The 112,365-nt window shown below is 67.8% G+C and carries 108 protein-coding genes and 1 other RNA gene (2 of these 109 running past the window's edge); 63 read left to right on the top strand and 46 right to left on the bottom strand.

The genetic code is table 11. The annotated features are described in order from the left end of the window. A protein-coding gene (locus tag ACAG25_RS14515) for an LLM class flavin-dependent oxidoreductase (protein WP_370489162.1) crosses the window boundary here: on the top strand, window positions 1–156 show its end. It extends 999 nt beyond the left edge of the window; only the last 156 of its 1,155 coding nucleotides appear in the window; its start codon lies off the left edge, out of view; it ends in the stop codon at window positions 154–156. On the opposite strand, the gene treS is transcribed toward ACAG25_RS14515, so the two are convergent. Further along, window positions 157–2,385 (bottom strand): maltose alpha-D-glucosyltransferase, encoded by a 2,229-nt coding sequence (gene treS, locus ACAG25_RS14510; RefSeq protein WP_370489161.1) that lies wholly within the window; start codon window positions 2,383–2,385, stop codon window positions 157–159. Window positions 2,386–2,485: 100 nt separating this feature from the next. Then, window positions 2,486–3,181: a proteasome protein gene (locus ACAG25_RS14505; RefSeq protein WP_370489160.1), complete on the bottom strand. Its 696-nt coding sequence runs from the start codon at window positions 3,179–3,181 to the stop codon at window positions 2,486–2,488. Window positions 3,182–3,342: 161 nt separating this feature from the next. Between ACAG25_RS14505 and ACAG25_RS14500 the strand changes: the two genes are divergently transcribed. Together ACAG25_RS14500 and ACAG25_RS14495 are read left to right on the top strand one after the other, a co-directional pair. Further along, complete coding sequence (locus tag ACAG25_RS14500) at window positions 3,343–3,705, top strand: hypothetical protein (protein ID WP_370489159.1); 363 nt, start codon at window positions 3,343–3,345, stop codon at window positions 3,703–3,705. 43 nt (window positions 3,706–3,748) lie between these two features. Further along, window positions 3,749–4,225, top strand: coding sequence for an acyl-CoA thioesterase (locus ACAG25_RS14495; protein ID WP_370489158.1), 477 nt, complete (start codon window positions 3,749–3,751; stop codon window positions 4,223–4,225). 7 nt (window positions 4,226–4,232) lie between these two features. On the opposite strand, the gene ACAG25_RS14490 is transcribed toward ACAG25_RS14495, so the two are convergent. Continuing rightward, window positions 4,233–5,648: a DUF2252 domain-containing protein gene (locus ACAG25_RS14490; protein ID WP_370489240.1), complete on the bottom strand. Its 1,416-nt coding sequence runs from the start codon at window positions 5,646–5,648 to the stop codon at window positions 4,233–4,235. A 110-nt stretch (window positions 5,649–5,758) separates the two neighbouring features. Here ACAG25_RS14490 and ACAG25_RS14485 point away from each other — a divergent pair, with 110 nt between their 5' ends. Then, a complete protein-coding gene (locus ACAG25_RS14485) occupies window positions 5,759–6,631 on the top strand; it encodes an NYN domain-containing protein (RefSeq protein WP_370489157.1) in 873 nt (290 codons plus the stop codon). 57 nt (window positions 6,632–6,688) lie between these two features. Here the strand turns inward: ACAG25_RS14485 and ACAG25_RS14480 are convergent, their stop codons facing one another. From ACAG25_RS14480 to prfB, 10 genes are all read right to left on the bottom strand, one after another. After that, window positions 6,689–6,943, bottom strand: coding sequence for a hypothetical protein (locus ACAG25_RS14480; protein WP_370489156.1), 255 nt, complete (start codon window positions 6,941–6,943; stop codon window positions 6,689–6,691). Between the two features lie 296 nt (window positions 6,944–7,239). Next, window positions 7,240–8,481 carry an MFS transporter gene (locus tag ACAG25_RS14475; RefSeq protein ID WP_370489155.1) on the bottom strand — a complete coding sequence of 414 codons (1,242 nt, stop codon included), beginning with the start codon at window positions 8,479–8,481 and terminating at the stop codon, window positions 7,240–7,242. A gap of 156 nt (window positions 8,482–8,637) precedes the next feature. Then, window positions 8,638–9,006, bottom strand: a transfer-messenger RNA (tmRNA) gene (gene ssrA, locus ACAG25_RS14470). Window positions 9,007–9,099: 93 nt separating this feature from the next. Further along, the gene (locus tag ACAG25_RS14465) at window positions 9,100–11,382 is read right to left on the bottom strand and encodes a putative bifunctional diguanylate cyclase/phosphodiesterase (RefSeq protein WP_370489154.1); all 2,283 of its coding nucleotides are present in this window, start codon (window positions 11,380–11,382) and stop codon (window positions 9,100–9,102) included. Window positions 11,383–11,583: 201 nt separating this feature from the next. Then, entirely contained in the window at window positions 11,584–12,081 is a 498-nt protein-coding gene (gene smpB, locus ACAG25_RS14460; protein ID WP_370489153.1) for an SsrA-binding protein SmpB, read from the bottom strand. Window positions 12,082–12,084: 3 nt separating this feature from the next. After that, window positions 12,085–12,981: a permease-like cell division protein FtsX gene (gene ftsX, locus ACAG25_RS14455; RefSeq protein ID WP_370489152.1), complete on the bottom strand. Its 897-nt coding sequence runs from the start codon at window positions 12,979–12,981 to the stop codon at window positions 12,085–12,087. Beyond that, window positions 12,982–13,671 carry a cell division ATP-binding protein FtsE gene (ftsE, locus tag ACAG25_RS14450; protein WP_370489239.1) on the bottom strand — a complete coding sequence of 230 codons (690 nt, stop codon included), beginning with the start codon at window positions 13,669–13,671 and terminating at the stop codon, window positions 12,982–12,984. It abuts the gene before it with no gap. Window positions 13,672–13,718: 47 nt separating this feature from the next. Continuing rightward, window positions 13,719–14,198: a hypothetical protein gene (locus ACAG25_RS14445; protein WP_370489151.1), complete on the bottom strand. Its 480-nt coding sequence runs from the start codon at window positions 14,196–14,198 to the stop codon at window positions 13,719–13,721. 3 nt (window positions 14,199–14,201) lie between these two features. Beyond that, window positions 14,202–15,170: a mechanosensitive ion channel family protein gene (locus ACAG25_RS14440; protein WP_370489150.1), complete on the bottom strand. Its 969-nt coding sequence runs from the start codon at window positions 15,168–15,170 to the stop codon at window positions 14,202–14,204. Continuing rightward, window positions 15,160–16,275: a peptide chain release factor 2 gene (gene prfB / locus ACAG25_RS14435; protein ID WP_370489149.1), complete on the bottom strand. Its 1,116-nt coding sequence runs from the start codon at window positions 16,273–16,275 to the stop codon at window positions 15,160–15,162. The genes ACAG25_RS14440 and prfB overlap by 11 nt, the downstream gene beginning before the upstream one ends. 204 nt (window positions 16,276–16,479) lie before the next feature. On the opposite strand from prfB, the gene ACAG25_RS14430 reads away from it, so the two are divergent. Next, a complete protein-coding gene (locus tag ACAG25_RS14430) occupies window positions 16,480–17,859 on the top strand; it encodes an FAD-dependent oxidoreductase (protein ID WP_370489148.1) in 1,380 nt (459 codons plus the stop codon). Between the two features lie 8 nt (window positions 17,860–17,867). Here ACAG25_RS14430 and ACAG25_RS14425 read toward each other — a convergent pair whose 3' ends face one another. After that, the gene (locus ACAG25_RS14425; protein ID WP_370489147.1) at window positions 17,868–18,224 is read right to left on the bottom strand and encodes a hypothetical protein; all 357 of its coding nucleotides are present in this window, start codon (window positions 18,222–18,224) and stop codon (window positions 17,868–17,870) included. A gap of 23 nt (window positions 18,225–18,247) precedes the next feature. Here ACAG25_RS14425 and hisN point away from each other — a divergent pair, with 23 nt between their 5' ends. The 4 genes from hisN to ACAG25_RS14405 all read left to right on the top strand — a co-directional run bounded on the left by hisN (window position 18,248) and on the right by ACAG25_RS14405 (window position 24,109). Beyond that, complete coding sequence (gene hisN, locus ACAG25_RS14420) at window positions 18,248–19,039, top strand: histidinol-phosphatase (protein WP_370489146.1); 792 nt, start codon at window positions 18,248–18,250, stop codon at window positions 19,037–19,039. 119 nt (window positions 19,040–19,158) lie between these two features. Beyond that, on the top strand, window positions 19,159–20,532 hold the full coding sequence (locus ACAG25_RS14415; protein ID WP_370489145.1) for an acyl-CoA dehydrogenase family protein: 1,374 nt from the start codon (window positions 19,159–19,161) through the stop codon (window positions 20,530–20,532). 79 nt (window positions 20,533–20,611) lie between these two features. Further along, window positions 20,612–21,829 carry an acyl-CoA dehydrogenase family protein gene (locus tag ACAG25_RS14410; protein WP_370489144.1) on the top strand — a complete coding sequence of 406 codons (1,218 nt, stop codon included), beginning with the start codon at window positions 20,612–20,614 and terminating at the stop codon, window positions 21,827–21,829. Between the two features lie 30 nt (window positions 21,830–21,859). Then, complete coding sequence (locus ACAG25_RS14405) at window positions 21,860–24,109, top strand: molybdopterin-dependent oxidoreductase (RefSeq protein WP_370489143.1); 2,250 nt, start codon at window positions 21,860–21,862, stop codon at window positions 24,107–24,109. On the opposite strand, the gene ACAG25_RS14400 is transcribed toward ACAG25_RS14405, so the two are convergent. Continuing rightward, window positions 24,110–25,105, bottom strand: coding sequence for an MDR family oxidoreductase (locus ACAG25_RS14400; RefSeq protein ID WP_370489142.1), 996 nt, complete (start codon window positions 25,103–25,105; stop codon window positions 24,110–24,112). A gap of 113 nt (window positions 25,106–25,218) precedes the next feature. Further along, window positions 25,219–26,196, bottom strand: coding sequence for an esterase family protein (locus tag ACAG25_RS14395; protein ID WP_370489141.1), 978 nt, complete (start codon window positions 26,194–26,196; stop codon window positions 25,219–25,221). A gap of 346 nt (window positions 26,197–26,542) precedes the next feature. Here ACAG25_RS14395 and ACAG25_RS14390 point away from each other — a divergent pair, with 346 nt between their 5' ends. From ACAG25_RS14390 to ACAG25_RS14340, 11 genes are all read left to right on the top strand, one after another. After that, a complete protein-coding gene (locus ACAG25_RS14390; RefSeq protein WP_370489140.1) occupies window positions 26,543–27,109 on the top strand; it encodes a TetR/AcrR family transcriptional regulator in 567 nt (188 codons plus the stop codon). A 39-nt stretch (window positions 27,110–27,148) separates the two neighbouring features. Beyond that, entirely contained in the window at window positions 27,149–28,315 is a 1,167-nt protein-coding gene (locus ACAG25_RS14385) for an acyl-CoA dehydrogenase family protein (protein ID WP_370489139.1), read from the top strand. A 17-nt stretch (window positions 28,316–28,332) separates the two neighbouring features. Further along, window positions 28,333–28,722: a nitroreductase/quinone reductase family protein gene (locus ACAG25_RS14380; RefSeq protein ID WP_370489138.1), complete on the top strand. Its 390-nt coding sequence runs from the start codon at window positions 28,333–28,335 to the stop codon at window positions 28,720–28,722. Between the two features lie 255 nt (window positions 28,723–28,977). Next, the gene (locus ACAG25_RS14375; RefSeq protein ID WP_370489137.1) at window positions 28,978–30,096 is read left to right on the top strand and encodes a homogentisate 1,2-dioxygenase; all 1,119 of its coding nucleotides are present in this window, start codon (window positions 28,978–28,980) and stop codon (window positions 30,094–30,096) included. After that, a complete protein-coding gene (locus ACAG25_RS14370) occupies window positions 30,093–31,286 on the top strand; it encodes an alpha/beta hydrolase family protein (protein ID WP_370489136.1) in 1,194 nt (397 codons plus the stop codon). Before ACAG25_RS14375 ends, ACAG25_RS14370 begins: the two co-directional genes overlap by 4 nt. Beyond that, the gene (locus ACAG25_RS14365) at window positions 31,283–32,491 is read left to right on the top strand and encodes a CaiB/BaiF CoA transferase family protein (protein WP_370489135.1); all 1,209 of its coding nucleotides are present in this window, start codon (window positions 31,283–31,285) and stop codon (window positions 32,489–32,491) included. Before ACAG25_RS14370 ends, ACAG25_RS14365 begins: the two co-directional genes overlap by 4 nt. Next, the gene (locus ACAG25_RS14360; RefSeq protein ID WP_370489134.1) at window positions 32,488–33,393 is read left to right on the top strand and encodes a hydroxymethylglutaryl-CoA lyase; all 906 of its coding nucleotides are present in this window, start codon (window positions 32,488–32,490) and stop codon (window positions 33,391–33,393) included. Before ACAG25_RS14365 ends, ACAG25_RS14360 begins: the two co-directional genes overlap by 4 nt. A 7-nt stretch (window positions 33,394–33,400) precedes the next feature. After that, window positions 33,401–34,021 (top strand): TetR/AcrR family transcriptional regulator, encoded by a 621-nt coding sequence (locus ACAG25_RS14355; RefSeq protein ID WP_370489133.1) that lies wholly within the window; start codon window positions 33,401–33,403, stop codon window positions 34,019–34,021. Between the two features lie 47 nt (window positions 34,022–34,068). Continuing rightward, window positions 34,069–35,313 carry an acyl-CoA dehydrogenase family protein gene (locus tag ACAG25_RS14350; RefSeq protein WP_370489132.1) on the top strand — a complete coding sequence of 415 codons (1,245 nt, stop codon included), beginning with the start codon at window positions 34,069–34,071 and terminating at the stop codon, window positions 35,311–35,313. Further along, entirely contained in the window at window positions 35,310–36,269 is a 960-nt protein-coding gene (locus ACAG25_RS14345) for a phosphotransferase family protein (RefSeq protein ID WP_370489131.1), read from the top strand. Before ACAG25_RS14350 ends, ACAG25_RS14345 begins: the two co-directional genes overlap by 4 nt. Continuing rightward, on the top strand, window positions 36,266–36,601 hold the full coding sequence (locus tag ACAG25_RS14340) for a DUF6285 domain-containing protein (RefSeq protein ID WP_370489130.1): 336 nt from the start codon (window positions 36,266–36,268) through the stop codon (window positions 36,599–36,601). Before ACAG25_RS14345 ends, ACAG25_RS14340 begins: the two co-directional genes overlap by 4 nt. 11 nt (window positions 36,602–36,612) lie before the next feature. On the opposite strand, the gene ACAG25_RS14335 is transcribed toward ACAG25_RS14340, so the two are convergent. Beyond that, complete coding sequence (locus tag ACAG25_RS14335) at window positions 36,613–37,242, bottom strand: class I SAM-dependent methyltransferase (protein ID WP_370489129.1); 630 nt, start codon at window positions 37,240–37,242, stop codon at window positions 36,613–36,615. A gap of 42 nt (window positions 37,243–37,284) precedes the next feature. On the opposite strand from ACAG25_RS14335, the gene ACAG25_RS14330 reads away from it, so the two are divergent. The 17 genes from ACAG25_RS14330 (at window position 37,285) to ACAG25_RS14250 (ending at window position 54,393) form a co-directional block, all read left to right on the top strand. Continuing rightward, window positions 37,285–37,683, top strand: a complete 399-nt coding sequence (locus tag ACAG25_RS14330; RefSeq protein WP_370489128.1) for a nuclear transport factor 2 family protein — start codon at window positions 37,285–37,287, stop codon at window positions 37,681–37,683. Window positions 37,684–37,733: 50 nt separating this feature from the next. Further along, on the top strand, window positions 37,734–38,144 hold the full coding sequence (locus tag ACAG25_RS14325; RefSeq protein ID WP_370489127.1) for a hypothetical protein: 411 nt from the start codon (window positions 37,734–37,736) through the stop codon (window positions 38,142–38,144). A gap of 165 nt (window positions 38,145–38,309) precedes the next feature. Further along, on the top strand, window positions 38,310–38,678 hold the full coding sequence (locus ACAG25_RS14320) for an NADH-quinone oxidoreductase subunit A (protein ID WP_370489126.1): 369 nt from the start codon (window positions 38,310–38,312) through the stop codon (window positions 38,676–38,678). After that, window positions 38,669–39,226: an NADH-quinone oxidoreductase subunit B family protein gene (locus ACAG25_RS14315; protein WP_370489125.1), complete on the top strand. Its 558-nt coding sequence runs from the start codon at window positions 38,669–38,671 to the stop codon at window positions 39,224–39,226. Before ACAG25_RS14320 ends, ACAG25_RS14315 begins: the two co-directional genes overlap by 10 nt. Continuing rightward, complete coding sequence (locus tag ACAG25_RS14310) at window positions 39,223–39,903, top strand: NADH-quinone oxidoreductase subunit C (RefSeq protein ID WP_370489124.1); 681 nt, start codon at window positions 39,223–39,225, stop codon at window positions 39,901–39,903. The genes ACAG25_RS14315 and ACAG25_RS14310 overlap by 4 nt, the downstream gene beginning before the upstream one ends. Beyond that, window positions 39,903–41,231 (top strand): NADH dehydrogenase (quinone) subunit D, encoded by a 1,329-nt coding sequence (nuoD, locus tag ACAG25_RS14305; RefSeq protein ID WP_370489123.1) that lies wholly within the window; start codon window positions 39,903–39,905, stop codon window positions 41,229–41,231. Before ACAG25_RS14310 ends, nuoD begins: the two co-directional genes overlap by 1 nt. Before the next feature lie 31 nt (window positions 41,232–41,262). Then, a complete protein-coding gene (gene nuoE, locus ACAG25_RS14300; RefSeq protein WP_370489122.1) occupies window positions 41,263–42,126 on the top strand; it encodes an NADH-quinone oxidoreductase subunit NuoE in 864 nt (287 codons plus the stop codon). Then, window positions 42,123–43,451 carry an NADH-quinone oxidoreductase subunit NuoF gene (gene nuoF, locus ACAG25_RS14295; RefSeq protein ID WP_370489121.1) on the top strand — a complete coding sequence of 443 codons (1,329 nt, stop codon included), beginning with the start codon at window positions 42,123–42,125 and terminating at the stop codon, window positions 43,449–43,451. Before nuoE ends, nuoF begins: the two co-directional genes overlap by 4 nt. Beyond that, the gene (locus ACAG25_RS14290) at window positions 43,448–45,817 is read left to right on the top strand and encodes an NADH-quinone oxidoreductase subunit G (protein WP_370489120.1); all 2,370 of its coding nucleotides are present in this window, start codon (window positions 43,448–43,450) and stop codon (window positions 45,815–45,817) included. Before nuoF ends, ACAG25_RS14290 begins: the two co-directional genes overlap by 4 nt. Window positions 45,818–45,861: 44 nt before the next feature. Next, entirely contained in the window at window positions 45,862–47,031 is a 1,170-nt protein-coding gene (gene nuoH, locus ACAG25_RS14285; protein WP_370489238.1) for an NADH-quinone oxidoreductase subunit NuoH, read from the top strand. Further along, window positions 47,024–47,548: an NADH-quinone oxidoreductase subunit NuoI gene (gene nuoI / locus ACAG25_RS14280; protein WP_370489119.1), complete on the top strand. Its 525-nt coding sequence runs from the start codon at window positions 47,024–47,026 to the stop codon at window positions 47,546–47,548. The genes nuoH and nuoI overlap by 8 nt, the downstream gene beginning before the upstream one ends. Window positions 47,549–47,569: 21 nt before the next feature. After that, window positions 47,570–48,289, top strand: coding sequence for an NADH-quinone oxidoreductase subunit J (locus tag ACAG25_RS14275; protein WP_370489118.1), 720 nt, complete (start codon window positions 47,570–47,572; stop codon window positions 48,287–48,289). Next, window positions 48,276–48,575, top strand: a complete 300-nt coding sequence (gene nuoK / locus ACAG25_RS14270; protein WP_370489117.1) for an NADH-quinone oxidoreductase subunit NuoK — start codon at window positions 48,276–48,278, stop codon at window positions 48,573–48,575. The genes ACAG25_RS14275 and nuoK overlap by 14 nt, the downstream gene beginning before the upstream one ends. Window positions 48,576–48,581: 6 nt before the next feature. Further along, the gene (gene nuoL, locus ACAG25_RS14265) at window positions 48,582–50,462 is read left to right on the top strand and encodes an NADH-quinone oxidoreductase subunit L (RefSeq protein WP_370489116.1); all 1,881 of its coding nucleotides are present in this window, start codon (window positions 48,582–48,584) and stop codon (window positions 50,460–50,462) included. Further along, window positions 50,456–52,021, top strand: a complete 1,566-nt coding sequence (locus ACAG25_RS14260; RefSeq protein ID WP_370489115.1) for an NADH-quinone oxidoreductase subunit M — start codon at window positions 50,456–50,458, stop codon at window positions 52,019–52,021. Before nuoL ends, ACAG25_RS14260 begins: the two co-directional genes overlap by 7 nt. Then, window positions 52,018–53,592, top strand: coding sequence for an NADH-quinone oxidoreductase subunit NuoN (gene nuoN, locus ACAG25_RS14255; protein WP_370489114.1), 1,575 nt, complete (start codon window positions 52,018–52,020; stop codon window positions 53,590–53,592). The genes ACAG25_RS14260 and nuoN overlap by 4 nt, the downstream gene beginning before the upstream one ends. Window positions 53,593–53,613: 21 nt before the next feature. Then, window positions 53,614–54,393 carry an enoyl-CoA hydratase gene (locus ACAG25_RS14250; protein WP_370489113.1) on the top strand — a complete coding sequence of 260 codons (780 nt, stop codon included), beginning with the start codon at window positions 53,614–53,616 and terminating at the stop codon, window positions 54,391–54,393. Window positions 54,394–54,396: 3 nt separating this feature from the next. Here the strand turns inward: ACAG25_RS14250 and ACAG25_RS14245 are convergent, their stop codons facing one another. Continuing rightward, window positions 54,397–55,002, bottom strand: a complete 606-nt coding sequence (locus ACAG25_RS14245) for a TetR family transcriptional regulator (protein ID WP_370489112.1) — start codon at window positions 55,000–55,002, stop codon at window positions 54,397–54,399. Window positions 55,003–55,046: 44 nt separating this feature from the next. Between ACAG25_RS14245 and ACAG25_RS14240 the strand changes: the two genes are divergently transcribed. Together ACAG25_RS14240 and ACAG25_RS14235 are read left to right on the top strand one after the other, a co-directional pair. Further along, the gene (locus ACAG25_RS14240) at window positions 55,047–56,183 is read left to right on the top strand and encodes a phosphotransferase family protein (protein WP_370489111.1); all 1,137 of its coding nucleotides are present in this window, start codon (window positions 55,047–55,049) and stop codon (window positions 56,181–56,183) included. Next, window positions 56,183–57,322: a hypothetical protein gene (locus ACAG25_RS14235; protein ID WP_370489110.1), complete on the top strand. Its 1,140-nt coding sequence runs from the start codon at window positions 56,183–56,185 to the stop codon at window positions 57,320–57,322. Before ACAG25_RS14240 ends, ACAG25_RS14235 begins: the two co-directional genes overlap by 1 nt. Window positions 57,323–57,401: 79 nt before the next feature. Here ACAG25_RS14235 and ACAG25_RS14230 read toward each other — a convergent pair whose 3' ends face one another. Then, entirely contained in the window at window positions 57,402–58,898 is a 1,497-nt protein-coding gene (locus tag ACAG25_RS14230; protein ID WP_370489109.1) for a flavin-containing monooxygenase, read from the bottom strand. Window positions 58,899–58,938: 40 nt separating this feature from the next. Then, window positions 58,939–59,916 (bottom strand): TIGR03617 family F420-dependent LLM class oxidoreductase, encoded by a 978-nt coding sequence (locus ACAG25_RS14225; protein WP_370489237.1) that lies wholly within the window; start codon window positions 59,914–59,916, stop codon window positions 58,939–58,941. Window positions 59,917–60,008: 92 nt separating this feature from the next. Between ACAG25_RS14225 and ACAG25_RS14220 the strand changes: the two genes are divergently transcribed. Then, complete coding sequence (locus ACAG25_RS14220) at window positions 60,009–61,352, top strand: flavin monoamine oxidase family protein (RefSeq protein ID WP_370489108.1); 1,344 nt, start codon at window positions 60,009–60,011, stop codon at window positions 61,350–61,352. Here ACAG25_RS14220 and ACAG25_RS14215 read toward each other — a convergent pair. Beyond that, window positions 61,328–62,296, bottom strand: a complete 969-nt coding sequence (locus ACAG25_RS14215) for an alpha/beta fold hydrolase (protein ID WP_370489107.1) — start codon at window positions 62,294–62,296, stop codon at window positions 61,328–61,330. The two genes, ACAG25_RS14220 and ACAG25_RS14215, sit on opposite strands and share 25 nt — an antisense overlap. A gap of 114 nt (window positions 62,297–62,410) precedes the next feature. On the opposite strand from ACAG25_RS14215, the gene ACAG25_RS14210 reads away from it, so the two are divergent. Both ACAG25_RS14210 and ACAG25_RS14205 read left to right on the top strand, forming a co-directional pair. Beyond that, window positions 62,411–63,388, top strand: coding sequence for an NADPH:quinone oxidoreductase family protein (locus tag ACAG25_RS14210; protein WP_370489106.1), 978 nt, complete (start codon window positions 62,411–62,413; stop codon window positions 63,386–63,388). A gap of 66 nt (window positions 63,389–63,454) precedes the next feature. Further along, window positions 63,455–66,220, top strand: coding sequence for an AAA family ATPase (locus ACAG25_RS14205; RefSeq protein WP_370489105.1), 2,766 nt, complete (start codon window positions 63,455–63,457; stop codon window positions 66,218–66,220). Here the strand turns inward: ACAG25_RS14205 and ACAG25_RS14200 are convergent. The 3 genes from ACAG25_RS14200 to ACAG25_RS14190 are packed head-to-tail and all read right to left on the bottom strand — an operon-like array spanning window position 66,213 to window position 69,890. After that, window positions 66,213–66,995, bottom strand: coding sequence for a glucose 1-dehydrogenase (locus ACAG25_RS14200; protein WP_370489104.1), 783 nt, complete (start codon window positions 66,993–66,995; stop codon window positions 66,213–66,215). The genes ACAG25_RS14205 and ACAG25_RS14200 overlap by 8 nt on opposite strands. Beyond that, window positions 66,992–68,977 carry a flavin-containing monooxygenase gene (locus ACAG25_RS14195; RefSeq protein ID WP_370489103.1) on the bottom strand — a complete coding sequence of 662 codons (1,986 nt, stop codon included), beginning with the start codon at window positions 68,975–68,977 and terminating at the stop codon, window positions 66,992–66,994. Before ACAG25_RS14195 ends, ACAG25_RS14200 begins: the two co-directional genes overlap by 4 nt. A gap of 34 nt (window positions 68,978–69,011) precedes the next feature. Next, window positions 69,012–69,890, bottom strand: a complete 879-nt coding sequence (locus ACAG25_RS14190; RefSeq protein WP_370489102.1) for an alpha/beta fold hydrolase — start codon at window positions 69,888–69,890, stop codon at window positions 69,012–69,014. A gap of 48 nt (window positions 69,891–69,938) precedes the next feature. On the opposite strand from ACAG25_RS14190, the gene ACAG25_RS14185 reads away from it, so the two are divergent. Then, window positions 69,939–70,724, top strand: coding sequence for an SDR family NAD(P)-dependent oxidoreductase (locus ACAG25_RS14185; protein ID WP_370489101.1), 786 nt, complete (start codon window positions 69,939–69,941; stop codon window positions 70,722–70,724). 7 nt (window positions 70,725–70,731) lie between these two features. Here the strand turns inward: ACAG25_RS14185 and ACAG25_RS14180 are convergent, their stop codons facing one another. The 3 genes from ACAG25_RS14180 to ACAG25_RS14170 form a co-directional block, all read right to left on the bottom strand. Next, the gene (locus ACAG25_RS14180; protein ID WP_370489100.1) at window positions 70,732–71,085 is read right to left on the bottom strand and encodes a Fe-S protein; all 354 of its coding nucleotides are present in this window, start codon (window positions 71,083–71,085) and stop codon (window positions 70,732–70,734) included. Window positions 71,086–71,124: 39 nt separating this feature from the next. After that, complete coding sequence (locus ACAG25_RS14175) at window positions 71,125–71,364, bottom strand: hypothetical protein (protein ID WP_370489099.1); 240 nt, start codon at window positions 71,362–71,364, stop codon at window positions 71,125–71,127. Window positions 71,365–71,455: 91 nt separating this feature from the next. Continuing rightward, a complete protein-coding gene (locus ACAG25_RS14170) occupies window positions 71,456–72,742 on the bottom strand; it encodes an MFS transporter (protein WP_370489098.1) in 1,287 nt (428 codons plus the stop codon). A gap of 99 nt (window positions 72,743–72,841) precedes the next feature. Between ACAG25_RS14170 and ACAG25_RS14165 the strand changes: the two genes are divergently transcribed. Beyond that, the gene (locus ACAG25_RS14165; RefSeq protein WP_370489097.1) at window positions 72,842–73,696 is read left to right on the top strand and encodes an alpha/beta fold hydrolase; all 855 of its coding nucleotides are present in this window, start codon (window positions 72,842–72,844) and stop codon (window positions 73,694–73,696) included. Here the strand turns inward: ACAG25_RS14165 and ACAG25_RS14160 are convergent. Beyond that, a complete protein-coding gene (locus ACAG25_RS14160; RefSeq protein WP_370489236.1) occupies window positions 73,693–75,258 on the bottom strand; it encodes a flavin-containing monooxygenase in 1,566 nt (521 codons plus the stop codon). The genes ACAG25_RS14165 and ACAG25_RS14160 overlap by 4 nt on opposite strands. Window positions 75,259–75,418: 160 nt before the next feature. Between ACAG25_RS14160 and ACAG25_RS14155 the strand changes: the two genes are divergently transcribed. From ACAG25_RS14155 to ACAG25_RS14130, 6 genes are all read left to right on the top strand, one after another. Continuing rightward, window positions 75,419–76,462: a 2Fe-2S iron-sulfur cluster-binding protein gene (locus tag ACAG25_RS14155; RefSeq protein ID WP_370489235.1), complete on the top strand. Its 1,044-nt coding sequence runs from the start codon at window positions 75,419–75,421 to the stop codon at window positions 76,460–76,462. 70 nt (window positions 76,463–76,532) lie between these two features. Then, the gene (locus ACAG25_RS14150; protein WP_370489096.1) at window positions 76,533–77,714 is read left to right on the top strand and encodes an acyl-CoA dehydrogenase family protein; all 1,182 of its coding nucleotides are present in this window, start codon (window positions 76,533–76,535) and stop codon (window positions 77,712–77,714) included. Window positions 77,715–77,723: 9 nt separating this feature from the next. Then, window positions 77,724–78,632, top strand: a complete 909-nt coding sequence (gene bphC, locus ACAG25_RS14145) for a biphenyl-2,3-diol 1,2-dioxygenase (RefSeq protein WP_370489095.1) — start codon at window positions 77,724–77,726, stop codon at window positions 78,630–78,632. Next, window positions 78,629–80,089 carry an FAD-dependent oxidoreductase gene (locus ACAG25_RS14140; protein ID WP_370489094.1) on the top strand — a complete coding sequence of 487 codons (1,461 nt, stop codon included), beginning with the start codon at window positions 78,629–78,631 and terminating at the stop codon, window positions 80,087–80,089. Before bphC ends, ACAG25_RS14140 begins: the two co-directional genes overlap by 4 nt. A 229-nt stretch (window positions 80,090–80,318) precedes the next feature. Beyond that, complete coding sequence (locus ACAG25_RS14135) at window positions 80,319–81,188, top strand: IclR family transcriptional regulator (RefSeq protein WP_370489093.1); 870 nt, start codon at window positions 80,319–80,321, stop codon at window positions 81,186–81,188. Beyond that, window positions 81,185–82,129: an alpha/beta hydrolase gene (locus tag ACAG25_RS14130; RefSeq protein ID WP_370489092.1), complete on the top strand. Its 945-nt coding sequence runs from the start codon at window positions 81,185–81,187 to the stop codon at window positions 82,127–82,129. Before ACAG25_RS14135 ends, ACAG25_RS14130 begins: the two co-directional genes overlap by 4 nt. Here ACAG25_RS14130 and ACAG25_RS14125 read toward each other — a convergent pair. Next, window positions 82,081–83,301: an NADH:flavin oxidoreductase gene (locus ACAG25_RS14125; protein ID WP_370489091.1), complete on the bottom strand. Its 1,221-nt coding sequence runs from the start codon at window positions 83,299–83,301 to the stop codon at window positions 82,081–82,083. The genes ACAG25_RS14130 and ACAG25_RS14125 overlap by 49 nt on opposite strands. Before the next feature lie 99 nt (window positions 83,302–83,400). Here ACAG25_RS14125 and ACAG25_RS14120 point away from each other — a divergent pair, with 99 nt between their 5' ends. Continuing rightward, window positions 83,401–83,742 (top strand): hypothetical protein, encoded by a 342-nt coding sequence (locus tag ACAG25_RS14120; protein WP_370489090.1) that lies wholly within the window; start codon window positions 83,401–83,403, stop codon window positions 83,740–83,742. Next, entirely contained in the window at window positions 83,735–84,358 is a 624-nt protein-coding gene (locus ACAG25_RS14115; protein WP_370489089.1) for a Dabb family protein, read from the top strand. Before ACAG25_RS14120 ends, ACAG25_RS14115 begins: the two co-directional genes overlap by 8 nt. Window positions 84,359–84,361: 3 nt before the next feature. On the opposite strand, the gene ACAG25_RS14110 is transcribed toward ACAG25_RS14115, so the two are convergent. Continuing rightward, window positions 84,362–85,249: an SDR family NAD(P)-dependent oxidoreductase gene (locus tag ACAG25_RS14110; RefSeq protein ID WP_370489088.1), complete on the bottom strand. Its 888-nt coding sequence runs from the start codon at window positions 85,247–85,249 to the stop codon at window positions 84,362–84,364. Then, window positions 85,246–87,138 carry a flavin-containing monooxygenase gene (locus ACAG25_RS14105; protein WP_370489087.1) on the bottom strand — a complete coding sequence of 631 codons (1,893 nt, stop codon included), beginning with the start codon at window positions 87,136–87,138 and terminating at the stop codon, window positions 85,246–85,248. Before ACAG25_RS14105 ends, ACAG25_RS14110 begins: the two co-directional genes overlap by 4 nt. 118 nt (window positions 87,139–87,256) lie before the next feature. On the opposite strand from ACAG25_RS14105, the gene ACAG25_RS14100 reads away from it, so the two are divergent. From ACAG25_RS14100 to ACAG25_RS14080, 5 genes are all read left to right on the top strand, one after another. Beyond that, window positions 87,257–88,825, top strand: coding sequence for an acyl-CoA synthetase (locus ACAG25_RS14100; RefSeq protein ID WP_370489086.1), 1,569 nt, complete (start codon window positions 87,257–87,259; stop codon window positions 88,823–88,825). 48 nt (window positions 88,826–88,873) lie between these two features. Further along, window positions 88,874–89,353 carry a nuclear transport factor 2 family protein gene (locus ACAG25_RS14095; protein WP_370489085.1) on the top strand — a complete coding sequence of 160 codons (480 nt, stop codon included), beginning with the start codon at window positions 88,874–88,876 and terminating at the stop codon, window positions 89,351–89,353. After that, a complete protein-coding gene (locus ACAG25_RS14090) occupies window positions 89,350–90,216 on the top strand; it encodes an SDR family NAD(P)-dependent oxidoreductase (RefSeq protein WP_370489084.1) in 867 nt (288 codons plus the stop codon). Before ACAG25_RS14095 ends, ACAG25_RS14090 begins: the two co-directional genes overlap by 4 nt. Before the next feature lie 5 nt (window positions 90,217–90,221). Further along, a complete protein-coding gene (locus ACAG25_RS14085) occupies window positions 90,222–91,175 on the top strand; it encodes an alpha/beta hydrolase (RefSeq protein WP_370489083.1) in 954 nt (317 codons plus the stop codon). A 123-nt stretch (window positions 91,176–91,298) separates the two neighbouring features. Then, window positions 91,299–92,375, top strand: a complete 1,077-nt coding sequence (locus ACAG25_RS14080; RefSeq protein WP_370489082.1) for a hypothetical protein — start codon at window positions 91,299–91,301, stop codon at window positions 92,373–92,375. A 77-nt stretch (window positions 92,376–92,452) separates the two neighbouring features. Here ACAG25_RS14080 and ACAG25_RS14075 read toward each other — a convergent pair whose 3' ends face one another. Genes ACAG25_RS14075 through ACAG25_RS14060 form a run of 4 tightly spaced genes read right to left on the bottom strand, consistent with a single transcriptional unit; the run spans window position 92,453 to window position 97,089 of the window. After that, window positions 92,453–93,979, bottom strand: a complete 1,527-nt coding sequence (locus ACAG25_RS14075) for an HNH endonuclease signature motif containing protein (protein ID WP_370489081.1) — start codon at window positions 93,977–93,979, stop codon at window positions 92,453–92,455. Between the two features lie 52 nt (window positions 93,980–94,031). Continuing rightward, window positions 94,032–95,621 (bottom strand): FAD-binding protein, encoded by a 1,590-nt coding sequence (locus tag ACAG25_RS14070; protein ID WP_370489234.1) that lies wholly within the window; start codon window positions 95,619–95,621, stop codon window positions 94,032–94,034. Window positions 95,622–95,629: 8 nt separating this feature from the next. Then, the gene (locus tag ACAG25_RS14065; RefSeq protein ID WP_370489080.1) at window positions 95,630–95,935 is read right to left on the bottom strand and encodes a hypothetical protein; all 306 of its coding nucleotides are present in this window, start codon (window positions 95,933–95,935) and stop codon (window positions 95,630–95,632) included. Beyond that, a complete protein-coding gene (locus tag ACAG25_RS14060) occupies window positions 95,932–97,089 on the bottom strand; it encodes a Rieske 2Fe-2S domain-containing protein (RefSeq protein WP_370489078.1) in 1,158 nt (385 codons plus the stop codon). Before ACAG25_RS14060 ends, ACAG25_RS14065 begins: the two co-directional genes overlap by 4 nt. A gap of 137 nt (window positions 97,090–97,226) precedes the next feature. Here ACAG25_RS14060 and ACAG25_RS14055 point away from each other — a divergent pair, with 137 nt between their 5' ends. The 3 genes from ACAG25_RS14055 to ACAG25_RS14045 all read left to right on the top strand — a co-directional run bounded on the left by ACAG25_RS14055 (window position 97,227) and on the right by ACAG25_RS14045 (window position 99,855). Further along, entirely contained in the window at window positions 97,227–98,900 is a 1,674-nt protein-coding gene (locus tag ACAG25_RS14055; protein ID WP_370489077.1) for a 3-ketosteroid-delta-1-dehydrogenase, read from the top strand. Window positions 98,901–98,964: 64 nt separating this feature from the next. Further along, entirely contained in the window at window positions 98,965–99,663 is a 699-nt protein-coding gene (locus ACAG25_RS14050; RefSeq protein ID WP_370489076.1) for an LLM class flavin-dependent oxidoreductase, read from the top strand. 6 nt (window positions 99,664–99,669) lie between these two features. Further along, window positions 99,670–99,855, top strand: coding sequence for a hypothetical protein (locus ACAG25_RS14045; RefSeq protein ID WP_370489075.1), 186 nt, complete (start codon window positions 99,670–99,672; stop codon window positions 99,853–99,855). 9 nt (window positions 99,856–99,864) lie between these two features. Here ACAG25_RS14045 and ACAG25_RS14040 read toward each other — a convergent pair whose 3' ends face one another. After that, window positions 99,865–100,536, bottom strand: a complete 672-nt coding sequence (locus ACAG25_RS14040; protein WP_370489074.1) for a PadR family transcriptional regulator — start codon at window positions 100,534–100,536, stop codon at window positions 99,865–99,867. 125 nt (window positions 100,537–100,661) lie between these two features. On the opposite strand from ACAG25_RS14040, the gene ACAG25_RS14035 reads away from it, so the two are divergent. Together ACAG25_RS14035 and ACAG25_RS14030 are read left to right on the top strand one after the other, a co-directional pair. Then, entirely contained in the window at window positions 100,662–102,233 is a 1,572-nt protein-coding gene (locus tag ACAG25_RS14035) for an FAD-binding protein (RefSeq protein WP_370489073.1), read from the top strand. Beyond that, window positions 102,230–102,841, top strand: coding sequence for a PaaI family thioesterase (locus ACAG25_RS14030; RefSeq protein WP_370489072.1), 612 nt, complete (start codon window positions 102,230–102,232; stop codon window positions 102,839–102,841). The genes ACAG25_RS14035 and ACAG25_RS14030 overlap by 4 nt, the downstream gene beginning before the upstream one ends. Before the next feature lie 90 nt (window positions 102,842–102,931). On the opposite strand, the gene ACAG25_RS14025 is transcribed toward ACAG25_RS14030, so the two are convergent. From ACAG25_RS14025 to ACAG25_RS14010, 4 genes are read right to left on the bottom strand one after another with little or no spacing between them, the layout of a single operon-like run. Next, window positions 102,932–103,441, bottom strand: coding sequence for a hypothetical protein (locus ACAG25_RS14025; protein ID WP_370489071.1), 510 nt, complete (start codon window positions 103,439–103,441; stop codon window positions 102,932–102,934). Continuing rightward, window positions 103,438–103,926, bottom strand: a complete 489-nt coding sequence (locus ACAG25_RS14020; protein WP_370489070.1) for a hypothetical protein — start codon at window positions 103,924–103,926, stop codon at window positions 103,438–103,440. Before ACAG25_RS14020 ends, ACAG25_RS14025 begins: the two co-directional genes overlap by 4 nt. After that, window positions 103,923–104,324, bottom strand: a complete 402-nt coding sequence (locus tag ACAG25_RS14015; protein WP_370489069.1) for a hypothetical protein — start codon at window positions 104,322–104,324, stop codon at window positions 103,923–103,925. The genes ACAG25_RS14020 and ACAG25_RS14015 overlap by 4 nt, the downstream gene beginning before the upstream one ends. Next, window positions 104,314–104,643 (bottom strand): hypothetical protein, encoded by a 330-nt coding sequence (locus tag ACAG25_RS14010; protein ID WP_370489233.1) that lies wholly within the window; start codon window positions 104,641–104,643, stop codon window positions 104,314–104,316. The genes ACAG25_RS14015 and ACAG25_RS14010 overlap by 11 nt, the downstream gene beginning before the upstream one ends. 176 nt (window positions 104,644–104,819) lie before the next feature. Between ACAG25_RS14010 and ACAG25_RS14005 the strand changes: the two genes are divergently transcribed. Beyond that, the gene (locus ACAG25_RS14005; RefSeq protein WP_370489068.1) at window positions 104,820–105,323 is read left to right on the top strand and encodes a hypothetical protein; all 504 of its coding nucleotides are present in this window, start codon (window positions 104,820–104,822) and stop codon (window positions 105,321–105,323) included. 8 nt (window positions 105,324–105,331) lie between these two features. Here the strand turns inward: ACAG25_RS14005 and ACAG25_RS14000 are convergent, their stop codons facing one another. The 6 genes in view from ACAG25_RS14000 to ACAG25_RS13975 are tightly spaced (each overlapping or abutting the next) and all read right to left on the bottom strand, a layout consistent with a single transcriptional unit that may run on beyond the window. Next, window positions 105,332–106,843 (bottom strand): MCE family protein, encoded by a 1,512-nt coding sequence (locus tag ACAG25_RS14000; RefSeq protein WP_370489067.1) that lies wholly within the window; start codon window positions 106,841–106,843, stop codon window positions 105,332–105,334. Further along, window positions 106,843–108,021, bottom strand: coding sequence for an MCE family protein (locus tag ACAG25_RS13995; RefSeq protein WP_370489066.1), 1,179 nt, complete (start codon window positions 108,019–108,021; stop codon window positions 106,843–106,845). Before ACAG25_RS13995 ends, ACAG25_RS14000 begins: the two co-directional genes overlap by 1 nt. Beyond that, window positions 108,021–109,463 (bottom strand): MCE family protein, encoded by a 1,443-nt coding sequence (locus ACAG25_RS13990; RefSeq protein WP_370489065.1) that lies wholly within the window; start codon window positions 109,461–109,463, stop codon window positions 108,021–108,023. Before ACAG25_RS13990 ends, ACAG25_RS13995 begins: the two co-directional genes overlap by 1 nt. Then, a complete protein-coding gene (locus ACAG25_RS13985; protein ID WP_370489064.1) occupies window positions 109,460–110,542 on the bottom strand; it encodes an MCE family protein in 1,083 nt (360 codons plus the stop codon). Before ACAG25_RS13985 ends, ACAG25_RS13990 begins: the two co-directional genes overlap by 4 nt. Then, window positions 110,542–111,573 (bottom strand): MCE family protein, encoded by a 1,032-nt coding sequence (locus tag ACAG25_RS13980; RefSeq protein ID WP_370489063.1) that lies wholly within the window; start codon window positions 111,571–111,573, stop codon window positions 110,542–110,544. Before ACAG25_RS13980 ends, ACAG25_RS13985 begins: the two co-directional genes overlap by 1 nt. Further along, window positions 111,570–112,365: the 3' portion of an MCE family protein gene (locus ACAG25_RS13975; protein WP_370489062.1), read on the bottom strand. It continues 395 nt past the right edge of the window; 796 of the gene's 1,191 nt are visible here — the last part of the coding sequence; the start codon falls outside the window, past its right edge — the gene reads right to left on this strand; it ends in the stop codon at window positions 111,570–111,572. The genes ACAG25_RS13980 and ACAG25_RS13975 overlap by 4 nt, the downstream gene beginning before the upstream one ends.

The raw sequence follows: 112,365 nt of genomic DNA, 5'->3' as shown, positions 1-112,365 counted from the left end.
TACGTCATCCCGCACTTCACCGGGCAACTGGCCGCTCCGGTGGCGTCGCGGGACTGGGTCACCGGCAGCGGCCGCTCGTTCGTCGATCAGGCTGCCCACGCGATCGGCAAGGCCATCGAGGACCACGCGGCCGAGCGGGCGGCGCAGCAGGGCTGATCACTGCTGGTCGTCCGCCTCCTCCGGCGCCTGGACCAGCAGCGCCAACCCGTGCAGCGGTGCGATCTCCACGGCGAAGCTGTGCAGGTCGTCGACGGTGGTGAGGTCGTGGCCGCTGAACATGTCCGACACCTGCGACCCCGGTGGCAGGAACTCCGAGCGCACGGTGCCCGCGATGGGTTCCTTCGCGAAGTTCAGCACCGTCAGCGCCATCCGCCCTTCGTCGGCGAGCTGGTGGACCATCACCAGCATTCCGCGGTGGGACACCTCGGGGATGTCGACCTGGGTGCTGGTCGCGATCCCGTAGTGCGAGCGCACTTTCAGGATCGCCTGCAGCTGCCGTACGAAGCTGGTCTCGTCGTCGAGCTGCTCGGGCAGCGTGCCGTAGAGGCTGCGACCGGCGGGCATCCCGGCGGTCGACGCGGTGGCGCCCGGGTTGGCCCCCATCAGATCGTGTGCGGCACGGTTGATCCAGCGGGTGTCCCCGCCGGCGACCAGTTCGGCCACCTCCCCCAACGGCAGCGTCAGCATGCCGCAGAGGTCCCATCCCGACAGCGCGAAGACACCGGGCTGCAGCGCGTTGAACATCGCCAGCAGCAGATGCGCCCGGCGGATGTCGTCGATGTCGGTGATGTCGTCGAGGTCCCTGATACCGAGGGCGGCGCACACCACTGTGGCTGTCGTGCAAGCGATTCCGTTGGTGGTGAACACCTGGTTGTACGGCGCGTCGGGTCCGGTGAGGTGCTCGATCAGGTCCGCGCGCACGGCGGCGGCGATCTGCTCGCCGGTCATCTCGCCGCCCTTGTAGGCGTAGACGTCCTCGCGGTGACCGTTCTCCCAGTGCAGCAGCTCATAGGTCAGTTCGTCGTGATTCTGCAGAGCATGCACCAACGAGGCCGGATCCACGCCGAGTTCGAGGGTGGTGCGCAGCGTCAGCCGCAGGAACTCGGTGTCGCCGGTGGCCAGCGCGTGGTGGTAGGCGGGCCGGTTGACGAAGTCGTAGGACAGGTCGGCGCCGGCCTCCCCGATCTGGCGGATGTCGTCGATGGTCAGGTTGAGCTCCTGGAATGTGAAGCCACCGACCTTGCGCACCATGCTGGCGATCAGGTGGTTGGCCGCCTCCGACAGCGGATGCCCCTCCGACCATGCTGAATTGCCTTCGCTGGCCGCCTTTTCCACACCCAGGAAGCCGTTGGCGTCCAACCGCAGCGCACCGGTGCCGAGGTCGGTCAGCGAATGCAGCGCATCGCCGATGACCAGTCGCATGCCCGCGAACGACGGGTCGAGCCAGTTGATCGACGGCTGCCCGTCCTTGAAGTAGTGCAGGTACACCCATCGGCGTTCCACGCCGTCGACACCGGTGACCGGGCGGGTGGCGCTCCAGTTGGTCTCCTTGACGCCTTCGGCGTAGAAGATGACGCGTTGCAGACGGCCGATGATGTAACCGGCCTTGTCGAGCCACTGTTCGGTCTCGGCGTCGATGTTGACCGAATCCGCGCCCGGGGGGACCTCGGGAAGCTCGTGCCAGTCCCGCGGATCGATCTCCACCATGTGGTAGATGCCGGGGTAGTCGGCGTACTTCATCTCGGCGAGCCGGAAGTCAGCGCCCTTGCCGGTGTGGCCGGGAACGATGTCGTCGATGATGGTGCCGCCGTACCACGCTGCGGTGGCGCACATCTCGCGGAACTCATCCTCGGTGCCGAACGCGGGGTCGATCTGGGTGCCGATGCGGTCGAAGTGCCCGTCGACGCTCGGCGTGTACTGCCATTCCGAGATGCCGCCGGCGCGCTTCACCGGGCCGGTGTGGACGGCCTCGATCCCGATCTCGGCGAACGCCTGCCACATCTGTTCGCTGGCCATCGCCTTGAGAAACGACTCGTCGGACCGGGTGATCAACGACAACGGATACGCGGTGAACCACACCGACGCGGCCTCCACCGCCGCCCGGGGGTTCGGCGTGGCGAACGGGTTCTGCCACATCGAACCCTGCCCGGAGAACTGCTGGCTGATCTCGTTGGCGTCGGCGAGCATCGACTGCGCGCGCAACCATTCCACGTAGGCGGGGTTGCTGCCGTTGGCCGGGCCGTCCTGGGCCGGTGACCGGCGGGCGAACGGAGTCTTGACGCGTGGGCGGAACCGCAGCGTGCGGGGACGGGCCGGGTGCAGGTGCTCTTCGTAGGTCGGCTCGACCGGCTCGGGCACGTCGTCAGTGTCGGCCAACTCCGACATAAGTCCTCCTCACATCCCGCGCCAAGTCTGCCCTCGGAGCCGCCGCACCGCGATGTGGGGCGTATTGCCACCGTGCCGCGCAGCCTAAACCGATGCCTGTTCAGTCGAAGAGGTGGTCGAGCGCGTCCTGTTCGAGGGCGATCCAGCGCTCGACCTGCCGTCGCACCTTCTCGACCTCGTCGGGATCGAGGTGATGGGCACCGTCGGGAGTGATCCGGCAGAGGTCCATCGGACCGCCGACGCTCGGTGACGACGCGTCGAGCGCATCGAGGACGCGCAGCGCCGCGACCACCCCGTAGTCGACGTCGCGCTCGTTCATCCGGAAATGGGTGAGCAGCGCATGGGCCTGCTGGGCCAGCGGTGCACCACTGCCGACCGACTGGAAACCGGTCTCCTCGTGATGGCCGATCAGCCCGTTCGGGTCGATGTCGATGATGAACGGTGTATCCCCGGAGTAGCCCGCCGCCAGGATGTAACTGGCCGGGGTGCCGGCGGCCTCCTCGCCAGGAACCTTCGGGATGAAGGTGTCGTAGTGGTGTTTGAGCACCGGCAGCACCCGAGCCTGCAACGCATGCCCGATGTTCTTCGCCTCGATGATCGCGTCAGCTTCGTCGTGGAATATCTGCTCGATGTCGTAGAGCACCGCGCGCGACCCGCTGCCGCCCCAGGCAGCGTTCGCGCCCAGCGGGTGCAGCTTCTGCGCCGGGTAGGTCAACCCCCGTCCCGGGTCCGTGATCTGCGAATCCGAGCCCAGCACAATGCCGTTCGCGCACCGGATGGCAAGGACCACCGTCATCTGGAGAACTCCCGCCGTGTCGCCGTCACCTCGATGCACCCCACGGTAGCGGTCGGCGCAACCCGGCGGGTCCGCCCGGCTTGCTTACGTTGACAATGACCGCCGAACGGATCGTGGGATTCGGTCCCGGCCGCATGGTCCGCACCGATAGGTTCGCGTCTATGTCCGGCCACGTTGCGTACTCGCACCTGACGGTGACGGGCGTGGTGTCCGGCATCGCGGCTCTTGTGATCTTCTCCCCGCCGGCCACCGCCCAGAACCCACCACCGTGCGCGCCGGGTGACCAGCAATGCCTCGAGCAACAACAGCGGGAGCAGGGCGCGGCAATCGCCAGAGACGTCGTCGACAACGTGCAGGACGGGCTGCAACGGGCGACCGACGCGCTCGTCCCGGAACGCAACAACGGTCCGGGCATCATGGTCCTCAAAGACGGTGTGCCGTGGTGCATGCCGCTGGGGCAGCCCATTCCCCCCGGCGCGGTCATCACCAGTCCGACCGGCAACGGGGTCACCACGTACTGCTGAGACCCGGCACCGGGCGGCTGCGGCGACGAGCTAGGTTGACCGGATGCAGCCCGGGTCGAATCCGTACATCAGCACCGTCGCGCGCCCGCATCCGGCACGTCTGGACGCCACCGCGTACCCGGTCCGCGATTCCATCCAGGCGCGCTTCGGCGACATGGACGCCAACAATCACCTCAACAACGTCGCCCTGGAGTCGTTGCACGAGAACACCCGCGCCAGTCTGAACCGTCAGACCTTCCCGGAGATCTACAACCGAGCGGCGCGCACCATACGGATCGTGACCTCGACGATCGTCGTGCACTATCTGCGGGAGGCGCCGTGGCCTTCGGTGATCGGCACCGGGATCGGCGTCGGGCACATCGGGCGTACCTCTTTCGTGGCCTCGACCGGTTTGTTCCTCGGCGACGACTGCATCAGTCTGTGCGACACGGTGTTGGTGCTGCTCGGCGACGATGGCCCGACACCCATCCCCGACGACGCACGCGCCCGCCTGACCGACCTGCAATTACAGATCCACTGACCCACTCCTACGAGGCGCGCTCCACCGGCAGCCTGCCGCGCTCGACCGCGGCGACCAGCGCGGCGTGGTCGGCCTCGGTCTGATCGGCGTAGCGGCGAGCGAACACCGTCATCGCATCGTCCACCCGCTCCGAGCGGCCCAGGTAGCCGGCGATCATCGACGCCCCGCTGGTCCGGGCGTGTCCTTTGGCCAGCAACTGGCCGACCACCCCGCTGTAGTCGATGAGTGCCGCGGCATGCATCACGTCCAGCGGGATGGTGCCCTTCATGTTGCGGAACTGGCGCACGTAGTACTGCAGACCGTCCACGGTGGTCCAGCCCAGCAGCGGGTCGCTGACCGTCTGCAACGCCTGCTGGTATTCCACGACCCGCTGCCCCTGATGGGCGTGCCACGCGGACTCGCCGTGGACGTAGCGCGCCAGCACCGACCGGCGGGCCTGCTTGAGTTGCAGGAACACCACGTCCTCCGGGGACGAACCCTCCAGCAGCGCCACGTAGGCGCGCAGACCGACACTGCCCACGCCGACCACCTTGTGGGCGACGTCGAGCAGGGTGTAGCCGCCCAGGACGCGCCGCCAGTGCGTGGACAACGTCGGCAGGTAGTCGTCGAGTGCCGCGGCCAGCGCCTCGGCTTCACGCTCGGGCAACCGGGTGATCAGCGGCGGCTCCTCCACGATCCTGCGGACACCGTCGACCTCCCGGGTGAACCGCGGCAGCGCGCGGTCACTGGTGCGGTTGCGGGCGCGCCGCGCCGAGCGCTGGACCTCGTCGGCGAGGGGCCCCGTGGTCTGCCCGGCCAACCGGTCGACGTCGAGCCGGGTGAACGACCGGTAGAACAGCGGTTGGTCGGCCAGACGCCGCAGTTCGTTGCGGTAGGCCGAGACGCAGGAGCGCACCGCGGCGCCGCAGTCGTCCTCGGCGGCGCCGTTGTGGCGTCCCGCGACCCAGATGCTGGCCACCAGCCGCCGCAGATCCCACTCCCAGCCGCCCGGGTGCGCCTCGTCGAAATCGTTGAGGTCGATCACCAGATCGCGTTCGGGCGAGGCGTAGAAGCCGAAGTTGCCCAGATGCGCGTCTCCACACACCACCGGGGTGATCCCCGTGGCCGGCAGATGGGCCACGTCATCGGCCATGACCACGGCGGTCCCCCGCAGAAATCCGTAGGGCGACGCGATCATCCGTCCCACCCGCACCGGGATCAGACGCTCGAGTCGACCGCGGTGGTTCAACTCGATGAGCCGCACCGGATCCGGACGCCCGGCGCGCGGCTCCCAGTCGGCCAGGGACCGCCGGGGCACCTTCTTGCGCAGACTCTTACCGAGCGCATACCGCTCCGCACGCGTTGCCGGACGCTGCCGCAGAGAGTGGTAGGCACTGCTGTCGGTTTCGGCCAGCACGGTATGTCTGGCCGGCTCGGGAGGCATGCCGACTCGGGTCACGCCCCCATGGTGCGCGATGGTCGGCTCCACGGCGAACGTCTCCCCCGATTCGGGCATCGTGTCCGCTGAGCCGACGGGTCGGCCAGACTGTGGTCATGACCGAGATCGGCTCGACTCGCGTGGCGGTGTACCTAGACTTCGACAACATCGTCATCTCCCGGTACGACCAGGTGAACGGCCGCAACTCGTTTCAGAAGGACAAGGCCAAACCGCCGCCGGACGCGGCCGAACGACTGGCCCGCGCCACCGTGGATGTCGGCGCCGTCATCGACTTCGCGTCGTCCTTCGGCACTTTGGTGCTGACCCGCGCCTACGCCGACTGGTCTGCGGAGATCAACGCGGCCTACCGCGAACAGTTGGTGGGTCGCGCCGTCGACCTCGTCCAGTTGTTCCCGGCCGCGGCCTACGGGAAGAACGGCGCCGACATCCGGTTGGCCGTGGACGCGGTCGAGGACATGTTCCGCCTACCCGACCTGACCCATGTGGTCATCGTCGGCGGCGACTCCGACTACATCGCGCTGGCCCAGCGCTGCAAACGTCTGGGCCGCTACGTGGTCGGCATCGGGGTGGCCGGTTCGTCGAGCCGGATGCTGGCCGCGGCGTGCGACGAGTTCGTCACCTACGACGCGCTGCCCGGAGTACCCGTGTTCGAGCCCGAACCGGTGGCCGACGACAAGCCCGCGCGCAAACGCAGATCGTCGCGGGACAAAGCTGCCGAGGCTCCGGACCCGCAGGCCGCCGCCACGGGCCTGCTGACCCGGGCGCTGCGGATCGGCCTGGAGAAAGACGATGTCGACTGGCTGCACAACTCGGCAGTCAAGGCGCAGATGAAACGGATGGATCCGTCGTTCAGCGAGAAAGCACTGGGATACCGGTCGTTCAGCGAGTTCCTGCGCTCCCGTTCGGATCTCGTGGAACTCGACGAGAGTTCGACCACACGGATGGTGCGGCTGCGGGAGAGGGGGTGACGGTTTCTTCCTGTTACCCGGAGTCGCTCGCGCTTGAGTTGCCGCCAGGCGGACTACTCAGTCCCGTTGTGAGGTCACAGATTTCGGCCCTACCCTGCGCAGCAGCGCGGTGGCCGCCCACCTCGCAGCCGCACGGCGGCCGTGGCATACGGCCAGCCCCTTCTGCTCAAGGTACTGCAGGCCGTTCTGCACCTGCGACCGGCCCAACTTCACCACCTCGGACAGCTCGGCCACGGTCATGCCGCAACGACGCTGATAGAGCTGCTGGGCGATCATGTAGTGCTGCTGCGGCACCGGCACCTGGGGGATCATCGGCGGTTTCCACCGCGGCGGGCCAGGCCGTGGGGCTTGCGGTTTTTTGTCGCCCACGTACCGCCGGCAAGTCAGACAGACATCGTCCACACTCGTGGTGCGGTGGATACACTCGGCAAGCTCCAGTGGGGCGCCGCGCTTGCCCAGCAAGACGTGTTCGACCCTACGCGGGCGCCGGCGTCGCGCCCCTGCAGACGGAGTCGCCGTCATTGCTTCACATTAGCGAGCCCGCGCAACCCGGCACAGCGGAACGTCGGGCCCAAACCAGACCAACGCGGGTTGCCTGCAGCTGAGGGCTATCGCAAACCGCTCGCCTCCGCCCCTGCTGCGCCCCTGCGATCCCGAGCCGCGGCCCATGTGGCCAGCAGCGCGGCCAACGCCAGACCGGCGGCTGCCGACACGGTGACCGCCACCGCGCCGCCGCCGTCGTAGGCCCGCCCGCCGATGAGCGCACCGAAGGCGATGGCGATGTTGAATGCGCCGCTGTTCAGCGCCGTGGCCGGTTCGGACAGATCGCCTGCGGTATGCAGGATCCAGGCCTGGGTGACCACGCTGATGGCCCCGCCGAACAGCCCCCACAGCGCCATGGCCGCGGCGCCGTCGGCCACTCCGCCGGCGAGCAGTCCGACCACCAGCACACCGACCATCACACCGATGGGCAGTGCCACGTACGTGGCTCGGGTCGACCGCCGCAGTAGCGGGCCGGCGACGAAGTTGCCGATGAAGCCGGCGATGCCGAACACGAACAGCATCGGGCCGACACCGCCGGCGGTGATGTGGACGCGGTCCTGCAGCACCGGGCTCGCGTAGGTGTACGCCGTGAAGTGGAAGGTGACCAGCACCAAAGTCACCAGGACCCCGAGCCGCACCGTCGAGATGGACCACGCGGAGCCGAGCTGTCGCAGTGACGAGCGCTCCTGCACCGTGACCGGCGGCAGGAGCACGAACAGAGCGGCGGCGACCAGCAAGCCCAGCGCCCCGACGAGGACGAAGGCCCAGCGCCACCCCACCACCGCGCCGATCCAGGCCGCGAACGGCACCCCCATGACGATGGCCGCCGAGACCCCGCCGAACGCGACGGTCAACGCCTTGGCGAGGTCGGCGGAATGCGCCACGCGGGCGGTCACGACCGCCAGCAGCGCCCAGAAGATCCCGATGGAGATCCCGGCGAACAGCCGGGAGGCCAGCAACGTCACCAGATTCGGCGCGATGGCCGATGTGACGGCTGACAGGAACACCAGCAGCAGCGCGAGCACCAGGGCGAGTCTGCGGTCGAGGCGGCCGATGAGCGTCGGAGTGAACACAGCGACCGCGCCGGCCAGGATTCCGGGGATCGTGACGGTCAGTCCCGCCACCCCGCTGCTGATCCCCAGGTCGTCACTGATGAGGGTGAGCACACCGATGGGCAGCTCCTCGATGGTGATCATCACGAAGATGCCCAGGGCCAGCGCCCCGATGGCGACCCACGGGGTGCGCCGCTCGGCCGGAGTACCGGCCGCCGGGTCGATCGCGTCCTCCGATGCGCCGGACTCGCTCATTCGTGCACTCCCGTTTGGTTGTCAACGTTGCGGCCGCCAGTTGCGGCGGGATCGCGCAGCCGCCATCCTCCGGCCCTCGGAGCCTGGCATGCGGACTGGGGCGCCGGAGGCACCCAAAAGAGAAGGTCAGAGACTTTCGTCTCTGACCTTCGTCTCCGGTGGAGCTGCCGGGAATTGAACCCGGGTCCTACGGCATTCCCTCGAGGCTTCTCCGTGCGCAGTTCGCTATGTCTCTACTCGGATCTCCTGATCACGCGAACAAGTCAGGATGACGATCCCAGTCGCTGTTTGGTGTCCCGAGAGGCTCCGCGACCGAGCCACTCGGTTGATCCCTCTAGATGACGCCAGGGTCCGGGTCGAGGGCTTTCCCGGTCTGACGGATTAGCTTCGCTTAGGCAGCGAGAGCGTAATCGCGCTGATTGGAATCGGCGCTTAATTGGTTGCAACGACGCTTAACGGTGGTCTCTTGCCTGCACCGGCACGCTTCCCTTGATTCGATGCTCGAAGTCGAAACCGTTCAGCCCCCTGAGGTTTGTTCACCGTCCCCGACGGTTGTCGGGAGCCTCCGATGATACCGGTTGTCTCAACGGCACCCAACCGGATTTCATTCCCGTCGGATCACGATCCGTTGACGTAGGAGCCGGGGTCGAGTTGATGTTCACCCTGGTCATCGGTCACGACGTCGTGCCACTCGCGGCGGATGTCGGCGAGGGGGCTCGGCCGCCCGAACAGGTGGCCCTGGGCCAGGCGGCAGCCGGCCGCCAGGATGGTCCCGGCCTGCACGGTGGTCTCGATGCCTTCGGCGATGACCTCGAGATCCAGTGCCGTGCACAGTCCGATGACCGAGCGGTACAGCGTCAGGTCGCGCTCCGGCTCGGCTCCGACGGCCAGACTGCGGTCCAGCTTGACGATGTGCACCGGCAGCGCATGCAGGTAGGTCAGCGAGTTGTAGCCGGCCCCGAAGTCGTCGAGCGCGGCCTTGACCCCGACGGCCCGGAACCTCTCGATCTGGGCCGCGGCATGGGCGAGGTCGATGATGGGCAACGTTTCGGTGATCTCGAGCACCAAGCGTCGTGCGGGCAGCGCATGCCGTTCGCACGCGCGGCGCACCTGGTGCTCGAAACCCGGATTGCCCAGCCGGGCGGCCCCGACGTTGACGTGGACGTCGACCTCCAGCCCGCTGGACATCACCTCCCGACAGGCAAGGTCGAGCACGAGTTCGTCGAGCCGCGCGCCCAGTCCCGCGGACTCGGCCACCGAGACGAACGTCTCCGGCGGGATCTCCATGCCGTTGGGCGCGGTCCACCGCGCGAGCGCCTCCACCGCCACTATCGCCCCGGAGGTCAGGCTGACCACCGGCTGGTAGACCAGGCGGAATCCTTCCGGCGGCCCGCCTGCCGCCTCACGGAGAGCAGTCGGGAAGTCCGACTGGACCCGCGACGCAGGTTGGTAGACGACTGCGGAGTCCTTCCCGAGTCGCTTTCCGGCGTACATCGAGATGTCGGCCTGCCGCAGGAGGTCGTCGGAGGTCTGTGACGGTCCGCCGGTGGTGGAGTGGACCAGGCCCATGCTGGCCCTGACCCGCACCGAGGTGCCGTGCACGGCGAAGGGTTCCCGGAGCGCGACCCGCAACCGGTCGGCGACGACTTCCGGGTCCTCGGACTCTTCGCTGATCAGCATCGCGTACTCGTCACCCCCGATCCTGGCCAGCGTGTCCCGGTCGCCGACGTTCCGGCTGAGCCGCTCCCCCACCGCCCGCAGCAGGTCGTCACCGCCGGCGTGACCGAACCGGTCGTTGACCTCTTTGAAGTCGTCGAGGTCGATGAAGATCAGGACGAACGGACCGTCGCGCATGGCTTCTTCGAGCCGCTTGGCGAACAACAGTCGATTCGGCAGTCCGGTGAGCGCATCGTGATAGACCTGGTGGGTCAGCCTTCGCTGCGCGTCGTAGAGCCGTGCGGTGAGCTTGCGTTCGGCGTCGATGGCCACGATCTGCCGAACCACCACGAGCGTGATCATCACCATGGCGACCGTGACCGGTAGCAGGCCCAGCGGCCGACCGGACAGCACGTGGAACGCCAGCAGAGTCTGGGCCGCGAAATATCCGATGTAGGGCAACAGGACTCGCCTGGTGTGGGCCCCCGGGGATCGGTGTGCCTGCTCCCGCTCCTTCTGCGGATTCCCCAGCGAGATCGCGATCAGCAGTGGGCCCAGGACGAAGCCGATCTGACCCCACAACATGCCGGTCTCGGAGCCGACGGCGTCGAAGTAGCCCACGAGGCGGTCGGACGCCGTCGTCGTCACCAGACCGCCGGCCAGGAACATGAAGTTGAAGCGATGCGGCTTGTCGGCGCCGTACACCATCGCGAACACGGCGGCGTACACGACGGCGATGCAGACCACCATCGAGTACGCCCACTCGACGACCTCGTTCCCTGACCGGGGCAGCGTCGCGGTGGTCGCTCCCCAGTTGCCCAGGGCGACCACGACGCCGAACGCTGCGGTGGCGATGGCACCGTCGATGACGGAGGTGGCGACCAGATGCCGGCGGGACTCGCCCGGCGGGTGGGCGATGGGACCGGCGTCACGGACGATGACCATCAGGGCGACCAACGCGACGACGGTGGCAGCGAAATACGAGGTGGCCATCGCGGGCTGGGCAGAGTCCGGCCCGATCCACCACATGATCTCGCCGAAGAGGAACCCGGCCATCGCCACCACGATGATCAGCCGCCAGACGCGGCCGAGACCGCGGGCCCGCCGCGCGGTGATACAGCCGTACACCACCACCGCGGAGCAGACGACCGTCTCCAGGACGGCGAAGACCGTCCACGCCGTCGGCGCACCCCACCACGCGAACGCGTTCAGTACCGCCAACGCAGCGAAGGCGGTGAACAACACGACGCGCGTCCGGTAGCCCGTGATCAGCCCCCTTCTCCACCTGGACCGTACCGCCTGTCGGCGCTACGTCTGGGCGACATTGCTCAAGCGCCGTTGGCGAACATGGCCGCGGCCGTCAGCGCCGGCGCCATGCCGACGACCTGCCCGCCGCTTACCCCCTCGCGGAGGGCCACAATCGGCTTGGGCCCGGGGACAGTCCGATCAGGTCGTCCGGCCCTTGACCCGGCGGCCGAGTTCGCGGGTCACCTCACGCTGGGCGTCCCGACGGGCCAGATCCTGTCGTTTGTCGTGCGCCTGCTTGCCGCGGGCCAACGCCAACTCGACCTTCACTTTCCCACCGGTGAAATACAGCGACAGCGGCACCAGGGTCAGGTTCCCGTCGCGGATCTTGCCCACCAGCGTGTCGATCTGGCGACGGTGCAGCAACAGCTTGCGGTTGCGCCGCGGGGCATGGTTGGTCCAGCTGCCGTGGTGATACTCGGGGATGTGCAGGTTGCGCAGCCAGATCTCGCCGTCGTCGATCGTGGCGAAGGCGTCGGCCAGTGAGGCCTGCCCCTCACGCAGGCTCTTGACCTCGGTGCCCACCAGCGCGATCCCGGCCTCGTAGGTGTCGAGGATCGAATAGTTGTGGCGCGCCTTGCGGTTGGTCGCGACCACCTGGTTGTTGGTGTCCTTGGGCGCCTTCGGTTTCTTGGCCACGACCTACCGCCGGACGTAGAGGCGCAGCGTGACGTAGGCCGTCACCCCGGCCATCGCCAGGCCGAGGAACAACATCCACGGTGCGCAGTAGAACAGGATGTCGGCGTAGTCGACCTTGGCGATCAGGTTGGCTTGATAGAACTGGTCGAGCGCCTTGTCCAGGAACAGTGTGCGCACCGATATCAGGCCGGCAATCGCCAGCACCACCCCCACCAGTGCGGCCAGCATCGCCTCCAGCAGGAACGGCAGCTGCGTGTACCACCGGCTGGCACCGACGAGTCGCATGATGCCGATCTCGGTGCGCCGGGTGTAGGCAGCGACCTGGACCATGTTGGCGATCAGCAGCACCGCGCCGATGGCCTGCACCAGCGCAACAGCGAACGCGACGTTGCTGATGCCGTCGAGCACCGCGAACAACCGGTCGATCAGGTCCTTCTGGTTGAGGACGTTGAGGACCCCCGGTCGGCCGACCATCGCTTCGTCGAACTCCTGGTGCCGTTCGGGGTCTTCGAGTTTGACCACGAATGACGCCGGGAAGGCGTCGGGGCCCGCGACATCCTTGTACTGCGGGAACTTGCGGATCGCGTCGTCGTAGGCCTCGTCGCGATTGAGGAAGCGCACCGAGCGGACATCGTCGCGCTCCTCGATGGTCTGCCGCAGGGCCTTGCACGGGTCGAGGTCGCATGCAGGGTCGTTGGCCGAGACATCGTTGGTCAGGAAGACCTGACTCTCCACCCGGTCCAGGTAGATCGCCCGGGACTGGTCGGCCAACCGCAAGACCAGCAGGCCCCCGCCGAACAGGCCGATCGAGATCGCGGTGGTGAGGATCATCGCGACCGTCATGGTGACGTTGCGGCGAAGCCCGGTCAGGACCTCGTTGACGAGAAAACCGAAGCGCACTTAGCGATCCATTCCGTAGACGCCGCGCTGTTCGTCGCGAATCAGCCGGCCGAGTTCGAGTTCGACGACCCGCTGGCGCATGGAGTCGACGATGTGATGGTCGTGGGTGGCCATCAGCACCGTGGTTCCGGTGCGGTTGATCCGCTCGAGCAGATCCATGATGTCCTTGCTGGTTTCGGGGTCGAGGTTGCCGGTCGGCTCGTCGGCGAGCAGCACCAGCGGACGGTTGACGAATGCGCGCGCAATGGCCACGCGCTGCTGCTCGCCGCCGGACAGCTCGGCGGGCAGCCGTCCGGCCTTGCCGGACAGGCCGACCATCTCCAGCACGTCGGGCACGACGCGGTTGATGGTGTCGGCACGCTTGCCGATGACCTCCAGCGCGAACGCGACGTTCTCGAAGACCGTCTTCTGCTGCAGCAAGCGGAAGTCCTGGAACACACAACCCATCACCTGACGCAGCGCGGGGATGTGCCGACCCGACAGCTTGTTGACGTGGAACTTGGACACGCGGATGTCACCCGAGGAGGGGTGCTCCTCGGCGAGCAGCAGCCGCATGAATGTCGACTTACCCGACCCCGAGGGGCCGATCAGGAACACGAACTCACCCTTGTCGATCTTCAGCGAGATGTTGTCGAGCGCCGGACGTCCCGACGACTTGTACTGCTTGGAGACGTTCTCGAGGGTGATCATCACGGCACGCCAGTGTAGCGGGCGGAGCTGCGGTAACCCGGGAGCTACTACGGCGTCGCGGGCGGCGGCGGCACCACAGGCGGGATCGTCGGAGGCGCAGGAGCGTCGGGAGGCGGTGCGACGAATGTTTGCGGGCCCAGCGGACCGCGGCCGTCAGGGTCGATGACGGTGGTCGTCGCCTCCGGCGGGAACCCCGGCAGCAGCGGCGCCCCGGGGTCGGTAGAAGGCGGCGTCGTCGTCGGCGTAGGCGTCGGGGTGGTGGTTGTCGTCGTCGTGGTGGTGGTCGGGGCGGTGGTCGTGGTCTCGGGAGCCCGGGTCTGCACGTTGGTGCGCGGCACCCAGGTGTAGTCGGGATCCGGCACGAAGCCCGGGGGCACGACCTGCGCCGGGGGCGGCGGCTTCTCCGGCGGCTCGTAGTTCTGCTGGACGACGAACAGTCCGATGAAGACCGCGAGCAGAGCCAACGTCGAGGTCCGGACCCGACCCCGGAACAGGTAGGAGGGCACCCGCAGTCTCTGGTGGTCCATGGGTTATCGATCTCCCCCCGACGCGGGACGGGTTCCCTGGGCTGATTTCGCTCCGGCCGGCGGCAGCGTGTCGACCACCGGTGCCGCGCCGGTTGCGCTGACCACGCCCTCGCGGCCGAGTGCGCTGACCACCAGCGCCCGTAACCGTCGTCCCGCTTCGAACTGTTTGCCCGGCAAGGTGCGGGCCACCATCCGCAGGTTGACGTTGTCGAGGTTGATGCTCTCGACACCCATCAGCGACGGACGGTCGAGCAGGAGATCCTTGAGGTAGCGGTCGTCCATCGATGTGTCGCCCACCTGCTGCAACACTTCGTTGACCCGGTTGAGGTCGGCGGTGACGGGGACCGGGATGTCGACCACGGCGCGCGCCCAGTCCTTGGACATGTTCAGCGAGCGGACGATGTTGCCATTCGGGACGGTGTAGACCTCGCCGTCGGCGGTGCGCAGTTTGGTCACCCGCAGTGTGACCTCTTCGACGGTGCCTTCCGAGGCGTCCGGCGCACCGACCATGTTCAACTGCACGAGGTCACCGAAGCCGTACTGGCGTTCGGTGATGATGAAGAATCCGGCGAGCAGGTCCTGCACCAGCTTCTGGGCGCCGAAGCCGAGCGCGGCGCCCAGCACCGCCGCCGGCGCGACCAGCGAGCCGACGGGGACGTTCAGGACGTTGGTGATCTGGACGGCGACCACCACGAACAGCATGACGATCGCGACCCACTCGATCACCGACGCCACGGCCTGGCGGTGCTTGGACGCCTCGGATCGGACCAGTTTGTCGCCGGTCTGAAAACCCTCCTCCAGGCGGCGGGTGACCTTGCGCGACCCCCAACTGATGAAGCGCGCAGCCAGCAGAGCGCCGATGACCAGGAGCGCGATCTCCACGCCCTTGGTGAGGAGCCACTCACCGATCTCGCCGTGCCAGAAGTTGTGCCAGACGATCCCGGGAGACATCGCCAAGGCTTTACTCGTCATCGCGCCTGTTACGCCAGCGGATACCGGCCTCCAGGAATCCGTCGATGTCGCCGTCGAGCACCGCGGCGGGGTTGCCCACCTCGTATTCGGTGCGCAGGTCCTTCACCATCTGGTACGGGTGCAGCACGTAGGAGCGCATCTGGTTGCCCCAGGAGCTGCCGCCGTCACCTTTGAGCGCGTCCATCTCGGCACGCTCCTCCTGGCGTTTGCGTTCGAGCAGCTTGGCCTGCAATACGCGCATCGCCGACACCTTGTTCTGCAGCTGCGACTTCTCGTTCTGACAGGTGACGACGATGCCGGTCGGGATGTGGGTGAGCCGGACCGCGGAATCGGTGGTGTTGACCGACTGGCCGCCGGGACCGCTGGAGCGGTACACGTCGACTCGGACATCGTTTTCCGGGATCTCGATGTGGTCGGTGGTCTCGGTGACCGGCAGCACTTCGACCTCGGCGAACGACGTCTGCCGGCGCCCCTGGTTGTCGAACGGGCTGATCCGCACGAGACGGTGGGTGCCCTGTTCGACCGACAGCGTGCCGTAGGCGAACGGCGCCAGCACCGCGAACGTCGCGCTCTTGATGCCCGCCTCCTCCGCGTAGGAGGTGTCGTAGACCTCGACGGGATAGCCGTGCTGTTCGGCCCAGCGGATGTACATCCGCATCAGCATCTCCGCCCAGTCGGCGGCGTCCACGCCGCCGGCGCCGGAGCGGATGTTGACCAGCGCCTCACGCTCGTCGTACTCGCCGGACAGCAGGGTCCGCACTTCCATGGCCTCGATGTCGGCGCGCAACTGCTTGAGCTCGGTGTCGGCGTCTTCGAGGGCTTCCGCGCCGCTCGCACCTTCCTCTTCGGAGGCGAGTTCGTAGAGCACGGGAAGGTCGTCGAGGCGCCGGCGCAGGTCTTCGACGCGCCTCAGTTCGCCTTGCGCGTGGGACAGCTCGCTGGTCACCTTTTGCGCACGGCTCTGGTCGTCCCACAGGTTCGGATCGGAGGCGTCGAGCTCCAGTTGCCGGATGCGACCGCGCAGCGCGTCGATATCGAGCACACGCTCCACTGTGGTGAGCGTGGAATCGAGAGCGGCGATATCAGATTGACGGTCGGCATCCACGGAACATCAGGGTACCCACCGCCCCCGCCGGCTGACACGCAGCGTCCAGCGCCATCGACGTCCCGCAACAGGCATTTCCGGCACGACGTGTCGATTGCCACCGCCCGACCGCGGCGGCGATCTAGCATCGGGGTGCCATCCCCGCCCGGCCGCGACGCGACAGCCCCTTGCGCGCGCCCGGGCAGCGACAGAAGGTAGCGCCCAATGCCCCCTTTGCGCCCGTACCACGTGGCGATCGTCGGCTCAGGACCGTCCGGATACTTCGCCGCGGCCTCGTTGTTGAAGGCCGCGGACTCCGACCCGCAGCGCGACGTCCGTGTCGACATGATCGAGATGCTGCCCACCCCGTGGGGTCTGGTCCGGTCGGGTGTCGCGCCCGACCACCCGAAGATCAAGTCGATCAGCGACCAGTTCGAGAAGACCTCGGCCGACCCCCGATTCCGGTTTTTCGGCAACGTGGAGGTCGGGAACCACGTCCACTCGGCCGAGCTGGCCGAGCGCTACGACGCGGTGATCTATGCGATCGGCGCACAGTCGGACCGTCAGCTCGGCATTCCGGGCGAGGATCTGCCGGGCAGCGTCGCGGCCGTCGACTTCGTCGGCTGGTACAACGCGCACCCGTACTTCGAGGAGATGGCCCCCGACATCTCCGGCGGCCGGGCGGTGGTCATCGGCAACGGCAACGTCGCGATCGACGTGGCCCGCATCCTGGTCAGCGACCCCGACGTGCTGGCCGCCACCGACATCGCCGACCACGCGCTGGACTCCCTGCACGCGCGCGGCGTCGAGGAAGTCCTGATCATCGGTCGCCGTGGCCCGCTCCAGGCGCCGTTCACCACGCTGGAACTGCGCGAGCTCGGGGCGTTGGAAGGCCTCGGCGACGTCGACGTCATCGTCGACCCGGCCGATTTCGCCGACATCACCGACGAGGATCTTGAGGCGGCGGGCAAGACCGTGCGCAACAACATCAAGGTGTTGCGCGGCTACGCCGAGACCACCCCGGCCAATGCCAAGCGACGCATCGTGTTCCGCTTCTGCACCTCGCCGATCGAGATCCGCGGGGACAAGCGGGTCGAGTCGATCGTGTTGGGGCGCAACCGATTGGTCACCGGCGCCGACGGGCGGGTCGCCGCGGAGGACACCGGTGAACGCGAGGAAGTGCCCGCGCAGCTGGTGGTCCGGGCAGTCGGATACCGCGGGCTGCCCACGCCGGGTCTGCCGTTCGACGAGCGCTCCGGCACCATTCCGCACGTCGAGGGCAAGGTGGACGGGTCGCGCAACGAATACGTCGTCGGCTGGATCAAGCGCGGACCCACCGGCGTGATCGGCAGCAACAAGAAGGACTCGCAGGACACTGTCGACACGCTGCTGCATGACCTGCAGAGCGCGACGTTGTCCGACTTCCCCGCCGACCATGACGAGGCCCTGCACAGCTGGCTGGCGCAGCGCCAACCCAAGCTCGTCACCAACGACCAGTGGAAGCTGATCGACGACTACGAGCGCAACGCCGGGCAGGGTTCAGGCCGGCCGCGGGTCAAGCTGAGCCGGGTCGCCGACATGCTGCGCGTGGTCGGGCACGACTGACGTCCGGGTCAGGGCAGCGGCTCCTGCGGGGGCTGTGCCGGCGGCTCCTGCGGCGCGAACGCCCACTTCTCGGGGTTGCCCGGCGAGTACATCACCGGGAACAGCTGCCCCATGCTGGGCCAGGACGACACGTCGAGCGCCAGCCGCGCATACACGGTGTACTCGTTGACCGTCGGTCCGTTGATCACCCCGGTGATCGTGACGAACTGCTCGCCCTCGACGCCGTCGGGACGCGGGCTGACACCCGTGACCAGCAGTGTTCCCGGCACCCAGTCATTGCCCACGCCGCGCCGGCGCATGATCCACGGCGCGGCCAGCACGGCGATGGCGCCGATGATCAGCAGCATGATCGCGAGTTCCACCATTCGGTCATGGTAGGACGAGGGCTATGGGAACTCCTGCGCGCGCAGTCGAAGACGACCTCGAGCTGGCTCTGTCGTTGGCCGAGGAAGCCGACGCGCTGACCATGCAGCGCTTCGGTGCGCTCGATCTGCGCGTGGAGACCAAACCGGACATGTCACCGGCCACCGACGCCGACCTGGACACCGAGAAGCTGCTGCGCACCCGCCTGGGCGCCGAGCGCCCGGACGACTCGGTGTTCGGTGAGGAATTCGGCGGACGAACCGATCTGACGGGTCGCCAGTGGGTGATCGACCCCATCGACGGGACCAAGAACTTCGTGCGCGGGGTTCCAGTGTGGGCCACGCTGATCGCGCTGCTCGTCGACGGCACTCCCGTCGTCGGCGTGGTCAGCGCACCGGCGCTGGGACGACGGTGGTGGGCCGCAGACGGCCGCGGCGCGTTCACGTCGTTTGCCGGGCAGACGCGCAGGATCTCGGTGTCCGGTGTCGACGATCTCGACGCAGCCAGTCTGTCGTACTCGGATCTGACGACGGGGTGGGAGGACGGGCGGTCCCGGTTCGTCGGATTGACCGACGCGGTGTGGCGGGTGCGCGGCTACGGCGACTTCTGGTCCTACTGTCTGGTCGCCGAGGGTGCGGTGGACATCGCGGTGGAACCCGAGGTGAAGTTGTGGGACCTGGCGCCGTTGGACGTCCTGGTTCGGGAGGCGGGTGGACGGTTCACCGACCTCGCCGACGTGGCGGGCCCGCACGGGGGCAGCGCGGTGGCCACCAACGGGCGGCTGCACGCCCGGGTGCTGGCCGCTCTGGCACCCTGACCAGCCTGTGAGGTCGGTAACAAACAGCGCCAACTTACTCAGCAGTCAGTTTTCTTACCTTACTCTGGAGTCAGTTGCGTTTCCTCACGCTTCTCGACCCTCGACGAAGGCTGCTGACCATGACCAACACCTTGCCGTCCAAGCGAGCTGACCACGAGAGCGCCATCGGCCTGCAGAAGCACCGGCGCTCCGCCACCGACATCGGGTTGGCCCTGATCACCCCGCTGCTCGGGCAGGAGTTCCTCGACAAGTACAACCTGCGCGATCCGCTGAACCGGGGTCTGCGCTACGGCGTCAAGCAGGCGTTCTCCGCCGCCGGCGCCTCGACCCGCCAGTTCAAGAAGATCCAGGGCCTCGGCAAACCCGCCACCCGCCTCAAGCCCGGCGGCTCGGACCTGTTCGACCTGACCCCCGACGACGACCAGAAGATGATCGTCGCCACCGTCGAGGAGTTCGCCGAGGAGATCCTGCGGCCCGCCGCCGCCGACGCCGACGACGCCGCGGCCTACCCGCCGGACCTCATCACCAAGGCTGCGGAGCTGGGCATCACGGCCATCAACATCCCGGAGGATTTCGACGGGATCGCCGAACACCGCAGCACGGTCACCAACGCGCTGGTCGCCGAGGCGCTCGCCTACGGCGACATGGGGCTGGCGCTGCCGATCCTGGCACCGGGCGGCGTGGCCTCGGCGTTGACGCACTGGGGCAGCGCCGATCAGCAGGCCACCTACCTCAAGGAGTTCGCCGGCGAGAACGTGCCGCAGGCCTGCCTCGCGATCGCCGAGCCGCAGCCGCTGTTCGATCCCACGGCACTGAAGACCACCGCGGTCCGCACGCCGAGCGGTTACCGGCTCGACGGCGTGAAGTCGCTGGTGCCGGCGGCCGCCGACGCCGAGTTGTTCATCGTCGCCGCCCAACTCAACGGCAAGCCTTCCCTGTTCATCGTCGAGTCCTCGACCAAAGGTGTGACCGTCACCGCCGACCCGAGCATGGGGATCCGCGCCGCCGCGCTGGGCAAGGTGGAACTGAACGATGTCGTCGTCCCGGTCAGTGCGCGCCTCGGCGAGGAGGAAGCCTCCGACGCCGACTACTCCGAGGCGATCGCGCTGTCCCGGCTGGGCTGGGCCGCGCTGGCGGTCGGCACCTCGCACGCGGTGCTCGACTACGTCATCCCCTACGTCAAGGAACGGCACGCCTTCGGCGAGCCGATCGCCCACCGGCAGTCGGTGGCGTTCATGTGCGCCAACATCGCGATCGAACTCGACGGCCTGCGCCTGATCACCTGGCGCGGCGCGGCCCGCGCCGAACAGGGCCTACCGTTCGCGCGGGAAGCCGCGCTGGCCAAGAAGCTGGGCACCGACAAGGGCATGCAGATCGGGCTGGACGGTGTGCAGCTGCTCGGCGGCCACGGCTACACCAAGGAGCACCCGGTCGAACGCTGGTACCGCGACCTTCGGGCCATCGGCGTGGCCGAGGGCGTGGTCGTGCTCTGAGCTCGCACGACTCTTCCTCAACTGAATCCCCGACCCGAAACTCCCCCGACTTTCCCCGCACACGCGAAAAGAGACTGACATGGCGATCAACCTGGAGATGCCGAAGAAGCTGCAGGCGGTCATCGAGAAGGGCCACCAGGGCGCAGCCGAGATGATTCGGCCGATCTCCCGCAAGTACGACCTCAAAGAGCACGCCTACCCGGTGGAGCTCGACACCCTCGCCGACCTCTTCGAGGGCATCTCCGAGGCCAAGACCATCTCGTTCGCGGGCACCGACGCGTTCGTCGGTGCCACCGATGACGAGAAGAAGGCAAACGTCAACGGCGCCAACATGTCCGCACTGCTCAACGCGCTCGAGATCTCGTGGGGCGACATCGCGCTGCTGCTGTCGGTGCCGCGTCAGGGCCTGGGCAACGCCGCGATCTCCTCGGTGGCCACGCCCGAGCAACTCGAACGCCTCGGCAAGGGCGTGTGGGCCGCGATGGCCATCACCGAACCCGGTTTCGGATCCGACTCCGCGGCGGTGTCCACCACGGCGGTGCTCGACGGCGACGAATACGTCATCAACGGCGAGAAGATCTTCGTGACCGCCGGCTCCCGCGCCAGCCACATCGTGGTGTGGGCGACGCTGGACAAGTCCAAGGGTCGTGCGGCGATCAAGTCGTTCATCGTCCCGCGCGAGCACCCGGGCGTCATCGTCGAGCGTCTCGAGCACAAGTTGGGCATCAAGGCTTCCGACACCGCGGTGATCCGATTCGACAACGCGCGCATCCCGAAAGACAACCTGCTCGGCGACCCGGAGATCCACGTGGAGAAGGGCTTCGCCGGGGTCATGGAGACCTTCGACAACACGCGACCCATCGTGGCCGCGATGGCGGTGGGTGTCGCCCGCGCCGCGCTGGAAGAGGTGCGCAAGATCCTCATCGACGCCGGCATCGAGATCTCCTACGACAAGCCCGCCCACGCGCAGAGCGCCGCGGCCGCGGAGTTCCTGCGCATGGAGGCCGAGTGGGAATCCGGCTACCTGCTGACCGTCCGCTCGGCATGGCAGGCCGACAACCGCATCCCGAACTCCAAGGAAGCGTCGATGGGCAAGGCCAAGGCGGCCCGCGTGGCCAGTGACATCACGCTCAAGGCCGTCGAAATGGCCGGAACGACCGGCTATTCCGAAGAGACACTGCTGGAGAAGTGGGCGCGCGACTCGAAGATCACCGACATCTTCGAAGGTACCCAGCAGATCCAGCAGCTCGTGGTGGCGCGTCGTCTGCTCGGACTGAGCTCTGCCGAATTGAAGTGATCCGGGCGTACCGCTTGCTACGGTGCGGCGGTGGAGCATCGGATCACCTGTCCGCTGTGTGAGGCGATGTGCGGTCTGCGGGTCACCGTCGAGGACGGCACGGTCCGCGCCGTGCGAGCCAACCCCGACGACGTGTGGTCCCGCGGGCACCTGTGCCCGAAGGGTGCGTCCCTGCACCAGCTGCACGCAGACCCGGACCGACTCCGAAAGCCTCTGGTACGCAACCGCTCCGGCGGCCACGACGAGGTGTCCTGGGACGACGCCTTCGCCGAGACGGAACGGGTGCTGCGTCCGGTGCTGGACCGCCACGGCGCCGCCGCGGCCACCGTGTACATCGGCAACCCGGTGGCGCACAACCTCGCACTGGCGACATACGTCGGCGCGTTGGTCGGATTGGGCGGCGCGGCCGGTATGGGCGCCTACTACTCCCCCGGCACCGTCGACCAGTGGCCGCTCAATGTCGTCAGCACACTCCTGTTCGGCGGCATGTGGAACTCGCCGGTCCCCGATCTGGATCGCACCGACCATCTGCTGATCCTGGGCGCCAATCCGGCTGCGTCCCAAGGATCGATGCTGTCCGCGCCCGACATCATGGGAAAACTGGCGGCTATCCGACGTCGGGGCGGCACCGTCACGGTGGTCGACCCACGCCGCACCGAGACCGCACGACGAGCCTGCGAGTGGGTGCCCGTGCGACCGGGCACCGACGCGCTGTTGCTCTTCGCGCTGCTGCACGCATTGGCCGAGACCGACGCGATCCGCCGACCCCCACACCTTGCGGGCCTCGTCGACGGCCTCGATGACGTCGTGGCGTACTCGGCACAGTTCTCCCCGGAGCGGGTGGCACCGGCGACCGGCGTCCCGGCCGAGGTGATCCGCCGGTTGGCCGCCGGCCTCGCGGCCGCCGAACATCCGGTGCTGTACAGCCGGATCGGCGCGTGCACACAGGAATTCGGCACCCTTGCCACCTGGTTGGTGTTCGTCCTCAACGTCGCGCTGGGCGCCGTGGACCGCTTGGGTGGTGCGGTGTTCCCCAAACCGGTGATGTGGTCACCGATGTTCATGAAGCCCCCCGACCAGGACGCGCCGGGATGGCGGTTCGGCCGGTTCCGTAGCCGCGTGCGCGGCACACCCGAGGTGCTGGGCCAGTACCCCGTCAGCTGCCTGGCCGAGGAGATCACCACGCCCGGCGACGGGCAAATCCGGGCGTTGATCACCGTGGCGGGCAACCCAGCGGTGTCCGCGCCGGGAGCCCGGCGTCTGGAGTCGGCGCTCGCCGGGCTCGACGCGATGATCTCGGTCGACAACTGGCTCAACGAGACCACTCGGCACGCGCAGGTCATCTTGCCCGGGCTCTCACCGCTGGAGCGAGCGCACAGCGACGACCTATACTGGATGTATTCGCTTGCCTCGTGTGTGAAGTGGTCCGAGCCGGTGCTGGCACCCCAGCCTGACCGGCCCTCCGAGTGGGAGATCCTGCTACGTCTGGCCGGCGCGCTGGTGGGCACTCCCGTGCCCGACGTCGACGTGGCGGCAATCGACGATTTGTACACCCAGGGCATCGTCCACACCGCCTGCCAAGCCGCGGACACTCCCCTGTCCGGCCGGGACCCGGCCGAGGTGTTCGGGGCCCTGAAAGGCGTTGGGCCCGAACGCCTGGTCGATCTCGGCATCCGCGTCGGACCGTGGGGTGACGACCTGGGTCGCCGGCCTGACGGGTTGACCCTGGAGACGGTCCGCCGTCATCCCGACGGGCTGCGTCTCGGCGAGGTCGAAGGCGGCAGGCTGCGCGAGGTGGTGACCACACCGTCCGGCCGGATCGAGTTGGTCCACCCTTTGTTCACCGACGACATCCCTCGGCTGCTGGCCCGGATGGAGCGACCGGCCGAGCCGATGGTGCTCACCAGTCGACGCCATCTGCGCTCCAACAACTCCTGGATGCACAACGTGCCGGGCCTGATGCGTGGCCGGGATCGCTGCACGCTCCTGATCCACCCGGCCGACGCCGCCGACCACGGCATCACCGACGGTCAGAGGGTCGATGTGTCGACCGAGGAGGGGTCGGTGCGCGTGGTCGCCGAACTCACCGACGACATGTCGCCAGGTGTGCTGTCGTTGCCGCACGGCTGGGGCCACGGCGTTCGCGGCACCCGGCTCGCGGTGGCCAACACCCATCCCGGTGTCAACGTCAATGCGATCAATCCGGTTGGGCTCGTCGATGTCCCGAGCAACACCCAGGTGGTCAACGGCGTGCCGGTCCGGATCACGCCGGTGGCCTGATCAGAATCCGTCGCGCACCACGATGCGGGTCCGCCCGGTGACACCGCCACCGATGATCGTCTTGAGAACCTGGTCGACTTCACGCACGGGCACATCGCGGGTGATGCGCTCCAGATGACGAGGCCGCAGGTCGGATTCGATCTTCTGCCAGATCTCGCGGCGCCGCCCGTGCGGCAGCAACACCGAGTCGATGCCGACGAGGGTCACCCCACGCAGGATGAACGGCATTACCGTGGCGGGGAGATCCGGCGAACCGGCCAGCCCCGAGATCGCGGCCACACCACCGTATTTCATGGTGCTCAACGCATAGGCCAGGGTCTTGCCGCCGACGCAGTCCACCACGGCAGCCCAGTGCGCCTTGCCCAGTGGCCGCAGCTTGTCGTCGGGGCCGGGGATGCGGTCGATCACCTCGGTAGCGCCGAGTTCACGCAGCAGATCGTGTGCGTCGCGCTTGCCGGTGGATGCCACCACCTCGTAGCCGAGGCCGGCGAGCAGGTCCACGCTGATGCTGCCGACCCCGCCGGTGGCGCCGGTGACGAGGATGGGGCCGGCGTCCGGGCTGATCTGTGCGCGCACCGCCTCGACGCTCATCGCCGCGGTGAACCCGGCCGTGCCGATCGCGGCCGCATCCGCGGCGCTGGTCGAGGTGAGCTTGACCAGGTAGTCGGCCGGATAACGCGCGCTCTGCGCGTAGCCGCCGTGCCGTCCGGTGCCGATGTCCTGTCCGTGGGCGATGACGGTGTCACCGACCGCGAAGTCCGGTGCCGAGCTGGCCGTCACCGTGCCGACGACGTCGATCCCCGGCACCAGCGGGTACGCCGCGGCCACCCCGGCTTTCGGCGTGACCGCCAGGGCGTCCTTGTAGTTGACGCCGGAATATTCGACACCGATGGTCACGTCCCCGTCGGGAAGTTCCGACTCCTCGAGCATCTCGTGGCGCAGGACGATGTCCCCGTCCGCGTCCTGATGGGCCACCATCGCGTTGATCTGCGTCATAGCGCCACAGTAACCAGCACGGGATCAGACGCCCTCGGTCGCCGATCGAAGGCCGTGCCGAATGCAGAAACCCCCGGCCGCGCGCGACCGGGGGTTTCCGACAAGGACATGCCTCAGAGCAGGTGCGCCTGCAGGTCCGGCTTCATGGCCTGCAGCTCCCGACCCCAGTACGCCCAGTTGTGGGTGCCGTTGTTCGGGAAGTTGAACACACCGTTGGTGCCACCGGCCGCGAGGTAGTTGTCGCGGAAGGTTTCGTTGGTGCGGATGGTCAGACCCTCGAGGAAGGTCGCCGGCAGGTCGCCGCCACCGAGCTCGTTGGGCTGGCCGTTACCGCAGTAGATCCAGATGCGGGTGCCGTTGGCCACGATCTGCGGGATCTGGACCATCGGGTCGTTGCGCTTCCAGGCGCTGTTCGGATCCTCGGTCTTGCCCCACATGTCGTCGGCCTTGAAGCCGCCGGCGTCACCCATCGAGATGTTGATCAGGAAGGGCCACCAGCCCTCGGACGGGTTCAGGAAGCCCGACATCGAGCTCGCGTAGGTGAACTGCTGGGGGTGGTACACCGACAGGATCAGCGACGCCGAACCGGCCATCGACAGGCCGACCGCAGCGCTACCGGTCGGCTTGACCTGACGCTGCGAGGCCAGGTACTGCGGCAGTTCCTGGGTCAGGAAGGTCTCCCACTTGTAGGTGACCGTCGGGCCCTTGTTGCGGGCCGGGTGGTACCAGTCGGAGTAGAAGCTCGACTGGCCGCCGACGGGCATCACGATCGACAGACCGGAGTCCAGGTACCACTCGAATGCCTGGGTGTTGATGTCCCAGCCGTTGAAGTCCTCCTGCGCGCGCAAACCGTCGAGCAGGTAGACCGCCGGCGAGTTGGGCCCGCCGCTCTGGAACTGCACCTTGATGTCGCGACCCATGCCGGCCGACGGCACCATCAGGTACTCGACCGGCAAGCCCGGCCGGGAGAAGGCGCCGGCGGTGGCCGACTGACCGGCGACACCGACCAAACCCGGCAGCAGGGTCGTGGCGATGGCCGCGACACCGAGGCGGCGCGCCCATGGTCCACGAAGTCTGTCAAGAAGTCTCATACCGTCAATCCATCCATCTTCCGGTAACCGCATGCGCGGCCTGTCTGTGATTCTCAGGACGTCGACGCACTGCCCGGCGATGATTTCACCGCGCTGTCGCGCCACTTCGAATCCACCAATTGGCGGCGAAGTAAATCCGAGAGATCTTCAGTTGTAGCCGTTGCAGTAAAACATGCGACCACGACAGGCAAAAGTCCGATCCCGCCAAAAAGGCCGCCGCCTGCGAAAAGGCAAACTATAAGCCCGCCGTCGTCGGCGGCTTCGGGCACCCCTGCGTCTCGGGCCCAGTGCCGCGTGAATCGGCCGGGACAAGCCTGCGACCCGCTGTTTTCAGTACGCTCCGCGAATGACCGCGGTACCCGCCGGCTCCGGAAAACGCTCCGCCGACGATTGGATTCAAGCCGGATATGCGATCTTGGCCGACGAGGGCATCAAGGCGCTCAAGCTGGACCGGTTGTGCGCCCGGCTGGGCGTCACCAAGGGCAGCTTCTATTGGCATTTCGCGGATATGGCCGCCTATCGCGCGGCGCTGGTGACCACGTGGGCACAACTGCGTGACCGCGACCGCAGCCACTTCGCAGACCTCGCCGAACTCCCGCCGCGCCGGCGGCTGTCGGCGATGATGACCGCACTCCTCGGCGCCCGGCAGTGGAACCTCGAGCGCGCCATGCGCGAGTGGGGACGCATCGATCCCGTCGTCGCCGAGAGCGTGCGCACCGCCGACCAGTTGGTGCTGACCGCGGTACGGCAGGCGTTCATCGATGCGGGCTTCGTCGGCGAGGACGCCGACATGCGCGCGCAGGCGACGTTCGCGGCCGGTATCGGATTTCTCCATCTGTCGCCCAAGACTCCCGAGGGCAGCCTCCCGCCGTTCCACGACCGGTTTCTCGACCTGCTGTTCCAGCGGCCGTAGGACACATTCCATACCAAAAGGTATGGTAATTTCCGCCGCATGCATGCAGCACCGGCGATCACCGACGACTTCATCGGCCGGTTGGCCGACCGCGCCGACGCCGCCGAGCGGCTACGACAACTACCCGCGAGCACCCTCGCCGAGGCCGAGGCAGCCGGATTCTTCGACCTTCTGGTACCGACCCGGTTCGGCGGTCACGAGGCGCCCTTCCCGGCGATCCTGGATCCCGTCCGCCGCATGGCGCACGGCTGCGCCTCGAGCGCGTGGACCCTGGGCTTCTACACACTGCACAACTGGATGCTGGCGTTGTTCAGCGAGCAAGCGCAGGCCGAGGCATTCGCCACCCGGCCATTCCTGGCCCCCGCGCCGCTGGCGCCGACGGGGCGCGGCGTCGCATGCGACGGGGGCATCCGCGTCACCGGCCGGTGGTCGTGGGCGACCGGCGTGATGCACGGCAACTGGATCCTCGTCGGCGCACTCTGCGAACGCGCACCCGGCGACCCGGCCACCATCTATCCGGTGCTCGTGCTGCTGCCGATCAGCGAGGCGCGCATCGAGGACGTCTGGCACACCGACGGCATGCGCGCCACCGGGTCCAACGACGTCGTGATCGAGGACGCGTTCGTGCCCGCGCACCGACTGGTCGAGGTGGCCGACATCTACAACGGCACCGCACCGGGGGCGCAGCTGCACGACGCCGCGACCTACCGGTGGCCGCTGGTGCCGGCGCTGGCGCTGCTGGCGGCGATGCCGGCCCTGGGCTGCGCCGAACGCGCCGCGGAGATCTTCGCCGAGCGCCTCTCGCAGCGCTTCCTGGCCTACGAGGGCGTCATGCAAAAGGACAAGCCGGCCGCGTCGATCCGGCTCGGAGACGCGCAGGTGCGGATACGCGCGTTACGCGCCCTGCTCGACGACACCGTCGGGCAGATCGAGGCGACCGTGACGGCCGGCGAGCCGATAGCGCGCACCGAGCGCGGCCGGGCCCGCCTGGCGGCGGCACACATCGTCCACGAGTCCCGCGCGGTGATCAGCGATCTCCTCGGCGCGTCCGGCGCGAGCGCGCACTTCCTGGACAATCCCCTGCAACGCATCAAACGCGATGTCGATGTGATCTGCGGTCATGTGGTGTTCGATTACGACACGAGCCGAGAACTCGCCGGGGCGTTGAGCATCGGCGCCAGGATTCCGCGCACCGCGATGGTGTGAGTCGAAAGGAGCACCGGGTGGCCGACAACGTCCGGGACCGCATCACCAAGGTCTTCCAGAAATACCTCGGCAACCAGGTGATGGGCCGCATGCCGTTCCAGACCCTTCTCGAGACCACCGGCCGCACGTCGGGTCTGCCCCGCCAGACCCCGCTGGGCGGCAAGCGGGTCGGCAACGAGTTCTGGTTCGTCTCCGAGTTCGGCGAGCGCTCGCAGTACATCCGCAACATCAAGGCGAATCCGGCCGTCCGCGTGCGCATCAACGGTCGGTGGCACCGCGGGACCGCACACCTGTTGCCGGAGGACGATGCCGAGGCACGCCTGCGCACCCTGCCCTCGCTCAACAGCTTCGGCGTGCGCACGTTCGGCACCAACCTGCTGACGGTCCGGGTCGATCTCGACGACTGACCCGGCCTCGGCCCGGCGGCACGTCGCCGAGCGTGCGATCAGGGCGCCCCTTCCCACCGAGTGTGCATCCATGGCGAGCACTCTCGCCGAGCGTGCATCCATGGCGGAAAATCGCGACGGATCCCGCCACCAGCGCACACTCGGCGAAGTCGCCCGCCCGGGGCGCACGCGATCGGGGACGCCGCGCGAGCGGGCATTGACCGCACCGCTGCACAAAAGTAAAGTCAGTTTTACTTTTGTCGATCAGGAGGATGCATGGAGTCGTTCGTTCACCTACGAAAAGGCAAGACGCCCAGGCGTGCTCACGCCGACCTCGAAGGCCAGAAGGACGACGAGCTGGGGCGCGGTGGATTCACCGGACGCACCGCGAACCTCTACCGCCGTGAGGATCCCACGGCGTTCCGTGCGGTGGGGCCGCTGCGTCCGCGGGACGTGCTGTCGAGCGAATTGAAACCATCCGACGCCACCGATGCCGACGGCGGTCCCCTCCTGATGTTCTCCAACGAGGACTGCCAGGTGCTGCTGTCGCGCCGCGCCGAGGAAATGCCGTTCTTCGCGCGCTACATCGACGGCGACCTGCTCTCGTTCGTGCACGAGGGCTCCGGGCTCCTGGAGACCGAGTTCGGCCCGCTGCGGTACCGCAAGGGCGACTGGGTGTACATCCCGAAGGCGTGCACGTGGCGGCAGGTGCCCGACGAGCAGTCGACGTGGCTGATGATCCAGGCCACCGACGAATTCCGTGTGCCGCCGGCCGGTTATCTCGGCCGTCACTTCCCCTTCGATCCGACCCTGGCGGTCATCCCCGATCCGCAACCGCTGAACACCGGTGAGGGACCGCAACGCGACGGGCAGTACGAGGTACGTCTGTTCCACGCTCCCGTCGACGGCGTCGGCTCGACTTCCCTGTTCTACGAACACCATCCGCTCGATGTCGAAGGGTGGCGCGGCGACAACTTCGCGTTCACCTTCAACATCGCCGACTACAACGTCGTCACCTCCGACAGCGTCCACCTGCCGCCCACGGTGCACCTGTTCATGCAGGCCACCGGCGTGTACATCATGAACTTCCTGCCCAAACCCGCCGAAGGTGTGCCCGGCACCGAGCGCACCCCGTGGTATCACCGCAACGTCGACTACGACGAGATCGCGTTCTTCCACGGCGGCTCCCTCTACGGCATCCCGATGCCGCCCGGTCTGATCTCCCATGCGCCGCAAGGAATTCACCACGGTGCGCCGGAGAAGGCGAGGGAACGCGCCCGTCGCAAGTTCGACGACTACACGTCGGTGGACTGGCAGGTCATCGCCGTCGACACCCGCCGGCGGCTGGTCCCGTCGGCCGAGATCCTGGCCAACGACCTGGGCCAGCACGCATGACCGCCGCCGCGCCGGTCAAGCACGAGTACGACCGCATCCCGTATCTCGTTGCCTACCAGAACAACTCGGGTGTCCGCGATGTGTACGGCGGAGTCGCCGAACTCGTGGTGCTGGAGAGTTACCTGCTCAAACCGAAGACGGTCGAATCCGACACCGTGCTGGTGTTCATGCATCCGATCGGCGGCGGCGCGTACCTGCCGATGATCAACGCGCTGGCCCGCGCCGGCCACCATGTCATCTACTGCAACAGCCGATTCCGGGGCACCGACTCGGCACTGCTGATGGAGAAGGTGGTCGAAGACCTCGGCGAGTGCATCAAGGACGCCAAGAACCGGCTGGGCTACTCCAAGGTGGTGTTGGCCGGCTGGAGTGGCGGCGGCTCGCTGTCGGCGTTCTACCAGCAGCAGGCCCAGAACCCGACCGTGACCTCGAGTCCGTCCGGGGACGGGCCGGACCTGACCAAGCTCGGGCTGATCCCGGCCGACGGAATCATGTTGCTGGCCGCGCACATCAGCCGCCACGGCACGATGACCGAGTGGCTGGATGCGTCGATCCTCGACGAATCCGATCCGAGCAAGCGGGATCCCGAGCTGGATCTGTACAACCCGGACAACCCGAACCAGCCGCCCTACACCGCCGAGTTCCTGGAGCGCTACCGGGACGCGCAGATCGCCCGCAACCGACGCATCACCGCGTGGGTCAAAGACAAGCTCGCCGAGCTCAAGGCGGCGGGACGACCCGATGACGAGTTCGCGTTCGTCGTCCACGGCACGATGGCCGACCCGCGCTGGCTGGACCCGACCGTCGACCCCAACGAACGCAAGCCCGGTACGTGCTACCTCGGCGATCCGCAGGTGGTCAACATGAGCCCCGTCGGGTTGGCCCGGTTCTGCACGCTGCGCAGCTGGCTGTCCCAGTGGAGCTACGACGACGCCCACGGCGACGCCGTGAAATGCGGGCCCGACATCGCCGTGCCCGCGCTGGTGATCGGTAACCTGGCCGACGACGCCTGCACACCGAGCCACACGCGCAGGATCTTCGAAGCCATCGGCCACCCGGACAAGGAGATGCACGAGATCACCGGGGCGAACCACTACTACGCCGGACCCGATCAGCGGGAACAGCTGCGCGAAGCGGTCGGCATCGTCACCGACTGGCTGAAACGGCACGACCTGACGGGAGTCCAGTGACCCGGCCGACCGGACCGCTCGACGGCATCCGGGTCATCGAGGTCGGCACGCTGATCTCGGGCCCGTTCGCCGGGCGGCTGCTCGGGGACATGGGCGCCGACGTCGTCAAGATCGAGCCGCCCGGCGCGCCGGATCCCCTGCGCACGTGGGGTCAGGCCGAGCTCGACGGCCACCACTTCTTCTGGACGGTGCACGCGCGCAACAAGAAGGCGATCACGCTGAACCTGCGCGTGCCCGAGGGTCGCGACCTGTTCCTCGATCTCGTGGAACGCAGCGACATCATCGTGGAGAACTTCCGGCCCGGAACGCTCGAGAAGTGGGGACTGGGCTACGAGACGCTGCGGGAACGCAACCGCGGCATCATCCTGGTGCGGGTCTCCGGATACGGGCAGACCGGCCCCGAAGCCCGTAAGGCCGGATACGCATCGGTGGCGGAGGCGGCCAGCGGACTGCGGCACATGAACGGTTTCCCGGGCGGTCCCCCACCGCGGCTGGCGTTGTCGCTCGGCGACAGCCTGGCCGGCATGTTCGCCGCCCAGGGCGCCCTGGCGGCCCTGTACCGGCGCACCGTCACTGGCGAGGGCCAGATCGTCGACGCCGCACTGACCGAATCCTGTTTGGCTGTCCAGGAATCCACCATCCCCGATTACGACGTCGGCGGTGTGGTGCGCGGCCCGTCGGGCACCCGGCTGGAGGGCATCGCCCCGTCGAACATCTACCGCAGCGCCGACGGCAGCTGGGTGGTCATCGCGGCCAACCAGGACACGGTGTTCCGCCGCCTCTGCGCCGCGATGGGACAGCCGGAGTTGGCCACCGACGAGCGCTTCGTCAATCACGTTGCGCGCGGCCGCAATCAGGACGAGCTCGACAAGATCATCGGTGAGTGGGCCGCGCAGCGGCAACCGGACGACATCATCGCGACGCTCTCGGATGCGGGGGTGATCAGTGGGCCCATCAACACCGTCGCCGAGGTGGTCACCGATCCGCAGCTGCAGGCCCGCGGCATGATCGCCGATCACTGGGACGAGCGGGTCGGGCGAAACGTGAAGGGGCCGGGCGTGGTTCCGGTGCTCTCCGAGACCCCCGGAACCATTCGCAGCGCCGGTCCGTCGCAGCCGGGGCAGCACAACGACGAGATCTACCGCGACCTGCTCGGTCGCAGCGACGCCGAGCTGGACCGGTTGCGCAGCGAGGGCGTGACATGACCGATCTGCCCGCCCATGTCGACATCCGCGACGTCTCGATGCGCGACGGTCTGCAGATCGAGGCGCCGATTCCGTTGGCGGCAAAACTCGAACTGCTGGCCGCGATCGCGGCCACCGGCGTGCGGGAGATGGAGGCGACGGCGTTCGTGTCGCCGTCGAAGGTGCCTGCGCTGGCCGACGCCGCCGAACTCGCCGCGGAGCTGCACAACTTCCCGGGTATCGAGTTCTCCGCCTTGGTGGCCAGCCCCAACGGCGCCAAACGCGCGATCGCCGCGGGACTGCGTTCGATCGAGTACGTGGTGTCGGCCGCCGACGGGCACAGCCGCGCGAACGTCGGCCGCAGCTCGGCCGAGGCAACGGCGCAGATCCCGGAGATCGTGGCGATCGCGCACGACAGGGGGGTCACCGTCGAGGTCATCGTCGCCACCGCATGGGACTGCCCGTTCGACGGTCCCACCGCGCCGCAACGGGTGCTCGACATCGTGGCGGCAGCCACCGATGCCGGGGTGGACCGGCTGGCGATCGCCGACACGATCGGCACCGCGACGCCGCGCCGGGTCAGCGATCTTTTCGCGTTGGTGAAACCGAAGATCGGTGACCTGCCGTTGGGCGCACACTTCCACAACACCCGCGGGGCCGGGCTGGCCAGCGCCTACGCCGCGGTCAGCGCCGGAGTCACGCGCCTCGACGCGTCGGTCGGCGGGCTTGGCGGCTGTCCGTTCGCGCCGGGTGCGAGCGGCAACATCGCCACCGAGGACCTGGTGTATCTGTTGCGCGACAGCGGCGTCGGGGTCGACGTCGATCTCGAGGCGGCGATCGCCGCCGCGCGGGTGGCCCAGCGGGTGGTCGGCCACGACCTGCCCAGCGCGCTGCTGCGCGCCGGCGACCGGAACCTCGGATAGCGGCGCGATGGCTCCTGGACCTGCCGAGGCGTTGAGCGCCAAGGGCCGACAGACTCGGCAGGCGATCGAGACCGCGGCGCGCAAGCTGTTCGCCGAGCGCGGGTTCCACGGCACGACGCTGAGCGACATCACCTCGGCCGCCGGCAAATCGCCGGCGGTGTTCTACCGCTACTTCGCCGACAAAGAGGACCTGCTGGCCGCGCTGGCGCAGTCGTTTCTACGCGATGTGGTCGAGCCGTCGGTGTTGCGTGTCGAACTGCCGGAATCCCCCGACGACGACGCGTTCTTCGCGACGGTCGTCACCGGGTACTGGACAATGTTCAAGCAGAACATCGGGATCATGATCGCCGTGGCGCAATTGGCCGCGACGCAACCGCGGTTCGCGGCGGTGCAGAGGGAGTTCCGGACGTTCGGCATCGACATGGTCGCCTCGTCGGTCCGGCAGGCCCAACAGCAGGGCTACGGCACCGACCTCGACCCGCGCCACACCGCCGCAGCCATCGCGTTGCTGTTCGAAAACTTCACCACCGTGTTCGTCGGTTCTTCGGGACTGGATTTCGAAATCGGCGACGAGGACGCGATCGTGACCCTGTCACAGATCTGGAAGAAGACGCTGTACGGACCCTGACCGAGATACGACCACAGGGCCACCCCCAAAGGACAAGGAGAATCACCGTGGATTTCACCCTTCCCGAGCACCTCACCACGCTGCTGGCCGAGATGGACGCCTTCATCGAAGCGGAGATCAAACCGCTGGAGCGCGAACACATCCAGTACTTCGACCATCGGCGTGAGCATGTCCGCACCGACTGGGACAACGGGGGCATTCCGCGGCGTGAGTGGGAGGAGTTGCTCGACGAGATGCGGCGGCGTGCCGACGCGGCGGGCTGGCTGCGCTACGGTCTGCCCTCGAGATTCGGCGGCCGTGACGGCAGCAACCTCGACATGGCGGTGATCCGTGAGCATCTGGCCGCCAAGGGTCTCGGGTTGCACAACGACCTGCAGGACGAGTCGTCGATCGTCGGCAACTTCCCGCAGGTCATCATGATGGACCGGTTCGGCACCGAGGAACAGAAGGCCGAGTGGACCGATGCGCTGATCACCGGGAAGCGCTCGATGGCATTCGGGCTGACCGAGCCCAACCACGGCTCGGACGCGACCTGGCTGGAGACCACCGCGGTGCAGGACGGCGACGAGTGGGTCATCAACGGCGCCAAGCGTTTCAACACTGGCGTACACCGCGCGACACACGATTTGGTGTTCGCCCGGACGTCGGGCGAGGCGGGCCAGGCGCGCGGTATCACCGCGTTTCTGGTGCCCTGTGACGCTCCCGGCTTCACGGTGCCCTACTACTGGTGGACGTTCAACATGCCCACCGACCACGGCGAGGTGCTGCTCGAGAACGTGCGGGTGCCGTCGGATGCGATCCTCGGCGAGCTCGACCGCGGACTCGAGGTCGGCCAAACCTTCCTGCACGAGAACCGGATCCGGCAGGCGGCCAGCAGTCTCGGGGCTGCGCAGTACTGCATCGATCGGGCGGTGGCCTACGCCAACGACCGCAAGGTCTTCGGCAAGCCGCTGGCCACGCATCAGGCCGTACAGTGGCCGCTGGTGGAGCTGCAGACCGAAGCACAGATGGTGCGGTTGTTGGTGCGCTACGCCGCGACCGAACTGGATCGCAACCACCACATGGAGGTGTCGGACAAGGTGTCGATGGCCAACTACCGCGCCAACCGCCTGGTGTGTGAAGCCGCCGACCGCGCCATGCAGGTGTTCGGCGGAGTCGGCTACAGCCGCCACGAACCGTTCGAGCACATCTATCGCCACCATCGTCGCTACCGGATCACCGAGGGCGCCGAGGAGATCCAGATTCGTCGGGTGGCGCAGCGGCTGTTCGGGTTCGGGCGGCAGCCCAAGTGAGCACGGAACTCGCCGGTGCGCTCGAGAAGGTCCTGCGCCCGGTCCTCGGGGACGTGACCGTCGCGAACCTGCAGCGCCTGACCGGCGGCGCGAGCCGGATAACGTGGTCGTTCACGGCGAACGACCGGGCATTGATCCTGCGCACCGGGGAGCGCGACGAGGTGCACGCCAGCATGGAACTCGAGGCGGCGGTGCAGCAGCGCGCGGCAGCCACCGGCGCTCCGGTACCCCACATCCTGACCGCAGACAATTCGCCTGCCGCACTGGGAAATCCGTATCTCATCTGTGACGCGGTGGCCGGCGAGACGATCGTACGGCGTATCTTCCGGCGCCTCGACGACGCCGGGCGCGACCGGTTGTTGGCGCAGTGCGCGCAGGCGCTGGCGGCGATCCATCGCGCGGACCCCGAAGGGGTCGGGTTGACGGCCACCGACGAGCTCTCCGGCTCGCGGGACCGTCTCGACGAGATAGGCGACACGACAGCGACATTCGAGTGGACTTTGCGGCAACTCGACCGGGAGCGTCCGGATCCGTCTCCGATGCGGTTGATCCACGGGGATTTCCGGATGGGCAACCTGATCGTCGACGAGTCCGGTCTGGCGGCGGTACTGGACTGGGAGCTGACCCATCTCGGGGAGATCTACGAGGATCTCGCGTGGTTCTGCATCCGGGCGTGGCGGTTCGGTGCGCCCGAGACGATGGGGGCCGGGGGTCTCGGCAGCGTCGAGACGTTCCTGCAGGCCTATGAGGAGGCGTCCGGGACGCCCGTCGATCGGGCGGCGTTCCGGTGGTGGCTGACCGTCGCGACGCTGAAATGGGGGGTGATCTGCCGATACCAGGCCGAGCGTCACCTCTCCGGTCAGACCCGTTCGGTCGAACTCGCCGCGATCGGACGCCGGGTCAGCGAAACCGAATGGGATCTGTTGGACCTCCTGGAAGGCGCAGGGCCACGATGACGACGAACCGACCCACCGCCGCAGAACTCGTCGCCGCGGTCGCCGACTTCCTGGACGACGACGTCCGCGCCGCGGCACCGGGCCAGGTCGGGTTCCACGCCCGGGTCGCGGCCAACGTGTTGCGCATCGTCGAACGCGAATTGCTCGACCGAACAGCCGATTCGGTGGATTCGGCGCTCGGCGGACTCGGCTTCGCCGACGAGAGGGCCCTGGCCGCGGCTATCCGGGACGGTCAGCTCGACGACCGGACCGACGACGTGATCGCCTGCCTGAGGGTCCTGGTCGGCCACCGGCTGTCGATCGACCATCCCGGCTACCACGACAGCCGCTGACGGCCGGCGGGTCAGGTGCGACGGAATCGGGCCAGCCAGGCCGGTTCGTCCACTCGCGTCCCCGACTCGAGTCCGAGCTGGTCAGCATGGATCTCGGTGACCACCCCGCGGTAGGTCGTCGTCGTCAACGACTCGAGGGACCAACCGGCCGTGAAGGCGTCCCGCAGCGTCGCTTCGCCGACCTGGGGGCCGAAACCCCGGCCGGCGTCCGAGAGCGCCAGCACGTGAACCGTCGAGCCGACGCTCGTCACTCGGCGCAGGGCAGCAATGTAGCGGGCGCGGTCGGCGTCGTCGAAGATGTGGAACAACGCGCTGTCGAGAACCGTGTCGTAGGTGGGCGGTGCGTCGAGGCGTAGGGCGTCGGCGACCGCGAACCGCGCGTCGACACCCTGCTGGGCGGCGTTGCGGCGGGCCTGCTCGACCGCCTCGGGCGAACCGTCGACGCCGAGGACGTCATAGCCACGGCGAGCCAGCAGGATGGTGTGCTCGCCGGCGCCGCAACCGAGGTCCAGGACGCGGCCGGCGATCAGACCGGACTGCTCGAGTTCGTCGACGGCCGGCTGTGGCTCGCCGATCACCCAGGGCGGGCTCTGGTGCTTGTACATGTCGTCGAAACCGGAAAGGGTGGGTGTCTGATCCATGTCGCCCACTGTTCAACCTGAACAAGAGTTGAGGTCAAGCCCATGTCGGTGATCGATGCCCAGAGCGTCGGCGAAATCGGTGACGCTCTGTTCGCCGCGATCGAGCGCGGTGACATCGCGACGGTGGAGGCGCTGTTCGCCCCCGAAGTCCTGGTCCGCAAGACCGGCGACCGGCGCGACAACGACCACGCCCGCTCGGTCAAGATCATCAAGTGGTTCATCGATGCCAGCACCGAGCGGCGCTATGAGGTGCTCGATCGACAGGTCTTCTCCGGCGGATTCGTCCAGCAGCACCTCTTGCACGCCATCGCCCACACCGGCGAGGCGGTCGTCATCCGGGTCTGCATCGTCGTCAAGGTCGGGCAGGACGGCTTGATCACCCGGGTGGACGAGTATTTCGACCCGGCCGAGATCGCGCCACTGCTGAATCAGCCGGCCTGACCGGCCGCGTTTCCCGGGACGGCGCCCTGCCGCAGCGCTAGCATCCGGCTATGGACACGTCCGCCGGGAACCCGACACCGGTGTTGCGGATCCTGGTCTACAGCGACAACCCCCGCACCCGCGAACAGGTACGTCTGGCCCTGGGCCGGCGGATTCATCCCGAACTGCCCGATCTGGTCTACGACGACGTCGCGACCGGTCCGATGGTGATCCAGAAGATGGACGTCGGTGGGTTCGACCTGGTCATTCTCGACGGTGAAGCCGCACCCGAGGGTGGATTGGGGCTGGCCAAGCAACTCAAGGACGAGATCGAGGACTGCCCGCCGCTGCTGGTGCTGACCGGTCGGCCCGACGACGCCTGGCTGGCACGCTGGTCCCGGGCGGAAGCCGCGGTGCCCCACCCGATCGACCCGATCCGGCTCGGCGAGGCCGTCGTGTCGCTGCTGCGCCCCGCCGCCTGACCGGCCGCAGCCCCAAAACATCTGCTGCACTGCGATTTTCACGGCAGCACAAGATCGCCTCACGACGCGAATAGCGATACTAATCAAAATGTGTGGCATGCGCCGCAATCGGGGCTAGGCTGTGCGGTAGCTCACATCGATCAGCCCGAGGAGCTGCAGCACGGTATGACTCTGTACACGCCGATTCTGGTGCTTGGCGCCATCGCTGCGGTCTTCGCCGTCGGGTCGGTGGGCATCGCCCTGTTGATCGGGCCCCGTCGTCACAACCGCGCCAAACTCGACTTCTACGAATGCGGCATCGAACCGGCCGCGGGTCCGGCGGCCGCGGCCACCGGTCAGCGTTTCCCGGTCAAGTACTACCTGACGGCGATGCTGTTCATCATCTTCGACATCGAGATCGTCTTCCTCTATCCGTGGGCGGTCACGTTCGACAGTCTCGGGGCGTTCGGGGTGATCGCGGTCGCGCTGTTCCTGTTCAACGTCTCGGTCGCCTATGCCTACGAGTGGCGACGGGGAGGAATGACGTGGGATTAGAAGAACAGTTGCCCGGGGGCATCCTGTTGTCCACCGTGGAGAAGGTTGCCGGTTACGTACGCAAGGGGTCGCTGTGGCCCGCGACCTTCGGTCTGGCGTGCTGCGCCATCGAGATGATGGCGACCGCCGGACCACGGTTCGACATCTCCCGCTTCGGGATGGAACGCTTCTCGGCCACGCCGCGACAGGCCGACCTGATGATCGTCGCCGGCCGCGTCAGCCAGAAGATGGCTCCGGTCCTCCGACAGATCTACGACCAGATGGCCGAACCGAAATGGGTGCTGGCCATGGGGGTCTGCGCATCCTCGGGGGGCATGTTCAACAACTATGCGATCGTGCAGGGCGTCGATCATGTGGTGCCCGTGGACATCTACCTGCCCGGCTGCCCGCCGCGCCCGGAGATGCTGCTGCACGCCATCCTCAAACTCCACGACAAGATCCAGCAGATGCCGCTCGGGGTGAACCGAACCGAAGCGGTCCGCGAAGCCGAGGCGGCGGCGCTGGCCATTCCGCCGACGATCGAGCTCAAAGGCCTGTTGCGATCATGACGGCCGGCGGCGATGACATCGGCGGCGAGGTGATCGCCGTGCGCCGCGGCATGTTCGGCGCACAGGGCACCGGTGACACTTCCGGTTACGGACGGCTGGTCCGCCCGGTGTTGCTGCCCGGCAGCTCACCCCGCCCCTACGGCGGGTACTTCGACGAGGTCGTCGACGCCCTGGTCCACGCGCTGGGCGAGGAGCAGTTCGACGCCTCGGTGGAGCGGGTGGTCATCCACCGCGACCAGATGACCCTGCAGATCGCACGTGCTCGACTCGTCGCGGTGGCCCAGGCGCTGCGCGACGATCCCGCGCTGCGCTTCGAATTGTGTTCCGGCGTCAGCGGTGTGCACTATCCCGAGGACACCGGTCGGGAGCTGCATGCCGTCTATCCGCTGATGTCGATCACCCACAACCGCCGGATCTGTCTGGAGGTGGCCGCCCCCGACGCCGACCCGCACATCCCATCGCTGTTCAGCGTGTATCCCACCACCGACTGGCACGAACGCGAGACCTACGACTTCTTCGGCCTGATCTTCGACGGCCACCCCGCCCTGACCCGCATCGAGATGCCCGACGACTGGGTCGGGCACCCGCAACGCAAAGACTATCCGCTGGGCGGTATTCCGGTGCAGTACCACGGCGCCGAGATCCCACCTCCCGATCAGCGGAGGGCATACCACTGATGACCACTTCCCAGAAGCCACCCGAACGGGTGGTGGTCGTCGGCGGTCAGGACTGGGACCAGGTCGTCGACGCCGCGCGAGCGAGCGCAGCCGAGCACGCCGGGGAACGCATCGTGGTCAACATGGGGCCGCAGCACCCGTCCACCCACGGGGTGCTGCGCCTGATCCTCGAGATCGAGGGCGAGACCATCACCGAGGCACGCTGCGGCATCGGCTATCTGCACACCGGCATCGAGAAGAACCTGGAGTTCCGCACCTGGACCCAGGGGGTCACGTTCGTGACCCGGATGGACTACCTGTCACCGTTTTTCAACGAAACCGTGTACTGCCTGGCAGTCGAACAGCTCCTCGGAGTCACCGACGACATCCCCGAGCGTGCGTCGGTGATCCGGGTGATGATGATGGAGCTCAACCGCATCTCCAGCCATCTGGTGGCGCTGGCCACCGGCGGGATGGAGTTGGGTGCGATGACCGCGATGTTCCTGGGTTTCCGGGAGCGCGAGCTGATCCTCTCGGTGTTCGAGACGATCACCGGGCTGCGCATGAACCACGCCTACATCCGGCCCGGCGGCGTGGCCGTCGACCTTCCCGAGGAGGCGATGCCACAGCTGCACGAGCTGCTGTCGCTGCTGCCCGAACGGCTCCGCGACCTCGAGGACCTGCTCAACGAGAACTACATCTGGAAGGCCCGCACCCGCGACGTCGGATACCTCGACCTGACCGGGTGCATGGCGCTCGGGATCACCGGTCCGGTCCTACGCTCCACCGGACTACCGCATGACCTGCGTCGCGCACAGCCGTACTGCGGTTACCAGACATACGATTTCGACGTCGTCACCGACGACCGGTGCGACTCCTACGGGCGATACCTGATCCGCGTCAAGGAGATGCGGGAGTCGATCAAGATCGTCGAACAGTGTGTGGCCCGTCTGGAGCGGTCGGTCGGTGATCCGGTGATGATCGAAGACCGCAAGCTGGCCTGGCCCGCCGACCTCGAGGTCGGTCCCGACGGGCTGGGTAACTCACCACAACACATCGCGAAGATCATGGGCCACTCGATGGAGGGCCTGATCCACCACTTCAAGATCGTCACCGAGGGGATCCGGGTGCCCGCCGGCCAGGTGTATGTGGCGGTGGAGTCCCCGCGTGGGGAACTCGGCGTGCACATGGTCTCCGACGGCGGCACCCGCCCGTATCGGGTGCACTACCGCGATCCGTCGTTCACGAATCTGCAAGCGGTGGCGGCGATGTGCGAAGGCGGCATGGTCGCCGATGCGATCGCGGCGGTGGCCTCCATCGATCCGGTGATGGGCGGGGTGGACAGGTGATGAGCGCTTGCGCGAAGAACAGGCGACTACGGTGAGCATCTTCCTGGAGTTGGGTCAGCGTCCAGACGAGCCCGGTCCGCCGATCACCGGCCCGACCGGCTACTCCCCCGAGGTCCGAGCTCGGCTGCAGGGTGACGCGGCCACGATCATCGCCCGCTATCCGCATCCGCGGTCTGCGTTGTTGCCGCTGCTGCATCTGGTGCAGGCCGAGGACGGATGCCTGACCCGCGCCGGAATCGCCTTCTGCGCAGCACAGTTGGATCTCACCGATGCCGAGGTCGCGGCGGTCGCGACGTTCTACTCGATGTACCGGCGCACCCCCACCGGCGACTATCTGGTCGGGGTCTGCACGAACACGCTGTGCGCGGTGATGGGCGGTGACGCGATCCTCGAGGACCTGCAGCACCACCTCGACATCGACGCGGGCCAGACCACTTCCGACGGTGCGATCACCCTGGAGCACATCGAGTGCAACGCCGCCTGCGACTACGCGCCGGTCGTGATGGTCAACTGGGAGTTCTTCGACAACCAGACACCGTCGTCGGCCCGCGAACTCGTCGACGCACTCCGCAGCGGTGATGACCCACAGCCGTCACGCAGCCCGTCGCTATGCACGTTCCGCCAGACCGCGAGGATCCTCGCCGGGCTGGGAACTCCCGAGACCGGCGACGCACCCGTCGGCGCCGCGACCCTGGCCGGGCTGCGGTACGCCCGCGAGCACGACATGTCCGCACCACCGCCGCAACCCACCGACTCCGCGCCCGCGGCGGCCGGACAGGACCAGGCCGTGGCGGTCGACGCGGTACGCGACCAAGCCGCTCCCGGCCCGTCTGCGCACATCCCGGCCCGGCCGTCGACCCCGGACTCCGACCCCGACACGACGGACGCGCCATGACGACACCGCTGACCCCGGTACTGAGCCGGTTCTGGGACGAACCCCAGCCGTGGTCGCTGCAGACCTACGAACGCCACGGCGGCTATCAGGCGCTCGACCGCGCGCTGGCCATGAGTCCCGACGAGGTCATCACTACGGTCAAGGACTCCGGCTTACGCGGACGCGGCGGCGCGGGTTTCCCGACCGGCACGAAGTGGTCGTTCATCCCCCAAGGCGACGACGGCGCGGGCGCCAAGCCGCACTACCTCGTGGTCAACGCCGACGAGTCCGAACCCGGTACGTGTAAAGACATTCCGCTGATGCTGACCACCCCGCACTTCCTGGTGGAAGGCGCGATCATCGCGGCGTACGCGATCCGCGCCCAGCACGCGTTCATCTATCTGCGCGGGGAGGTCGTCCCGGTGTTGCGGCGTCTGCAGGCCGCGGTGGCCGAGGCATACGCCGCGGGGCATCTGGGCACCGACATCCACGGCTCCGGCTTCGATCTGGAGCTCATCGTGCACGCTGGCGCCGGCGCCTACATCTGCGGTGAGGAGACCGCGCTGCTGGACTCGCTGGAGGGACGGCGCGGTCAGCCCCGGCTGCGGCCGCCGTTCCCCGCGGTCGCAGGGCTGTACGCCTGCCCGACCGTGGTCAACAACGTCGAGTCGATCGCCAGTGTGCCGCCGATCCTGCTCAACGGGGTGGACTGGTTCCGGTCGATGGGTTCGGAGAAATCGCCCGGCTTCACGCTGTATTCGCTGTCTGGTCACGTCAGCACCCCCGGTCAGTACGAGGCGCCGCTGGGCATCACACTGCGGGAACTGCTCGACTACGCCGGCGGCGTGCGCGCCGGGCACGAATTGAAGTTCTGGACGCCGGGCGGATCGTCGACACCCCTGTTGACCGCCGAGCATCTCGACATTCCGCTGGACTACGAGGGCGTTGCCGGGGCCGGTTCGATGCTGGGCACCAAGGCTTTACAGATCTTCGACGAAACCACCTGCGTGGTGCGGGCGGTGCGGCGGTGGACGCAGTTCTACGCCCACGAGTCCTGCGGCAAGTGCACCCCCTGCCGGGAGGGGACGTACTGGCTGGCGCAGATCTACGAACGTCTGGAGACCGGCGCGGGCACCGCCGCCGACCTCGACAAGCTGCTCGACATCTCCGACAACATCTTCGGCCGGTCGTTCTGTGCGCTCGGCGACGGTGCCGCCACACCGATCATGTCCTCGCTCAAGTACTTTCGCGCCGAGTACGAGGCCCACCTGGACCCCTCTTCCCCGGGTTGTCCGTTCGATCCGTACGCATCGATGTTGGCCGCGCCGGAAGGAGTGGGCGCATGACACTCGCCGAGCACCGCCACGACGCACCCGCGGTGGAGATGGTGACGCTGACCATCGACGACCATCAGATCAGCGTGCCGAAGGGCACGTTGGTGATCCGCGCCGCCGAACTGCTCGGCATCCAGATCCCCCGGTTCTGCGACCATCCGCTGCTCGATCCGGTAGGGGCCTGCCGACAGTGCCTGGTGGAGGTCGAGGGGCAGCGCAAACCGATGGCATCCTGCACCATCACCGTCGCACCCGACATGGTGGTGCGCACCCAGCTCACCTCCGAGGTCGCGGACAAGGCCCAGCACGGCGTCATGGAGTTCCTGCTGATCAACCATCCGCTGGACTGCCCGGTGTGTGACAAGGGCGGCGAATGCCCGTTGCAGAACCAGGCGATGGCCCACGGGCGCCCGGAGACCCGCTTCGAGGACGTCAAACGCACCTTCCCGAAACCGATCAACATCTCCTCGCAGGTCCTGCTGGACCGGGAACGTTGCGTGATGTGTGCCCGCTGTACCCGCTTCTCCGACCAGATCGCCGGGGACCGGTTCATCGACCTGCTCGAGCGCGGGGCGCAGCAACAGGTCGGCATCGCTCCCGGGGAGCCGTTCGAGTCGTACTTCTCTGGCAACACCGTGCAGATCTGCCCGGTGGGGGCGCTCACCGGTGCCGCCTACCGCTTCCGGGCGCGCCCGTTCGACCTGGTGTCCAGCCCCAGCGTGTGCGAGCACTGCGCCTCGGGCTGCGCCCAACGCACCGATCACCGCCGCGGAAAAGTACTGCGCCGGTTGGCCGGTGACGACCCCGCGGTCAACGAGGAGTGGAACTGCGACAAGGGTCGGTGGGCGTTCACCTACCCCACCGTGGGCGACCGGATCGACACCCCGATGATCCGCGACGGCGCGCGCCTGCGACCCGCGTCGTGGTCAGAGGCGCTGACGGTCGCCGCTGCGGGTCTGGCGGCCGCGCGCGGTGACGCGGGCGTGGTCGTGGGCGGTCGGGCCACCGTCGAGGATGCCTACGCGTATGCGAAGTTCGCGCGGATCGTGTTGGACACCAACGACATCGACTTCCGGATCCGCGACCTCAGCGCCGAGGAGACCGCGTTCCTGGGTGCGCACGTCGCGGGCCGCCCGATGGCGGTGACCTACGCCGATCTGGAGAATGCCGACACGGTGTTGCTGGCGGGTTTCGAACCCGAGGAGGAATCCCCGATCGTCTTCCTGCGACTGCGCAAAGCGGTGCGCCGGCGCGGGCTGGCGGTCAGCGCCGTGGCGCCGTGGCGCAGCAACGGGCTGCGCAAACTGTCGGGCACCCTGCTGCGCACGCCGCCCGGCGCCGAGGCGGCCACACTGGCGGGCATCGAGCACCTGAGCACCCGCTCGGTGATCCTCGTCGGGGAACGCCTGGCCTCCGCACCGGGAGCCCTGTCGGCGGCGGCGCGGCTCGCCGAGACCTCCGGCGCCCGCCTGGCCTGGGTGCCGCGCCGCGCCGGCGACCGGGGCGCCGTCGAGGCCGGCGCCCTGCCGAATCTGTTGCCCGGCGGACGCCCGGTGGCCGACGCCGCCGCGCGACGCGAGATCGCCCAGGCGTGGCACGTCGACTCGCTGCCCGCCGCCGAGGGTCGCGACACCGCCACGATCCTGTCGGCCGCCGGCCCCCGAGGCGCCCTGCTGATCGCCGGCGTGGAACCCGACGATCTGCCCGACCCCGCCGCCGCACTGGACGCCATCGACGCAGCGACGTTCGTCGTCAGCGTCGAGGTACGCGAAAGTGCCGTCACCGCGCGCGCCGACGTGGTGTTCCCGGTCGCGCCGGTGGTCGAGAAGTCCGGCAGCTTCCTCAACTGGGAGGGTCGGCGCCGACCGTTCGAACCGTCGTTGCACACCAACGCGTTACCGGATGCGCGGGTGTTGAACATCCTGGCCGACCAGATCGGGGTGGACCTCGGGCTGCCGACCCCGCACGCTGCCGCCGCCGAACTCGCCGGGCTCGGGCCGTGGACCGGCCCGCGCGCCGAGGCGCCCGACGTCGAGCCCTCCCCTGCGCCGCGCCCGGCCGCCGGTCAGGCGGTGCTGACCGGCTGGCGCATGCTGCTGGACTCGGGACGTCTGCAGGACGGCGAACCACACCTGGCCGGGACCGCGCGGCGACCGGTGGCACGGCTGTCACCGGCGACCGCCGCCGAAATCGGGGTGGCAGAAGGGGATCCGGTCACCGTACGCACCGAGCGGGGTGCGCTCACCCTGCCCGCCGCCCTGACCGACATCGACGATCGCGTCGTGTGGCTGCCGCTGAACTCGCCCGGCAGCACGGTGTATCCGACGCTGGGTGCTGCGACCGGGTCCGTCGTCTCGATCACCGGGGGGCCGGCGTGACCCACCCCGACCCCACTCTGTTCGGTCACGACCCGCTGTGGCTGATGGCCCTCAAGGCCGTGGGCATCTTCGGGTTCCTGGTGGTGACGGTGCTGGCGGCCATCCTCATCGAGCGCAAGATCCTCGGCCGCATGCAGATGCGGATGGGACCCAACCGGGTCGGGCCGGGTGGCCTGCTGCAGTCGCTGGCCGACGGCGTCAAACTCGCGCTCAAGGAGGGGTTGGTGCCCGCCGGTGTGGACCGGTGGATCTACCTGGCCGCACCGGTCATCGCGGTGATCCCGGCGTTCATGGCTTTCGCGGTCATCCCGCTCGGTGGTGAGGTCTCGGTGTTCGGGCACCGGACCGCGCTGCAGCTGACCGATCTGCCGGTCGCGGTGCTCTACATCCTGGCGGTGACGTCGATCGGGGTGTACGGGATCGTGCTCGCTGGTTGGTCTTCGGGCTCGGTGTACCCCCTGCTGGGCGGTCTGCGCTCGACGGCGCAGGTGCTGTCCTACGAGATCGCGATGGGCTTGTCGTTCGTCGCCGTGTTCATCTTCTCGGCGACCATGTCGACGTCGGGAATCGTTGCCGCTCAGCGGGACACCTGGTTCATCCTGGTATTGCTGCCGTCGTTCCTGGTCTACCTGGTCTCCATGGTCGGCGAGACCAACCGCGCACCGTTCGATCTGCCCGAGGCCGAGGGCGAACTGGTCGGCGGCTTCCACACCGAGTACTCCTCGCTGAAGTTCGCGATGTTCATGCTCGCCGAATACGTCAACATGACCACGGTTTCGGCGCTGGCCACCACGATGTTCCTGGGTGGGTGGCAGGCGCCGTGGCCGCTGAGCATGATCGACGGGGCCAACAGCGGCTGGTGGCCGCTGCTGTGGTTCACCGCCAAGGTCTGGCTGTTCCTGTTCTTCTTCATGTGGCTGCGCGCCACGCTGCCCCGCCTGCGCTACGACCAGTTCATGGCCCTGGGGTGGAAGCTGCTGATCCCCGTCTCGCTGGTCTGGCTCATGGTCGCCGCCACGATCCGCGTGCTCGTCGACGACGACGGCCGCTGGGCGGTCGGTCTCGCCGGGCTGGCCACCGTCGTGCTCGTCGCCGTCGGACTGCGGGTGCGGGGACGGCGACGCTCCGCCGCCGCGGCTGCGCCGGTCCCGGCCGTGCCGCGCAGCCCGTACCCGGTGCCACCCCTGCCCGCGAAGGAGCGTGCCGATGTCTGATTTCCGCGACGCGATCGCCGGTTTCGGCGTCACGTTCGGCTCGATGTTCAAGAAGCCGGTGACCGAGGAGTATCCGGAGAAACCCGGCCCGGTCGCGCGGCGCTACCACGGCCGCCACCAACTGAACCGGTATCCCGACGGTCTGGAGAAGTGCATCGGCTGCGAACTGTGCGCGTGGGCCTGCCCCGCCGACGCGATCTACGTCGAGGGCGCCGACAACACCGACGAGGAACGGTACTCCCCCGGGGAACGCTACGGCCGTGTGTACCAGATCAACTACCTGCGCTGCATCGGTTGCGGCCTGTGCATCGAGGCCTGCCCGACCCGGGCGCTGACGATGACGAACGACTACGAGATGGCCGACGACAACCGCGCCGATCTCATCTACGGCAAGGACAAACTGCTGGCGCCGCTGACCCCCGGGATGGTGGCTCCGCCACATCCGATGGCGCCGGGCAGCACCGACGAGGACTACTACCTGGGCAACATCACACCCGTCATCGAGGAAGCCCGGTGACATCGCACGGAAGGCGCCGACATGGGTGAGGCCATCTTGTTCTGGGTGCTGGCGGTGGTGTCCGTCGTCGGCGCGCTCGGCGTCGTCGCGGCACCCAAAGCGGTGTATTCGGCGATCTCGTTGGCCGGCACCATGATTGCGCTGGCAGTGCTCTACATCGCCCAGGACGCCCCGTTTCTCGGCGTGGTCCAGGTGGTGGTGTACACCGGCGCGGTGATGATGCTGTTCCTGTTCGTGCTGATGCTCATCGGCGTCGACTCCGCGGAGTCACTGGTGGAAACCATTCGCGGGCAGCGCATCGCGGCAGTGGTCGGCGGCGTCGGGTTCGGCGTCCTGCTGATCGCCGGCATCGGCAGCGTGTCCGTCGGCGGCGCCGTCGGATTGTCCGAGGCCAACGCGGGCGGCAACGTCGAAGGCCTGGCCGCGTTGATCTTCACCGAGTACCTCTGGGCGTTCGAACTGACCGGAGCGTTGCTGATCACCGCCACGCTCGGGGCGATGGTGTTGGCCCACCGGGAGCGTTTCGAGCGGCGAAAGACCCAGCGCGAACTCGCCGTCGAACGTTTCGCCCCGGGCGCTCACCCCACCACACTGCCCAACCCGGGGGTGTACGCCCGCCACAACGCCGTCGATATCCCGGCCCGGCTGCCCGACGGTTCGGCGGCGGAACTGTCGGTGAGCACCATCCTGCAGATCCGTGCGGTCCCCGACAGCGACGGGGAGCGTGATGAACCCCGATAACTACCTGTATCTGTCGGCCCTGCTGTTCACGATCGGCGCGGCCGGAGTTCTGTTGCGGCGCAGTGCCATCGTGATGTTCATGTGCGTCGAGTTGATGCTCAACGCGTGCAATCTGGCGTTCGTGGCGTTCTCCCGCATCCACGGCCATCTCGACGGGCAGGTGGTGGCGTTCTTCACGATGGTGGTGGCCGCGTGTGAGGTGGTGGTCGGGTTGGCCATCATCGTCGCCATCTTCCGGACCCGGCGTTCGGCCAACGTCGACGCGGCGAATCTGTTGAGGCACTGAGCCGCAATGACCCTTCCCGTGTGGTTGCCGATCGCACTGCCGCTGATCGGCGCGTTGATCCTGCTGCTCGGCGGACGCCGTACCGACCGGTGGGGCCACCTGCTGGGAACCGCGGCGGTGCTGGCGGCGTTCGGGTGCGCGGCGGTGTTGTTCGTCGACATGCTGGGACGCCCGGTGGCCGAGCGCAGCGTCGGGCAGACCTTGTTCACCTGGATCCCGGTCGGCGAGTTGCGCATCGATTTCGGCTTACAACTCGACCAGCTGTCCATGTGCTTCCTGCTGCTGATCACCGGTGTGGGCTCGCTGATCCACATCTACTCGATCGGGTACATGAGCCACGATGCGAACCGCAGGAAGTTCTTCGCGTACCTGAACCTGTTCGTCGCGGCCATGTTGATCCTGGTGCTCGCCGACAACTACCTGGGCCTGTATCTGGGCTGGGAGGGCGTGGGTCTGGCGTCGTATCTGCTGATCGGTTTCTGGGCGCACAAACCGTCGGCGGCCACGGCCGCCAAGAAGGCGTTCGTAGTCAACCGGGTCGGCGACGTCGGGCTGGCCGTCGCGTTGATGGCCATGTTCGCCGCGGTCGGCGCGGTGTCGTTCACCGAGGTGTTCGCCGCCGCACCGCAGATCGGTGAGAACATGCTCACGCTGATCGGGCTGATGTTGCTGCTGGCGGCCTGCGGCAAGTCGGCGCAGGTGCCGCTGCAGTCCTGGCTCGGCGACGCGATGGAGGGCCCGACCCCGGTGTCGGCGCTGATCCACGCCGCCACCATGGTCACCGCCGGCGTCTACCTGATCGTGCGCTCGGGACCGGTGTTCGACCTCGCCCCGCACGCCCAGACCGCGGTGGTGGTGGTCGGCGCGGTGACTCTGCTGTTCGGCGCCGTGATCGGGTGCGCCAAGGACGACATCAAGAAAGCCTTGGCCGCCTCGACGATGAGCCAGATCGGGTACATGGTGCTCCCCGCCGGTCTGGGCCCGATCGGGTATGCGGTCGCGATCATGCACCTGCTCACCCATGGGTTCTTCAAAGCCGGTCTGTTCCTCGGTGCGGGTTCGGTGATGCACGCGATGGACGACGAGGTGAACATGCGCCGCTACGGCGGGCTGCGGCGCGCACTGCCGATCACCTTCGTGACATTCGGCCTCGGGTATCTGGCCATCATCGGGATCCCGCCGCTGGCGGGCTTCTTCTCCAAGGACAGCATCATCGAAGCCGCCCTGGGCGCCGGTGGTGTCAAGGGCGTCGTGCTGGGCACGGTGACCATTCTGGGAGCCGGCATCACGGCGTTCTACATGACCCGGGTGATGCTGATGACGTTCTTCGGCGAAAAGCGTTGGGCGGATTCGTCCCATCCGCATGAGGCGCCCGCGGTGATGACGGTGCCGATGATCCTGCTGGCCATCGGCTCGGTGGGCTCGGGTGCCGCGCTGGCCGTCGGCGGCACCCTCGAACACTGGCTGGCGCCGGTGGTCGGCGCCGCCGAGGTGCACCACGTGCTGCCGGTGTGGGTGGTGACGGCGATCGTGCTGTCGGTGGTCGCGGTCGGTATCGCCGTCGCCTACCGGATGTACGGGACACGGCCCGTCCCCGTCGAAGCGCCGTCGGGTGCGCCGTTGACCGTGGCCGCACGCCGTGACCTGTACGGCGACACGTTCAACGAAACGGTGTTCATGGCTCCGGGCGCCACACTGACCCGAGGGCTGGTCGAGATCGACGACGACGCCGTCGACGGCGTCGGCACCGGTGTGGCGAACGCTGTCGCGCACCTGTCCCGGAAACTGCGGGGGCTGCAGACCGGCTTCGCGCGGTCCTACGCGTTGACGATGCTGGCCGGCGCGGCTCTGCTGACCGCGATGATCCTGGCGGTGAACCTGTGGTGAACGTCCCCTGGTTGACGGTGCTGTGGGCGGTACCGATGGTCGGTGCGCTGCTGGTGATGCTGTTGCCCCCGGGCGCCCGCACGCTGGCCAAGTGGGTGGCCCTGACGGTGTCTCTCGTGGTGCTGGCGCTGACCGCGGTGGTGGCCGTACGGTTCGACCCGGGCGGAGTGCAATTCCAGTTCGTCGAGAACTACCGCTGGATACCGTCATTCGGCACCGGATACATCCTCGGGGTGGACGGCATCGCGCTGGCACTGGTCGTGCTGACCGCGGTGCTCGTACCGCTGCTGATCGTGGCCGGCTGGAACGACGTGCGCGACCGGGTGAGTTGGGGCGGCCGGTCGGTGCACGTCTACTTCGCGCTCACGCTGGCCGTCGAGTCGATGGTGCTGATCTCGCTGTTCGCCCTGGACATCCTGCTGTTCTACGTGTTCTTCGAGGCCATGCTGATCCCGATGTATTTCCTGATCGGCGGATTCGGCGGCGCCCAGCGCAGCGCAGCGGCCGTGAAGTTCCTGCTGTACAACCTGTTCGGCGGACTGATCATGCTGGCGGCGGTCATCGGACTGTACGTGGCGACCGCCAACAGCCCCGCGTTCGAGTCGGGCACGTTCGACTTCCGGGCCATCGTCGCCGCGGTCACCGGCGGCGAGTTCGTGCTCAACCCGGTGGTGATGCATCTGCTCTTCGGTGGATTCATGATCGCGTTCGCGATCAAGGCGCCGCTGTGGCCCCTGCACCGGTGGCTGCCCGACGCCGCGGTGGAGGCGACCCCGGCCAGCGCGGTCCTGATGATGGCCATCATGGACAAGGTCGGCACCTTCGGCATGATCCGCTACTGCCTGCCGCTGTTCGGGGACTCCTCGGCGTACTTCCGCCCGTTGATCATCACGCTCGCGGTCATCGGCATCGTCTACGGCGCGGTGGTCGCGATCGGCCAGACCGACGTGATACGCCTGATCGCCTACACCTCGATCTCGCACTTCGGCTTCATCATCCTGGGCATCTTCGTGATGACCTCGCAGGGTCAGACCGGCTCGACGCTGTACATGATCAACCACGGCATCTCCACGGCAGCGCTGTTCCTGATCGCCGGATTCCTGGTCTCCCAGCGTGGTTCGCGGCTGATCGGCGCCTACGGCGGTGTGCAGAAGGTCGCCCCGGTGCTGGCGGGCACCTTCCTGGTGGCGGGACTCGCGACGCTGTCGTTGCCGGGTCTGGCACCGTTCATCAGCGAATTCCTGGTGCTGATCGGCACGTTCACCCGGTACCCGGTGCTCGCGGTGTTCGCCGCGACCGCGCTGGTGCTGTCGGCGATCTACATCCTGTGGACCTATCAACGGATGATGACCGGGCCTGTGACCGACGGCAATTCCGAATTGCGTGATCTGCGACCGCGCGAACTGGCCGTGGTGGCACCGTTGATCGCACTGCTGGTGGTGCTCGGGGTGTATCCCAAACCTGCGTTGGATGTCATCGATCCGGCGGTGGGTCACACCTTGACGTCGATCGACCAATCCGATCCGCCGCCCGCGATCGCGGAAGGACCGCTGCGATGACCCTCGCGACCCCTCATGTGGAGTACGGCCTGATCTCGCCGATGTTGATCGTGTTCGGCGCGGCGGTGCTCGGTGTGCTCGTCGAGGCGTTCGTCCCGCGGCGGCTGCGCTATGCCACCCAACTCACACTCGCGCTGGTCTCGTTGGTGGCCGCGCTGGCAGCCGTGATCCTGGTCGCCCGAGCCACATCCGGCTCCGGTGGCTCCTACGCGATGATGGGCGCGCTGGCGGTGGACCCCCCGGCGTTGTTCCTGCAAGCCACCATCCTGGTCGTGGGTGTGCTCGGCGTCCTGCTGATCAGCCAGCGTCAGATCGCGACGACCGGCGGGACATCGAGGGAATCAACGGGTCTCGACGGCTTCACCCCGCAGGCGTCCACGGTGGCGGGCAGTGTCGCCGAGCAGGTGGCCACGCGTGCGGGCGTGATGCAGACCGAGGTGTTCCCGCTGACGTTGTTCGCCACCGGCGGCATGTTGATCTTCCCGGCGTCCAACGACCTGCTGTCGATGTTCATCGCCCTGGAAGTGCTGTCGCTGCCGCTGTACCTGCTGTGCGGGCTGGCCCGGCGGCGCCGCCTGCTCTCCCAGGAGGCGGCGCTGAAGTACTTTCTGCTGGGCGCGTTCTCGTCGGCGTTCTTCCTCTACGGTGTGGCCCTGCTCTACGGCTACGCCGGCACCCTGAGGCTGCCGGACATCGCCGACGCCGTCGCCGCGGGACAGGGCAGGACGTCGCTGGCCCTGGTGGGTATCGCGCTGGTGCTGGTCGGTGTCCTGTTCAAAGTCGGTGCGGTTCCGTTCCATTCGTGGATTCCGGACGTCTACCAGGGGGCTCCGACCTCGATCACCGCGTTCATGGCGGCCGCGACCAAGATCGCGGCGTTCGGCGCGCTGCTGCGCTTGTTCTACGTCGCGTTCCCGGCGCTGCAGGATGCGTGGCGACCGGTGCTGTGGGCCGTCGCGATCCTGACCATGGTGATCGGCACCGTCGCCGCGATCACACAGACCGACGTGAAGCGGATGCTGGGCTATTCGGCGGTGGCGCACAGCGGTTTCATCCTGACCGGTGTCGTCGCAGCCAACGAGGCGGGGCTGTCCTCGACGCTGTTCTATCTGTTCGCCTACGGCTTCTCGACGGTCGGCGCGTTCGCGATCGTCAGCCTGGTGCGCGACGAATCCGGCGAGGAGGATACGACGCTGACCCGCTGGGCCGGACTGGGCCGCCGCCACCCCGTCACCGGCATCGTCTTCTCCCTGTTCCTGCTGGCGTTCGCCGGTATCCCGTTGACCAGCGGGTTCGTCAGTAAGTTCGCGGTGTTCAAGGCCGCCGGAGAGGGCGGCGCGATCCCTTTGGTGGTGATCGGTGTGCTCGCCAGCGCCGCGGCCGCGTATTTCTACGTCCGGGTCATCGTGCTCATGTTCTTCACCGAACGACCCGACGACGCCCCGCAGGTGGTGGTACCGGGCATCGCGACCAGCTCCGTCGTCGCGATCACCGCCGCGGTCACCTTCGTGCTGGGTGCGCTACCGCAGCCGCTGCTGGATCTGGCGAACTCGGCGGACCGCTTCCTGTGAGCCCTGTGGTACCAACATCGCATGTCCTCTGAACCATTGGTGCTCACCGCAGACCTCGACGCGGTGCGGGTGCTCACGCTCAACCGTCCCTCGGCGCGCAACGCACTCGGACGCGAACTCATCCGCGCGCTCTACGAGGCGCTGATCACCGCCGACGACGACCCCTCGGTCCATGCCGTCGTGCTGACCGGCAGCGATCCGGCGTTCTGCGCGGGCGTCGACCTCAAGGAGGCGGCCCGTGACGGCATGGAGTACTTCGCCGAATTCCGTTCGCACGACTGCATCGCCGCGGTGGCCCGGATGCGTACCCCGGTGGTGGGTGCGGTCAACGGCCCGACGTTCACCGGTGGCATGGAAATTGCTCTGGGCTGTGATTTCCTGATCGCCTCCGAGCGGGCGGTGTTCGCCGACACCCATGCGCGGGTGGGGATCCTGCCCGCCGGCGGCATGACGGCCCGACTGCCGCAGGTGGTGGGAGCCGCGATGGCACGGCGGTTGTCGATGACCGGCGAGGTGGTCGACGCGGCCCGCGCCGAGCGCATCGGGTTGGTCACCGAGGTGGTGCCCCACGAGCACCTGCTGCCCCGGGCGATCGACCTCGCCGCACAGATCGCCGAGGTGCCGCGGGACACCATGCGCGACCTGAAACGGATCTACACCACCGGCGCGTCTGCGGTCGTCGATCCGGCGCTGGAGGCCGAACAACAGATCGCGTCGCGCCAGGACCGCGACCTCGGAACGCTGGGCACCCGGTTCGACGCGGTGAGCGAACGCAACAGGAGTCAGATCTCTCGAGACTAGGTGTCAGCGCACCGCGATGCCGTGCATGAGGATCTCGGAGACGTCGTCCACCCAGGCCTTTTCGGTCAGATCGTCCGGCGACTGCAGCACCGCGAGCAGCGTGGCGCCGCCGATGAAGTCCACGAGTCGTTCCGGGGCGACACCGGTACGCACCTGCCCGCGTTCGATCGCGTCGTTCAGTCGCTCCTGTAGAGCGACGATCACCCCGCCGAAGCGAGCAGCGACCCGGCCGGCCAGGTCGGCGTCGGCGGTCATGTCCGCGATCAGCCCCGGCAGCGCGGCGCGCACCACCGGGCTGATGAAGATCGACCGGGTCAACTCGAGCATGGCGCGCAGGTCAGCGCCGAAGTCTCCGGGCGGCGACTCGATGGCCGAGGGTGTCGCGGGGAACGCGGCCTCGTGAACCAGTTCGGCCTTGCTGGACCACCGGCGGTACAGCGCGGTCTTGGTGGTCCCAGCACGCTCGGCGACAGCGGCCATGGTCAGGTTGTTGTAGCCGATTTCGACAAGGAGTTCCGCGGTCGCCTGCAGTATGGCAGCGTCGATGCGCGGGTCCCGCGGTCGTCCGGCGCCGGGACTCTTGTCAGCCACAGGCTCATCTGATTTCATATCGCTACCGATCGTATCGTAATTGGTGGCGGGAAGGGTTCGTCGTGAGCAGTGAACCAACAGTCGAGGACGTGGCCCGCCTGCAGCGGTCCAGCCGCGACATGTCGGACGTGCCGGCAAAGTTGTCGCAGTGGTTGTCCACGGAGTTGCCCGACGCCACACCGGAAATCACGGTGGAAAGCGGTGTCGACAGCAATGGCATGTCCTCCGAGACGATTCTGCTGTCCGGACGCTGGCGGGAAGCCGGCGAGACCGTCGAGCAGAGGTGGGTCGCACGGGTGGCGCCGGCCCAGGCCGACGTTCCGGTATTCGAACACTACCGCCTCGATCACCAGCACGAGGTCATGCGTCTGATCGCCGAGCTCACAGAGGTGCCGGTGCCCCGCGTGCGTTGGCTGGAACCGACCGGCGATGTCCTGGGCCGGCCCTTCTTCCTGATGGACCGGGTGGACGGCGTCGTCCCACCCGACGTGATGCCCTATACCTTCGGCGGCAACTGGCTCTACGACGCGACGCCCGAGCAGCAACGCCGACTCCAGAACAGCACCATCGAAGTGCTGGCCGGCCTGCACGGCATCCCCGAGGCGACGCAGAGGTTCGGGTTCCTACAGGACGACGACCCGCCGGGCCCGACCGCACTGCACCGCCACTTCGCGTGGCTGAAGCGCTGGTATGAGTTCAGTGTGTCCGACATCGGGCGTTCCGCGCTGGTGGAGCGCGCGCTGGCGTGGCTGGACGCGCACTTCCCCGAGGACGTCGCCGCCACCGAACCTGTGCTCTGCTGGGGCGACGCGCGGATCGGCAACGTGATCTATCAGGATTTCGCTCCCGCGGCGGTCCTGGACTGGGAGATGGCCACCCTCGGACCACGCCACCTTGACCTCGCGTGGATGTGCTTCGCGCACATGGTGTTCCAGGAGCTGACCAGGCTCGCCGGGCTGGAGGGCATGCCCGGTTTCCTGCGGGAAGCCGATGTGCTGGCCACCTATCGCGACCTCACCGGCGTCGAGGTGGCCGGACTGGACTGGTTCTACGTCTACTCGGGCGTGATCTGGTGTTGCGTGTTCATGCGTACGGGGGCACGCCGGGTCCGATTCGGCGAGATCGAGAAGCCCGACGACGTGGAATCGCTGTTCTACCACGCCTCGTTGTTGCGTCGACTGCTCGGAGAGGAGAGCTGATGCTCGGACCGATGGACGAATACCCGATACACCAGGTGCCGCAACCGATCGCGTGGCCCGGGTCCTCGGATCGGAACTTCTACGACCGCTCCTACTTCAACGCCCACGACCGCAGCGGCGACATCTTCGTCGTCACCGGCATCGGCTACTACCCCAACCTCGGGGTCAAGGATGCGTTCCTGCTGGTGGCCCGCCGCGACGGCAAGTTCGGCGGAACCGGGCACACCCAGACCGCGGTGCACCTGTCCGGCGCCATCGACTCCGACCGTCTCAACCAGCACGTCGGGAACTACCGGGTGGAGGTCGTCGAACCCCTGCGCAAGCTGCGCATCGTGTGCGAGGAAACCGAAGGCATCGCAGCCGATCTCACGTGGGAGGGGTTGTTCGACGCGGTGCAGGAGCAACCGCATGTGATGCGTCGCGGCAACCGGGTCACCCTCGATGCGCAACGCTTCGCCCAGGCCGGGAGGTGGACCGGGATGCTGCACATCGACGGCGAGGAGATCCCCGTCGACCCGGACCGCTGGATCGGCACCCGGGACCGCTCGTGGGGTATCCGGCCGGTCGGTGAGGCAGAGCCCGCCGGGCGCCCCGACGACCCGCCGTTCGAGGGCATGTGGTGGCTGTACGTACCGATGGCGTTCGACGACTTCGGTCTGGTGATCATCATGCAGGAGGACCCGTCGGGGTTCCGCACGCTCAACGACTGCACCCGCATCTGGAAGGACGGCCGGATCGAGCAACTCGGCTGGCCGCGCGTCACCGTGCGTTACCGGTCGGGCACCCGCATCCCGACGGGCGCGACCATCGAGGCCACCGCATTCGACGGCAGCCCCGTGCATTTCGAGGTCGAGTCCAAGCTGGCCACGCCGATCCACGTCGGCGGCGGATACGGCGGGGACCCCGACTGGCTGCACGGCATGTGGAAGGGCGACGACTTCACCGAGCGGGTCACCTACGACATGACCGACCCGGCCATCGTGGGCCGGGCCGGGTTCGGCGTGATCGACCACGTCGGCCGCGCAGTCTGCCGGGAAGCCGACGGGGTGGAGCGCGAGGGCTGGGGCCTGTTCGAGCACGGCGCGCTGGGCCGCCACGATCCGTCGGGCTTCGCCGACTGGCTCACCGTCGCGCCCTAGCCCCCGCGAAATTGCATTCCACGCGCGTCAAACCGCGAATTTACGCGCGTGGAATGCAATTTCGGCGAGCGGAGCGAGCTCAGGCGGTGCGCGCCTCGCGGACCTTCGCGCGGCCGAACACCATCTCGTCGCCGATCCGGTCGAACCGGTGGTCGAGCGCATCGAGCAGGTAGTTGTGCCGCACATTCCACGGCCGGTGTGTACCGGACTTGGGCAGGGCGTGCGGTGTGCGCTTGACGTAGCCCGCGTTGATGTCCCACGCCGGCTTCTCGGCCATCACGACGTCGCCCAGATGCGGGTAGGCGTGGGTGTAGCCGTGTGATTCCATGTGCGCCAGCAGATTTGCCACCGCACGCCCGGTCAGGTCGGCACGCAACGTCCAGGACGCGTTGATGTATCCCACGCACCACGCCAGGTTCGGCACGTCCTCGAGCAGGTGCTCCTTGTAGACGAACCGGTCCTGCGGCTTGATCTCCTCACCGTCGATGCTCAACTGCACACCGCCGAGCGCCAGCAGCTGCAGACCGGTGGCGGTGACCAGCACGTCGGCGTCGATGCGCCGGCCGGACTTGAGCACCACCCCGTTGCTGTCGACGTGGTCGACCTGATCGGTCACCACCTCGGCGCGACCTTCTCCGATGGCTTGGTAGAAGTCGCCGGACAGGATCAGGCACAGACGTTGATCCCAGGGGTCGTAGCTGGGGTTGAAGTGCACGTCGACCGGATAGCCCTTGGGCAGATACAGTTTCGCCACCGCGCGGATGATGCGCCGACTCAACTTGGGTGCCGTGCGGGCCACCGCGTACACCGTGACGATGAACAGCAGGTTGTACAGCCAGGCCAGCCGGTAGCCGAGTTTGCGCGGCGGGATCTTGCGCAGGAACTGCACCACCGGGTTCACGCGCTGACCCGACAGCAGATAGGTCGGCGACCGCTGCAGCATCGTCACATGCCCGGCGTCGCGGGCCAGCGCGGGAATCATGCTCACGGCCGTGGCCCCGCTGCCGATGACCAGGACGTTCTTCCCGGTGTAGTCGAGATCGTCGGGCCAGTGCTGCGGATGGATGACCGGCCCGTCGAACCGATCCAGCCCGGGCAGGTCCGGCTGGTACGGGTTGTCGTAGTCGTAGTAGCCGGTCGCGAAGAACAGGAAGCGCCCGCGCATGGTGCTCGTCTGCCCGTCGCGTTCGACCGTGACCACCCAGGTGTCGGTGCCCGAATCCCAGTCCGCGGACAGCACCCGGGTGTCGAACTGGATGTGCCGGTAGATGTCGTGCTTGCGCGCGGTGGTTTCCAGGTAGTCCCGGATGTCGGGTCCGTCGGCGACGTTCTCCGGGCGGGCCCACGGCTCCCAGGGGTAGGACAGCGTCAGGATGTCGCTGTCCGATCGGATCCCGGGGTATGTGTGCAGGTCCCAGGTGCCGCCGATGCGGGAACGCCGCTCCAGGATCTTGTAGCTCAGCTGCGGATTGCGCTCGGCGATCCGGTAAGCGGCCCCGATTCCGGAGATTCCGGCTCCGATGATGAGCACGTCGGCGTCCGGGCGTTCGTTGAATTCATGATGATGCTGGCGCACCCGCAACCTCCTTTGGTCCGCGTACGTACCACGATATGTGTCAGCGCCCCACCGCGTCGACGATCTCGCTCAATGAGTTCAGCGGGATGGGTCCTGGCTGGTAGAGGCACACGGTGTCGGCAACCCCGGCGACCCGGTCGCGGATGTGTGCGGCGATGTCGGCCGGGGAGCCGCACGCAGCGATGGTGTGCAGCGCCTCGTCGGTGATCAGCTGACCCATCTCCTGCCAGCGGCCTTGCTTGGACAGGGCGTTGAGCTCAGGTTGGAGTTCACCCCATCCGTGCACGTCGAGCACCGGGCGGTAGGCCGGGGTGGACCCGTAGAAGGCCAGCAGTCGGCGCGCCGCGGTGTGGGTCGGGTCCTGCTCGGCGACCGACACGATGATCTCGGGCACGACCGCCAGATCCTCCCGGCTGCGCCCGGACGCCGCGAGGCCCGCCGCGACCTGCGGCATGGTCACCTCGTGCAGGAAGCGTTTGGAGCCGAACGGCATGACCAGCAGTCCGTCGGCCACTTCGGCGGTCATGCGGGTCAACCGTGGCCCCAGCGCCCCGACGTAGATCGGCGGCGGGGTGAACTCCGCGCGCGGCACGAACATGGGGGTCATCAGCGTGTGGGTGTAGAACTCGCCGCGAAAGTCCAGCCGCTCCCCCGTCGTCCACGCGGCGAAGATCGCCTTCAGGGCCCTGACCAGTTCGGCCATCCGTGCCACCGGCCGGTCGAACTCGGCGCCGAAGCGCTTCTCGATCTGGGTGCGGATCTGGGTGCCCAGCCCCAGCGTGAACCGGCCGCCGGAGAGCAGCTGATGGTCGACGGCCTGATGTGCCAGATGAATCGGGTTGCGCGGGAACGCGATTGCCACGTTGGTCATCAGGTCCAGACCGCCGACCGTGGCGGCCAGGGTCAGCGGCGCGAACACGTCGTGCGGGCCCTCGAAGGTGAACACGCCCGCGGCGCCGGCCTCGCGCAGCGCCTGCGCCCGTTCGATCGCGTCCGTGGGGCCGAACAACGCCGTCATCACCTGCACAACGGGTCACACTAGTGCGGTCTCGGGTTGGAAAACGTCGCTACGCGTCCCGCGAGCACGCAGAATCCGCGAGGATGGGCGTCATGGGCGGCGTGGTTGTCGTGGGGGCGGGGTTCGCGGGGCTGACGGCAGCGCGGGAGTTGACCCGGCTGGGGCATGACGTGGTGGTCCTCGAGGGGCGCGACCGGGTGGGTGGCCGCTCGTACACCGTGGAGTTGGCGGGCGTGCCGGTCGACCTGGGGGCCACCTTCGTCGGCCCGACCCAGGACGCGGTCCTGGAGCTGGCCGACGAGCTCGGCTGTGAGCGGGTGCCGACGTACGGGCAGGGCCGCAACCTGATCCGGTGGCGCGGCCGGGTCCGGCGGTACCGCAGCACCGTGCCGCGGCTGTCGGTCTTGGAGCTACTCGACGTGTCCCGCATCCAGTGGCGCTTCGAACGTATCTGCCGCAAGGTCTCGGTCAGCCGGCCGTGGACATCACCGGGCGCCGCACAGCTCGACGACATCTCGCTGGACCGCTGGCTGAAATCGGTGTACGCGGGCGCATCGGCGCGTGACCTGATGGCGATCATGTCGCGGGTGACCTGGGGCGCCGAGCCCGAGGAGGTCTCGCTGCTGCACGCCGTGCGCTACGTCAAGGCCGCCGGTGGGCTGGGCCGCATGCTCGACGTGGAGGGAGGCGCCCAACAGGACCGCTTCCCCGCCGGCACGCAGCAGATCGCGCTGCGGATGGCCGAGCAACTGGGCGACCGGGTACGGCTGGGCGCACCGGTGCGGCGGATCACCACCGGCACCGATCACAGCGTGACGGTGGCGACCGACACCGAGACCTTCCCCGCCGATGCCGTGGTGGTTGCCGTCCCGCCTGCGCACCGCGCGCACATCGAGTTCGATCCGCCGCTGCCCGCCGGCTACGACGAGTTGGTCCGCAACTGGCCCCAGGGCCGACTGAGCAAGGCCTATGCCGCCTACGACACCCCGTTCTGGCGCCGCGACGGATTCTCCGGCGAGGCGCTGTCGGACGAGGGGCCGGTGTTCATCACCTTCGACGTCAGCCCGGGCGACGACGGCCCGGGTGTGTTGCTGGGGTTCACCGATGCCCGGACTTTCGACCCGCTGCCGAGCGACCGTCGCCGCGAGGTCGCCTTGGCGGGCTTCGCCGAACTCTACGGCGAGGCCGCTCTCCGCCCGATCGACTACCTCGACCACTGTTGGGGCACCGAGGATTTCGCTCCCGGCGGGCCGACGGCTGCGGTGCCGCCGGGCGCCTGGACGCAGCACGGACCCTGGTTGTGCGCCCCGGTCAACGGCATCCACTGGGCCGGCACCGAGACCGCCGAGGTGTGGACCGGTTTCCTCGACGGCGCCGTGCGCTCGGGCCGGCGAGCGGCCGCCGACGTCGATCAGGAACTGGCGCGGCGCGGCTGAGCCACCGATTCGACGAGCGAGCGCAGGTGGGCGTTGACCTCCGCGGGACGTTCCAGAATCGCGCAGTGTCCGCCCGGCAGCTCGACGAACTTCGCGAGATTCGGGGCCGTGGTGGCGATCCGGCGTGCCGACACCATGGGCGTGATCCGGTCACCGTGGCTGCCGATCACCAGCGTCGGCACGGTCAGGTGGGTCAGGTCCACATGCTCGGGTCCGAGGTCGTTGACCAGCGCGGTGGCCCATCCCCCGCGCCCGGCCGGCGGGGTCGCGCTGAACAGGTCGAAGACGAACTGCCCGATGGCGGGGTCGGCGCCGCGACCGACGGCCATCATCAAGACCAGCCGACGTCCGGACGGGTGGACCACCCGCCCCAGCGGCGCGCCGCCGAACGTACGGATGACGCTCGCTGCGCTGCGCACCCGCGCAGGCGCCAGACCGGGCGGGACGGGCAGGAACTTCACGTTCTGCAACAGGTCGCCGGTGGTGGTGTTGATCAGGGCCACCGCGTCGGCGCGCCGCGACACACTGTCGGGGAACCGGGCCGACCACGTCGTGATCGCGATACCGCCCATGGAATGGCCGGCGATCACCGCACGCTCGTCGGGTGCCAACGTGGCCTCGAGCACCGCGTCGAGGTCGGCCGCGAGGTGGTCGATGGTGTACCCGCCGCGGCGCGGCGGCACCCCGCTGCGTCCGTGGCCGCGGTGGTCGTAGGCGATGACGCGGTAGTGCTGCGACAGGTCGGTGATCTGGTGCGCCCAGACCCGCAGCGCGCAGGTGATGCCGTGGGCCAGCACGATCGGGTAGCCGTCGGCGGGGCCGAACACCTCGGTGTGCAGCCGTACCCCGTCGCGGGACCGCACCTCCATGATCCGTCCGTCGGGTAGCGACGACGCGGGCTCGAACGTGCGTCGTCGGGGTCGGATGCTGGTCCGCTCTGCCATGGTCACTCCTGCTGTTCGGCACCGTTGCCGGGTATCCGACTGTACCGCCGAGGACCGGGGAGGAGGCCCCGACGGCGTCGGGTTGAATGAGGCGACGACATCCAGGAGGTTTTGATGCGCGCGATCCAGATCGCCAGTCTCGACGGCCCGCAGGCCGCGCAGCTCGTCGAGGTCGACGAACCGTCCGCCAACGACGGTATGGTCCTCGTCGACGTCCACGCCGCGGGCGTGGCGTTCCCCGATGCTCTGCAGTCGCGCGGGCTCTACCAGTACAAGCCCGAGATGCCGTACACGCCGGGCGCGGAGGTCGCCGGTGTGGTGCGCAGCGCCCCCGAGGGATCGGGCTTGGCCCCCGGTGACCGGGTGGTCGGGTTGACGATGCTGTGCGGCGCGATGGCCGAAGTGGTTGCGCTGCAACCGGAACGGGTGTTCGCGCTGCCCGACACGGTGTCGTTCGAAGCCGGCGCCGGGCTGCTGTTCAACGACCTGACGATGCATTTCGCGCTGCGGACCCGCGGTCGGCTCAGCGAGGGGGAATCCTTGCTGGTGCACGGGGCTGCCGGCGGAATCGGGACGTCGACGCTGCGGTTGGCGCCGGCCCTGGGCGCGGGCCGCGTGATCGCGGTGGTCAGCAGCGACGCCAAGGCCGAGGTGGCGCGCGCGGCGGGCGCGACCGACGTGGTCGCCGCTGACGGATTCAAGGACGCCGTAAAGGAACTCACCGCGGGTCGCGGCGTCGATATCGTCGTGGATCCGGTGGGAGGCGACCGGGTCACCGACTCGCTGCGCTGCCTGGCGCCGGGCGGGCGGCTGCTGGTGGTCGGGTTCACCGCCGGGGACATCCCGAGCATCAAGGTCAACCGTCTGCTGCTCAACAACGTCGATGCCGTCGGCGTGGGGTGGGGCGCGTGGACCATGACCCATCCGGGTTACCTGCGCCGACAGTGGGACGAGCTCGCACCGCTGCTGGCGAGCGGGCAGGTCGCCCCGCCCCGACCGGTGGTGTATCCGCTCGAGCGTGCGGCCGAGGCGATCGCTTCGCTGGAGGAGCGGAGCGCGCTGGGGAAGGTGGTCGTCGCGGTGCGACGGTGAGACGCCCGTCGCAGTGCGGTAACAGACAACGCGGTTCGCCTGCACCCGTCGCGGCACGCTGCGATGATGAGTGCCGTGTCTCCTGCCGGCAACCGCGCAGACGCCGATGCGTCGCTTGCTGCGTTCCTCGATTCGGTCGCGACGCAGCCCAGCGGGTTGATCATCGAGGGGCCGTCGGGCATCGGGAAGTCCACGCTGTGGACGAGCCTGCTCGAACAGGCCCGGGCGCGGGGCTATCGGACGTTGACCGCACGGGTGGGGCATGCCGAGTCGGTGATGGCGTTCTCGGCGTTGGCCGATCTGGTCGCCGACGTGGACAGCGATCACCTTGCCGCGCTGCCCGGTCTGCAGCGGCTGGCGCTGGACCGCGTGCTGCTGCGCGCCGGCGCGGACGGCCCGCCGACCGATCACCGGGTGGTCGCGGCGGCGTTCCTGACATTGGTCCAACGCTGCAGCACAGACGCTCCGGTGCTCCTGGCCGTGGACGACGCCCAATGGCTGGACTCCTCCAGTCGCGGCGTCGTCGAGTTCTCGGCGCGACGCCTGCGCGGCCCGTCGGGCATCTTGGTCACCGAACGCGCCACCCCCGGAAACGGCAGCGTCTGGCAGTGGCTGCAGCTGGGCCGTCCCGACGGTGTGGACCGATACGCGGTCCAGCCGATGACCCCGCGCGCACTGCACGCGATGATCTCGGCACGGTTGGGCCGTAGCCTGCCCCGGCCTGCCATCCTGAGGATCGCCGAGATATCGGGCGGCAACCCGTTTTTCGCTCTCGAGCTGGCCCGTACGATGGGTGACCGTACGACGCTGCCGGACCAACCGCTGCCCGAGACACTGGCCGAAATGGTCCGCAGCCGCCTCGAAGCCCTCGACGACGACGTACGGACGCTGTTGCTGGTTGCCTCGTGCGCCCCGGCTGCGACCGTCGAGTTGCTCGCGCGCGCTGCCGAGAAGACGCCGCAGCGGGTCGCCGAACTGCTGGAGCAGGCAGAGGCGCACGATGTCATCAGCCTGGACGGCAACCGGATCCGGTTCACCCACCCGCTTCTCGGCGGGGTGATCTACCGTGACGCGGCGGCACGCGCGCGGCGCGCCACCCACCAGGTGCTGGCCGCCCTGGAACCCCATCCCGAACTGCGGGCTCGGCACCTGGCACTGGCATCGACCCAGGGCGACGACGAGATTTTCACCGCGCTGGATCAGGCCGGGGACTCCGCCCGCGCCCGCGGCGCACCGGCTGCGGCTGCCGAACTGCTCGATCTGGCGATCAATCTCGGCGGTGACACCGTCGTCCGCAGGTTGAGATCCGCCGAGAACCACTTCCTCGCCGGTGACACCGCGCGGGCCCGGGAGGTGTTGGGAGCAGTCGAGGACTACCAGCCGCCGATCCTGCGGGCGCTGGGCTCGGTGCTGCTGGCCACGGTGAACATGTACGACAACAGGCACCGCGAGGCGGTGCAGGTGCTGCGCGGCGCGCTCGACGACGCTGCCGGCAACCACCCGGTACTCATTCAGGTGCTGCTGCGACTGTCGTTCGCGCTCAACAGCATCGGCGAATCCGACGAGGCGCGCCGACACATCCGCGACGGAGTCAAACTCGCCGAGGAACTGGGGGTGCCGGGGATCACGAGCGCCGCGTTGTCGTGGTCGGTGCAGCTGAACTTCCAGTGCGGCCACGGATTGGACGAGGCGGCGCTGGACCGTGCGCTCGCACTCTACGACAGCGCCATGGACCTGCCCATCATCTTCCGCGCGCCGCTGGTCAATGCGCTGGCCCTCTCCGGTACCGGCCGGCTGGACGAGGCGCACCGCCAGCTCGTTGCGCTGCGCAAGGTCGCCCAGGAGCGGGGCGCCGAGAGCGACATGATGACCATCGCCGGATTCCTTGCCATCAACCACATCTGGCGCGGCGAGGTCGCGCACGCCGAGGCGGAGGCCGCCGAAGCGGTTGAGCGTGCCGAACAATTGGGTGGCGACGAGGTGCTGATCCTGCCGATGACGGTGCGCGCCGCGGTGGCGGCCTTCGCCGGACGGGTGGAGCAGGCCCGTGCGGATGCGCGCTGGGTCCTGGCGGCCGCGAGCCGGCGGGGTACGACCCTGGGCGACTGGCCGGGGATGACCCTGTGTTTTCTGGAGGAGTCGCTCGGCGATCATCGTGCGGCCCTCGACGCGCTGGACCCGTCGTTCCTCGACCCCCCGGACCTCGCGGTCACCGAATTGATGCTGTCGTGGCACCTGCCCGATGTCATCGAGGCGATGGTCGGTGTCGGCCGGATCGAGGACGCCGAACTCCTGACCGCAGCACTGGAAGCCAATGGTGAACGCCACGGACGGACGTGGATGACGGCGGTCGGTGCCCGCTGCCGGGCGTTGGTGTTGGCCGCCCGCGGCGAGGTCGGCGCCGCCGAGCAGTCGCTGCGGCGGGCGCTGGCCGAGCACGAGTCGCTACCGATGCCGTTCGAAAGGGCCCGCACCCAACTGGTACTGGGCCAGGTGCAGCGCAGGTTACGCCGGAAGAGCGCTGCGGCAACGACGTTGACCGAAGCGCTGCGGACCTTCGAGCAGTTGGGTACCCCACTGTGGGCGCAGCGCGCGCAGGCCGAGCTGTCGCGCTCGGCGACGCCGATGTCCGACGCAGTGCTGTCCGAAACCGAGCAACGGGTGGCCGAGCTGGCCGCCGCGGGGTCCACCAACAAGGACATCGCCGCAGCGATGTTCATCACCACCAAGACCGTGGAGCACCATCTGACGAAGGTCTACCGCAAGCTGGGCATCAGCTCACGCGCCGAACTCGGCCGCACGATGGACCGCATGCGCGGCGAGCTCAGGTGATCCAGTCGGGTTGCCGGTCCACGTCGACGGCCGAGAAGTCCTTGTGGGCCAAATGCGCGAGAGTGCCACCGTCGACGACGAACTCCGACCCGGTCGAGTAGGCGGACTCGTCACCGGCCAGATACACCACCAGGTTGCTGACGTCCTCGGGCCGGCCGATGCGGCCCAGTGCGGTGTTGAAGATGTCCTCGGGCACCCAGTCGGCCATCGGGGTCTTGATCAGTCCCGGATGGATGGAGTTGACCCGAATCCCGAAGGGCCCCAACTCCAGTGCCGTCGATTTGGTCAGGCCGCGCACCGCCCACTTGGTGGCGGTGTATCCGTGGCAAGCAATGGTGCCGGCCATGCCCTCGATCGACGAGATGTTGATGATGGACCCGCCGCCGCCGGTCTTCATGACCGGTGTGACCGCGCGGATCCCGAGGAACACGCCGGTCAGGTTGATGTCGAGGATGCGGTGCCATTCACTGAGCTCGTAGTCCTCGACCGTGCCGATGCTGAGAATGCCGGCGTTGTTGACCAGGATGTCGAGACCGCCGAATTCGGTGACCGCGACGTCGACCGCCGCGGCCCAGTCCTCGGTGCGGGTGACGTCGAGGTGGACGTAGCGCGCGGACTCCCCGAGTTCGTCGACGATCCGCTGCCCTTCGGCGTCGAGGATGTCCCCGCACACGACCCGGGCACCGTGACCGGCGAGGGCCCGCGCATGCGAGGCACCCATTCCGCGGGCCGCCCCGCTGACCAGGGCCACCTTCCCCGACAACCGGCCTGTCATGAAACCCCCTGTGCGCCTTCGGTAGTCAGCTCGTAGTCAGCAGGGTCGGGATTGTGGGTCCACTTCCAATAGTCGACGATGCGCCACGCGAACAGCGTGGGCAGTTCGCCGGCGGAGTTCTTGTAATAGCTGCTGGTGACCGCCGGGTGGGCGTACACCATGGTCTGCAAGCGCTCCTGACTGCGCCGGTGGTAGTCGGCGCACACCTGGCCCCGCGGCATCGCGGCGTCGGCGCCGTGGGTGAGCAGCATGTCGATACACCCGAGGATGTAACGCATCTGGCACTCGGAGTTGTAGATGATGCTGGCGCCGTTGACCGCGTTGGTGCCGGGGCCGAACATGCAGTAGAAGTTTGGGAAACCGGCGACGGTGACGCCGAGGTACGCGAACGCCGAGTCCTTCCAGACGTCGTTGAGACCGGCCCCGTCGGCGCCGCGGATATCGATCGGGCCGAGCTGGTGGTTGACGTCGAATCCGGTGGCCCACACCAACACATCGGCGCTCCGGTGCACACCCCGGCCGTCGGTCACTCCGGAGGCCGTGATCTCGGCGACGCCGTCGGTGATCAGCTCGACGTCGTCGCGCTGCAGGGTTTTCAGCCAGGTGCCGTCGTCCTGCAGCGTGCGCTTGCCCATCGGGGGGTACTTCGGGGTGACCTTCGCGAGTAGCTCTTCGTCGTCGGTGAACCCCCGCATCCACGCCTCGAAGACATCGCGGATCATCTGGTTACCCGCGCTGACCGACAGGCCACCGTTGTCCCACGACGGGTCGATGGTGATCTGCTCGTCGAGCGCGTCGGCGATCGGCCACCACGACACGAACCGCAACCATCGGGCGTAGTACGGCAGATGCCGGGTGGCCCACCGGGCGCCCTCGCCCACCGCTTCGTGGTAGTGCACGTTGGGCGCCATCCACTGCGGCGTACGTTGATAGACGTCGACGTGGGCTGCGCGGCCGGCGATCGCCGGAACGAGCTGGAATCCACTGGCGCCCGCGCCGATCACGGCGACCCGCTTGCCGGTCAGATCGACGGTATCGTCCCAATCGGCGGTGTGGAACGCCGGACCGGCGAACGTGTCGGCACCCGGGATGTCGGGAATGACGGGATTACTGAACTGGCCGACGGCACAGATCAGCCCGCGCGCGGTGAGGGTTTCGGTGGCGCCGTCGGCCGAGCGGATCTGGATCCGCCACGTCGCAGTCCTGTTGTCCCAGTGCGCGGCCAGCACCTCGGTGGAGAAGCGAACGTGGGACGCGATGTCATGGCGGTCCATCACGTCGTTGAGGTAGCGCAGGATCTCCGGCTGGGTGGCGTAATGGTGCTCCCAGTGGTCGGTCGGCTCGAAGGAGTAGGTGTAGTACTGGCTGGCGATGTCGACGCGGCAGCCGGGATAGCGGTTGGCCAGCCAGGTTCCGCCGACGCTCGGTTGTTTCTCGATGATCTGGAACGGGATGCCGGCCGCCTTGAGTTTGATCCCGGCGAGCAGTCCTGCCTCACCGCAGCCGATGACGAGCACCGGGAAGTTGGCTCGTTGCTCGGAGGTCGATCTGAGCACCGGACCCGTGTGGTCGGTGTCGGTGAACCGGAGATCGGCGGCGATGTAGTCGACGAATTCGTCGGTGACCGCACCGGCGGTGACCACGTCGAGCATGGCGCGCAACTGCGTCTCGTCGGGCAGAAACGGTGGTGGACAACCGCGGTCACGGTAGTCCAGGGCGATCTCGAAAGCGCGGTCGCGCACCGCGGCCTTGTCGGGTTCGCTCATCGCGCCCTGCAGGTCCATCGCGATGAGCATGACCGGTCGGGGAAGTTCGTCGAGCAGGCTCATGTCTCCGGTCATGTGGACCATCGACATCAGCAGGGCCGGCACGCTGGCCTCGTCGACGGCGCGGCGCAGGGTGGCGTCGTCGGCGTCGGGGAAAGGCAGGCCCGTCAGGCGTGCGAGGTCGGACTCGTGCAGCGCGCCGCTGACCTGTGGCATGGGCCACACCATACAGAGCGGGGCGGATGGATGGTCAGGAATTCCCGGGGTGGTGTCTGGCGAGGAATCCCAGCACCGCGTCGGCGAACAGGTCGTTGCGGTCGCCGGCCACCATGTGGCCGGCGCCTTCCACATCGGCGAATTCGACCTGCGGAAACCGCTGCAGGAACGCTGCGGCGCGGTCGCGGCTGACCAGGTCGCTGACCTGTCCGCGCACCAGCAGCATGGGCACGCCGTCGGCGAGGATGGCCTCGATCGCGCGATGAAGACGCTCGACATCGGTCACCTCGAGCGGCGCATGTGTGGCGGTACCGTCGAGGAACTGTGGGTCCCAGTGCCAGTACCACCGGTCACCCCTGCGGCGCAGGTTGTTTCGCAGACCGTCGAGGTCGCTGGGCCGAGGCCTGTGCGGGTTGAATTCGGCAATCATGTCGGCGACCTCGTCGAGCGAGCCGAAGCCCTCGGCCATCCGGTCGGCCATGAACGCGTGGATGCGGTCGGCCCCGGCCGGATTCATGTCGGGCACGATGTCGACCAGGACCACCGCGGAGGCCACGCCGCGGCGCAGCTCACCGGCCAGCAGCATCGAGGTGATGCCGCCCAGCGAGGCACCGACCAGGACCGGCCGGGGCGGTAGCGTGCGCAGGACCTCCCCGATGTCGGCGGCGAAACTCGTGACGCGGTAGTCGCCGTCCGGGGACCAGTCCGATTCACCGTGTCCTCGCAGGTCGACGGTGACGGCCTGCCATCCGCGTCGTGCCACCGCGGTCGCGGCTTTCGCCCAGGACCGTCTGGTCTGCCCGCCACCGTGCAGGAAGACCACGGCCGCGGCGTCGGGGTCGCCCACGGTGTCGGCGACGATGCCGACCCCGCCGTGGCCTTCGGTCCGGAACTGCCTCTGCGCGCGGGTCATTCCTGCGATCGTAGGTGTGGTCGCCGCCGGCCGGGCCATACTGGGCCGGTGAATGGGCTTGCGGGCAAGGGTGTTCTGGTGACGGGCGCCGCATCGGGCATCGGCCGGGCGTCAGCTCAACGGTTGGTCGCCGAGGGTGCGCACGTGGTCGGGATCGACGTCGCCGCATCGGATACCTCCGGTTTCTCCTGCACTGTCGGCGATGTGTGCGACGCCGGCGAGGTCGGCAGTGCCGTGGCTGCCGTCGTCGACGGGGCCGGCCGGCTCGACGGGGTGGTGCACGCCGCCGGGGTCGCCGGCGGAGGACCGGTGCACCTGCTGCCCGACGAGGAGTGGCGCCGCGTCCTCGAGGTGAACCTGACCGCGACCTTCGTGGTGGTGCGCGCCGCGCTGAACCAGATGCTGGGTCAGGATCGCGTCGACGGTGAGCGCGGCTCGATCGTCACGCTGTCCAGCATCGAGGGGCTGGAAGGCACCGCGGGCGGCAGCGCCTACAACGCATCGAAGGGCGGGGTGGTTCTGCTCAGCAAGAACGCCGCGATCGACTACGGGCCCAGTGGGATACGGGTCAATGCGATCTGTCCCGGGTTCATCGAGACGCCGCTGTTCGAAACGACCCTGGGCATCGAGGGGATGGGCGACGTCCGCGACGAACTACGTCGGGAGCACAAGTTGCGTCGGTTCGGGCGTCCCGAGGAGGTGGCCGCGGTGGCGGCGTTCCTGGTCTCGTCCGACGCCGCGTTCGTCAGCGGTCAGGCGATCGCGGTGGACGGCGGCTACACCGCCGGCCGCGACCACGGCGTCACGGCGCTGATGGGACTGGACGGGAACTGAGCCGCGCTCACCACACCACGGCCAGCGCCGCTGCGGTGAAGGTGAGCACCCCGACGGCGACGAACATCGGTCGCGGCACGGGTTCCCCGGTGCGCTTCTGGCGCGCGGACCCCATGCCGAGCAGCCCGCCGATGACGATCAGGATGACCAGCTTGATGCCGATCTTCGGGTAGTTCAACGTGACGTCGGCCGGCCACGGCGCCGCGAGGGCCAATCCGGTGAGCAGCGACAGCAGCAGGCCGTAGTCCATCACGCGGGTGTTCTGGAATCGGCGGGCGACGGCCTCGGTGGCCCATGCCCCGAACAGCACGGCGAAACCGACGAGGTGCAGCAAAACAACTACAGACCGTAGTATTTCCATGTCGCGAGACTACCCCGGCCCGGCCACGGGTTGTCCGGATTACGGTGTGCCGGGCGGCACCTGGTAGCAGTTGGTGCCGCCGATGCCGAACACGTACACCGTGTCGCAGCGGACGAAACTGCCGTCCGGTCCGGGCGGGTGATCGCAGCGGCCGCCGCCGTGGCCGAAGACCACCGCGTTCGGTCCGACGCACTGCGCGGACGCCGGCGCCGCCAACGCCAGTCCCCCGCCGACCATGAGTATCGCGGCCGCAACGGCCGCCATCTTCGTTCGTATCATGGCGTGCCTCCTCGATGCCACGATTGTCCTCCTCCGGAGGGCACTGCGCACCGGGATTTCCGTCACGGATTTCGTCACGGTGTGCGATGGCTCAAACCGTCGTCAGATCCGCACCCCGGGTTTCGTGGAGCCGCCACACAGCGAGCACGGTGATCAGACCGCAGCCGGCGGCCAGCACAACCAACGGCAACCGCGAGACCCCGTCGGCGTGCAGGCTGCTCGCGATCAGCGGGGTGAATCCCGCACCGAGCAGCGCCGCGAACTGGTAGCCCATCGACGCGCCCGTGTAGCGCACCGTGGTGCCGAACATTTCCGAGAACAGCGCTCCGAGAGGGGCGTACATCATCGATTGGACCAGTTGGGCGAGCACCATCGCGATGGTCAGACAGGCCTGGGACCGCGTGTCCACGAGTGCGTAGAACGGCCACGCGTAGCCGATGATGCCGAGCGCTCCGGCGACCATGACCGATCGTCGCCCGACCCGGTCGGACAGCGCCGAGAACGCCGGGATCGCGATCAGCCCGGTCACCGAGGTGAAAATCAGCGCGGTCATCACGTCGGTGCGGTGATAGCCGATCGCGGTGGCGTAGCTGATCATGTAGGTGCTGATCAGCGCGGTCAGCGCGAACGGGCCGATACCCACGGCGGTGGCCAGCACCAGGGTGCGGGGCCGTTTGAGAACCTCGACGAACGGCATCGACGACCGTGCCGGCCGGTGGCGCGCCGCCTCGAACACCGGACTCTCGGTGATCGACAGCCGTACATAGATGCCGATGGCCAGCAGCAGCACGCTGATCAAGAACGGCAGCCGCCATCCCCAGGACAGGAAGTCGTCGTCGGGCAGCAGAGTGATCGCGGTGACGACGGCGACCGACAGCAGCGAGCCGATCGGCGAACCCATCTGCATCACGCCGTTCCAGAAGCCGCGGCGGTGTGCTTCGGCGTGCTCGGTGACCATCATGGTCGCACCGCCCCACTCCCCACCGATCGCAATCCCTTGGATGATTCGTAGTGTCACCAGCAGGACCGGGGCGGCGACACCGATCGCGGCGTAGGTCGGCAGCAGTCCGATCAGAAAGCTGGCGATGCCCATCAGCAACATCGTGAGGACCAGCATCGACTTCCGTCCGAGCCGATCTCCGAAGTGCCCGAACAGGATTCCCCCGACCGGCCGCGCAACGTAACCCGCGGCGAGGGTGCCGAACGCGGCGATGGTGGCCACCGCCGGATCGGAGTCGGGGAAGAAGACGATCCCGAACACCAACGCGCTCATGGTCCCGTAGACCAGGAAGTCGTAGTACTCGATGGCCGTACCGAGCAGGCTCGACAGCGCGACCCGGCGTAACAGCGTCTGATCCGGCGCCACCACCTGCTGCATGGACCGACCTTGGGTGCCACCGACGGCTCGCACAAGCACGGCGCCCGCTGACCGGAACGGAGATTGGCCGCAGGCGTGGGGATGGTGTGGAATCGACTCATGACCGTCGACTACCGGGAAAGTCTGCGCGAGGTCAGCACGCCGTCCGGCGTGCTGCGTTACCACGAGGCCGGTGACGGGCCGCCGCTGCTGTTGCTGCACGGTTCCGGTCCGGGTGTCACCGGGTGGCGCAACTACCGCGGCAATCTCGACGTGTTCGCGCGCCACTTCCGGTGCCTGGTCCTGGAATTCCCGGGGTTCGGGGTCAGCGACGACTTCGGGGGCCACCCGATGATCGACGCCCAAGGCGCGGCGATCACGTTCGTCGACGCGCTCGGCCTGGAGCGCGTCGACATCATCGGCAACTCGATGGGCGGCGGGGTCGGCATCAACTTCGCCATCCATCACCCCGACCGGATCGGCAAGTTGGTCACCATCGGCGGTATCGGCACCAACATCTTCAGCCCGGGCCCCAGCGAGGGTATTCGCCTGCTGCAGGAGTTCACCGAAGAACCCACCCGGCAGCGGCTGATCGACTGGCTGCGCTCGATGGTCTACGACCCGGCGTTGGTCACCGAGGAGCTGATCGAGGAACGCTGGACGCTGGCCACCGACCCAGAGACCCTTGCCGCGGCCCGACGGATGTATGGCAAGGCCGCTTTCGCGGCGATGATGCAGATGATGCGTACAGCCGATGTGCCGATGCCGTGGGTCTTGATGCACAAGGTCAGCGCTCCCACACTGCTCACCTGGGGACGCGACGATCGGGTGAGTCCCTTGGACATGGCACTGGTACCGATGCGCACGATCCCGAACGCCGAGTTCCACGTGTTCCCGAATTGCGGACACTGGGTGATGATCGAGGCGAAAGCAGCGTTCGAGCAGACCGTGCTGGGCTTCCTCACGCGCGGCTAGATGAGGTTGAACCCCTTGTAACCCGCGTTGGCGACCTCGGCGCAGATGTCGAGGTAGACCCCGAAACCACCGATGAACAACATGAACACGCGCGGCTTGCCGGGCACGTTGGCGCCCATGTACCAGGAATTGGCGCGCGGGAACAAGGTGGCCTCGGCGCGGCGGTTGCATTCGGCGATCCAGTTGTCGACCGCATCGGTGGTGGCTTCGATGGCGGTGTGGTCGTGCTCATCGAGGTAGCTGATCGCATCCGCGATCCAGTTCACGTGCGCTTCGGCATGCAACACCATGTTGGCCAGGACCGCGGGCGCGCCGGGACCCGACACCAGGAACAGGTTCGGGAAGCCGTCGACGCCGAGTCCGAGATAGGTGCGCGGCCCCGCCGACCAGCTGTCCACCAGTTTCTGACCGCCCCGACCGACGATGTCGATCTTGGCCAGGGTGCCGGTCAGCGCGTCGAAACCCGTCGCCAGCACGATCGCATCCAGGTCGAAATGCGCTGCGGTGGTGTTGATGCCGGTGGCGTCGACCGATTCGATGGGCGTCTTGCGGACGCTGACCAGGGTGACGTTCGGCCGGTTGAAGGTCTGGAAGTAGTCGGTGTCGGTACAGATCCGCTTGGTGCCGATCGGATGGTCGTCCGGAATCAGCAGTTCGGCGGTCTCGGGATCGTCGATCACCGCGCGGATCTTCTCCTCGTAGAACTTTCGCGCTTCCTCGTTGGCATCGAGGTTGATCATCTGGTCGGAGAAGGTCTTGGAGAACAGCACACCGCCCAGTTGCCAACGCTTCTCGAACGCTTCGCGTCGTTCCTCGGGACTGACCTCCATGGTCAACTTCGGGTGGGCCACGTGCGGCGACCCGCCACCACTGCGCCACGACATCCGCCGCCGCTCGTCATAGGTAGCCTTGGCGTGCGCGACCTCCTCGGCGGACAGTGGCCGGTTGCCCGCGGGCACACTGTAATTCGGTGTCCGCTGGAACACCACGAGGTGTTCGGCCTGTTCGGCGATGATCGGGATCGACTGGATGCCCGACGAGCCGGTTCCGATCACCCCGACCTTCTGACCGGTGAAGTCCACGCCGTCGTGCGGCCAGTCTGCGGTGTGATAGACCGAGCCACCGAAGGTGTCCAGGCCGGCGATGTCCGGTGTCAGCGGTGAGGACAGCGGGCCAGTGGCCATCACCACGAAGCGCGCGTCGACCACCTCTCCGCCATCGGTGGTGACCGTCCACCGCAGCGTCTGCTCGTCGAGCACGGTCGAGACGACCCGGGTGTTGAACGTGATCCCGGATCGCAGGTCGAGCTTGTCGGCGACCCACTTGATGTACTCGAGGATCTCGGCTTGGGTCGCGTATTTCTCCGTCCACGTCCACTCCTGCTGGAGTTCGTCGGAGAACGAGTAGCAGTAGTCCAGGCTCTCGACATCGCACCGCGCGCCCGGATACCGGTTGAAGTACCAGGTTCCACCGACCTCGGGGGCGGCTTCGAAGACCCGCACCGACCAGCCCTGCCGTCGGAACTTGTGCAGGGCGTACAGGCCGGCGAACCCTGCGCCCACCACGACGATGTCGACAGAACTCCGAGTCGGACTGCTCACGACCAGAAACCTAGAGGTGCCGCCGCCGATGGGTTCGGGCACTTCCCGGTCACCGGACATCGGTACCCGTTGTCCCGTCCACCGGTAGCACTGGCCCTCCTGGCCCCGTCGCGAACTGATGATGGTGGGCATGAGCGACGCGTCCCGTGCCGTGCCCCTGACCGTTGTCGCGGTGATCGACGAGGCCCCCGATGCCAGGTCCCTGGTCTTCGATGTCCCCGCAGAACATCGGGACCGGTTCGATTATCGACCGGGCCAGTTCCTGACGTTGCGGATTCCGAGCGATCAGACCGGCTCGGTCGCGCGTTGCTACTCGCTGGCCAGCTCACCGTACGTCGACGACGCACCGAAGGTCACCGTGAAGCGCACCGACGGTGGATACGGGTCGAACTGGTTGTGCGACAGCATTTCTGCGGGCGACGTGCTGGAGTCCTTGCCGCCGTCGGGACTGTTCACCCCGCGCGACCTCGACGGCGATTTCCTCTTGTGGGCCGCCGGCAGCGGCGTCACCCCGATCATGTCGATCCTGAAGTCTGTGCTCTGCGCCGGTACCGGGCGCGTGGTGCTGTGTTATGCCAACCGGGACGAGCGATCGGTGATCTTCGCGGCCGAACTGCGTGATCTGGCCGCTCGCTACGCCGGCAGGCTGACCGTGCTGCACTGGTTGGAGTCGGTGCAGGGCTTACCGACGACTACCCAGCTCGAGCTGTTCGCGCGGATGTTCGCGGGCTACCAGTCGTTCATCTGCGGCCCGGCACCGTTCATGGCCGTGGTCAAGGACACGCTCACCGGGGCCGGGGTCCCCCGCGACCACATTCATCTCGAGGTGTTCGCCTCGCTGGAGGGTGATCCATTCGCCGGGCCCGCGCTTCCCGAGGTCGTCGACACCGGAGACGCGGCCGAGACCGAGATCACGATCGACGGCGACGTGCATCGACTGCGCTGGCCGGTCACAGCGAATCTGGTCGACACGATGATGGCGGCCGGTATCGAGGTGCCGTACTCGTGCCGAGAGGGCAACTGCGGCTCGTGCGCGGCCACGGTCATCGACGGAGAGGTGGACCTCGGCAATCCGGGAATCCTCGAACCCGAGGACATTGCCGAGGGATTGTTCCTGGCATGTCAGGCGCGGCCCCGATCCGAGTCGGTCAGAGTTGAGTTCTGACGCGGTGAATCACGCCCGCTGACCGGGAAAACACCCGCGCGCGCACGTCCGACACGGCACCATCAGACCCATGACACAACGGGTGATCGACAGTCTCGTCGACTTGGCCGACCAGCTTCGCGCGCAAGCCGAACAGGCCGAGCAGATCGGCAAGCTGACCGACGACACGGTCAAGACGATGAAGCAGATCGGCTCGATCCGGCTGCTGCAGCCCAAGGAGCACGGCGGGTTGGAGGTTCATCCTCGCGAGTTCGCCGAGACGGTGATGGCGACCGCCGCGCTCGACCCGTCGGCCGGCTGGATCAACGGCGTGGTGGGTGTGCACCCGTACCAGCTCGCCTACGCCGACCCGCGGGTCGCACAAGAGATCTGGGCCGATGACGTCGACACCTGGGTGGCCTCCCCGTATGCGCCGCAAGGGGTGGCGGTCCCGACCGACGGCGGCTACATCTTCACCGGCCGTTGGCAGTTCAGCTCCGGCACCGATCACTGCGACTGGATCATCCTGGGCGCGATGGTCGGCGACAAGGACGGCAACCCGTTGATGCCGCCGCAGATGCTGCACATGATCCTGCCCCGCAAGGACTACCAGATCGTCGATGACTCGTGGGACGTCGTCGGGTTGCGCGGCACCGGCTCCAAGGACGTCATCGTCGACGGCGCGTTCGTGCCCGACTACCGCACGATGGACGGCATGAAGGTCATGGACGGCTCCGCCCAGCGCGAAGCCGGGATGACCGAGCCGCTCTACCTGATGCCATGGTCGACGATGTTCCCGCTCGGCATCTCGTCGGCCACCATCGGTATCGCCGAGGGCGCACTGGCTGCGGCGCTGGACTACCAGCGTCAGCGGGTGAACTCCAGCGGCGTGGCGATCAAGGACGATCCGTACGTCATGTACGCGATCGGCGAGGCGGCTGCGGACATCAACGCGGCGCGTCAGGAACTGCTGGCCAACGCCGACCGCATCTACGACATGGTGGCCGCGGGCAAGGAGGTGTCCTTCGAGGACCGTGCCGCCGGCCGGCGCACGCAGGTCCGCGCGGTGTGGCGGGCGGTCTCCGCGGTCGACGAGATCTTCGCCCGCTGCGGTGGCAACGCCGCCCGCATGGACAAGCCGCTGCAACGCTATTGGCGCGACGTCCATGTCGGCCAGGCGCACGCCATCCACGTCCCGGGCACCGTCTACCACGCGTCCGCGCTGAGCTCCCTCGGGGTGGACCCGCAGGGGCCGCTGCGGGCGATGATCTAGGGGTTGGACATGAGTCTGATCAAGAGCCTCGGCTACGTCACCGTGCAAGCCACCGACATGGCACGGTGGCGCCAATTCGCGTTCGACGTTTTGGGTTTCGCACGGGGCAGCGGGCCCGACCCCGAGGCGCTGTACCTGCGGATGGATGAACGTGCCGCCCGCATCATCGTGAACCCCGGCGACGTCGACAGGATCGTCACCGTCGGGTGGGAGGTCCGCGACCGGGCCGCACTCGAGGACGTCAAACGCGCTCTGGATGCGGCCGGCACCGACTACCAGGAATTGTCGCTGGCCGAGGCCGACGCGCGCCGGGTCGAGGAGGTCATCGCGTTCCGCGATCCGGCCGGCACCTCGCTGGAGGTGTTCCACGGCGCTGTGCTCGACCACAGCCCGGTCGTCACCCCGTACGGCGCGAAGTTCGTCACCGGCGACCAAGGCCTGGGGCATGTCGTGCTGCCCGCGATGGACGTCAACGGAATGTTCGACTTCTACACCGGCGTGCTGGGGTTCAGGTCCCGTGGCGCGTTCCGTGTGCCCGCCCCGCCGGAGTTCGGCCCCATCCGCGTGCGCTTCCTCGGGATCAACGAACGCCACCACAGCTTGGCGATCTGCCCGGCGGCCACCGTGCGCGATCCCGGCTTGGTGCACATGATGGTCGAGGTCGATTCCCTCGACACGGTCGGGCAGGCGCTCGACCGGATCGCCAAAGACGGGTTCCAACTGTCCTCGACGCTGGGCCGGCACACCAACGACAAGATGGTGTCGTTCTACGTGCGCGCACCCGGCGACTGGGACATCGAATTCGGCACCGACGGCATGCGTGTCGACGAGACCTACTACACCGCCGAGGAGATCACCGCCGACAGCTACTGGGGCCACCAGTGGGTCGACGACCTCCCCGCGGCCATGCGTCCGTGACAGCGGACGTCGTACCCGTCGCCGCCTCCGAGATCACCGCCTGGGACCACGAGGCCGACGTGGTGATCGCCGGATACGGCGTGGCCGGCGCCGCTGCTGCGGTCGAAGCTGCCCGCGCAGGTGCCGATGTACTCGTCCTCGAGCGCACCGGCTCCTGGGGTGGTGCAGCCTCGATGGCCGGCGGATTCATCTACCTGGGTGGCGGCACAGAACTCCAGAAGACCTGCGGCTTCAAGGATTCGGTGGACAACATGGCCGCGTACCTGAACGCCGCCATGGGCCCCGGGGCCGACGAGCACCGCATCGCCGACTACTGCGCGGGGAGCGTCGCGCACTTCGACTGGTTGGTCGGCTGCGGCGTGCCGTTCAAGGCGGAGTTCTTCGGCCAGCCGGGCTGGGAACCGATCGGCGACCAGGGTCTGATGTATTCCGGCGGGGAAAACTCGTTCCCGTTCAACACGATCGCCACGCCCGCTCCCCGCGGTCATGTGCCGCAGATGGCAGACAAGAAGCAGGGCGAGGCCAGCGCCGGCTACATGCTGATGAAGCCGCTCGTCGAGACGGCCACCGCCGCAGGTGCGCGCGCACTGTACGACGTTCGCGCCCAACGACTCGTCGTCACGCCCGACGGCCGCGTGGTCGGACTGATCGCCCGACAGTACGGCGCCGAGATCGCCGTGCGGGCCCGCCGCGGGGTGGTGTTGGCCACCGGCAGCTTCGCGTACAACGACGCGATGGTCGCGCAGTACGCCCCGCGCATCGCCGGCCGCCCGGCGGCATCGATCGAGCAGCACGACGGCCGCGCCATCCAGATGGCGCAGGCCTTAGGCGCCGACCTCGCGCACATGGACGCCACTGAGGTGGCGATCTTCATCGACCCGCAGCAACTCGTGCGCGGCATCTTGGTCAACGAGCGCGGCCAACGCTTCGTCGCCGAGGACACCTACCCAGGACGCGTCGGTCAGCTGACGCTGTACCACCAGAACAACACCGCCTATCTGATCATCGACGGCGATGCCCAGGACGAAGCGATGGCGTCACCGTCGCCTCGGCTGATGATGCGTCCGCCGACCTGGGTCGCCGAGACGGTGGCCGACCTAGAGGCCGAGATCGGCCTCCCGCCGGGATCGCTGCAGGCCACCGCGGCGGCGTACAACGAGGGTGCCGCCCGCGGTGTCGATCCGCTGCTGCACAAGAAGCCGCAGTGGCTCAAACCGATCGGGTCACCGGTCGGCGCCATCGACCTGCGCGAGAGCACGGGCGGCTTCACCCTCGGTGGACTGGCCACGACGCTGGACGCCGAAGTGCTCCATGTCAGCGGCGCGCCGATCCCCGGCCTGTTCGCCGCCGGCCGCTGCACCGCCGGTCTGGCCGCGTGGGGTTACGCCAGCGGCATCTCCCTTGGCGACGGCAGCTTCTACGGCCGCCGGGCCGGACGCAGCGCCGCCCAGGCCTGAACCGGACCACCACACCACACCACCCGACCGCGCACCACCAGCTGCCGACCGCCGAGATTGCGCTCAGCGCGGCGATTTCGTCGTTTGACGCGCGTGGAATGCCATTTCGGCGGGTCCAGCATGCCCCCGATGACATCTCTGCGGTTCATGTGACAGCACCCACACATGTGTGGTAGTTATATGTGCAATAGGCATATGCCTATTAGTAATGTTCTCCCGGAGGTTCCCCATGACCGTCACCGTCGACAACGTCACTCACCCGGCCACCAAGGCGACTGTCGAGACGCCCAGCGCAGTGATCGACCGGGTGTCCCTGGTGCTTGACGCGTTCGACGGCCCCGGCCGGCTCACGCTGGCTCAGATCGTGCGGCGGACCGGACTGCCCCGCTCGTCGGCGCATCGGATGCTCGAGCGGCTGGTGCAGTTGCGCTGGCTCCGGCGCAGCGGCCGGGACTACGAGCTGGGCATGCGTCTGGTCGAGCTCGGTTCGCTGGCCGTGCATCAGGACCGGTTGCACAAGGCGGCGATCCCGATGCTGCATGAACTGCATGCCGCGACGGGCCTGGTTGTGCACCTCGCGGTGCTCGACGGCTCCGACGTGGTCTACATGGAGAAGGTCGGCAACCGGATGGCCGCCGCCATCCCGACCCGCGTGGGCGGTCGGGCGCCGGCGCACTGCGCCGCGGTGGGCAAGGCGATGCTGGCCTACGCCGACGAAGACGACGCGTCGCTGTTCGACACCGAGTTCCTGGCGCGGCGCACCAAGTACTCGATCTCCACACCCGCGCATTTGCGCAAGGAGCTGACGAAGGTCCGCTCTCACGGCTACGCGTTCGACCGCGAGGAGTCGGTACCGGGATTCGGTTGCGTGGCCGCGCCCATCGGCGATCCCGGCGAGGCCGTTGCCGCCGTGTCGGTCTGCGGACCGATGGGCCAGATGATGTTCGACCAACGCCTCGTCGCGCCGGTACGGATGGCCGCCATGCACATCTGGCGAGCCGTCGACGGAGGACCGCGCCGCGTGGTCCCGACCTTGCAGCAGGTGCGTCCGCGCCGTCCGGCTGCTGCTACCCGCCCGACCGCACTGCACCTGGTATGAGCCTGGACCCGCAGATCGCCGAGATCATCGAGGCGCTGGACTCGGGCTTTCCGCCGGTCCACACGATGACCGGCGACCAGGCCCGCGCAGCCATCCGCGCGCGGTTCGTCGCACCTGTGCAACCCGAGCCGATCGCCTCCGTCGAGGACGCGGCCGTGCCAGGACCGGCCGGAACGGTGGCCATCCGCGTGTACCGTCCGGCGAGTGCGGCCGAACATCCGGTTCCCACATTGGTTTTCGCGCATGGGGGCGGCTGGGTGTTCTGCGACCTGGACAGCCACGACGGTCTGTGCCGCCACTTCGCCAACGGGATGAACGCTGTGGTCGTGTCGGTGCACTATCGGCGCGCCGCCGAGGAAGGGCAGTGGCCGGCGGCAGCGGAAGACGTGTACGCGGTCACCGATTGGGTCGCCGCACATATCGGTGACTTCGGTGGCGACGCGCAGCGGGTGTTGGTCGGGGGCGACAGCGCCGGGGGCAACCTCGCGGCCGTCACCGCGTTGATGGCCCGGGATCGTGGCGGGCCTTCGTTGGCCGGGCAGGTGCTGCTCTACCCCGTCATCGCAGCCGACTTCGACACCGAGTCCTACCGGCTGTTCGGAACGGGCTTCTACAATCCACGCCCTGCGCTGCAATGGTATTGGGACCAGTACGTCCCGGATGTGGCCGACCGCAGCCATCCCTACGCCTCACCCGCCGGGGCAGAGGACCTGACCGGTCTACCGCCCGCGATCGTGGTGGTCGCCGGGCACGATCCGCTGCGCGACGAAGGTCTGGCGTACGTCGAGGCGCTGGAAGCCGCCGGTGTCCCGACGGTGTGTCGCTACTTCGAGGGCGGCGTCCACGGTTTCATGACGATGCCGGCTTTCGACATCTGTCGACGTGCTCGCGCTCAGATCTGCGAAGATGTCACCGCGCTGGTGGGAGTCACCGCGCCGTAACGCTGTTCGGGGTCCAACACACAGTGCGTACGGCCGAAGACCGTGACCATGCATTTGTTGTTGTGGGTGCAGCGGCTGCGGACCCCGGGTTCGGCGACCATCTTGTCGACCAGGTCTGGCTCGCGCAGCAGCGCACGTCCCATCGCGACGAAGTCGAAACCTTCGCGCATCCCGGTCTCGATGTGGTCGCGGTTGGTGATCCCGCCCAGCAGGATCAGCTTTGTGTTCTGTACGACCGGCACGAATTGGCGTGCCGCCGGGAGCATGTAGAGGTCCTCGTACGGGTAGGAGCCCATCACCGCTCGGCCCATCAGCCGCACGCCGGGTCGTAACATCGGCGGCATCACGGTCGCGAACTCGCGCACCGGCACGTCACCGCGGAACAGGTACATCGGTCGGTACACCGACGATCCCTGGGTGAGCTCCAGCGCATCCAGCGTCGCATCGTCGTCGAGCAGTTGTGCGGTGCGCAGCGCCTCGTCGATCCAGATGCTGCCGGGTAGGCCGTCATCCATGTCGAGTTTGGCGATCACCGCGATGTCGTCCTTGACCACCTCGCGCACCCGCCGGGCGATCTCCCGGACCAGGCGCGACCGGTTGTCGATGTCGCCGCCGTACTCGTCCTTGCGTCGATTGATCAGTGGGCTGAGGAAAGAGCTGGGTAGGTAGAGGTGACCGAAATGCAGTTCCACGGCATCGAATCCGGCGTCGACTGCGATCTTCGCGGCTTGACCGAACTGTTCGACGACGGCGGCGATCTCGTCGCGCCGGATCTCCCGGCAGTAGGCGAACGACGTCGGGTTGACGAACCGGCTCGGGGCGACCGCAGTCACCCCGGTCAGTTTCTTCGGCGCCACCACCCCGGCGTGGCCGAGCTGCGCGGAGATCGCCGCACCGGCGGCATGGACGGCGTCGGTGAGCCTGCGCAGTCCCGGTAGCGCGTTGTGGTCCATAACGATCTGCCCCGGTGCACTGGCGCCCTGCGGAGACACGCAGCAGTACGCCACGGTGGTCATCCCGACGCCGCCTTCGGCGAATCGACGGTGGAAGTCGATCAGGTCATCGGTGACCCGACCGTCGGGTGATCGACCTTCAGACGTGGCCGCCTTGATGATCCGGTTGCGCAGCCGCGCCGGACCCAGGGTGACGGGTGCGAACGGATCCGGTGTCATCAGAACACCGTCGATCCCCCGGCGGCGACCGTCAATGTGGTGTCCCGGTATCCGGGATCACCGCGGTCACATCGCACGCACGTCCCTAGTGTCACGGTCATGGCCGAGGTCTTCGTGATCGACCGGGTGCTCACCCGGCCCGGGTGTGCACGGGAGTTCGTCCGCGCCTACCTCGACGGGTATGTGCCCGGCGCCCGGGGGCGCGGGATGACGCTGCGCAATGTGCTTGTGTCGCCGCCGATCTGGTTCGAGTCCGAGTCGAACACCGTGACCATCACGTGGTCGCTGCCCAGTGCCCGGGCGTGGTGGGAGATGACGTGGCACGGCCGTCCGGACCCCGCCGTCGGCGCCTGGTGGGAGGGTGTGGCCGACCTGATCGTCGAGCGCGACCGCAGCACCGCTGCGGCATTCGACGACGTCGACGGTCTCTGCGATGTATAGCGTCACCCGCCTTGTCGACGTGGCCGAGACCGACCGTCCACGGATACTGCAGGACCTGCGGACACTGGCCGAGAAAAGTGGCGCGGCACGATACGTCGTCGCGCCCACGCTGGCCGGGAGCCGCAACGGCGGTGACGTGCTGATCCACCTGAGGTTCCGCGATGCCGACGAGTGGGCCTGCGCGGCAGAACGATTCGACGCCGTACTACGCGACCCGACGATCACACGAGTCAACGGCGCGGACTACCGGGGCACACCCGAGATTCTGGCCGGCCGCGCTCCCGGCACCGTGTACCGCACCCTGCTGCTGAAGGCCGACGCCGACGCGCCCACGCTGGCGCGGTTCGAAGCCGATCTGCGACTGCTGCCCGGCTACGTCAGCACGATCACCGCGTGGCAGTTGAGTCGCGCAGAACACACGGTGGGCGATGCCGGGTGGACGCATGTATTCGAACAGGAATTCACCGACGCCGACGGCATCATGGGCGCCTATCTTATGCATCCGATCCACTGGGCGGTGGTCGACCAGTGGTTCGACCCGGAATGCCCGAAGGTCGTTGTCCGCGAACGTGTCTGTCATAGCTTCTGCACGGACGACACGCACGTGCTGCGCTGACGGTCACATACCTGCAGGCAGGATGTTCGGATTTGCGGTGGCCGGTGGTTCCAGGGGCGGCAGCACCGTGGCACCGTCGAGGCTGCGTACCGGCAACTGTTGTGACCACGGATAGTGCAGGCTGAACGCGACCAAGCCGGTGCGTTCGGCGGCCGGGAGGTGGCACATCGCCAGCACGGTCTCGGCGAGGTACTCCACGGGTTCGGTGGGGAAGGTGTCCGGGATGAGGTCCGAGGCTCCGGGGGTGCGCACCGCGCTGGAGGGGCCGACGACGTTGACCGCGATGTTGGCGTCGACCAGTTCTGCTGCCACGCCCTGGGTGAAGCGGTGCAGCGCGGCCTTCATCGAGGCATAGATGACGTCGCCGGAGGACTTGTTGTATTCCCGATATGGCCGCACGGGTGCCAACCCGGTCACCGAACCGATGTTGACGATCCAACCCGCGCCCTGACGACGCATGTACGGGACTGCCCTCTGCGTCAACACGAACGGTGTCCGCACATAGTGCTCGACGGTGCGGTCGAAGGTGTCCATCGACATGTCTTCGATCACGGAGTAGTCGGCGTAGCCGGCGTTGTTGACCAGGATGTCGAGGCGGCCGGTCCGTTCGACGACCTGGTCGACCAGTCCAGCGCGAGCGTCGGCGTCCTCCAGATCGCACGCGATGCCGAACGCCTGTCCTCCCGCGCTCTCGATCAGCTCGATGGTCTCCCCGATGGTTCCTGGCAGTTCGATTTTCTGCCCGGCGCGCATCGACGGGGACGGTTCGTACGAGCGGGCGGTGACGGCCACCGTCGCCCCCTCGGCGGCCAGCCGCTGCGCGACTGCACGGCCTATCCCCCGGCTGCTACCTGTCACCAATGCCGTCTTTCCGGTGAGCATTCCGGTCATGTGAGTTGCAGGTCCTCTTCGTCGGGGGCGCGGTGGCTCTGCCACACCTCGATCAGGCGGAACGGGAACGCGGTCACGATGCGTCCGCCGCCGGACCGGTAGTAGGTGTGCGCGGTCGGGGTGTGGCACCACACGGTCTGGGCCATGGTCTCGTCGATGTGCCGCACGTAGGCGTCGAATGCTTCGGGCTTGACCTCGAGTGTGGTGGATCCGCGCAACGCCATGAGCGCTAGGCACTCCATCACGTAGTGCACCATCACCTCGACGCCGAAGTTGTGTCCCGCGCCGTGGCCGGGGCTGTAGTTGGGCGCCGACGAGATGAACATGTTCGGAAAGCCGGGTACCAGGCCACCGCGGTAGGCCGCCGGGCTGTCGCCCCACACCTCGGCCAGGCGTATGCCGTCGCGGCCCCGGATGTCGACCGTGGACAGGAAATCCAGGTGGTATCCGGTGGCGTAGATGATGACGTCCAGGTCGATCTGCCGTCCGTCGGCGGTGACGATGCCGCGTTCGTTGACGGCGGCCGGTTCGGCGGCTTCGACATCGACGTGCTCGCGGGTCAGCGCGGCGTAGTAGCCGCCGGGGTCGCGAATGATGCGCTTGCCGTACGGCGCGAAGTCGGGCGTGACCTTCCGGGCCAGTTCGGAATCGGCGCCGAAGGTGCGGTCGATGTATTCCAGGCACAGCTGCAGCAGCCGGTCGTTGGCCGGCGAGATCGACAGGTGCTCGGAGGCCCACTCCGGGTCGCGGACGATCACCGGATAATTGTTGTCCGCGGTGCCCCAGAATGATTTCAGCCGAATCCAGTTGGCGTAGAACGGAATGTGCGCGTTGAGCCAGCGGCGGTGATCGGGGACGTCGTCGGTCGGGCGTTTGCGCGGCGCAACCCAGTGCGGCTGCCGTTGGAACACCGTCAGGTGTTCGACCTCGTCGACACAGGCGTCGACGATCTGCACGGCGGTACAGCCGGCCCCGATGATCGCGACCTTCTTCCCGCGCAACGACAACTCCGGGTCCCACTCGGCGGAGTGGATGCTCACCCCTCCGAACGTCTCCCGGCCCGCGAGCTCGGGCCACCGGGGGCGGTTCAGGTAACCGGCGGCGGGGATGACCACGTTGGCGTAGCCGACCTCGCGACTGCCGTCCTTGCCGACCGTCCTGATCTCCCAGCGCGCCTGGGCGTCGTCCCAACGGAGTCCTTCGACCTCGGTGTTGAACCGGATGCGCTCGCGCAGCCCGTTCTTGTCGGCCACCGACCGCAGATAGCGCTGATACTCGGGTCCCTGCGGGTAGTAGCTGCTCCAGTCGCCGTTGATGTCGCGCGACAGGGAGTAGTACGCGGACGGGGTGTCGACGCCGATGCCCGGATAGACGGTGGTGTACCACGTGCCGCCGACTTCGTCGTTGCGGTCGATGATCTCGTAATCGATTCCGGCGGCCGCACATTCGAGCGCCGCGGCCATACCGGCGATGCCGGCGCCGACGATGACGACCTTGAAGTCGTCGGGCAGCGACGCGGTGCGCGGCAGCACCGGTTGCGGCGGGTGGAATCCGCCCTGCTCCAACAACAGGCCGAGGTACTCCTCACCCACCTCGGTCCCCAACGCCAGGGGTGCCACCCGCCCGAACAGGACCGGGTCGTCCGGGGCCCGTGTGCCGGAACGGCGCGGCGCGCTCACCGCCGCAGCCACCTCGTCGACGAGCGCCTCGAGCGTCTCCGGATCGGTGACGCCGATGTGTTCAGGCGGGTCCGGCACGAAAGAGATGCGGCCCGCGTAGCGGTCGACCATGCCAAGATCTCCTGTCAGCTGCGCCAACACCGCAACCAGGATCCCGGCATCGGCCTGACGCAGGTTGGCTCGCATCTGGTCCCGGTCACGCGTCGTCATCGATCCTCCTCGCTGGTGACACCGAGTATCGGACGACGGCGCCGAGGCGGCGGCGGCCTTGTCTACTCAGCGGGACGCCAGTCCCGGCGCTCCCCGACGCCACGCCTACAGTCAGGGCATGGAAGATCTGCACGGCGTGCTGGCCGCGGCGCGCAGCCATGCGCTCGGAGAGATCCCGCGACGCCCCGCACGCAAGCATCCGGACAAGGTCGCGATCGTCGACGGCGACGTGACATTGACGTTCGCCGAATTCGAGCACCTCGTCGACAGGGCCGCGGCGGCATTGGCGGACAACGGGTTCGGTGTCGGTGACCGGCTGGCGCTCTTGGCGCACAACTGCTGGCAGTACGCAGTGCTGGCGTTCGCCACCGCGCGGGCCGGTGTGGTGCTGGTGCCGGTCAACTTCATGCTCACTGCGGAGGAGATCGCGTTCATCCTCGACCACAGCGGCGCGACGGGATTCCTGGTCGAAGCCGACCTGGTGCCGACCGCCGAGGCCGCCATGCGCGGCGGTGGCGCCGTTCGGACCACCGCGGCTCTGGTCCTGCCGGGGCAGACGCTGCCGCCGGGTTGGACCGACTTCGCGCAGTGGACGCAGACCACCTCGACGGCACCCCATCCATACGTCGAAGACGACCAGCTGATCCGGTTGATGTACACCAGCGGCACCGAGTCACACCCCAAGGGCGCGATGCACTCCAGCCGCAGCCTGATGGGCAACTACATCAGCTCGATCATCGCCGGGTCGATGGAAGGTAGCGACGTCGAGATCCACTCGCTGCCGCTGTATCACTGCGCCCAGTTGGATAACTTCCTCATCACCGACATCTATCTCGGCGCCACCAGCATCATCCTCCCCCGGCCGGATCCCGAGACCGTGCTGCGCAGCATCGAACGATTCGGTGCCACAAACTACTTCGCCCCGCCGACGGTGTGGATCTCGCTACTGCGCTCTCCAATCTTCGACCAGGTCGATCTGTCCAGTCTACGCAAGGGCTACTACGGCGCCTCGGCCATGCCGGTGGAGATCCTCGCCGAGATGCGCGATCGCCTGCCCAACCTGCGGTTGTGGAACTTCTACGGGCAGACGGAAATGGCGCCGCTGGCCTCGGTCCTGGGTCCCGACGAGCAGGACGCCCACGCGGGTTCGGCAGGACGGCCGGTGGTCAATGTGCAGACCGCCATCCTCGATGACGCCAATGTCCCGGTCGACGCCGGCGTGGTCGGGGAGATCGCCCACCGCAGCCCGCATCTGATGCTCGGATATCTCGACGACGACGCCAAGACCGCCGACGCATTCCGCGGCGGCTGGTTCCACTCCGGCGATCTGGGGTTCTACGACGAGCACGGCCTGCTGCACGTCGTCGACCGCAAGAAGGACATGATCAAGACCGGCGGCGAGAATGTCGCCAGCCGCGAGGTCGAAGAGGTCCTCTACCGCCATCCGGCCGTCGAAGAGGCCGCGGTGTTCGGTGTTTCGCACCCCACCTGGGTCGAGGCCGTCGTCGCCGCCGTCGTGGTGCGCTCCGGCAGCGAGGTCGACGAGGCACAGCTGATCGAACATTGCCGTAGTCACCTCGCCGGCTTCAAGACGCCCAAGCAGTTGTTCTTCGTCGGGGCCCTGCCGAAGAACCCGAGCGGCAAACTGCTCAAGCGGGTGTTGCGGGATCAGTTCAGTTCCCGCTGACCGGTCAGCGGTGTGTCGGAACCCACACCGGGCCGGTTCACTCGGGGCATGACCAACGAGATCACGCTGCCCGAGATCCAGGAGTTCATCGCCCGCTTCTGGTACCACTACGACCAGGGTCAGTTCGATGTGCTGGCCGACTTCATCGCCGACGACATGCAGTACCTGAGCCGCTCGGATTCCGGCAACTGTCCGTTCGAGGAGCTGCTGGCGGCCGAGGTGCGCGGCGGATCCGAGACGTTGGCCTGGCTGAGTAAGCACCGTGACGAGAACCCGTACCCGCTGCGGCATCACGCCACCAACATCTTCCGGACCGGAACAGACGGGGACGCCACGAAGGTCCGCTTCTATCTGTACGTCAATCAGGTCACCAACAATGTGCCCTTCGACGTGTCGTCCGGTGTGGTGGACGTCGACATCCGCCGCAGTGAACGCGGGTTGGTCTTCACGTCGATGACGGTCATTCTCGACGCCGAGGACTCGATCCCGTTCGCAGAACACCGGGCGAAAACCACCACGAACGCATGAGCCGGGCGCCCGAGACCTTCGCCGGGGGCGTCGCTGTCATCACAGGCGCCGGAGCGGGAATCGGTGCCGGCCTGGCGCGACACGCCCACAGCCTCGGTATGACCGTGGTGCTCGTCGATGTCGACGGTGCTGCGATCGCTGCACTGGCGGAAGAACTTCCCGGTTCTTTGGATGTGGTGTGCGACGTCCGCCATGCCGACGACATGGTCGCACTGGCCGAGCGCGTATACGACAAGATCGGCCCGGTGCGGCTGCTGGTCAACAACGCGGGAGTCGAACAGTTCGGCTATCTGTGGGACACGCCGGTGGCGAACTGGAATCGCGTGCTGGACATCAATGTCAGCGGCGTCTTCCACGGCGTCCGGGCGTTCCTGCCGCCGATGATTGCTGCCGGCAATCGGGCATGGGTGTGGAATCTGTCCTCGATCGGCGGGGTGGCGGCCGTGCCACTGCAGACGCCCTACATCGTCAGCAAGCACGCCGTCCTCGCTCTCACCGAATGTCTGCGCCTGGAAGTCGAATTGGCCGGCCATGGCGACCTGATCCAGGTGCAGGCCGTGCTTCCGGGCGCGGTCAAGTCGAACATCTTCGAAACTGCAGGCGGAGTCGACCCCGGCGCGGCGGGAGCCGACGTGGATGCTGCCGAATCGCAGCGCGCGGCGATGCTCGACATCAAGGCTGCCGCAATGGATCCCGTCGAAGCAGCTGCGGTCGTCTTCGACCAGGCTGCCGCCGGCGCGTTCTATCTCCTGACCCAACCGGAATATGTCGGTTCGGCGATGGCCGAACGCGCCGAGGTACTGCGCACCCAAACCCCACCGCAACTACGCACCAAGCGCCGGTTCGACCCGGCTCGGCACTGACGGGCATGACGCACCAACCGGCACTCGACCCCGACGCCGCAGCCCGTATCGCAGGTTTCGGACCACCGGTACCCGTGCGGGAGCGGGGGTTGGACGCCGTCCGCGAGGCCCTGGAATCCGCCTCTCCCCCATCGGGTATGCCTGCCATGGCCGAGATCGGCGAGACCACCGTTGCCGGCCCCGGCGGTCCGATACCCGTACGGATCTATCGGCCCGTCGCCACTGTGGACCCCGCGCCGGTGATCGTCCATCTGCACGGCGGCGGGCTGGTGATGGGATCCAACCGGTCGTTCGAGCCGATGTCGAGGGCACTGGCGGCAGCCAGTGGCGCCGCGGTGGTGGCCGTCGACTACCGCCTGGCACCGGAGCATCCGCCGCCCGCACAGTTCGAGGACGCCTGGGCGGTGACGAAGTGGGTGGCTTCCGAGGCCGACCAGCTCGGGTTCGACCGCGACCGCATCGTCATCGCGGGTGACAGTGCCGGCGGGGCACTGGCCGCCGCCGTCGCCCTGGCCGCCCGTGACGGCAACGGCCCGCCGTTGTTCGCGCAGGTGCTGATGTATCCGGGACTGGACCGCGACATGGCCGCCCCGTCAGTCCTCGCGCACGTGGATGCGCCGATGCTGCTGCACGACGACATCGTTTTCATGCATGAGTTGGCCGATGCCGGCGCCGGCACTCCACATGACGTCTATCGCGTGCCCGCGTATGCGACCGACCTGTCGCGGTTACCGCAGGCGATCGTCGTCACCGCCGAACTGGACCCGATCACATCGTGGGGTGAGCGCTACGCCGCCCGCCTGCGCGATGCCGGCGTGCAGACCACGCTCACCCGTTATCCCGGGATCTACCACGGGTTTCTGATGCGTTCGGAGGCCACCGCGCGGGGCCGGTTGGCGATGGCCGAGATCGGTGCGTTGTTGCGCGCGAAGTTCGCCCACCCGGTGCGCTTCCCTTGACCGCGGTACCGGCAGATCAACCTCCCGATGGCCGGACATGTTCGGTTCGGGCTCTGTTGCCGCAGCACAGAATCAACACGACCAGCGGCGTGACGAATGCCGGATCCAGAAAAGGAGTGCCAGATGCTCACCGACGAACGGCGCATGGAACTGTCCGACATCCTGCGTCCCGCCGCGCCGCCGCGCGAGGTCGACAATGTCTACACCGAGGACCAACACCGACGGTTGCTCGACGTGGTGCGCAAGGACGGTCCGTGGCGACTGATCATCGCCCAGCACTTCGCCTCCGCAGAAGAGCTGATGGCCACCATGAGCGGCGCTTTCCCCGAGGGTTTCGAGCCTAGCCTGGACCTGTTCCTGACGCCGACGTTCCGGGGGCATCTCGCCAATCACGGCACGGTGCTCTACCCGGAGTTGCACGACTGCTTCTACAACGAGCGGTTCCTGGAAATGGCGAAGTCCTACTGGAACGCCCAGTACGCCAAGCCCCAGATGATGCTGTTCAACATCAACGGCCCCTGCTGCAACCGGGATCCCGGACATCTCGATTCCCCGAGCTTCCGGGGCGTGCGCTACGAGAACGCGCCGACCTGGCTCACCAGCGTCATGGGCAAGTCCGGTCTGTTCACCGACTACCTGATCAAGATGGCCCAGGTGATCACGTGGTTCTCGCTCGACGAGGGCAGCGGCTTCACCTACTGGCCCGACGGCCCGTTGAAGGCGCCGAAGCGGGTCCTGCCGCCGGTGTACAACCGCGGCGTGGTCGTGCAGAACGAGATGCTGGTGCATCGGGGTGAGGCCAACGGTCCACTCGACCAACAGGTTCCGGCCGGTCTGTCGTTCGACACGGTGTTCGCCGGGGATCCGGATTCCCATGACCATTGGGTGCTGCGCAACGGAGACGATGTGATCGCGCGTCACCACACCGATGAGCTCCGATTCCTGGTGCACTGGTCTGCCGAGGTGTTCGCCGATTACGACGAACTCAAGAAGAACATGGATCACTCCGACGATCTGACCATCGACAAGGCGATCGACATGATGGTCGACGATCTGGCCAAAACGGGAGTCAAGCTCGACATCCCGAGCGAACCGCTGCACGATCCGACTTTCATCGCCGCCTTGAACGCCGCTTACGACCTCGGCGGCCCGGCGATCTACCCAGAGGAAGCGCCGCTGAGCGCCTTCCAGCTCACCTGAGGGCGTGCCTCTGCTGCACCCGGGTGCGGTCCGGGTGCGTGAATCCCTTGGCCGTCAGGCCACGTGGTCGCGGGCCGTCAGGCCACGTGGTTGTCGGGTGGTGCGGGCCCGCCGGGTTCGCCGGGATCGTCGGATGGCGGGGTGCCGGTTTCGGGGTCGTCGATGGCAGGGTTGTCTGCCGCTTCGGCGTTGTCGGTCACCGAATCGTCGTTCTCGGCCCATAGGTCGGGGTTTTCGGGTGGGCGGAGGAGTCGTTCGGGGCGGTGGTAGTAGTTGATGCGGTTTTGGCCGGTGTCCAGGCCGGGTGGGGGGATCCATTCGACTTCGCAGCGGTCGTTCATGCGGGTAGTCCAGCCGCCTTGTTCGACGCTGCGGTTATCCGGTGGGCAGGCCAGACCGTTTTCGTCGACGTTGGTGTTGCCGCCGTTAGCAAAGTCGGCTTGAGCGTGGTGGACCTGGCAGCCGTAGGCGCCGACGGGGCAGCAGGGTTTGGTGCAGCCGCCGTCGCGGGCGATGAGCATGATCCGCTGGGCGGGGGTGGCGACTCGTTTGGCGCGGAACAGGTTCAGTGCTGAGCCGGTGGCGCGGTCGAACACCGCCAGGTAGTGGTTGGCGTGGGCGGCCATCCGGATGACGTCGCTGATCGGGATGACGGTGCCGCCGCCGGTGGTGCCGACCCCGGCCCGGGATTCGAGGTCTTGGAGGGTGGTGCGGATGATGATCGACACCGGTAGCCCGTTGAGTTGGCCGAGTTGTCCGCTCATCAGGGCGATGCGTCCGGCGGCGACCAACGCGTCGTGGCGGCGTTGGGCCAGGGTGCGGTGGTCGTTGTCGATCTGGGCCTGTGACGGTGTGCCTGAGGTGCAGGGTTGCGGATCGTCGGGGTTACACATGCCGGGGGCGGCGAACTTGGCGAAGATGACCTCCAACACCGCCCACGCCTCCGGAGTCAGACTGGCGGTGAGATCGGTCATCCCATCGGAACCCTGCTTGCACTTCGATATGCCGCGTTTGCGGGCGCGGTCGGTGTCATCAGGTTCGGGTCCGTCCTGGTCGAGCAGGAACAAGGTCAGCGCGGCACTGTCTTTGAGCTCTTTGGGGCCGACCCCGACGGCGTTACGTACCAGATCGATTTCGAAGCGTTCCCGGGTTGCGGCATCGACGAAGCCGGGCAGTTTGGCGATCGCGGCGCGGATGACCGCGACGTGCTCGGCATTGATCAGCCCGTGGGCTTGGGCAACCGCAGTGGCCGGCAGCACCGGCGGTAGCGCCGGACCGCTCAAGGGTTGGCGCGGCGCGAGCACCGCGGCCTCGCCGAGGCGCCGGCAGGCCTCTCCGCCGGAGATGCGCCACCGCACCGTCAGCGCTTCTTTCCAGGACTTGGCGCCCAGCTGTTGTGGGGTGGCCTCGGTCTGCAGCCGCGCCAGCAGCCGATGCCCCACCGAGGGCAGCTGACAGCCCAGGGTTTCCAGGTCGTCGAGCGCGTCGAGCAGCTCGTGGCGGGTCAGCAGGTCCAGCTCGCACGCGGCGACCTTGTCGAAGGCATCGCGCAGCGCGCTGACCGCGGCCCGCAGATCCTCACCCGACATACTTCGAACATACATTCGAACCCCGACAAATTCGGTCGTCTTTCGCGGCAAGTGAGGGCTCCCAGCTCTACCTCTCCGACGCCGCCTCCGCGCCGGCACGTCGCCCACTGAACACGCAGTCGGAGATCGACAACCCACTGACGTAGCTGTTGGAACACACCCCGACGGCATTGCGTCCGGCGGCGTACAGACCCGGCACAGTGCCGCCGTCGCGGTGCACGACCGCGCCGGTGGTCTCGTCGACCACGAGCCCACCGAGTGTCAGTCCAGGGATCGGGTAGAACATCGAAGAATCGGCAGAGATGTCGATCGAGTAGAACGGGCCGCGCTCCAGGGATAGGCACAGCGAGGGATCCTTGTGCGCGGGATCGCCTGCACCGCTGGCGATCCCGCGGTTGTAGTCGTCGACGGTCCGGCGCAACCCGGCGGGATCGATGCCGTTCTTCTCGGCCAGGCCGTCAATCGTGGCGGCCTTCTTGTGACCGATGCTCAGCAGGTACCACAGTTGGAGTCGTTGGAAGACCTGGGTCTGCTCCCTGATCTGGGTGCGGATCTTCCCCCAGGTCGCCGCATCGTAGATCGCCCAGCCGGTGCCGCCGAATTCACGCATGAGCACGTTTCCGTGCGTGGCGCCGTAGAGGTCCTCGTTGGCGATACGTCGCCCGTCTGCGCCGACGGTGAGCCCTTCCAGGAACGCACTGGGCGGCGACAGGAAACGCCAGGCGGTGACGTTACCCATCTTGTCGGTCGTACCACCGGCATCCAGCCCCAGTCGGATGCCGGTCCCGTCGTCCCCGACCGTGCCCAGCGGAGAGATGTTCAGGAATTCGGGGGCATGCCGAACCAACCACTCGCGGTTGTGCACGAATCCGCCCGCCGCCAGGATGACCGCTCCGGCGTGCGCCTGAGCTTCGCTACTGGCCTTAGTGCGCAGCCGTTCGGCATGCGCGACGGCGGGTGCGACCACGCCGGGCATCCACGTACCGAGTTTCCCGGTGGCCTTGGTGATCACCCGGTGTCGACGGGCGCTGCGGTGACGAGGCCTGAGCACCCGGTACCGCACTCCGGTCACCCGCCCGTCCTCGGCTTGGATCAGACTGTGAACCTGCGCGAGCGGGACGAAGTGAACGCCTTTCGCTATCGCCGAATCCCTCAGCCGCTCGAACAGCACGCGGCCAGAACTCATCCCCGGAGCCAGCACCCGGTGACCACGCGGCGCGGGATCCGCCTGAGTGGCATACGGATAGGCCTTCTCATTGCCCGAGTAGTAGAGGTAGTTGTCATCGGTGGGATAGGACGTCTTGTACGCCGGCACCGCACCACCGCGGAACGGCACACCTTGCGCTTTCAGCCAGTCGAGCAGGGCGGGACTCTGCTCGCAGAACCGCGTCAACGTCTCCGGGCTGACCGCGTCGCCCACCTCCTGCGAAAGGTAGGCGCGCATCCCCTCGACGCTGTCGGTGTAGCCGCCTGCCCGCTGTTCGGCGGTTCCGGCGCCGGCATAGATGATCCCGCCCGAATAGGCCGTCGCGCCGCCACCGTAGCCACGATCGAGCACCAGGACCCGGGCTCCGCGATCTGCAGCCTCGATGGCAGCCGCCGCACCCGCGGCGCCGAAACCCACCACGATGACGTCATATTCGCGCTCCGTCGGCACCGTGGCCCTCACGCCGGCGTCGCCGAGGTGTCGTCGAGCACTCGCAGAGCGCCCTGACGCACCGCCGCCTCGATGGAATCCCGCAGGTCCGGACAGCCGAGCACGAAGCCCGGCAACGTGTTTCGAGTTCGGCAGGCGGCACCGATTGGGTCGGCCGACGACGTGTGTGCACAGCGCTGACGAGCCGCACCGTTCCACTGCACGCTCGTCTGCTCCCAACTGCTCTTGCGCACCAACACACGCGCGTCACACGTCCAGCAGTCGACGGGCTGCATCGGCGCGTCGGCCAACCGGTTGTCCGGGCGCACGGTCATTTGTTGACGCCGACCAGCCTCGGCAGCCGTCCTGCCGCGAGGTTGGCCTCGACTTCTTTCATCCACGCCTCGCGCGGACGGGTGGTGTCGATCTCGAACTCGAAGCGGTCCACCATGTCCGGGGTGACGTCGGCGACGTCGACGTAGAACTGCTCGTACCAGCGACGCAGCTGGTACACAGGGCCGTCCTCTTCGCACAGCAGCGGGTTGTCGATCCGCGCCTTGCGCTTCCAGATAGCGACGTCCTGCTCGAAGCCCATCTTGACGAAGTCGCCGAGCGCGACCGCCATCTCCATCGCCGCGTCCTCGGGCAGTGCGTCGGACTTCTCCACGGTGATGCCATATTGCAGCACAAAGGAATTCGCGTCGATCGGGTAGTGGCAGTTCAGCAGCACCGTGCGCTGGTCACCGTGCTCGTAGTGGTAGGTCAGGTCGTCGATCATGAAAGACGGGCCGTAGTACGAGGCCACCGAGGTGGTGCCGAGAATCTTGGCGCCCTCCCCGCCGCCGAGGTCCGGACGGGCGTCGCTGGTGTAGTACTGGGTCGCGACGTGGCCCTCGAAGACGTTCTTGAATCCGGTGGGCAGACCGCCGTGGATGTAGAAGAAGTGCGCCATGTCGACGACGTTGTCGATGATCTCGCGGCAGTTGGTGTGCACGACGGTGCTGTACCAGTGCCAGTCGGTCCACCCGTCGGTGCCGATGCCCTCGATGCGGGGAATGGTCACGTCCGCCGGCGGCGCCTTCTTCTCCGGATCGTTCCAGACGAACAGCATGCCGTCCTGCACCATGGTCGGCCAGGCAGCGGTGCGCGCCAACTTCGGCACGCGCCGGCTATACGGGATCTGCTTGCACCGGCCGTCGCCGCCCCAGCGCCAGTCGTGGAACGGGCAGGCGATCTCGTTGCCCTTGACCTCACCGTCGGACAGGTCGCCGCCCATGTGGCGACAGTAGGCGTCGAGGACGTTGATCGCGCCGTCCTCGCCTCGGAAGACGACCAGTTTCGTACCGAAGGCATTGATCGGATGGGGTTTTCCGTCTCCGAGGTCGCGAGTCAATCCCAGGCAGTGCCAACCACGGGCGAACCGAGTGGGTGCGGCCTGGGCCTCGATCTGCCGAACGTCGCCGGCGCTGTCGGAGTGCAACGATGTCATTGCCAGGCCATCCTCGCTGTGTGGTGCGTGCTGGGAGAGCCTCCGTTGTAGCACCGGATCGGCTGCGCTTCGCCTGCGTGTTCCACTGACCGGGCAACCCCCGGACGGACCGCAGCGGGGCGACTCAGAATCGTCGGGTGACCTCTGCGCGCACCTTCACCGTCGATCTGCTCGTCGTCGGCTCCGGCACCGGCATGGCCGCGGCGCTGGCCGCCCACGAACTGGGGCTGTCGACGCTGATCGTGGAGAAGACCGCGTTCGTGGGCGGCTCGCTGGCCCGCTCGGGCGGGGCGTTCTGGATGCCGGGTAACTCCATCCTCGCGGCGGCGGGGTCCAGCGACTCCGTCGACTACGGACGGACCTATCTCGATGCGGTGGTCGGCGATGACGCCCCACGCGACCGCGCGCACGCGTTCGTCGACTTCGGTCCGGCCGCCATCGAGATGCTCGGTCGCGCCACCCCGATGAAGTTCCAGTGGGCCAAGGGATATTCGGACTACCACCCGGAGAAACCCGGCGGCAGTGCCGTCGGACGCACGTGCGAGTGCCGCCCGTTCGACACCGCCAAGTTGGGGGCCGACCTGGCGCGGCTGCGCCCCGGGGTGATGGAATCCGACTACCCGATGCCGGTCACCGGCGCCGACTACCGGTGGCTGAACCTGATGGCCCGCACGCCGCGAAAGTCGTTGCCGCGCATCCTGCTGAGGGCCTTACAGGGTATCGGCGGGCTGGCATTGCGCCGCCGCTACGCCGCGGGCGGCCAGGCTCTGGCGGCAGGTCTGTTCACCGGGGTGCGGGATGCCCAGATACCGGTGTGGACGGACGCCCCGGTCACCGAACTGCTGCTCGACGGAGACCGGGTGACCGGCGCGGTGGTGGACCGGGCCGGTACCGAGACCCGTGTCACCGCGCGCCGAGGGGTCGTGCTGGCGGCGGGCGGCTTCGATCACCTGATGAGTTGGCGTCACAAGTTCCAGTCCGAGCGTCTCGGTGAGCATATGAGCCTCGGGTCCGAGGGCAACACCGGTGACGCCATCCGTCTCGCCCAGGACCTCGGCGCCGGCACGGCGCTCATGGACCAGGCGTGGTGGTTCCCGGCGTTCGCGCCGCTGCCCGGTGGCGCCCCCACGGTGATGCTCGCCGAACGTTCCCTGCCCGGTTGCCTGCTGGTCGACCAGACCGGTAAGCGGTTCATCAACGAGGCAACCGACTACATGACCTTCGGTCAGGAGTTGCTCCGTCGGGAACAGGCCGGCGACGCGGTGGAGACCATGTGGATGGTGTTCGACCAGCGCTACCGCAACAGTTACCTCATGGCCGCAGAACTGTTCCCGCGCATGCCGATCCCGAAGTCGTGGTATGACGCAGGCATCGCGCACCGCAGCGGCGACCTGGCGGGGCTGGCGCGACGCATCGACGTCGACCCGCAGGCGTTCGTCACCACGATGACGCGGTTCAACAGCCTGGCCGACGCGGGCACCGACGACGACTTCGGTCGCGGCACCAGCGCCTACGACCGGTACTACGGCGACCCCACGATCACACCGAATCCGAACCTTCGACCGCTGGGCCCTGGACCCTATTACGCGGTGCGGGTGGTGCTCAGTGACTTGGGGACGTGCGGCGGTCTGCGCGCCGACGCGCGCGCCCGGGTGCTGCGCGAGGACGGGTCGACGATCGGCGGCCTCTACGCGATCGGCAACACGGCGGCCAACGCGTTCGGCAAGTCGTATCCGGGTGCCGGGGCGACGATCGGGCAGGGAGTCGTATTCGGTTACATCGCCGCGCACCACGCCGCCGGCCGACTCTGACGCCCCCTTCCATGGGGCACGGTCGCGTCTTCTCGGAAAAGGATGCTCTTCAATGCAGTTGACGATGGGTCTTCCGACCCTCTTCCCCCACTCGCGCGACGTGGAGCTCACGTGGTACCGCAAGATCGACGAAGGCCCGTGGGACGGCCTCGCCACCTACGAACGGCTGCTCTATCCCGACAGCTGGGCGGTCGCGCCCCAGCTTGCCGCTGCAGCGGCAATGACCGAGCGCGTTCGTCTGTGGACCGATGTCGTCGCGCTGCCGTTACGAAACCCGGTGCTGTTCGCGAAAGACGCGGCGACCGTGGACGTGTTGTCGGGCGGACGCCTGACGCTCGGGGTCGGCATCGGCGCGTGGGACGAAGACTACGTCGCGGTCGGAAGCCCACTCGAGCGGAAACGCCAACGGATGGACGAGGCCGTGACCGCGATGCGCAACGTGTGGGCTCAGGAGCCACCTGTCGATGGACATCGTCCGGTGGGGCCTGCGCCGGTCCAGCCTACGGGCATTCCGCTCGTCGCAGGCGTGGTCGGCCCGAAGGCGCTGGCTCGAGCCGCCCAATGGGCTGACGGGGTGAGCGACCCGGCGCATTCCCTTCATTTCGACGCCGAGGCGCTCGCGGCGCAGCACGAGCGCGTCATCGAGGCGTGGCGGGTGGCAGGCAGGACGCAACGACCCCACTTCTCCACACCGATCTGGTTCGCGCTGGGTCCGGACCCGGAAAGCCAACTCCGCGAACATGTGCAGGACTTCTGGGACTGAGACGTCGTGACCACCGGTCCGGCGTCGTCCTACTTGACGGATTCCGACAGCGGGATGCTGAACTGCGGACCGTCCGCGCTCGTCGCCGCGGTGAACCTCGCGCGCGAAGCGGGTATCGATGAGCTCAGGCTCATTCCGACGACCGCCGATCCCGACGAGATCGACCGGGCCCGCGAGGTGCTGGGCATCTGACCGACCGGCTCACGGTTCGTGCTCTTCCTCTGCGGCGATGTGCCGCTCGACTTCGTACCAGTACTCGCGAACCGGGAACTGCACGCCTTCGAAGCCACCTTCGCCGAACGACTGCTCGACCTCGTCGAGTTCCTTGATCATCTGCAACGCCAGATCGCGTTCGGCGGCGTAATAATGCTCCGACCACCGCAGCGCCAGGCGGGCGTAGGCCCATGCCGGTTGGTCGGTGGTCCAGCGCACCTCGGTGGCCGCGGCCTGGTGCAACTGCTCGGCGTAGGCGGCGTGCTCGGTGAGGATCTCGCGTAGGCGTCCCGGGTTCAGCAGGTGTCCGAGCATGACCCGCAGCACCGGATTGTGTTTGAGGGTGGGCGGTTCCACCGCCTCGTCGTTGGCCCACCCGGTGACCGCAGCCAGACCCGTCTCGGTGATCTTGTACATGCGTCGACTGCGGATGCCCGCGTCGACGCGTGAGCTCACCAGGCCCAGCCGCTCCAACCGTTTGAGTTCGGAATAGATCTGGCTGTAGGCGGGACTCGAATAGAAGAACCGGATGGCCCAGTTGATCCACTTCTTGATGTCGTAGCCGGACAGTTCGTCACCGCCGGAGAGCATGCCGAGCAGCGCCCACCCTGTGGGCGAGACATTCGGCCCCCCGGTCGAACTGTCGGCGTCATCCGTCACCGGTCAAGGCTAGCAACGTCGATCACCGCACGTCGCGCCACATCCGCTGACCGGGAGGGCGCGTTGCGGCCGATACCGCCGATGGCGCACAGTGTCCCGGCAGGGGGCTACGGACGAGGAGGGCGATGACTGCCCAGCAGAGCGCGTCGGACCGCGGCAGCGGTTTTGACGCCGAGTTCGATGTCGTCGTCGCCGGGTCCGGGGGCGGTGTCGCCGGGGCCTACACCGCCGCGCGCGAGGGCTTGTCGGTGCTGTTGGTGGAGGCGACCGACATGTTCGGTGGGACCACAGCGTATTCCGGCGGTGGCGGCATGTGGTTCCCGTGCAATCCGGTGCTGCGGCGGGCGGGCGTCGACGACACCATCGACGATGCGCTGACCTACTTCCACGCCGTCGTCGGCGAACGGACGCCGCGCGAACTACAGGACGCCTATGTCCGCGGCGGTGCAGGACTCATCGAGTACCTGGAACAGGATCCCGCGTTCGAGTTCGCCGTGTTCCCGTGGCCGGACTACTACGGTTCGGCGCCCAAGGCGCGCAACGACGGTTATCGGCACACCGTCCCGGTTCCGCTGCCCGACCGCGAGCTGGGACCCTATGCGGGGTTGGTCCGCGGCCCCCTGGACACCGAGCGCCTCGGGGCGCCGGCGCCGGAGTTGCTGGTGGGCGGCCGGGCGCTGGTCGGACGGTTCCTGGCGGCGCTGGCACGGCTGTCGAACGCGGACTGCTGGCGCAACGCCCCACTCGAGGACTTGATCACCGACGACGGCCGCGTCGTCGGCGCGGTGATTCACCGCGACGGCGTGCCGGTGCGCGTGCGGGCCCGCCGCGGCGTGCTGCTGGCCAGCGGCGGCTTCGAGCAAAACGCCGAGATGCGGGCGCGGTACGCGGTGCCGGGAAGCGCCACCGACACGATGGGCGGGCCGGGCAGCACCGGTCGCGCGCACCGCGCCGCCATCGCCGCCGGCGCCGACGTCGACCTGATGGATCAGGCATGGTGGTCGCCGGGCATGACGCATCCCGACGGGCGCTCGGCGTTCGCGCTGTGGTTCACCGGCGGCATCTTCGTCAATGAGCACGGCCGGCGCTTCGTCAACGAGTCGGCACCCTATGACCGGTTGGGGCGCGCGGTCATCAGCCAGATCGAGGACGGCGCAATGGGTCTGCCGTTCTGGATGGTCTATGACCACCGCGCCGGAGAGATCCCGCCGGTCGGAGCGACCAACGTGTCGATGGTCGACCCGGCGGAGTACCGCGACGCCGGACTCTGGCACACCGCCGACACGATCGCCGGGCTCGCCGACGCGATCGGCGTTCCCGCCGCAGCGCTCGAGGCCACCATCGAGCGGTTCAACAGACTCGCCGCGGCCGGGGTCGACGAGGACTTCGGTCGCGGCGCCGAAGCCTACGATCGGACCTTCACCCAGGGTGGATCTCCGCTGGTCCCGATCGACACGCCGCCTTATCACGCGGCCGCGTTCGGGTTGTCGGACCTCGGCACCAAAGGCGGGCTGCGCACCGACACGCGGGCTCGGGTGCTGACTGCCGACGGCACACCCATTCCCGGCCTGTACGCGGCCGGTAATACGATGGCCGCCGTGTCAGGTACCACCTATCCCGGCGGCGGCAACCCGATCGGCGCATCGCTGCTGTTCAGCCACTTTGCTGCGCTGGACATGGCTGCGCAGGACCGGTGACGGCTCCGCTGGACCCGGAGGACGCGCGCCGGTCCGCCGAGCGGTACGGACCGCTGACCGAGTCGCTGCGCCGGCTGGTCGACACCGTGATCCGCAGCGACGCCGGACACGACGAGGTGCGCCGGGCGCACGCGCTGATCGACGAGGCCGCGGACCTGCTGGGCACGAACCTGCACCCGGACCAGTACCCGCTGCGGGTCACCACCGAGGGCCGCACGCTGACGTGGGGCAATGTCGCGATCGGGTTGCGCAACGCGATCGCTCCCCCACTGAAGCCCCGCCGCGACGAAACCGGCCGGGTGACAACCGATCTGGTGTTGGGAGCAGCGTACGAGGGGCCGGTGGGGCATGTGCACGGCGGGGTCTGCGCGCTGGTGCTCGACCACATCCTGGGCGCCACCGCGCACCGGCCGGGTTCGCAGGCGTTCACCGGCACGCTGACCATCCGCTACGTGGCCCCCACACCGCTGGGAGCGTTGCGCGCCGAAGCCTGGGTGGACCGCGACGAAGGTTCGAAAACCTTTGCGCTCGGGCGCATCACCGACGCGAGAGGGACCGTCACCGTCGAGGCCGAAGGCATCTTCATCCGCCCGAAGAAGCGCCCCTGACTCGTTCCGCGAGCGCGCGGGTCTGCTGGTGGACACGCCGACAATCGTCAGCACTGTGCGCGCGCTCGGCGCTACTGAACGCGCCGAAACTCACACCGGGTCGAACGCCGACACCAGCCAGGTGCCGTCGACCTTGCTCAGGGTGACAACTACGCTGCTGGCGGTCAGCGCCGGCTCCGGGCGCTCCGTGCTCACGGTCTGCTGGGTGAGGAAGACCAGCACCTTGGCGCGATCGGGATCGACGTCCATGGCGGCGGCCTCAACCACCTCGGCGTCGGCTTTCACGCCGCGGTCACGCGCGGCGGGTCCGACGATGTCGGCGGTGAATTTCCCGTAGTAGGTGGCGAATTCGCCGGTCATGACCTGCCGAGCCGCCGCCAGATCCGCATCGATGGTCTCCGGCGTGTACGACAGCAACGTGACCGCGGCCTCGGACGCGACGCTCACGGCCACCTTCTGCGCGGCCGCGTCGGTCTGCCGGTCCACCCGGTACTGCGTGACATATACCCACACCAGCGCCGCCGCCGATGCGATGACCAACACGGCGACCAGCAGCGGCGCCCACGACAGCAGCTTCCGGCGTTCGGACAGGGCGCTCACGACAGGAACTCCACGCTCGACATCTTGATGCGGTCGCCGTTGCGCTTCAGGTCGACGATCAGCCGCCAATTCCTCGCGGGCTCGGCGACACCGTCGGCGTCGGTCACCGTCGACGTGGCCGCAACGAGGACGACGGCGGAATCCGGGGAGGCCGACTTGACCGCCGCGGCCGTCGCCGACGCTCTGGTGGTCACTTTGGCATCCTTGGTCACCTTGACGAAATCATCGGCTGCACCGGCGAACTCGGCGCGGAACGGGTCGACGGAGTTGTCCAGGATCCGTTGCACCCCACCTTCGGGGTCGTTGACGTCGACCGACATCAGCGTGACGGCCACCTGCTTGGCCGCGGCGACGAACTCCGCGCGATCACGCACGTCAGCGAGGTGTTGCTGATGGTTCCACGACAGGTACCCGGTGATCACGGCCATGACCGCGGCTGCGGCGAGCGCAGCGGCCGCGGCGACCCGGCGCCGTGAAAACCTCACCAGTGCCGCACCGAACACAGCGCGCCCTTGGGTCCGTCACCGGTGGCCACGACGACACCGTCGATGCTCAGTTCGCAGCGGAACCCCGGCTCGACGGGCAGTCGTCCGCTGGTCGCGGACACCATCGCCCACCGGTCGGCGTCGGCCAGGGACACCGTGTGCACCCAGGGTCGGTCCGGGCCGATGTCGACGCGGGCTTTCGGACTGTAGACGTACGGGTTGTGGCTGTAGGCCGCCCAGGTCGGGGGGTCGACCTCACGAAAGTAGATATCGGCGGACACCGGCTGCTGGGTGGTGACGGTGTAGGTGACCCGCCTGGGTGTCTCGGCGTGCGCCGGGGCGGCACCCGACACAACCACCGACCCGGCGATCACCACGGCAAACGCGTTACGCAGCACTGGGACTCCAGTGCGGCGCGCCGTCGCGGGACTGACATTTGAGGAACAGTCCGTCGGGGGCCTGCGCCACCCAGTTCTCGTAGCCGGCGCACTGGGCTCCGAGGTCTTTGACACCGGCCATCGACGGCGATCGGAAGTACCGCGGCTCGTAGCGGCGCGGCGAACCGCAGAACACCAGCCGGCCCCACGACGTGGTGCCGAACACGTAGCGGGCGGTGTCCGCACAGGGCGCCCCCAGCACCACGTTCCCGGTGATTCCCGGGGTGCAGGACGGGCCGTCGCAGGACTGCGGTTGCGCCGCCGCGGGGGCGGCGTTCATCAGGCCCGCACCCGACGCGGCGGCCACGAGCAGAACTGTCCTGCGCACGCCGCCAGGGTGGCATCCCGAACCCTGCCGCGGGTTGGTGTCGTCCGCTGAGCGGACAGTTCGCCGTCACGGGCGCCGGCCCGCTGCTAACGTCCTGCGCTGCCAGCCGGTCGTCTGAGGAGCAGTCCATGGTCCGTGTCCCCGCGGTGTTGAGCGCCGTCGCAGCGATGACGATCGGCGCAGCGCCCTCGGCCGGCGCCGAGAACCCGGAGTGGGGCCTCAACGGGACTTACATCGCCACGTCCAACGGCGAATGGGCCCGCAAGAACGAGGTCTTCACCGAGCAGGCGAGCCTGCGCAGCACCTGGACGGTCCGCACCCAGTGCAGTTATCCCGGCGAGTGCACCGGCACCGTGGACAGCGAATGGGGCTGGAGCGCACCGATCTACCAACGCAGCGGCGTCTGGTATGTCAAGCACACCGTCGAGAACTGGATCCCCTGTCCCGACGGCACCACCGCCCCCGGGTTGCAGGTCTTCCGATTCAAGCCGATGACCCCCGAGGGCGGCATCGTCGACCCGACCTCGGACACCCTCGTCGGTGAGGACGTCACCACCGGCGTCAGCGGCGCCTGCGGCGTCAACAAGCCGGTGTACATCAACATGCCGTTCAAGCTCGTCAAAGCCGGTTAGCCGGGCGGCTACCGCGGCAGCAGATCCTCCCAGCCCTGCGCCTTGCCCTGCCCGAGATCAGCCTGGGTGAACACCCCGCCGTCGGGGGTTGCGTACTGGCCGGTCTGCGGATTGTACGTGGCGAACGCCACCGGCGAATCACCCTGCGGGACAGTGGAACTGCTCGGTGCAGCGGGGACCGCTGCGCCCGCCGGCGGGGCTGCGGCCGGTGCGGGCGCCGTACCCTCGGCGGGCCCGAAGATCTGGTCACCGAAGTCGATACGATCGTCCGGTGGAATCCCTTGGGCCAGCAGCGAAGGGTCGATCGGATACGGCCCGAGCACATGCTGACGCATCGCCAGGGGTTCGTAAGGCTTGTCGCTCTCGCAGATCTCAACCGTCGGCGCACGCTTGCCCGGTTGCTCCATGCACGGGAAGTTTCTGGTGCCGCGCACACCGATCGGGGAATCCTGGGGCAGCTTGCAGTACAACCCGTCAGGAGTATCGATGTCGCTCTCGTCGGCCGGTGACCGCCATGACGACGGCGGCAGGAACCCGACGGTGCAGGCCGGCGGATCACCCAAGGTCATGGTGAACTCCGACAAGGCCATGCCCGTCGGGTTCTGCAGCGAGGACCCGTAGGACTGGGTTGCCGCCAGGTACGGCGGCAGCAGTACCAGTAGCTGCTCCAGCGACGGGTGGTAGGCGATGCCGACCTGCCCCACCGACGTCATATTGGCCAGCAGCACAGGGAGAGTCGGTTTGATCTCGGCCAGCAGGTGCGATCCTTCGTCGGCGGCGCCGGAGCCCTGTTGCAGGATCGTGCGCACCTGACCGTCGTTATCGGCGATCTGCCGGGTGATGCCCGCGACACTGCGCGCCCAGGTGGTGATCGCGTCCGCCTTCTCGGCCTGGCCGTCGAGCAGGGGCCGGCTGTCGTCGATCAGCGTGCGACTGCGCTCACCGGTGGCGTTCAGATCGGCGGCCAGTCGGGCCGACGAGTCGAACAGCGCGCCGAGGTCGTGACCGGTTCCGTTGAGCGCGGCGAACGATTCGTCGAGCAGATCACTGAGCGAACCCTTCGGGATGCTCTCGACGAGCGCGCTCATCTCCTCGAGCATCGGCCCGACCGCTTGCGGGATCGACGAGACGTCTCCGCTGATCACCGCACCATCGGCCAGGTAGGGGCCGTCGTCGGTTCGCGGTTCGAGGTCGACGTATTGTTCACCGACCGCGGATACGCTGCGCACGTTGACTTTGAGGTCGACGGGGATCTGCGGCGACTTCTTCAGTGACATGGTGACGGTGGCACCGTCCCGTGTCGGCCGCACCTCGGTGACCTTGCCGACCGCCACACCCCGGTAGGTGACGTTGGAGAATTCGTAGAGCCCACCGGTGGTCGGCAGGTGCAGGGTCACCGCAATGCGTCCGAGCCCGAGCAGCATCGGGGCCTGCAGGTAGACGAACACCATCGCCCCGACACCGATCACCGACGCGATCGTGAAGACGATCAACTGGATCCTGATGAAACGTGTCAGCATCAGCGGCCGCCTTCTGCCGGAACGTCGATCAGGGGCGGGATCGTCGCCACCTCTTCGGGAATCGGGCTCACCGGCGCCTTGAGCGGATCCCGGGTGTACATCGAGTACCACGGGTCACCGGGCGCCGGCACCAGTGACGCGTTCGGTTCCGCCCATCGGGTTCCGAGCAGCATGCCGCTCTTGAGGCGCGGGATGGTGAAGTCGAACACGATGAACTGGTTCATGAAGTCGCCGCGGATGCCGCGGTCGATGAACTCTTGCGTGTACGGGTAGGTCGGCAGGTAAGCCAGTGCGGTCGCCAGATCAGGGCCGACGTCGGCCAATGCCCGTACCGCGGGCTCGAGATTGCGCAGGTTGCGCACGATGTCGTCGTGCGAAGCGTCCAGCAGTTGGGTTGCCGTATCGCTGAATTCGCCGAGCCTCTGCATGGCGGTGACGATCTGCGGCCGCTGCCGGTCAAGAACCTCAAGCGCCTGCGGGATCCTTTGCAGCGCAGCGGTGAGGGTGTCGCGCTGGTCGGCGAATGTCCCGGACAGCCGGTTCAGTGCCTCCACCGTGGCGACGATGTTGTCGCGCTGAACGTCCAGGATGCCGACGACGTTGTTCATCCTGGTGATCAGGTTGCGGACCTGGTCCTGGCGGCCGTCCAGCGCCGCGTTGAAGTTGCCGATGATGTCGCCGATCTGGGTGAGACCGCCACCGTTGACGACCACCGACAGCGATGACAGCGTCTGTTCGGTCGAGGGGTAGGTCGACGTTTTGTGCAGCGGGACGACGGCACCGGGCTGCAGGCGACCGGTCGGCTCTTCCCCCACCGGAGGGTCCAGCGCGACGTGCATCGAGCCCAGCAGGCTGGTCTGGCCGACGGTGGCCACCGCGTTCGCCGGCACCACCACATCGGATTTCACCGAGATGTCGACGTCGGCGTGCCAGTCGGTGACCGTCATCTTGCGGACCGCTCCGACCACGACGTCGTTGATCATGACCGGCGAATTCGATTCCAGGGTACCGACGTTCGCCACACGCAGCCGGTAGGTGACCGAATCCGATCCGGTCCCGACCGTGCCCGGCAGCGGCAGCGAGTTCAACCCGTCGAAAGAGCAGCCGGTGGCCGTGAGCACCACGGCGCTGCCCAGCGCGATCCATCGGCGCGCCGTGGACGAACAGCGACGCGTCATCACGGGGTTCCTTCCTGCGGGGTCGACGACGGTGCTGCTTCGGCGGGCAACAGCATGTCGGCGATGTTCGTCGGTTGTGCCGGCACGCCGGGTGGAACGGGCGCACCGGGATACAGCGCGGGATGCGGGTTCGCCGGTAGTCCGTGCGGGGCGTAGGCGCCGGGCGGATGAGCCGGATCCGACCAGCCCGGGGGCGGCGGTTGATCACCGGCACCGGTGTAGGCGGACACCGCCGGTGCGTGGTCGGCGGCAGCCGCTGGAGTGCCGCCACCGCCCGGGGCCAGGCCCGGCTCGGAGTAGATCACGTTCTGGGGAGCCGGTCCCAGGTAGGCATTGAACGGCAGCGGCAGGTAGTTGAAGTTCATCAGGCGTAGTGCCGGCCCGAGATATTGCGCGCAGGCCTTGCCGGATTCCTCCGCCGTGATGTTCTCGACCGCCGCGATCGCCGAGCAGATCGCGGTGACCGGGTTGGCGAAGTTGTTCACCGCGAAGGAGCCGCGCGGCCCGCCCGAGTCCGGGTTGTAGATGTTGTAGCCGTTGACCAGTGCGTTCGGCGCGGCATGCAGGACGTTCTTGAGCACCATGGTGTCGTCGGCGAGTACCTGGGTGACGTTGGCGAGTCGTTGGACCTGCTCGACGGTTTGGCTGCGGGAGCCCTCGACGAAACGGCGGACTTCACCGACTGCCTCCGACAGCGTGGTGATGGCCGAGTCCAGGTCGCTACGGCTGCCGTCGACGACGCTGGTGACATCGGCGAGCCGATCCTGGAAGGCCACGATCTGGACGTTGCTGTCGCGCAGCGCGGTGACGAAGGTCTGCAGGTGCTCGATGACCGCGACGATGTCGCCGCTGCCCTCACCGAGGATCCGGCCCACCCCGGAGAGCTGGGTGATGGTCTCGCGCAGCTTCTCCCCGTTGCCCTCCATGGCCTGCGCGGTGGTGTCGATGAACCGGCCGAGGGACGTCTGCGACACTCCGCTGCCCGGACCCAGCTCGGTGGCCAACCGGGTCAACTGTTCTTTGATCTGGTCCCACTCCACGGGCACAGCGGTTCTGTCCTGGCTGATCTCGGCGCCGTCGGTCATCGTCGGACCGCTGGCTTCCGGGGTCGTCCCCCACGGGGGTGTCAACTGGACGTAGCGGGCCGACACGAGGTTCGGTGCGACGATGATCGCCTCGGCGTCCACCGGGATCGGCACGTCACGGTCGACGGCCAGCGTCATCTTCGTGCGGGTTCCCTGAGGTTCGATCGCCGTGATCGTGCCGACCCGGACCCCGGCCACGCGCACGTCGTCGCCGGCGTAGATGGCCGACGCCGACCGGAAGTAGGCGACGATGGTGTTCGGGCTGAAGAACTGGTGGTAGGCGACGACCCCGGCACCGGACACCGCCAGTACCACGCACAGTGCCAGCAGCAACGTCCGCGAGACTTTGGCGCTCATCGTGAACCCCCGGGAATTCCGTTGTAGGGGAAGGGGAACTCCGCGCGCGGGCCGGCGTTGTCCGGTGGCTGCCCCGCGTTGACACCGCGGCGGAAGCCGAGCGCGTAATCCAGGAACGGCTGGATGGCAGGGCCCGGCAACAAGTTCGCCGGGAACCCGTTGTAGTAGAAGCCGTTGTTGACGGCTTCGCCCTGGGTGACCTGATACTTGGCCAGGCCCTTGAGCGAGGCGGCGATGTTGTCCCGGTTGCGTTCCAGCATCTCGGACACCGTGTTGAGCTTCTCCAGCGTGGGTGCGAGCTCGGCCTCGTTGTCGGCGACCACCCCGGATAGCTGCTGGGCCACTGCGGTCGTGCTGGCGAGGAGGTTGACGATCGCGTAGCGGCGTTCACGCAGGACCTCCATCAGATCGTTGGCGTTGAGCAGCAACGTGTTGACCTGAGAGCTTCGTTCCAACAACACCCCGGTCACGTTCGCCGCGGCATCCAGCAGCCCGGCCAGCGACTCGTTGCGGCTGTTGAGCGACTTCGACAGCCGGCTGACCCCGTCGAAGGTCGGGCCCAGTTGCGGAGCGATGCGTTCGATGGTGTCCGACAACGTGTCCAGTGACTGGTTGATGGCCGCCGTGTCGGTCTGCTCGGTGTTGGTGGTGAACTCGCCGACCGCGTCGGTCAGCGAGTACGGCGAGCCGGTGCGCGACAACGGGATTACGCCCATCGCGCCGAGGCTGCCGCTGCCGGCCGGCTCGAGGTCGAGTACCCGTTCACCGAGTACGGTGGCGATCCCGATGCTGGCCGTGGTGTCGCGGCCCAGCCGGACCGCGCTGTCGACCGCGAAGGTGGCCACTGCCCGGCCATGTTCGAGTTCGACATCGGAGACGGTGCCGACGGTGAAGCCGGAGACCTTGACCTCGTTGCCTGCCGAGAGTCCACCGGCCTCGGCGAAGACAGCCTGGTAGCGCACCGACGTCGCCATCGACCACAGCTGTTGGGGCTGCAGTCCGACGATGATGACGAGCACGACGAGGACGGCACCGATGAATCCGGCGCGTATCAGTGCAGTTCCGCGATATCTCAGCATCAGGGCTCAGCGCACCTTCCGGTGTTCTGGACGATCCAGGGGAAGTGGGCGGTTCGGCCCTGTAGGTCTGTGACCCGGACGGACAATCCGCAGATGTAAAGGTTCAGCCAGCTGCCGTAGGACCCGAGCCGCACCAGCTTGCGGTAGTTCTTCGGTGTCTTCTGCAGCGCGATGTCCAGCCGAGCGAGGTCGGTTTCGTTGGACAGCAGCGGGGCCAGCCGGTTGAGTTCATCGACGGTGCCGGCCAGCGGGGGGCGCGCCTCGGTCAACAGGTCCGCCAGCGAGGCCGTGCCGTTGTCCAGGGCGGTGATGGCTTCGGCGATGGTGTCGCGCTCCTGCGCGAGCCCGGTGGCCAGACGCTCGAGTTGATCGATTGCCCCGGAGAACTTCTCGCCGTCCTTGGCCACGGTGGTGATCGTCTCGTTGAGGGTCTCGATGAGCTGCTCCACGGTCCGGCCGTTGTCGGCCAGCGCATCGGTGAACGACGAGGTGCGCGTGAACAGTGATTCGAGGTCACCGCCCTGGCCCTGCAGCACCTGGATCAGAGAGCTGGTCAGCGCGTTGACGTCGTCGGGGTTGAGCCCCTGGATCACCGGCTTGAGGCCGCCGAGCAGGAGGTTCAGGTCCAGTGCAGGCTGTGTGCGCTCCGGACCGATCCGGCTCCCGGGTTGCAGGATGGTGGCCGGGCCGGGCTCGTCGAGAAGCTCGAGGTAGCGGTCGCCGACCAGGTTGAGGTAGCGCACCGCGACGCGGGTGCTCTCGGTCAGCCGGATGGTGTCGTCGGCGTCGAAGTCGACGGCGACGGTGTTGTCCTCGAGCAGCTCGATGTTCCGGACGGTACCGATCCGAATTCCGGCGATGCGCACCGAATCTCCGGTGCGCAGGCTCGACGAGTCGGTGAACACCGCCGAGTACCCGTGAGTGGCGCCGGTGCGGTACTGACCGAAGATCACGAACAGTCCCGCGGTCAGAAGCACCATGGTCACCCCGAAGGCCGCGAACTTCACTGCGGCTCTGCTCACGACGCTCATCCCGGGTGTCCCACCTGTGCGGTGTTGCGGGGCGGACCGTCGATGGGACCGAACAGAAGTTGTTTGAGCCCATCGGAGTTCAGCACGATGCCCTGGTTTCCGTACTGTGCGGGGTTGGCGTTGACGTCGGTGATGACGAACGGCGGACGCTTTTGGAAAGGGACCTTGGGCAGGTCGGTGCACTGCGGGCCACCCTTGGCGGCCACCTTCGGCAGGTTCTGCGGGTACCGGTAGCGCTCCTGCCCCAGGGTGACGGACTGCAGCAACAGACCACCGGGAACCGGCGAGCCGGGTGCCTTGGCCAGTTGCACCGCTCCGCCGAGCCCGCAGGTGAGTGCGGCGTGGTACTCGTTGAGCAGGTCGGTGGTCGGAACCAACAGCTCCATGGTGGTCGTGATCGCCTCCCGGTTGCCACCGATTACTTCGATTCCGTTGTCGGACAGGCCGATCACGCTCACGAGCAGGCGGTCCAGGTTGTCCTGCTCGTCGAGGACGGTCTGGCTGATCGTGGTGGCCGCGTCGATGGTGTCGAGCAGTTGCGGGGCGACGTCGGCGTAGGTGCCGATCACCGTCGGCACCGTGGCCAGTTCGTGCTCCATGGTCGGCAGGCTGGGTTCGATCGTGGTGAGGAAGCCGTCGAAGTCGGCCATCATCTGTCCGATCTGGTCTCCGCGGCCATCCACCGCGGTGGCCAGCGCGCCCAGGGTCTGATTCAGCTTGGCCGGCTCGATCTGGGCCAGGACCTGCGACAGTTGCTCGAAGACGGTGTTGATTTCGATGTTCACGTGGTCG

The sequence above is a fragment of the Mycobacterium sp. pV006 genome, assembly GCF_041287115.1.
Classification (GTDB): Bacteria; Actinomycetota; Actinomycetes; order Mycobacteriales; family Mycobacteriaceae; genus Mycobacterium.
The sequence above is the reverse complement of the archived record's forward strand: the minus strand, read 5'-3'. Positions and strand labels throughout refer to the sequence as shown.

What these genes read in the sequence shown, in the direction of transcription:
- treS (WP_370489161.1), bottom strand. Translation starts at nt 2,385, where the DNA reads ATGTCGGAGTTGGCCGACACTGACGACGTGCCCGAGCCGGTCGAGCCG.
- ACAG25_RS14505 (WP_370489160.1), bottom strand. Translation starts at nt 3,181, where the DNA reads ATGACGGTGGTCCTTGCCATCCGGTGCGCGAACGGCATTGTGCTGGGC.
- ACAG25_RS14500 (WP_370489159.1), top strand. Translation starts at nt 3,343, where the DNA reads ATGTCCGGCCACGTTGCGTACTCGCACCTGACGGTGACGGGCGTGGTG.
- ACAG25_RS14495 (WP_370489158.1), top strand. Translation starts at nt 3,749, where the DNA reads ATGCAGCCCGGGTCGAATCCGTACATCAGCACCGTCGCGCGCCCGCAT.
- ACAG25_RS14490 (WP_370489240.1), bottom strand. Translation starts at nt 5,648, where the DNA reads ATGCCTCCCGAGCCGGCCAGACATACCGTGCTGGCCGAAACCGACAGC.
- ACAG25_RS14485 (WP_370489157.1), top strand. Translation starts at nt 5,759, where the DNA reads ATGACCGAGATCGGCTCGACTCGCGTGGCGGTGTACCTAGACTTCGAC.
- ACAG25_RS14480 (WP_370489156.1), bottom strand. Translation starts at nt 6,943, where the DNA reads ATGATCCCCCAGGTGCCGGTGCCGCAGCAGCACTACATGATCGCCCAG.
- ACAG25_RS14475 (WP_370489155.1), bottom strand. Translation starts at nt 8,481, where the DNA reads ATGAGCGAGTCCGGCGCATCGGAGGACGCGATCGACCCGGCGGCCGGT.
- ftsE (WP_370489239.1), bottom strand. Translation starts at nt 13,671, where the DNA reads ATGATCACCCTCGAGAACGTCTCCAAGCAGTACAAGTCGTCGGGACGT.
- ACAG25_RS14445 (WP_370489151.1), bottom strand. Translation starts at nt 14,198, where the DNA reads ATGGACCACCAGAGACTGCGGGTGCCCTCCTACCTGTTCCGGGGTCGG.
- ACAG25_RS14440 (WP_370489150.1), bottom strand. Translation starts at nt 15,170, where the DNA reads ATGACGAGTAAAGCCTTGGCGATGTCTCCCGGGATCGTCTGGCACAAC.
- ACAG25_RS14430 (WP_370489148.1), top strand. Translation starts at nt 16,480, where the DNA reads ATGCCCCCTTTGCGCCCGTACCACGTGGCGATCGTCGGCTCAGGACCG.
- ACAG25_RS14425 (WP_370489147.1), bottom strand. Translation starts at nt 18,224, where the DNA reads ATGGTGGAACTCGCGATCATGCTGCTGATCATCGGCGCCATCGCCGTG.
- hisN (WP_370489146.1), top strand. Translation starts at nt 18,248, where the DNA reads ATGGGAACTCCTGCGCGCGCAGTCGAAGACGACCTCGAGCTGGCTCTG.
- ACAG25_RS14415 (WP_370489145.1), top strand. Translation starts at nt 19,159, where the DNA reads ATGACCAACACCTTGCCGTCCAAGCGAGCTGACCACGAGAGCGCCATC.
- ACAG25_RS14410 (WP_370489144.1), top strand. Translation starts at nt 20,612, where the DNA reads ATGGCGATCAACCTGGAGATGCCGAAGAAGCTGCAGGCGGTCATCGAG.
- ACAG25_RS14400 (WP_370489142.1), bottom strand. Translation starts at nt 25,105, where the DNA reads ATGACGCAGATCAACGCGATGGTGGCCCATCAGGACGCGGACGGGGAC.
- ACAG25_RS14395 (WP_370489141.1), bottom strand. Translation starts at nt 26,196, where the DNA reads ATGAGACTTCTTGACAGACTTCGTGGACCATGGGCGCGCCGCCTCGGT.
- ACAG25_RS14390 (WP_370489140.1), top strand. Translation starts at nt 26,543, where the DNA reads ATGACCGCGGTACCCGCCGGCTCCGGAAAACGCTCCGCCGACGATTGG.
- ACAG25_RS14385 (WP_370489139.1), top strand. Translation starts at nt 27,149, where the DNA reads ATGCATGCAGCACCGGCGATCACCGACGACTTCATCGGCCGGTTGGCC.
- ACAG25_RS14375 (WP_370489137.1), top strand. Translation starts at nt 28,978, where the DNA reads ATGGAGTCGTTCGTTCACCTACGAAAAGGCAAGACGCCCAGGCGTGCT.
- ACAG25_RS14370 (WP_370489136.1), top strand. Translation starts at nt 30,093, where the DNA reads ATGACCGCCGCCGCGCCGGTCAAGCACGAGTACGACCGCATCCCGTAT.
- ACAG25_RS14360 (WP_370489134.1), top strand. Translation starts at nt 32,488, where the DNA reads ATGACCGATCTGCCCGCCCATGTCGACATCCGCGACGTCTCGATGCGC.
- ACAG25_RS14355 (WP_370489133.1), top strand. Translation starts at nt 33,401, where the DNA reads ATGGCTCCTGGACCTGCCGAGGCGTTGAGCGCCAAGGGCCGACAGACT.
- ACAG25_RS14340 (WP_370489130.1), top strand. Translation starts at nt 36,266, where the DNA reads ATGACGACGAACCGACCCACCGCCGCAGAACTCGTCGCCGCGGTCGCC.
- ACAG25_RS14335 (WP_370489129.1), bottom strand. Translation starts at nt 37,242, where the DNA reads ATGGATCAGACACCCACCCTTTCCGGTTTCGACGACATGTACAAGCAC.
- ACAG25_RS14330 (WP_370489128.1), top strand. Translation starts at nt 37,285, where the DNA reads ATGTCGGTGATCGATGCCCAGAGCGTCGGCGAAATCGGTGACGCTCTG.
- ACAG25_RS14325 (WP_370489127.1), top strand. Translation starts at nt 37,734, where the DNA reads ATGGACACGTCCGCCGGGAACCCGACACCGGTGTTGCGGATCCTGGTC.
- ACAG25_RS14320 (WP_370489126.1), top strand. Translation starts at nt 38,310, where the DNA reads ATGACTCTGTACACGCCGATTCTGGTGCTTGGCGCCATCGCTGCGGTC.
- ACAG25_RS14310 (WP_370489124.1), top strand. Translation starts at nt 39,223, where the DNA reads ATGACGGCCGGCGGCGATGACATCGGCGGCGAGGTGATCGCCGTGCGC.
- nuoD (WP_370489123.1), top strand. Translation starts at nt 39,903, where the DNA reads ATGACCACTTCCCAGAAGCCACCCGAACGGGTGGTGGTCGTCGGCGGT.
- nuoF (WP_370489121.1), top strand. Translation starts at nt 42,123, where the DNA reads ATGACGACACCGCTGACCCCGGTACTGAGCCGGTTCTGGGACGAACCC.
- ACAG25_RS14290 (WP_370489120.1), top strand. Translation starts at nt 43,448, where the DNA reads ATGACACTCGCCGAGCACCGCCACGACGCACCCGCGGTGGAGATGGTG.
- nuoH (WP_370489238.1), top strand. Translation starts at nt 45,862, where the DNA reads ATGGCCCTCAAGGCCGTGGGCATCTTCGGGTTCCTGGTGGTGACGGTG.
- nuoI (WP_370489119.1), top strand. Translation starts at nt 47,024, where the DNA reads ATGTCTGATTTCCGCGACGCGATCGCCGGTTTCGGCGTCACGTTCGGC.
- ACAG25_RS14275 (WP_370489118.1), top strand. Translation starts at nt 47,570, where the DNA reads ATGGGTGAGGCCATCTTGTTCTGGGTGCTGGCGGTGGTGTCCGTCGTC.
- nuoK (WP_370489117.1), top strand. Translation starts at nt 48,276, where the DNA reads ATGAACCCCGATAACTACCTGTATCTGTCGGCCCTGCTGTTCACGATC.
- nuoL (WP_370489116.1), top strand. Translation starts at nt 48,582, where the DNA reads ATGACCCTTCCCGTGTGGTTGCCGATCGCACTGCCGCTGATCGGCGCG.
- nuoN (WP_370489114.1), top strand. Translation starts at nt 52,018, where the DNA reads ATGACCCTCGCGACCCCTCATGTGGAGTACGGCCTGATCTCGCCGATG.
- ACAG25_RS14250 (WP_370489113.1), top strand. Translation starts at nt 53,614, where the DNA reads ATGTCCTCTGAACCATTGGTGCTCACCGCAGACCTCGACGCGGTGCGG.
- ACAG25_RS14245 (WP_370489112.1), bottom strand. Translation starts at nt 55,002, where the DNA reads ATGAAATCAGATGAGCCTGTGGCTGACAAGAGTCCCGGCGCCGGACGA.
- ACAG25_RS14235 (WP_370489110.1), top strand. Translation starts at nt 56,183, where the DNA reads ATGCTCGGACCGATGGACGAATACCCGATACACCAGGTGCCGCAACCG.
- ACAG25_RS14225 (WP_370489237.1), bottom strand. Translation starts at nt 59,916, where the DNA reads ATGACGGCGTTGTTCGGCCCCACGGACGCGATCGAACGGGCGCAGGCG.
- ACAG25_RS14220 (WP_370489108.1), top strand. Translation starts at nt 60,009, where the DNA reads ATGGGCGGCGTGGTTGTCGTGGGGGCGGGGTTCGCGGGGCTGACGGCA.
- ACAG25_RS14215 (WP_370489107.1), bottom strand. Translation starts at nt 62,296, where the DNA reads ATGGCAGAGCGGACCAGCATCCGACCCCGACGACGCACGTTCGAGCCC.
- ACAG25_RS14210 (WP_370489106.1), top strand. Translation starts at nt 62,411, where the DNA reads ATGCGCGCGATCCAGATCGCCAGTCTCGACGGCCCGCAGGCCGCGCAG.
- ACAG25_RS14205 (WP_370489105.1), top strand. Translation starts at nt 63,455, where the DNA reads ATGAGTGCCGTGTCTCCTGCCGGCAACCGCGCAGACGCCGATGCGTCG.
- ACAG25_RS14200 (WP_370489104.1), bottom strand. Translation starts at nt 66,995, where the DNA reads ATGACAGGCCGGTTGTCGGGGAAGGTGGCCCTGGTCAGCGGGGCGGCC.
- ACAG25_RS14195 (WP_370489103.1), bottom strand. Translation starts at nt 68,977, where the DNA reads ATGCCACAGGTCAGCGGCGCGCTGCACGAGTCCGACCTCGCACGCCTG.
- ACAG25_RS14190 (WP_370489102.1), bottom strand. Translation starts at nt 69,890, where the DNA reads ATGACCCGCGCGCAGAGGCAGTTCCGGACCGAAGGCCACGGCGGGGTC.
- ACAG25_RS14180 (WP_370489100.1), bottom strand. Translation starts at nt 71,085, where the DNA reads ATGGAAATACTACGGTCTGTAGTTGTTTTGCTGCACCTCGTCGGTTTC.
- ACAG25_RS14175 (WP_370489099.1), bottom strand. Translation starts at nt 71,364, where the DNA reads ATGATACGAACGAAGATGGCGGCCGTTGCGGCCGCGATACTCATGGTC.
- ACAG25_RS14170 (WP_370489098.1), bottom strand. Translation starts at nt 72,742, where the DNA reads ATGCAGCAGGTGGTGGCGCCGGATCAGACGCTGTTACGCCGGGTCGCG.
- ACAG25_RS14165 (WP_370489097.1), top strand. Translation starts at nt 72,842, where the DNA reads ATGACCGTCGACTACCGGGAAAGTCTGCGCGAGGTCAGCACGCCGTCC.
- ACAG25_RS14155 (WP_370489235.1), top strand. Translation starts at nt 75,419, where the DNA reads ATGGTGGGCATGAGCGACGCGTCCCGTGCCGTGCCCCTGACCGTTGTC.
- ACAG25_RS14150 (WP_370489096.1), top strand. Translation starts at nt 76,533, where the DNA reads ATGACACAACGGGTGATCGACAGTCTCGTCGACTTGGCCGACCAGCTT.
- bphC (WP_370489095.1), top strand. Translation starts at nt 77,724, where the DNA reads ATGAGTCTGATCAAGAGCCTCGGCTACGTCACCGTGCAAGCCACCGAC.
- ACAG25_RS14135 (WP_370489093.1), top strand. Translation starts at nt 80,319, where the DNA reads ATGACCGTCACCGTCGACAACGTCACTCACCCGGCCACCAAGGCGACT.
- ACAG25_RS14130 (WP_370489092.1), top strand. Translation starts at nt 81,185, where the DNA reads ATGAGCCTGGACCCGCAGATCGCCGAGATCATCGAGGCGCTGGACTCG.
- ACAG25_RS14125 (WP_370489091.1), bottom strand. Translation starts at nt 83,301, where the DNA reads ATGACACCGGATCCGTTCGCACCCGTCACCCTGGGTCCGGCGCGGCTG.
- ACAG25_RS14120 (WP_370489090.1), top strand. Translation starts at nt 83,401, where the DNA reads ATGGCCGAGGTCTTCGTGATCGACCGGGTGCTCACCCGGCCCGGGTGT.
- ACAG25_RS14115 (WP_370489089.1), top strand. Translation starts at nt 83,735, where the DNA reads ATGTATAGCGTCACCCGCCTTGTCGACGTGGCCGAGACCGACCGTCCA.
- ACAG25_RS14110 (WP_370489088.1), bottom strand. Translation starts at nt 85,249, where the DNA reads ATGACCGGAATGCTCACCGGAAAGACGGCATTGGTGACAGGTAGCAGC.
- ACAG25_RS14105 (WP_370489087.1), bottom strand. Translation starts at nt 87,138, where the DNA reads ATGACGACGCGTGACCGGGACCAGATGCGAGCCAACCTGCGTCAGGCC.
- ACAG25_RS14100 (WP_370489086.1), top strand. Translation starts at nt 87,257, where the DNA reads ATGGAAGATCTGCACGGCGTGCTGGCCGCGGCGCGCAGCCATGCGCTC.
- ACAG25_RS14095 (WP_370489085.1), top strand. Translation starts at nt 88,874, where the DNA reads ATGACCAACGAGATCACGCTGCCCGAGATCCAGGAGTTCATCGCCCGC.
- ACAG25_RS14090 (WP_370489084.1), top strand. Translation starts at nt 89,350, where the DNA reads ATGAGCCGGGCGCCCGAGACCTTCGCCGGGGGCGTCGCTGTCATCACA.
- ACAG25_RS14085 (WP_370489083.1), top strand. Translation starts at nt 90,222, where the DNA reads ATGACGCACCAACCGGCACTCGACCCCGACGCCGCAGCCCGTATCGCA.
- ACAG25_RS14080 (WP_370489082.1), top strand. Translation starts at nt 91,299, where the DNA reads ATGCTCACCGACGAACGGCGCATGGAACTGTCCGACATCCTGCGTCCC.
- ACAG25_RS14075 (WP_370489081.1), bottom strand. Translation starts at nt 93,979, where the DNA reads ATGTATGTTCGAAGTATGTCGGGTGAGGATCTGCGGGCCGCGGTCAGC.
- ACAG25_RS14065 (WP_370489080.1), bottom strand. Translation starts at nt 95,935, where the DNA reads ATGACCGTGCGCCCGGACAACCGGTTGGCCGACGCGCCGATGCAGCCC.
- ACAG25_RS14060 (WP_370489078.1), bottom strand. Translation starts at nt 97,089, where the DNA reads ATGACATCGTTGCACTCCGACAGCGCCGGCGACGTTCGGCAGATCGAG.
- ACAG25_RS14050 (WP_370489076.1), top strand. Translation starts at nt 98,965, where the DNA reads ATGGGTCTTCCGACCCTCTTCCCCCACTCGCGCGACGTGGAGCTCACG.
- ACAG25_RS14035 (WP_370489073.1), top strand. Translation starts at nt 100,662, where the DNA reads ATGACTGCCCAGCAGAGCGCGTCGGACCGCGGCAGCGGTTTTGACGCC.
- ACAG25_RS14010 (WP_370489233.1), bottom strand. Translation starts at nt 104,643, where the DNA reads ATGAACGCCGCCCCCGCGGCGGCGCAACCGCAGTCCTGCGACGGCCCG.
- ACAG25_RS14005 (WP_370489068.1), top strand. Translation starts at nt 104,820, where the DNA reads ATGGTCCGTGTCCCCGCGGTGTTGAGCGCCGTCGCAGCGATGACGATC.
- ACAG25_RS14000 (WP_370489067.1), bottom strand. Translation starts at nt 106,843, where the DNA reads ATGCTGACACGTTTCATCAGGATCCAGTTGATCGTCTTCACGATCGCG.
- ACAG25_RS13995 (WP_370489066.1), bottom strand. Translation starts at nt 108,021, where the DNA reads ATGACGCGTCGCTGTTCGTCCACGGCGCGCCGATGGATCGCGCTGGGC.
- ACAG25_RS13990 (WP_370489065.1), bottom strand. Translation starts at nt 109,463, where the DNA reads ATGAGCGCCAAAGTCTCGCGGACGTTGCTGCTGGCACTGTGCGTGGTA.
- ACAG25_RS13985 (WP_370489064.1), bottom strand. Translation starts at nt 110,542, where the DNA reads ATGCTGAGATATCGCGGAACTGCACTGATACGCGCCGGATTCATCGGT.
- ACAG25_RS13980 (WP_370489063.1), bottom strand. Translation starts at nt 111,573, where the DNA reads ATGAGCGTCGTGAGCAGAGCCGCAGTGAAGTTCGCGGCCTTCGGGGTG.